The organism is Serratia sp. H1w (assembly GCF_000633355.1).
Classification (GTDB): Bacteria; Pseudomonadota; Gammaproteobacteria; order Enterobacterales; family Enterobacteriaceae; genus Chania.
Window position 1 is genome coordinate 57,672 of record NZ_AYMQ01000005.1, and the last position, 115,343, is coordinate 173,014.

At 55.1% G+C, this 115,343-nt stretch carries 104 protein-coding genes and 1 pseudogene (2 of these 105 cut by a window edge); 42 read left to right on the forward strand and 63 right to left on the reverse strand.

Going from position 1 to position 115,343, the window contains the following annotated elements; all coding sequences use genetic code 11:
* Nucleotides 1-966, forward strand: partial view of a lipopolysaccharide assembly protein LapB gene (lapB, locus tag U869_RS0100725; protein WP_025119198.1) — the 3' portion only. It extends 207 nt beyond the left edge of the window; only the last 966 of its 1,173 coding nucleotides appear in the window; the start codon falls outside the window, past its left edge; the stop codon is at nt 964-966.
* 141 nt (nt 967-1,107) lie between these two features.
* Here lapB and U869_RS0100730 read toward each other — a convergent pair whose 3' ends face one another.
* Nucleotides 1,108-1,395 (reverse strand): Arc family DNA-binding protein, encoded by a 288-nt coding sequence (locus U869_RS0100730; protein WP_025119197.1) that lies wholly within the window; start codon nt 1,393-1,395, stop codon nt 1,108-1,110.
* Between the two features lie 164 nt (nt 1,396-1,559).
* Between U869_RS0100730 and U869_RS0100735 the strand changes: the two genes are divergently transcribed.
* Nucleotides 1,560-2,510 carry a LysR family transcriptional regulator gene (locus U869_RS0100735; protein ID WP_025119196.1) on the forward strand — a complete coding sequence of 317 codons (951 nt, stop codon included), beginning with the start codon at nt 1,560-1,562 and terminating at the stop codon, nt 2,508-2,510.
* A 36-nt stretch (nt 2,511-2,546) separates the two neighbouring features.
* Here U869_RS0100735 and U869_RS0100740 read toward each other — a convergent pair whose 3' ends face one another.
* The gene (locus U869_RS0100740) at nt 2,547-2,807 is read right to left on the reverse strand and encodes a YdgH/BhsA/McbA-like domain containing protein (RefSeq protein WP_025119195.1); all 261 of its coding nucleotides are present in this window, start codon (nt 2,805-2,807) and stop codon (nt 2,547-2,549) included.
* Between the two features lie 328 nt (nt 2,808-3,135).
* Here U869_RS0100740 and pyrF point away from each other — a divergent pair, with 328 nt between their 5' ends.
* Nucleotides 3,136-3,864: an orotidine-5'-phosphate decarboxylase gene (pyrF, locus tag U869_RS0100745; RefSeq protein WP_025119194.1), complete on the forward strand. Its 729-nt coding sequence runs from the start codon at nt 3,136-3,138 to the stop codon at nt 3,862-3,864.
* A gap of 10 nt (nt 3,865-3,874) precedes the next feature.
* Nucleotides 3,875-4,201, forward strand: a complete 327-nt coding sequence (yciH, locus tag U869_RS0100750; RefSeq protein ID WP_025119193.1) for a stress response translation initiation inhibitor YciH — start codon at nt 3,875-3,877, stop codon at nt 4,199-4,201.
* A 152-nt stretch (nt 4,202-4,353) separates the two neighbouring features.
* Here yciH and osmB read toward each other — a convergent pair whose 3' ends face one another.
* Nucleotides 4,354-4,572: an osmotically-inducible lipoprotein OsmB gene (gene osmB / locus U869_RS0100755; protein WP_025119192.1), complete on the reverse strand. Its 219-nt coding sequence runs from the start codon at nt 4,570-4,572 to the stop codon at nt 4,354-4,356.
* A 376-nt stretch (nt 4,573-4,948) separates the two neighbouring features.
* Here osmB and araD (U869_RS0100760) point away from each other — a divergent pair, with 376 nt between their 5' ends.
* Nucleotides 4,949-5,644: an L-ribulose-5-phosphate 4-epimerase gene (araD, locus tag U869_RS0100760; protein ID WP_025119191.1), complete on the forward strand. Its 696-nt coding sequence runs from the start codon at nt 4,949-4,951 to the stop codon at nt 5,642-5,644.
* 32 nt (nt 5,645-5,676) lie between these two features.
* Here araD (U869_RS0100760) and U869_RS0100765 read toward each other — a convergent pair whose 3' ends face one another.
* Genes U869_RS0100765 through U869_RS0100775 form a run of 3 tightly spaced genes read right to left on the reverse strand, consistent with a single transcriptional unit; the run spans nt 5,677 to nt 9,811 of the window.
* Nucleotides 5,677-6,423, reverse strand: coding sequence for a DNA-binding transcriptional regulator YciT (locus U869_RS0100765; RefSeq protein ID WP_025119190.1), 747 nt, complete (start codon nt 6,421-6,423; stop codon nt 5,677-5,679).
* Between the two features lie 48 nt (nt 6,424-6,471).
* Nucleotides 6,472-8,904: a formate C-acetyltransferase/glycerol dehydratase family glycyl radical enzyme gene (locus U869_RS0100770; protein ID WP_025119189.1), complete on the reverse strand. Its 2,433-nt coding sequence runs from the start codon at nt 8,902-8,904 to the stop codon at nt 6,472-6,474.
* Nucleotides 8,905-8,908: 4 nt separating this feature from the next.
* On the reverse strand, nt 8,909-9,811 hold the full coding sequence (locus tag U869_RS0100775) for a glycyl-radical enzyme activating protein (protein ID WP_025119188.1): 903 nt from the start codon (nt 9,809-9,811) through the stop codon (nt 8,909-8,911).
* Between the two features lie 147 nt (nt 9,812-9,958).
* On the opposite strand from U869_RS0100775, the gene fsa reads away from it, so the two are divergent.
* Nucleotides 9,959-10,624, forward strand: coding sequence for a fructose-6-phosphate aldolase (gene fsa, locus U869_RS0100780; RefSeq protein WP_025119187.1), 666 nt, complete (start codon nt 9,959-9,961; stop codon nt 10,622-10,624).
* A 121-nt stretch (nt 10,625-10,745) separates the two neighbouring features.
* Here the strand turns inward: fsa and U869_RS0100785 are convergent, their stop codons facing one another.
* The 3 genes from U869_RS0100785 to U869_RS0100795 all read right to left on the reverse strand — a co-directional run bounded on the left by U869_RS0100785 (nt 10,746) and on the right by U869_RS0100795 (nt 17,477).
* On the reverse strand, nt 10,746-12,812 hold the full coding sequence (locus tag U869_RS0100785; RefSeq protein WP_025119186.1) for a carbon starvation CstA family protein: 2,067 nt from the start codon (nt 12,810-12,812) through the stop codon (nt 10,746-10,748).
* Nucleotides 12,813-13,053: 241 nt separating this feature from the next.
* Nucleotides 13,054-14,988 (reverse strand): exoribonuclease II, encoded by a 1,935-nt coding sequence (locus U869_RS0100790; RefSeq protein ID WP_025119185.1) that lies wholly within the window; start codon nt 14,986-14,988, stop codon nt 13,054-13,056.
* Between the two features lie 182 nt (nt 14,989-15,170).
* Entirely contained in the window at nt 15,171-17,477 is a 2,307-nt protein-coding gene (locus U869_RS0100795) for an FdhF/YdeP family oxidoreductase (protein WP_025119184.1), read from the reverse strand.
* A 201-nt stretch (nt 17,478-17,678) separates the two neighbouring features.
* Between U869_RS0100795 and U869_RS0100800 the strand changes: the two genes are divergently transcribed.
* Nucleotides 17,679-18,596, forward strand: coding sequence for a LysR family transcriptional regulator (locus U869_RS0100800; protein WP_025119183.1), 918 nt, complete (start codon nt 17,679-17,681; stop codon nt 18,594-18,596).
* Here the strand turns inward: U869_RS0100800 and U869_RS0100805 are convergent.
* Nucleotides 18,554-19,732 (reverse strand): peroxidase, encoded by a 1,179-nt coding sequence (locus U869_RS0100805; protein ID WP_025119182.1) that lies wholly within the window; start codon nt 19,730-19,732, stop codon nt 18,554-18,556. The two genes, U869_RS0100800 and U869_RS0100805, sit on opposite strands and share 43 nt — an antisense overlap.
* A gap of 100 nt (nt 19,733-19,832) precedes the next feature.
* Between U869_RS0100805 and U869_RS32090 the strand changes: the two genes are divergently transcribed.
* Complete coding sequence (locus U869_RS32090) at nt 19,833-19,982, forward strand: hypothetical protein (RefSeq protein WP_157834706.1); 150 nt, start codon at nt 19,833-19,835, stop codon at nt 19,980-19,982.
* Nucleotides 19,983-20,211: 229 nt separating this feature from the next.
* Here the strand turns inward: U869_RS32090 and sapF are convergent, their stop codons facing one another.
* The 6 genes from sapF to U869_RS0100845 all read right to left on the reverse strand — a co-directional run bounded on the left by sapF (nt 20,212) and on the right by U869_RS0100845 (nt 26,639).
* The gene (gene sapF / locus U869_RS0100815; protein WP_025119181.1) at nt 20,212-21,024 is read right to left on the reverse strand and encodes a putrescine export ABC transporter ATP-binding protein SapF; all 813 of its coding nucleotides are present in this window, start codon (nt 21,022-21,024) and stop codon (nt 20,212-20,214) included.
* Nucleotide 21,025: 1 nt separating this feature from the next.
* Nucleotides 21,026-22,018 (reverse strand): putrescine export ABC transporter ATP-binding protein SapD, encoded by a 993-nt coding sequence (gene sapD / locus U869_RS0100820; protein WP_025119180.1) that lies wholly within the window; start codon nt 22,016-22,018, stop codon nt 21,026-21,028.
* Nucleotides 22,018-22,908: a putrescine export ABC transporter permease SapC gene (sapC, locus tag U869_RS0100825; protein WP_025119179.1), complete on the reverse strand. Its 891-nt coding sequence runs from the start codon at nt 22,906-22,908 to the stop codon at nt 22,018-22,020. The genes sapD and sapC overlap by 1 nt, the downstream gene beginning before the upstream one ends.
* Nucleotides 22,895-23,860 (reverse strand): putrescine export ABC transporter permease SapB, encoded by a 966-nt coding sequence (gene sapB, locus U869_RS0100830; RefSeq protein WP_025119178.1) that lies wholly within the window; start codon nt 23,858-23,860, stop codon nt 22,895-22,897. Before sapB ends, sapC begins: the two co-directional genes overlap by 14 nt.
* Nucleotides 23,857-25,512: an ABC transporter substrate-binding protein SapA gene (sapA, locus tag U869_RS0100835; RefSeq protein ID WP_025119177.1), complete on the reverse strand. Its 1,656-nt coding sequence runs from the start codon at nt 25,510-25,512 to the stop codon at nt 23,857-23,859. The genes sapB and sapA overlap by 4 nt, the downstream gene beginning before the upstream one ends.
* Before the next feature lie 350 nt (nt 25,513-25,862).
* Nucleotides 25,863-26,639, reverse strand: coding sequence for an NAD(P)H-dependent oxidoreductase (locus tag U869_RS0100845; RefSeq protein ID WP_025119176.1), 777 nt, complete (start codon nt 26,637-26,639; stop codon nt 25,863-25,865).
* A gap of 87 nt (nt 26,640-26,726) precedes the next feature.
* Between U869_RS0100845 and U869_RS0100850 the strand changes: the two genes are divergently transcribed.
* On the forward strand, nt 26,727-27,620 hold the full coding sequence (locus tag U869_RS0100850; RefSeq protein ID WP_025119175.1) for a LysR family transcriptional regulator: 894 nt from the start codon (nt 26,727-26,729) through the stop codon (nt 27,618-27,620).
* On the opposite strand, the gene pspF is transcribed toward U869_RS0100850, so the two are convergent.
* Nucleotides 27,617-28,621: a phage shock protein operon transcriptional activator gene (gene pspF / locus U869_RS0100855; RefSeq protein WP_025119174.1), complete on the reverse strand. Its 1,005-nt coding sequence runs from the start codon at nt 28,619-28,621 to the stop codon at nt 27,617-27,619. The genes U869_RS0100850 and pspF overlap by 4 nt on opposite strands.
* Before the next feature lie 184 nt (nt 28,622-28,805).
* Between pspF and pspA the strand changes: the two genes are divergently transcribed.
* From pspA to U869_RS0100895, 8 genes are all read left to right on the forward strand, one after another.
* Nucleotides 28,806-29,471, forward strand: a complete 666-nt coding sequence (gene pspA, locus U869_RS0100860) for a phage shock protein PspA (RefSeq protein ID WP_025119173.1) — start codon at nt 28,806-28,808, stop codon at nt 29,469-29,471.
* Nucleotides 29,472-29,529: 58 nt separating this feature from the next.
* Entirely contained in the window at nt 29,530-29,757 is a 228-nt protein-coding gene (gene pspB / locus U869_RS0100865) for an envelope stress response membrane protein PspB (RefSeq protein WP_021182064.1), read from the forward strand.
* Nucleotides 29,757-30,194 (forward strand): envelope stress response membrane protein PspC, encoded by a 438-nt coding sequence (pspC, locus tag U869_RS0100870; RefSeq protein ID WP_025119172.1) that lies wholly within the window; start codon nt 29,757-29,759, stop codon nt 30,192-30,194. Before pspB ends, pspC begins: the two co-directional genes overlap by 1 nt.
* An 89-nt stretch (nt 30,195-30,283) precedes the next feature.
* A complete protein-coding gene (pspD, locus tag U869_RS29120) occupies nt 30,284-30,550 on the forward strand; it encodes a phage shock protein PspD (RefSeq protein ID WP_025119171.1) in 267 nt (88 codons plus the stop codon).
* Nucleotides 30,531-31,928: a YcjX family protein gene (locus U869_RS0100880; RefSeq protein WP_025119170.1), complete on the forward strand. Its 1,398-nt coding sequence runs from the start codon at nt 30,531-30,533 to the stop codon at nt 31,926-31,928. Before pspD ends, U869_RS0100880 begins: the two co-directional genes overlap by 20 nt.
* The gene (locus U869_RS0100885; RefSeq protein ID WP_025119169.1) at nt 31,925-32,983 is read left to right on the forward strand and encodes a YcjF family protein; all 1,059 of its coding nucleotides are present in this window, start codon (nt 31,925-31,927) and stop codon (nt 32,981-32,983) included. The genes U869_RS0100880 and U869_RS0100885 overlap by 4 nt, the downstream gene beginning before the upstream one ends.
* 337 nt (nt 32,984-33,320) lie before the next feature.
* Nucleotides 33,321-34,508, forward strand: coding sequence for a M20 aminoacylase family protein (locus U869_RS0100890; RefSeq protein ID WP_025119168.1), 1,188 nt, complete (start codon nt 33,321-33,323; stop codon nt 34,506-34,508).
* 124 nt (nt 34,509-34,632) lie between these two features.
* Complete coding sequence (locus tag U869_RS0100895; RefSeq protein ID WP_025119167.1) at nt 34,633-35,916, forward strand: MFS transporter; 1,284 nt, start codon at nt 34,633-34,635, stop codon at nt 35,914-35,916.
* Between the two features lie 46 nt (nt 35,917-35,962).
* Here U869_RS0100895 and U869_RS0100900 read toward each other — a convergent pair whose 3' ends face one another.
* Nucleotides 35,963-36,328, reverse strand: coding sequence for a hypothetical protein (locus U869_RS0100900; protein WP_025119166.1), 366 nt, complete (start codon nt 36,326-36,328; stop codon nt 35,963-35,965).
* A 354-nt stretch (nt 36,329-36,682) separates the two neighbouring features.
* On the opposite strand from U869_RS0100900, the gene tyrR reads away from it, so the two are divergent.
* Complete coding sequence (tyrR, locus tag U869_RS0100905) at nt 36,683-38,254, forward strand: transcriptional regulator TyrR (protein ID WP_025119165.1); 1,572 nt, start codon at nt 36,683-36,685, stop codon at nt 38,252-38,254.
* Nucleotides 38,255-38,317: 63 nt separating this feature from the next.
* On the opposite strand, the gene tpx is transcribed toward tyrR, so the two are convergent.
* Nucleotides 38,318-38,821, reverse strand: coding sequence for a thiol peroxidase (tpx, locus tag U869_RS0100910; RefSeq protein WP_025119164.1), 504 nt, complete (start codon nt 38,819-38,821; stop codon nt 38,318-38,320).
* A 167-nt stretch (nt 38,822-38,988) separates the two neighbouring features.
* Between tpx and ycjG the strand changes: the two genes are divergently transcribed.
* Complete coding sequence (gene ycjG / locus U869_RS0100915) at nt 38,989-39,960, forward strand: L-Ala-D/L-Glu epimerase (protein WP_025119163.1); 972 nt, start codon at nt 38,989-38,991, stop codon at nt 39,958-39,960.
* Here ycjG and mpaA read toward each other — a convergent pair.
* Nucleotides 39,957-40,664, reverse strand: coding sequence for a murein tripeptide amidase MpaA (mpaA, locus tag U869_RS0100920; protein WP_025119162.1), 708 nt, complete (start codon nt 40,662-40,664; stop codon nt 39,957-39,959). The two genes, ycjG and mpaA, sit on opposite strands and share 4 nt — an antisense overlap.
* Before the next feature lie 148 nt (nt 40,665-40,812).
* On the opposite strand from mpaA, the gene U869_RS0100925 reads away from it, so the two are divergent.
* The 3 genes and pseudogenes from U869_RS0100925 to zntB all read left to right on the forward strand — a co-directional run bounded on the left by U869_RS0100925 (nt 40,813) and on the right by zntB (nt 44,084).
* Nucleotides 40,813-41,163, forward strand: a complete 351-nt coding sequence (locus tag U869_RS0100925; RefSeq protein WP_025119161.1) for a hypothetical protein — start codon at nt 40,813-40,815, stop codon at nt 41,161-41,163.
* Between the two features lie 163 nt (nt 41,164-41,326).
* Nucleotides 41,327-42,961 carry an ABC transporter substrate-binding protein gene (locus U869_RS0100930; RefSeq protein ID WP_029987219.1) on the forward strand — a complete coding sequence of 545 codons (1,635 nt, stop codon included), beginning with the start codon at nt 41,327-41,329 and terminating at the stop codon, nt 42,959-42,961.
* Between the two features lie 140 nt (nt 42,962-43,101).
* A pseudogene (gene zntB / locus U869_RS29125) lies at nt 43,102-44,084 on the forward strand (zinc transporter ZntB).
* 324 nt (nt 44,085-44,408) lie between these two features.
* Here the strand turns inward: zntB and U869_RS0100940 are convergent.
* Both U869_RS0100940 and ttcA read right to left on the reverse strand, forming a co-directional pair.
* A complete protein-coding gene (locus U869_RS0100940; RefSeq protein ID WP_025119159.1) occupies nt 44,409-44,807 on the reverse strand; it encodes a VOC family protein in 399 nt (132 codons plus the stop codon).
* 140 nt (nt 44,808-44,947) lie between these two features.
* Nucleotides 44,948-45,889 carry a tRNA 2-thiocytidine(32) synthetase TtcA gene (gene ttcA, locus U869_RS0100945; protein ID WP_025119158.1) on the reverse strand — a complete coding sequence of 314 codons (942 nt, stop codon included), beginning with the start codon at nt 45,887-45,889 and terminating at the stop codon, nt 44,948-44,950.
* Between the two features lie 329 nt (nt 45,890-46,218).
* Between ttcA and U869_RS0100950 the strand changes: the two genes are divergently transcribed.
* On the forward strand, nt 46,219-46,902 hold the full coding sequence (locus U869_RS0100950) for a hypothetical protein (protein WP_025119157.1): 684 nt from the start codon (nt 46,219-46,221) through the stop codon (nt 46,900-46,902).
* A 31-nt stretch (nt 46,903-46,933) separates the two neighbouring features.
* Here the strand turns inward: U869_RS0100950 and nifJ are convergent, their stop codons facing one another.
* The gene (gene nifJ / locus U869_RS0100955; RefSeq protein WP_025119156.1) at nt 46,934-50,467 is read right to left on the reverse strand and encodes a pyruvate:ferredoxin (flavodoxin) oxidoreductase; all 3,534 of its coding nucleotides are present in this window, start codon (nt 50,465-50,467) and stop codon (nt 46,934-46,936) included.
* Nucleotides 50,468-50,717: 250 nt separating this feature from the next.
* On the opposite strand from nifJ, the gene U869_RS0100960 reads away from it, so the two are divergent.
* Both U869_RS0100960 and U869_RS0100965 read left to right on the forward strand, forming a co-directional pair.
* Nucleotides 50,718-51,050 (forward strand): SMR family transporter, encoded by a 333-nt coding sequence (locus tag U869_RS0100960; RefSeq protein ID WP_025119155.1) that lies wholly within the window; start codon nt 50,718-50,720, stop codon nt 51,048-51,050.
* A 253-nt stretch (nt 51,051-51,303) separates the two neighbouring features.
* Nucleotides 51,304-51,558, forward strand: coding sequence for a DUF333 domain-containing protein (locus U869_RS0100965; protein ID WP_025119154.1), 255 nt, complete (start codon nt 51,304-51,306; stop codon nt 51,556-51,558).
* 116 nt (nt 51,559-51,674) lie between these two features.
* On the opposite strand, the gene hslJ is transcribed toward U869_RS0100965, so the two are convergent.
* Both hslJ and U869_RS0100975 read right to left on the reverse strand, forming a co-directional pair.
* Nucleotides 51,675-52,106, reverse strand: a complete 432-nt coding sequence (hslJ, locus tag U869_RS0100970) for a heat shock protein HslJ (RefSeq protein WP_025119153.1) — start codon at nt 52,104-52,106, stop codon at nt 51,675-51,677.
* 55 nt (nt 52,107-52,161) lie between these two features.
* Nucleotides 52,162-53,154: a 2-hydroxyacid dehydrogenase gene (locus tag U869_RS0100975; RefSeq protein WP_025119152.1), complete on the reverse strand. Its 993-nt coding sequence runs from the start codon at nt 53,152-53,154 to the stop codon at nt 52,162-52,164.
* Between the two features lie 267 nt (nt 53,155-53,421).
* Between U869_RS0100975 and U869_RS0100980 the strand changes: the two genes are divergently transcribed.
* From U869_RS0100980 to U869_RS0100990, 3 genes are read left to right on the forward strand one after another with little or no spacing between them, the layout of a single operon-like run.
* Nucleotides 53,422-56,034: a YdbH family protein gene (locus U869_RS0100980; protein WP_025119151.1), complete on the forward strand. Its 2,613-nt coding sequence runs from the start codon at nt 53,422-53,424 to the stop codon at nt 56,032-56,034.
* Nucleotides 56,031-56,228, forward strand: coding sequence for a YnbE family lipoprotein (locus U869_RS0100985; protein ID WP_025119150.1), 198 nt, complete (start codon nt 56,031-56,033; stop codon nt 56,226-56,228). Before U869_RS0100980 ends, U869_RS0100985 begins: the two co-directional genes overlap by 4 nt.
* A gap of 8 nt (nt 56,229-56,236) precedes the next feature.
* Complete coding sequence (locus tag U869_RS0100990) at nt 56,237-56,560, forward strand: YdbL family protein (protein ID WP_025119149.1); 324 nt, start codon at nt 56,237-56,239, stop codon at nt 56,558-56,560.
* 116 nt (nt 56,561-56,676) lie between these two features.
* Here the strand turns inward: U869_RS0100990 and azoR are convergent, their stop codons facing one another.
* Nucleotides 56,677-57,282: an FMN-dependent NADH-azoreductase gene (gene azoR, locus U869_RS0100995; protein ID WP_025119148.1), complete on the reverse strand. Its 606-nt coding sequence runs from the start codon at nt 57,280-57,282 to the stop codon at nt 56,677-56,679.
* Nucleotides 57,283-57,627: 345 nt separating this feature from the next.
* On the opposite strand from azoR, the gene hrpA reads away from it, so the two are divergent.
* Nucleotides 57,628-61,515, forward strand: a complete 3,888-nt coding sequence (gene hrpA, locus U869_RS0101000; protein WP_025119147.1) for an ATP-dependent RNA helicase HrpA — start codon at nt 57,628-57,630, stop codon at nt 61,513-61,515.
* Here hrpA and U869_RS0101005 read toward each other — a convergent pair.
* Nucleotides 61,500-62,636 (reverse strand): MFS transporter, encoded by a 1,137-nt coding sequence (locus U869_RS0101005; protein WP_025119146.1) that lies wholly within the window; start codon nt 62,634-62,636, stop codon nt 61,500-61,502. The two genes, hrpA and U869_RS0101005, sit on opposite strands and share 16 nt — an antisense overlap.
* Nucleotides 62,637-62,730: 94 nt before the next feature.
* Here U869_RS0101005 and U869_RS0101010 point away from each other — a divergent pair, with 94 nt between their 5' ends.
* From U869_RS0101010 to U869_RS0101045, 7 genes are all read left to right on the forward strand, one after another.
* On the forward strand, nt 62,731-63,528 hold the full coding sequence (locus U869_RS0101010; protein ID WP_025119145.1) for a helix-turn-helix transcriptional regulator: 798 nt from the start codon (nt 62,731-62,733) through the stop codon (nt 63,526-63,528).
* Nucleotides 63,529-63,816: 288 nt separating this feature from the next.
* Entirely contained in the window at nt 63,817-64,263 is a 447-nt protein-coding gene (locus U869_RS0101020) for a PTS sugar transporter subunit IIA (RefSeq protein WP_025119144.1), read from the forward strand.
* A 26-nt stretch (nt 64,264-64,289) separates the two neighbouring features.
* Nucleotides 64,290-65,684: a PTS mannitol transporter subunit IICB gene (locus U869_RS0101025; protein WP_025119143.1), complete on the forward strand. Its 1,395-nt coding sequence runs from the start codon at nt 64,290-64,292 to the stop codon at nt 65,682-65,684.
* Complete coding sequence (locus U869_RS0101030; RefSeq protein ID WP_025119142.1) at nt 65,681-66,949, forward strand: zinc-binding dehydrogenase; 1,269 nt, start codon at nt 65,681-65,683, stop codon at nt 66,947-66,949. Before U869_RS0101025 ends, U869_RS0101030 begins: the two co-directional genes overlap by 4 nt.
* Nucleotides 66,950-66,953: 4 nt before the next feature.
* Nucleotides 66,954-67,925 carry a class II fructose-bisphosphatase gene (glpX, locus tag U869_RS0101035; RefSeq protein ID WP_025119141.1) on the forward strand — a complete coding sequence of 324 codons (972 nt, stop codon included), beginning with the start codon at nt 66,954-66,956 and terminating at the stop codon, nt 67,923-67,925.
* A 16-nt stretch (nt 67,926-67,941) separates the two neighbouring features.
* On the forward strand, nt 67,942-68,469 hold the full coding sequence (locus U869_RS0101040; protein WP_025119140.1) for an MltR family transcriptional regulator: 528 nt from the start codon (nt 67,942-67,944) through the stop codon (nt 68,467-68,469).
* Complete coding sequence (locus U869_RS0101045) at nt 68,447-69,172, forward strand: nucleoside/nucleotide kinase family protein (RefSeq protein WP_025119139.1); 726 nt, start codon at nt 68,447-68,449, stop codon at nt 69,170-69,172. Before U869_RS0101040 ends, U869_RS0101045 begins: the two co-directional genes overlap by 23 nt.
* On the opposite strand, the gene U869_RS0101050 is transcribed toward U869_RS0101045, so the two are convergent.
* The 7 genes from U869_RS0101050 to folM all read right to left on the reverse strand — a co-directional run bounded on the left by U869_RS0101050 (nt 69,155) and on the right by folM (nt 76,292).
* Nucleotides 69,155-69,976 (reverse strand): serine protease, encoded by an 822-nt coding sequence (locus tag U869_RS0101050; RefSeq protein ID WP_025119138.1) that lies wholly within the window; start codon nt 69,974-69,976, stop codon nt 69,155-69,157. The two genes, U869_RS0101045 and U869_RS0101050, sit on opposite strands and share 18 nt — an antisense overlap.
* 299 nt (nt 69,977-70,275) lie before the next feature.
* Nucleotides 70,276-70,566 (reverse strand): acid resistance repetitive basic protein Asr, encoded by a 291-nt coding sequence (gene asr, locus U869_RS0101060; protein WP_025119137.1) that lies wholly within the window; start codon nt 70,564-70,566, stop codon nt 70,276-70,278.
* Nucleotides 70,567-70,936: 370 nt separating this feature from the next.
* The gene (locus U869_RS0101065) at nt 70,937-71,737 is read right to left on the reverse strand and encodes an MBL fold metallo-hydrolase (RefSeq protein WP_025119136.1); all 801 of its coding nucleotides are present in this window, start codon (nt 71,735-71,737) and stop codon (nt 70,937-70,939) included.
* Nucleotides 71,738-71,916: 179 nt separating this feature from the next.
* Nucleotides 71,917-73,413, reverse strand: coding sequence for a carboxypeptidase M32 (locus U869_RS0101070; RefSeq protein WP_025119135.1), 1,497 nt, complete (start codon nt 73,411-73,413; stop codon nt 71,917-71,919).
* A gap of 55 nt (nt 73,414-73,468) precedes the next feature.
* Entirely contained in the window at nt 73,469-74,773 is a 1,305-nt protein-coding gene (rstB, locus tag U869_RS0101075) for a two-component system sensor histidine kinase RstB (protein ID WP_025119134.1), read from the reverse strand.
* Entirely contained in the window at nt 74,770-75,498 is a 729-nt protein-coding gene (gene rstA / locus U869_RS0101080; protein ID WP_025119133.1) for a two-component system response regulator RstA, read from the reverse strand. Before rstA ends, rstB begins: the two co-directional genes overlap by 4 nt.
* 71 nt (nt 75,499-75,569) lie before the next feature.
* The gene (gene folM, locus U869_RS0101085; RefSeq protein WP_025119132.1) at nt 75,570-76,292 is read right to left on the reverse strand and encodes a dihydromonapterin reductase; all 723 of its coding nucleotides are present in this window, start codon (nt 76,290-76,292) and stop codon (nt 75,570-75,572) included.
* 120 nt (nt 76,293-76,412) lie between these two features.
* Between folM and U869_RS0101090 the strand changes: the two genes are divergently transcribed.
* Nucleotides 76,413-76,829 carry a hypothetical protein gene (locus tag U869_RS0101090; RefSeq protein ID WP_025119131.1) on the forward strand — a complete coding sequence of 139 codons (417 nt, stop codon included), beginning with the start codon at nt 76,413-76,415 and terminating at the stop codon, nt 76,827-76,829.
* Nucleotides 76,830-76,859: 30 nt separating this feature from the next.
* Here the strand turns inward: U869_RS0101090 and U869_RS0101095 are convergent, their stop codons facing one another.
* Nucleotides 76,860-78,251 (reverse strand): amino acid permease, encoded by a 1,392-nt coding sequence (locus tag U869_RS0101095; RefSeq protein ID WP_025119130.1) that lies wholly within the window; start codon nt 78,249-78,251, stop codon nt 76,860-76,862.
* A 229-nt stretch (nt 78,252-78,480) separates the two neighbouring features.
* On the reverse strand, nt 78,481-79,431 hold the full coding sequence (ydgH, locus tag U869_RS0101100) for a DUF1471 family protein YdgH (RefSeq protein WP_025119129.1): 951 nt from the start codon (nt 79,429-79,431) through the stop codon (nt 78,481-78,483).
* A 529-nt stretch (nt 79,432-79,960) separates the two neighbouring features.
* Here ydgH and pntA point away from each other — a divergent pair.
* Both pntA and pntB read left to right on the forward strand, forming a co-directional pair.
* On the forward strand, nt 79,961-81,487 hold the full coding sequence (gene pntA, locus U869_RS0101105; RefSeq protein WP_025119128.1) for a Re/Si-specific NAD(P)(+) transhydrogenase subunit alpha: 1,527 nt from the start codon (nt 79,961-79,963) through the stop codon (nt 81,485-81,487).
* A 12-nt stretch (nt 81,488-81,499) separates the two neighbouring features.
* The gene (gene pntB / locus U869_RS0101110; protein WP_025119127.1) at nt 81,500-82,891 is read left to right on the forward strand and encodes a Re/Si-specific NAD(P)(+) transhydrogenase subunit beta; all 1,392 of its coding nucleotides are present in this window, start codon (nt 81,500-81,502) and stop codon (nt 82,889-82,891) included.
* A gap of 226 nt (nt 82,892-83,117) precedes the next feature.
* Here the strand turns inward: pntB and araD (U869_RS0101115) are convergent, their stop codons facing one another.
* The 12 genes from araD (U869_RS0101115) to U869_RS0101170 form a co-directional block, all read right to left on the reverse strand.
* The gene (gene araD, locus U869_RS0101115; protein WP_025119126.1) at nt 83,118-83,819 is read right to left on the reverse strand and encodes an L-ribulose-5-phosphate 4-epimerase; all 702 of its coding nucleotides are present in this window, start codon (nt 83,817-83,819) and stop codon (nt 83,118-83,120) included.
* Nucleotides 83,813-84,673 carry an L-ribulose-5-phosphate 3-epimerase gene (locus tag U869_RS0101120; RefSeq protein WP_025119125.1) on the reverse strand — a complete coding sequence of 287 codons (861 nt, stop codon included), beginning with the start codon at nt 84,671-84,673 and terminating at the stop codon, nt 83,813-83,815. Before U869_RS0101120 ends, araD (U869_RS0101115) begins: the two co-directional genes overlap by 7 nt.
* 1 nt (nt 84,674) lies before the next feature.
* On the reverse strand, nt 84,675-85,331 hold the full coding sequence (gene ulaD / locus U869_RS0101125; RefSeq protein WP_025119124.1) for a 3-keto-L-gulonate-6-phosphate decarboxylase UlaD: 657 nt from the start codon (nt 85,329-85,331) through the stop codon (nt 84,675-84,677).
* On the reverse strand, nt 85,328-86,821 hold the full coding sequence (locus U869_RS0101130; RefSeq protein WP_025119123.1) for an FGGY-family carbohydrate kinase: 1,494 nt from the start codon (nt 86,819-86,821) through the stop codon (nt 85,328-85,330). The genes ulaD and U869_RS0101130 overlap by 4 nt, the downstream gene beginning before the upstream one ends.
* Nucleotides 86,818-88,116 (reverse strand): MFS transporter, encoded by a 1,299-nt coding sequence (locus tag U869_RS0101135; protein ID WP_025119122.1) that lies wholly within the window; start codon nt 88,114-88,116, stop codon nt 86,818-86,820. The genes U869_RS0101130 and U869_RS0101135 overlap by 4 nt, the downstream gene beginning before the upstream one ends.
* 119 nt (nt 88,117-88,235) lie before the next feature.
* Nucleotides 88,236-89,228, reverse strand: coding sequence for a DUF4862 family protein (locus U869_RS0101140; RefSeq protein WP_025119121.1), 993 nt, complete (start codon nt 89,226-89,228; stop codon nt 88,236-88,238).
* Between the two features lie 61 nt (nt 89,229-89,289).
* Entirely contained in the window at nt 89,290-89,769 is a 480-nt protein-coding gene (locus U869_RS0101145) for a YhcH/YjgK/YiaL family protein (protein ID WP_025119120.1), read from the reverse strand.
* A gap of 10 nt (nt 89,770-89,779) precedes the next feature.
* Nucleotides 89,780-90,778 (reverse strand): 3-dehydro-L-gulonate 2-dehydrogenase, encoded by a 999-nt coding sequence (gene yiaK, locus U869_RS0101150; protein WP_025119119.1) that lies wholly within the window; start codon nt 90,776-90,778, stop codon nt 89,780-89,782.
* Nucleotides 90,779-91,172: 394 nt separating this feature from the next.
* Nucleotides 91,173-92,021 (reverse strand): SMP-30/gluconolactonase/LRE family protein, encoded by an 849-nt coding sequence (locus U869_RS0101155; protein WP_029987218.1) that lies wholly within the window; start codon nt 92,019-92,021, stop codon nt 91,173-91,175.
* 12 nt (nt 92,022-92,033) lie between these two features.
* On the reverse strand, nt 92,034-93,134 hold the full coding sequence (locus U869_RS0101160) for a substrate-binding domain-containing protein (protein ID WP_025119117.1): 1,101 nt from the start codon (nt 93,132-93,134) through the stop codon (nt 92,034-92,036).
* Nucleotides 93,131-94,234, reverse strand: a complete 1,104-nt coding sequence (locus U869_RS0101165; RefSeq protein WP_025119116.1) for an ABC transporter permease — start codon at nt 94,232-94,234, stop codon at nt 93,131-93,133. The genes U869_RS0101160 and U869_RS0101165 overlap by 4 nt, the downstream gene beginning before the upstream one ends.
* The gene (locus U869_RS0101170) at nt 94,224-95,765 is read right to left on the reverse strand and encodes a sugar ABC transporter ATP-binding protein (protein WP_025119115.1); all 1,542 of its coding nucleotides are present in this window, start codon (nt 95,763-95,765) and stop codon (nt 94,224-94,226) included. The genes U869_RS0101165 and U869_RS0101170 overlap by 11 nt, the downstream gene beginning before the upstream one ends.
* A 374-nt stretch (nt 95,766-96,139) precedes the next feature.
* Between U869_RS0101170 and U869_RS0101180 the strand changes: the two genes are divergently transcribed.
* Together U869_RS0101180 and fabV are read left to right on the forward strand one after the other, a co-directional pair.
* Nucleotides 96,140-96,958 carry an IclR family transcriptional regulator gene (locus tag U869_RS0101180; protein ID WP_025119114.1) on the forward strand — a complete coding sequence of 273 codons (819 nt, stop codon included), beginning with the start codon at nt 96,140-96,142 and terminating at the stop codon, nt 96,956-96,958.
* Nucleotides 96,959-97,344: 386 nt separating this feature from the next.
* Nucleotides 97,345-98,538, forward strand: a complete 1,194-nt coding sequence (gene fabV / locus U869_RS0101185; protein WP_025119113.1) for an enoyl-ACP reductase FabV — start codon at nt 97,345-97,347, stop codon at nt 98,536-98,538.
* A gap of 77 nt (nt 98,539-98,615) precedes the next feature.
* Here the strand turns inward: fabV and uspE are convergent, their stop codons facing one another.
* From uspE to dalD, 5 genes are all read right to left on the reverse strand, one after another.
* Entirely contained in the window at nt 98,616-99,578 is a 963-nt protein-coding gene (gene uspE / locus U869_RS0101190) for a universal stress protein UspE (protein ID WP_025119112.1), read from the reverse strand.
* A gap of 129 nt (nt 99,579-99,707) precedes the next feature.
* On the reverse strand, nt 99,708-100,472 hold the full coding sequence (locus tag U869_RS0101195) for an FNR family transcription factor (protein ID WP_025119111.1): 765 nt from the start codon (nt 100,470-100,472) through the stop codon (nt 99,708-99,710).
* Between the two features lie 434 nt (nt 100,473-100,906).
* Nucleotides 100,907-102,196: an MFS transporter gene (locus U869_RS0101200; RefSeq protein ID WP_025119110.1), complete on the reverse strand. Its 1,290-nt coding sequence runs from the start codon at nt 102,194-102,196 to the stop codon at nt 100,907-100,909.
* Between the two features lie 57 nt (nt 102,197-102,253).
* Nucleotides 102,254-103,717, reverse strand: a complete 1,464-nt coding sequence (xylB, locus tag U869_RS0101205; RefSeq protein WP_025119109.1) for a xylulokinase — start codon at nt 103,715-103,717, stop codon at nt 102,254-102,256.
* Nucleotides 103,718-103,729: 12 nt separating this feature from the next.
* Complete coding sequence (gene dalD / locus U869_RS0101210) at nt 103,730-105,115, reverse strand: D-arabinitol 4-dehydrogenase (protein ID WP_025119108.1); 1,386 nt, start codon at nt 105,113-105,115, stop codon at nt 103,730-103,732.
* A gap of 186 nt (nt 105,116-105,301) precedes the next feature.
* Between dalD and U869_RS0101215 the strand changes: the two genes are divergently transcribed.
* Nucleotides 105,302-106,249, forward strand: coding sequence for a sugar-binding transcriptional regulator (locus U869_RS0101215; protein WP_025119107.1), 948 nt, complete (start codon nt 105,302-105,304; stop codon nt 106,247-106,249).
* On the opposite strand, the gene ogt is transcribed toward U869_RS0101215, so the two are convergent.
* From ogt to U869_RS0101265, 10 genes are all read right to left on the reverse strand, one after another.
* Entirely contained in the window at nt 106,246-106,770 is a 525-nt protein-coding gene (gene ogt, locus U869_RS0101220; RefSeq protein ID WP_025119106.1) for a methylated-DNA--[protein]-cysteine S-methyltransferase, read from the reverse strand. The genes U869_RS0101215 and ogt overlap by 4 nt on opposite strands.
* Nucleotides 106,771-106,985: 215 nt before the next feature.
* Nucleotides 106,986-107,297 carry a hypothetical protein gene (locus U869_RS0101225; protein WP_025119105.1) on the reverse strand — a complete coding sequence of 104 codons (312 nt, stop codon included), beginning with the start codon at nt 107,295-107,297 and terminating at the stop codon, nt 106,986-106,988.
* Nucleotides 107,298-107,660: 363 nt separating this feature from the next.
* Nucleotides 107,661-108,515 (reverse strand): tagatose bisphosphate family class II aldolase, encoded by an 855-nt coding sequence (locus U869_RS0101230; protein ID WP_025119104.1) that lies wholly within the window; start codon nt 108,513-108,515, stop codon nt 107,661-107,663.
* 9 nt (nt 108,516-108,524) lie between these two features.
* The gene (locus U869_RS0101235) at nt 108,525-109,670 is read right to left on the reverse strand and encodes an SIS domain-containing protein (protein WP_025119103.1); all 1,146 of its coding nucleotides are present in this window, start codon (nt 109,668-109,670) and stop codon (nt 108,525-108,527) included.
* 214 nt (nt 109,671-109,884) lie between these two features.
* Entirely contained in the window at nt 109,885-110,655 is a 771-nt protein-coding gene (agaR, locus tag U869_RS0101240) for a transcriptional repressor AgaR (RefSeq protein ID WP_025119102.1), read from the reverse strand.
* A 333-nt stretch (nt 110,656-110,988) separates the two neighbouring features.
* Entirely contained in the window at nt 110,989-111,897 is a 909-nt protein-coding gene (locus tag U869_RS0101245) for an ROK family protein (protein WP_025119101.1), read from the reverse strand.
* A 19-nt stretch (nt 111,898-111,916) separates the two neighbouring features.
* The gene (locus U869_RS0101250; protein ID WP_025119100.1) at nt 111,917-113,188 is read right to left on the reverse strand and encodes a Gfo/Idh/MocA family protein; all 1,272 of its coding nucleotides are present in this window, start codon (nt 113,186-113,188) and stop codon (nt 111,917-111,919) included.
* A 16-nt stretch (nt 113,189-113,204) separates the two neighbouring features.
* Nucleotides 113,205-114,341, reverse strand: coding sequence for an ABC transporter ATP-binding protein (locus U869_RS0101255; protein WP_025119099.1), 1,137 nt, complete (start codon nt 114,339-114,341; stop codon nt 113,205-113,207).
* A gap of 24 nt (nt 114,342-114,365) precedes the next feature.
* Nucleotides 114,366-115,184 (reverse strand): carbohydrate ABC transporter permease, encoded by an 819-nt coding sequence (locus tag U869_RS0101260; RefSeq protein ID WP_025119098.1) that lies wholly within the window; start codon nt 115,182-115,184, stop codon nt 114,366-114,368.
* Between the two features lie 10 nt (nt 115,185-115,194).
* On the reverse strand, nt 115,195-115,343 hold the end of the coding sequence (locus U869_RS0101265; protein ID WP_025119097.1) for a carbohydrate ABC transporter permease. It continues 793 nt past the right edge of the window; 149 of the gene's 942 nt are visible here — the last part of the coding sequence; its start codon lies beyond the right edge, outside the window — the gene reads right to left on this strand; the stop codon is at nt 115,195-115,197.

Sequence of the window (115,343 nt, forward strand, 5' to 3'; positions counted from 1 at the left end):
GAAGCTCACCTCACGTTAGGCAATCTGTTCCGCTCGCGTGGTGAGGTCGATCGTGCCATCCGCATTCACCAGGCCCTGATGGAAAGCGCCTCTCTCACCTTCGAACAGCGTCTGCTGGCGATACAGCAACTGGGGCGTGACTACATGGCCGCCGGGTTGTACGACCGCGCCGAAGACATGTTCAGCCAGTTGATCAACGAAGAAGACTTCCGTGTTTCCGCGCTGCAACAGTTACTGGTGATCCACCAGGCAACCAGCGATTGGCAGAAAGCCATCGAGGTGGCAGAAAAGCTGGTCAAGCTGGGCAAGGACAAGCAACGTATCGAGATCGCGCATTTTTATTGTGAACTGGCTCTACAGGCGATGGGCAGCGACGATCTGGACAAGGCGATGAGCCTGCTTAAGCGTGCCGCATCGGCGGATAAACAGTGTGCCCGGGTGTCGATCATGGTTGGGCGCATCTTTATGGCGCAACAGGAATATGCCAAAGCGGTAGAAACCTTGACGCGCGTGCTCGATCAGGACAAAGAACTGGTCAGCGAAGCGCTGCCGATGCTGCAAGAATGCTATCAACAGCTGCCGCAACAGCAGGAAGAGTGGGCTGAGTTCCTCAAACGCTGCGTGGCGGAGAATACCGGCGCTACGGCAGAACTAATGCTGGCAGAAGTTATCGAACAGCGGGAAGGGAGCGATGTGGTGCAGGTGTATATCAATCGCCAGTTGCAACGTCATCCGACCATGCGCGTGTTTTATCGCCTGATGGATTACCATCTGGCAGATGCTGAAGACGGGCGCGCCAAGGAAAGCCTGCTGTTGTTACGGGACATGGTAGGCGAGCAAATCCGCACCAAACCGCGCTACCGCTGCCACAAATGCGGCTTTACCGCTCATTCACTTTATTGGCATTGTCCTTCATGTCGGGCTTGGTCGTCGGTAAAACCGATCCGTGGCTTGGACGGGCAATAACAATTTCCCCCTTCTACAAGGCGAGGGCGTTGGCATAGGTCGCAGGTGCCAATTTGTAGCACATACAATCCCCTCTCCTTGGGGGAGAGGGCTAGGGTGAGGGGAGTTGCACTGAGTTAACGTCTGCTGATTTGCTCGGGGTTATTTCTTCTTGCTGCTTTTCACGCCGCCTTTCAACAATTGACGTAGCTTCTTCAGCTCTTTCTGGCTAAGTGGCTGTTCAATCTCTTCTTCGGTGCCCTGATTATCGATATCGTCATGATGCAGCGGAGCCGCTTTCTTGTTGGCTTTGGCTGGCACCGCGAAGCTGTCTTCCAGCCGTTGGCAAACCTCTGCGCTTAATGAAAGCTGGTTCTCCAAGGCAATCGCCTTGATTTGCTCTTTCAGTGCCACAGGGATTTTGATGGTCAGTGTCGATATCTCGCTCATTTTGCTGCCTTTTACGCTGGAGGTTTACATCAAGCTAGGTCAAGCGTGCGGGTCTGTCTAGGGTGTAATGAAAATTTAATAATTCCGTAACAAAACGAATGGGCAACGAGTCATTCTTTCATCGGCAGCCTTTCCTCATTTTTCTGGCCGAGATACTATGAGCCATGACTGAACCCGATCTCAATTTACTCATCGCCCTTGATGCGCTACTTGCCGAAGCCAGCGTGGCAGGGGCTGCGCGTCGTCTTGGCCTGAGTGCGTCGGCCATGAGCCGTACGCTCACCCGGCTACGTACCGCTACCGAAGATCCCTTGCTGGTGCGAGCCGGACGGCACATGGTGTTGACGCCTTATGCAGAACAGTTGCGGGAACGTACACAGAATGCGGTCTTTGCGGCGCGCGCGGTGCTGCGGCCTTCGGCTACAGAATTGAACCTTGCCACGTTGGAACGCACCTTTATCATTCGTGCCAACGAGGGATTCGTTGAGGCGTTTGGCGCGTCGCTGATAGCGGCGGCGGCGAAGGCTGCGCCGTTGGTGCGCCTGCGTTTTTCACCCAAGCCAGAGAAAACCTCAAGGCACTTACGTGAAGGATTGGTTGATCTGGAGATTGGCGTGTTGGGGACCATGGGGCCGGAAATACGCCTACAGGCGTTGTTCAGGGATCACTTTGTTGGCGTGGTAAGAGCGGGGCATCCGCTGAGGCTGGAGCCAGAGATAACGGCCAGCCACTATGCGGCTCTGGGCAATGTTGTCGCCTCGCGGCGGGAACGTACCAGCGGGCCGGTAGACGACGCACTGGCTGAACTGGGTTTGCAGCGCAACATTGCTGCCGTAGTGCCGAGTTTCCCGGCCGCCTTGGCCGTGGCTCAGGCGTCCGATCTAGTGGCGCTGGTGCCTGCCACATTCCTTATCAACCAACCGGTGACCGATAAAGCAGGGGCTGTGGCTACGCTCTGGGCTTTTGAACTGCCAGTAACCACCAAAGCTATTACGATATCCCAGCTGTGGCACCCACGATCCGAGGCAGATCCAGCACATCGTTGGCTACGGCAATTGGTGCTGAGCGTCTGCCGCCAGAGGGTGCCTGACAACCCCCCCGGCCTCAAAGCGTAGGGGCGCTGCATGCTGCGCCCACTCAGAAATCGATGCTTATTTATAGATAACCGCGTCGCCATGCAGCATGTTGTTGCCACCGGCGGCGACGATGCGGTAGCCGCTAGCGCCTTGGGCTGCGGCCTTGGCCGCCAGTTTGGCTTCCAGGCTGCTCAGCGTGGTGACACCACCGGCAGAAACGACACCCACTTCAGTCAGGCTTTGTGCCTGCTGCTGGCTGACCGGCTCAGCGGCCAGGCTGGCAAATGAGGTCAGGGTCAGAACGGTAGCTGCTGCAAAATATTTGATGCCTTTCATAATTTTCTCCAATTTAGTTTTAAACATGAAAGTGTTTCCGCTTTCTATGGGTTGAATAATAAAGCATTTTTAATCAGATGAAATTAGATAGGCTTGAGCATGTTAATCAAATTATTTGATTAACAATTTACGCTTCTTTACCGCGCTTTACTTACCCTTGGTTAAGGGCGCGGGGCGTTATTGACAGTCAATGACGAACACTGCATTAACATTACGTAACGCTAACGGATTGCGTGACTGGGATTTCCGCTGCTCGGCATGTAGAATGCGGCGGTCAGTTTTGCTGGCGGCTCACAAATGTCTGTCCATTTCACACAAGGTAGAAGCAATGACGTCTGAAAATAATTCAAATAACAATGACTTGAAATCATCGCCCATCATCGTGGCATTGGATTACGCCGACCGTTCTGCCGCATTGGCTTTTGCCGATCGTATCGATCCACAAGATTGCCGGCTCAAAGTGGGCAAAGAGATGTTTACCCTGTTCGGGCCTGAGATAGTACGCGACCTGCATCAGCGCGGATTTGACGTTTTCCTCGATTTGAAATTCCATGATATCCCGAACACCACGGCACACGCCGTCGCCGCTGCGGCGGATTTGGGAGTATGGATGGTCAACGTTCATGCCAGCGGTGGTGCTCGTATGATGACCGCTGCCAAAGAGGCGTTACTGCCCTATGGTGCGGATGCGCCGTTATTGATTGCGGTAACCGTGCTTACCAGCATGGAAGCGGAAGACCTGCACGCTATCGGTATCGATCTCAGCCCGGCGGAGCAGGCGGAAAGATTGGCTCGCCTGACGCGCGACTGTGGCCTGGATGGTGTGGTCTGTTCTGCGCAGGAAGCTTCGCGCCTGAAAGCCGCCTGTGGTAGCCAGTTCCAGTTGGTTACTCCGGGTATTCGCCCGGAAGGCAGCGCCGCAGGCGATCAGCGCCGTGTGATGACGCCAGTGCAGGCTCTGGCCGCTGGTGTGGATTATATGGTGATTGGCCGCCCGATCACCCAATCTGCCGATCCCGCGGCAGCGCTCAGCGCTATCCGAGCCTCACTGGTTTAAGGAGTCCAGTATGAATGACGATAATAGCCGCCTGGTGTATTCCACCGACAGTGGGCGTATCAAGCAGGAAGAAGCCAAGCCAGAACGTGCCAAAGGCGATGGCATCGTGCGTATTCAACGCCAGACCAGCGGGAGAAAAGGCAAGGGCGTTTGTCTGATCACCGGCGTCGATCTGGATGATGTGGCATTGGACAAGCTGGCTGCTGAACTGAAAAAGAAGTGTGGCTGTGGCGGCTCGGTAAAGGACGGTGTGATCGAAATTCAGGGCGATAAACGTGACCTGCTAAAGCAACTGTTGGAAGCCAAGGGCATGAAGGTCAAGCTGGCAGGCGGTTGAGCCGCTGAATGAAATATGCCGCAGTGTGTCACTGCGGCTGCATTCATCAAAATGATAAACGGTTAAATAGACCTGAAAGATTTTTTTCAATTAGACGTCAAAGCGCGAGCGCTTTTGTCAGCCTATCGGCAGAGGTATCCGCAAGCCGTGGCTTATTTGCCCACCTGGTGGCCAATGATGCCCCCAACAGCGGCCCCACCCAAGGTTCCCAGTGCACTACCGTCGGTCAGCACTGCACCGCCTACCGCACCTGCACCCGCGCCAATCGCCGTGTTACGATCGCGTTTAGACATATTCGAGCAGGCACTCAGCGACAGAGCCAGAGTGATCACCACTGCGGCGGTGGCAAAACGTTTGTTAATGATCATAATCAATTCTCCTCAGCATCGGCTGTATGGAACTACTTTGCTGGCATGGCACAGCGTAAGTATAGGCAGTAATCGCCAATCCGGCTTATGACTACCCACCCAACGGCCTTGAAATAAAAAATGGCATTTATTGCACCAAACGGGGCAATCAAAAAAGATAGGGCGGTTTTAGCGCCTTAATTCAGTATAAATCTCTGGTGGTGAATAAATAGGGAAATAGTCTTAATTACTGGCGGGCAGGCAGGCGATTATTCCGAATCTGCCGCCGCACATCTTTTGGCATCCAGCAGAAATCTACGTGGTCTTTAGCGATCTATCCCATACCGGCATGTTGCCCCACTGCTGACAATAGTCACAGGATCAGCCAAAGGACAAGACCATGCTAAACGAACTCAAACAACAGGTGCTGGAAGCCAACCTGGCGCTTCCGCGCCATCATCTGGTCACTTTTACCTGGGGCAACGTCAGTGCCGTAGATCGCCAACAAGGGCTGATGGTAATCAAACCCTCCGGCGTTGAGTACGACGGTATGACCCGTGACGACATGGTGGTGGTCGAACTGGAAAGTGGCAAAGTGGTTGAGGGGAATAAAAAACCTTCTTCCGATACGGATACCCACCGGGTGCTGTACCTGAACTTTGCTGCCGCGGGCGGGATTGTTCACACCCACTCGCGCCACGCTACCATTTGGGCCCAGGCCGGATTGGCTATTCCAGCGTGGGGAACGACACATGCCGACTATTTCTATGGCGATATTCCCTGCACGCGGCTAATGCGTGACGAAGAGATCAACGGGCGTTATGAGTGGGAAACCGGGCAGGTGATCGTTGAAACCTTCAAACAGCTTGGCTTGGATGCCGCTCAGATACCGGCGGTGTTGGTAAACTCTCACGGCCCGTTTGCCTGGGGCAAAGACGCTGATAGCGCAGTGCATAACGCCGTGGTGTTGGAAGAGTTGGCCTATATGGGGATTTTCTCGCGGCAGTTGGCGCCAGGGCTGGCCAATATGCAGCAGACCTTGCTGGACAAGCACTATCTGCGCAAGCATGGCGCACACGCTTATTACGGGCAGTAATCTCACCACGGGACCGCATGGCCCCGTAGTCATTATTCGTTAACCAAATCCAATTTGATGCCTTGGCGTTTGATCAACTGCTGGTAGTCGTTGGCGATGCGTGAATCGGTGATCACGCGCCCGATCTGATTCATTGGCTCCAGCGGGTTAGGTTGGATTTGGCCGAATTTTGACGAATCGGTCAGCACAATGTTCTCCACGCCCTTGGCTAAAACCGCATTGACCACGTCGGCACGCATCATGTCACGGCCGGTGAAGCCGGTTTCCGCGTGATAACCATCCACGCCGATAAAGGCCTTGCTGAAGTGCACCTGCTGGATACACAAGCGGGTTAACGGGCCGACCACGGTTTCACTTTTTTTCTGGTACATGCCACCGAGCACGATCACATCGCACGGGGTTTCTTTCAGCAGGTGAGCGATGTAATGGCTGACGGTGATGATGGTGATCTGCTTGCGCTCGGCCAGATAGCGGGCCAGCAGGGCGTTGGCACTGCCGCTTTCGATAAAGATGGTTTCGCCATCGTTGACCAGTGACGCAGCATATTGTGCCAGCTTCTGCTTGAGCGTGAAGTTGGACATCATGCGGGCATCGACGTCGTCACTTTCCAGCGCCACGGCCGAGCCGTGTACGCGCTTGAGATAGCTGCGTTTTTCTAACAGATTGAGATCCTGGCGGATCGTCACCTCGGAAACGCCAGAGGCGCGCGCCAGCTCGCCGACGCTGATGCGCCGACGGTCATTCACCAACTGCAAAATGGTTTGTTGTCTTGAATTCATAGCGGCCTGATAGGCGGCCACCAGAGGGTGACCGCAACTATTCACTGTTTAAAGAGTATGTTCGGTTCGCGCGATAATATCGTCCTGCGCATCTGGGGATAATGCGGTAAAGAAGGCAGAATATCCAGCTACGCGTACCACTAAATCGCGATATTGGTCAGGATGTTGCTTGGCAGCCAACAGCGTTTCCCGCGACACGATATTATATTGCACGTGCCAACCGTGATAGGTTTCGAAGAACGTACGCAGCATCAGCATCAGTTTTTCGCGGTCACGTGGGTTCTCCAACGTGGCGGGATTCAGCTTCTGGTTCAGCAACACGCCACCCAGAATCGACCCGGTGGGCAGTTTGCTCAGCGAGTTGAAGACCGCCGTTGGGCCAAGGTGATCGGTGCCTGAAGCCGGGCTGGCGCCTTCAGCCAAAGGCGTATGCGCTTTACGGCCGTCTGGCGTGGCCATAGTGGCGGCCCCAAACGGCACGTTGGCCGAAATGGAGGAGGTCCCCGCATAGTAGGTGCCGCCGATCGGGCCACGGCCAAAGCGGGTGTTGTGATACTGTTTCAGCTCGTCAATATAGGTCTGGTAGGCGCGTACCAGCAGTTGATCGACATCATCCACATCGTTGCCGTATTTTGGCGCGGCGTTAATCAGGCGCTGGCGCAGCTGTTCGCCGTCCAGGCCAGCAAAGTCGTTGGCCAGGGCTTGTGCCAACTGTTGCTGACCAATGATCCCCTGATCGAACACCAGTTTGCGCACCGCTTCCAGGCTGTTACCCAGGTTGGCGATCCCGACCTGGAGGCCAGATACCCAGTCATACTTCGCGCCGCCTTGCTTGACACTCTTACCGCGCTCAATGCAGTCATCCACCAGGGCAGAGCAGACAATATCGTGGGCATTCTCTTCCAGCACGGTATCGACTACGCACTCAATCTCAATCGATTTACGGGTGTAGTAGCGGATTTGCGTATCCCAGGCATCCAGCACCTGATCGAACTGGCTAAAGTTGCCTTGAGACAGCGCCAGTTCCTGCGGCAGGAAGACCTTGCCGGAGGTGGCATCGCGCCCTTGCTCCAGTGCGGCCAACATCACGCGGGCGAAGTTGATAAAGCTCATGCCGGTACAGCGGTAGCCCCATTTGCCACCAACGGCGGTTTCGATACAACCGATCGCGGCGTAATCATAGGCGTCCTGCGGTTCAACACCCAGTTTGATAAATTCGGGAATAACGATTTCATCGTTGTTAAACGCCGGCATACCGAAGCCGCAGCGGATCACCTGTACGCAGGCGTCGAGGAAATCATTACTGATCCCGGCGTGATAGCGCACGCTGAGGTTGGGCTGCGTTGAACGCAAACGGCCACAGGATTCCAGAATGGTGTAAGAGAGCGGGTTGACCGCATCACAAGGCTTGCCATTGACCAGCTTCTGGCCGCCGATGGTCACGTTCTGATACAGCGGGCTACCGGCCGAGGCTTTGGAGTGCGAGCCGGAGCGGATCTTGTTCACTTCCAGCAGTTTCAGCCAGCAGCTGTGCAGCATTTCGATGGCTTTTTCACGCGACAGACTCTGTTCCAGCTCGACGTCACGGCGATACCACGGATACAAATATTGGTCGAGGCGGCCAAAGGAGACCGAGTGACCGTTGGATTCGATCTGCAGGAACAATTGGATGAAGTAACACAGTTGCAGTGCCTGCCAGAAGGTCTGTGGGGGTTGATGCGCGATCAGTTCGCAGTTGGCCGCCATCGTCAACAGCTCTTCACGCCGCCAGATGCGTTGTTCGTTCTGAGCCATTTCACGGGCCAACTGGGCGAAGCGCAGGATATGCAGGCTCAGGGCGTCCAGCGAGATGTCGACCGCCTTCAGGAACTGTTCCTTATGCAGGTCGTCCCAGTCGGTCAAGTGCAGGCGCTCACGGCGTTCGGACACTTTCTCGCGCAGGCCATCCAGACCTTTTTCCAGCAACAGCGGGAAGTTGACCGCCAGGTGCGCATCACCAGAGGTCATATTGCCTTCGGCTTTGATGATACCGGTAGCCAGCAGGGCTTTCTGCTCATCGGTGAACATGCCGTAGCAGCGATCCTGCACGGTTTGGCCACGCCACCATGGGCACAGGGTGTGCAACACCGCTTTATCCTGCTCGCTGACAGAGAAACCGGCACCGGGGCGATCGGCCAACTCGTCAATTTCACTTTCGATCCAGCTGACGGTGTATTCCGGGAAGATCGGTGCGGCGCGCAACTGACTGGCCTGGTTACCGATAATCAACTCATCATTGTTGATCCAGATGGTCCGTTTGGCCAGATGATTGGCCAACGCCATGGCACGCCTTACCGGCAGCGGTTTATCCTGATGCTGCTGATAAGTTTCGGTATAGTGCTGTGCGCGTTCGGTACAAACCGGTGGCTTGACGATATGGATCAGCGCGTTCTTGTGTGCCAGCGTACGTTCGGTCAGGGTTGTCAGATCCAGCGTTGTCATGGTGTTATCCTCGCAAAATGGCGGTCAGACCTTTGGCGCTGGCGTAATCTTCGGCATAGGCCAGCAGTTCGGGGTCATCCAGGGGAGTACGGGAAGCGTAATAAGGCGCGCCGAGCAGATGGTATTTATTCATCCCCAGCGTGTGATACGGCAAAAAATGGATCTCTTTGACGCCGATCTCATCGGCAGCAAAGTCGGTAATGGCGCGGATCGACTCGCGATCGGCGTTGAATTCGGGGATCAGCGGCACTCGCACGGTGATCTGGGTACCCGCAGCAGCCAAACGCCGGAAGTTATCCATCACCCGTTTGGCGGAGCCTTCGGTCCATTGCTTGAAGCGGACTTCGTCGACGTGTTTCAGATCGGCCAGCATCAGGTCGAGCCAGGGCAGAGAAGGCTCAATATAGGACCAGGGCGTGTGCAGGCAAGACTCCACTGCGGTATGGATACCGGCTTCGCGCCCGCGTTTGAGCAACTCTGTGGCGGCCTCCGGCTGCATAAATGGCTCACCGCCGGACAGTGTCAGGCCACCGCCGGTACGCAGGTAGAAAGGCTTGTCGCGCATCACCTCGGCCATCACTGCATCAATGTCGAGTGCTTTGCCACAGACGCTCAGTGCGCCAGTTGGGCAGCAGCCGTTTAATGCGTCATAATCGGCGGCAGTCAGTAACGCGCGTTGCAGGCTCAGGGTGTTATCATCGATGCGGGTAATGGCGTGCGGGCAACTCTCGCTGCACAGGGTGCAGGCCGCCAGACACAGACGCTCATCAAACAGCAACTCCTGCTGGCGCGAACGGCTTTCCGGGTTCTGGCACCAGCGGCAGCCAAGTGAGCAGCCCTTAAGGAACACCACGCTGCGGATGCCCGGGCCGTCATGCGTTGAGTAGCGCTGTAGATTGAAAAGCATTCGTCACCTGTGAAGTCTGAAATCTTCTTACGTAAATTAAATAGGTTTCGAATGAAAGTTGATTTGATTTTAGTCAAATGATGAGGGCTTTATTCGCTTATTATGTGCAGAGTTTGAATCTGCCCACAAAAGAATCAGGAGAAGGTTATGGAACTGTATCTCGATACTGCCGACGTCAGCGCAGTGAAACGTCTGGCGCGCGTCTTGCCGCTGCACGGTGTGACCACCAACCCAAGCATTGTCGCCAAGGAAGGCAAACCGATCTGGGAAGTGCTGCCGGCCTTGCGTGATGCACTGGGCGGAACCGGCAAGCTATTCGCTCAGGTGATGGCTAACGACGCAGAACGTATGGTTGCCGAAGCCGTCCTGCTGAGCCAACGCGTGCCTGGCCTGGTGGTGAAAATCCCTACGACTGCGGAAGGGCTGGCGGCGATCAAGAAACTGAAATCCATGTCGATCCCGACCTTGGGTACCGCCGTTTATGGCGCAGGTCAGGGGCTGTTGGCGGCGTTGGCCGGGGCAGAGTATGTGGCACCTTATGTGAATCGTCTGGACGCGCAGGGTGGCGACGGGGTTGAAATGGTGCACGAGTTGCAACAGTTGTTGTCGCTGCATGCTCCTAACGCCAAGGTGCTGGCGGCCAGCTTCAAAACGCCACGTCAGGCGCTGGAGTGTCTGTTGGCAGGCTGTCAGTCGATCACTTTACCGGTCGATGTGGCGGAGCAGTTCATTACCACCCCGGCGGTACAGGCAGCGGTAGAGAAATTTGAACAGGATTGGCAAGGGGCCTTCGGCACCACGCTGATGAGCTGAATGGTATTGAAAAGGGCGGCTCCAGGCCGCCCTTGTAGGCTTTCACATATTGCGCCATTATCTGCCAACGACGCTGAACTAGCTCCCTCTCCCTGTGGGAGAGGGTTGGGGTGAGGGAGTATCAGGCGCGCCCGGTTTCTTCACGTAGCACGATCGTGCTTTCACGTACCGTTGGCGTTTTGGAGCTTAACGCACGGCGTATCACCAGGAAGGCTGAAACCAGCATCGTCACCGCCACCAGCATAAAGAAGGCACACAACGCGGCGTTAATCTGATTGGCGAACACGATGGTTTGCATATCCGCAATGGATTTAGCCGGGGCGATAACCGTGCCTGACTCAATCCCGGCAGAGAATTTCTTCGCCTGCGCCAGGAAGCCGATGCTCGGTTTCTCATGGAAAATCTTCTGCCAGCCCGCTGTCATCGAGGTGATAAACAGCCAGATGGTCGGCAGAATGGTCACCCAGGCGTAACGCTGTTTCTTCATCTTGAACAGCACCACGGTGCCCAGGATCAGCGCCATTGAGGCCAGCATCTGGTTACCGATACCGAACAGCGGCCACAGCGTATTAATCCCGCCTAACGGATCCACGACGCCCTGATAGACGAAGAAACCCCAACCGGCCACGGCCACGGTGGTGCCTGCCAGGTTGCCGAACCAGGAACGGTTGTTCGCCAGCCGTGGAATGGCTACGCCAACCAGATCCTGCACCATAAAACGACAGGCGCGGGTACCCGCATCTACTGCGGTGAGGATGAACAGGGCCTCAAACAGGATGGCAAAGTGATACCAGAAAGCCATCATCGCCCGGCTGTTAAACACCTCGCTGATAATATGGGCCATGCCAACGGCAAAGGTCGGCGCACCACCGGCTCTGGACAGCACCGACTTTTCACCCACATCATGGGCAATCTGCGTCAGCATTTCTGGGGTGACCATAAAGCCCCAGCTGTTGATCGCCTGTGAAGCACTCTCCACCGTGGTGCCGATCAGCGCCGCCGGTGAGTTCATGGCAAAGTAGACGCCTGGATCGATCACCGAAGCGCAAATCAGCGCCATGATGGCCACGAAGGACTCCATCAACATGCCGCCGTAGCCAATAAAGCGAATATGACTCTCACGCTCAACCAGCTTCGGCGTAGTGCCGCTGGAAACCAGGGCGTGGAAACCGGAGATCGCGCCGCAGGCGATGGTGATAAACAGGAACGGGAACAGTGAGCCGGCAAACACCGGGCCGCTGCCATCGATAAAGCGAGAGACCGCCGGCATTTTCATTTCCGGCATGGCGAACACAATGCCCACCGCCAGCCCAACGATCACGCCGATTTTCAAGAAAGTGGAGAGATAGTCACGTGGGGCCAGTAACAGCCACACTGGCAGCACCGAGGCGACAAAACCATAAATCACCAGCACCCAGGTCAGCGTGGTGCCGTGCAGGGTAAAGAACGGCCCCCAGTAAGGATGCAGAGCGATATTCCCACCATAGATAATCGCCATCATCATCAGCACAAAGCCGATCAGCGAAACCTCGGCAATCTTGCCTGGGCGGATAAAGCGCATGTAAACGCCCATAAACAGCGCAATCGGAATGGTGGCGGCGATGGTGAACAGACCCCAAGGGCTGTCGGCCAGGGCTTTAACGACGACCAGGGCCAGCGCAGAAAGGATAATGATCATTACCCCTAGCGCACCCAGCATGGTCACGACGCCAGCAAAGGCACCAAGCTCCTGTTTGGCCATTTCCCCTAAAGAGCGTCCGTCGCGACGGGTGGAGATAAACAGGATCAGGAAATCCTGCACCGCACCGGCCAACATGACCCCGACCAGGATCCAGATAGTGCCAGGCAGGAAGCCCATCTGTGCCGCCAGGATAGGCCCCACTAGCGGGCCAGCGCCGGCAATCGCGGCGAAGTGGTGGCCAAACAGCACCCATTTATTGGTTGGCACATAGTCCAGACCGTCGTTATGACGCTCCGCAGGCGTTAACCGGCGGTCATCGAGTTCAAACACGTTCTTGGCTATAAACCGGCTATAGAAGCGGTAGGCAATGCTATAGCAGGCGACGGAGGCCACCACCAGCCAGACAGCGTTGACGTGCTCCCCGCGGCTCAAAGCCAACATGCCGAAAGCGAAGGCACCAACCAGCGCCACCGCGAGCCAGATTATGGCGGACTTGACGTTTTTCATGTTCCGCAACTCCTTGTTGTGCAGAGGTAGAAAGGTGATTTTTTTAGTTTGTGAGTACGTCAAAAAGTTAACGACCCATTAAACGTAGGAGGTTTAACCGCGGACGGCGGCTGGTCGGATCAGAAATGTGAACTCAGTTGGAGTTTGCTGAAAGAAGCCTGTGATGCGGGGGCGAAATAGGTTGTTGCGGACATAAAAAAAGGCGATACCGAAGTATCGCCCTGATAATCAACCGGAGGCGTCAGGCAACCGGTCTGGCGATCACGCTGCGGGTTTCCATACGCACTTCGGCAATGTTCACCTGGATGGTATCGCTTTGGCGATAAACCACTTCGCCCTTCACCTGTACGGTGCCGGTCTCCTGGCTGCACACCATCTCGTCGCGAACTGCGTGGATGAATGGGGCAGGGATAAAGGCTACCGCGCCGTTGTCCAGCAGGCGTACACGCAGGCCACCGCGGGTCACGTCGATGATCTCGGCGTTGAAGCGTTCATCGGTACCGGCCTTGTCCTTCAGGAAACGGGCATACAGCCAGTCACCGACGTCACGTTCTGCCATACGGTTCAGGCGACGACGTTCCGCCAGTTGCACGGTAACGTCGTCCTGCGGTTTTTCCGCCGCCTGCTCGCTGATAATGGCTTTCAGCAAACGATGGTTGACCATATCGCCATACTTACGGATCGGTGAGGTCCAGGTGGCGTAAGCCTCCAGCCCCAGACCGAAGTGTGGGCCTGGCGTGGTGCTGATCTCGGCAAAGGTCTGGAAGCGGCGGATGCGGCTGTCCAGGAACTGGGTTGGCTGCGAGTCGAGGTGACGGCGCAGTTCACAGAATCCTTCCAGGGTCAGCAGCTTCTCGGCATCGGCTTCAACGCCATTGGCCTGCAACACGGTGACGGCCTGTTCAACCAGCGCCGGATCGAAGCCGTTATGCACGTTATAGATGCCAAAGCCCAGACGATCGCGCAGCACCAGGGCGGCACAGACGTTGGCGGCGATCATGCACTCTTCCACAATACGGTTGGCGGTGCGGCGCTGTTCGGTAATGATGTCCAGCACGTCGCCTTTCTCGCCAAGCACAAAGCGATAGTCTGGACGATCCTTGAACACCAGTGCGTGCTGATGCCGCCAGGCGCTGCGTACATCGCAAACCTGCTTGAGCAAGGTAACCTGCTGCGCGATGTTTTCACTTGGCGGTTGCCAGCCAGCGATACCGTCCAGCCAGTCAGAAACCTCGTCATAAACCAGCTTGGCTTTGGACTGGATTTCGGCGGCGAAGAAACGGATATCATTCCCCAGCGCACCGTCCGCGGCGATGGTCACACGGCAAGCCAGTACCGAGCGGCGCTCATTCGGGCGCAGCGAGCACAGGTTGTCGGACAAATCGCGCGGCAACATCGGAATATTGAAGCCCGGTAGGTAATTGGTGAACGCGCGCTTGCGGGCGATATCATCCAGACTGCTGCCTTGCTCGACATAGGCGGTCGGATCGGCAATGGCGATGGTCAACAGCAGCGAGCCGTCGCCGTTGTCTTGCACATGCAGCGCATCATCCATATCTTCGGTGCTGGCGCTGTCGATGGTCACGAAGTCCAGCGCGGTCAAATCTTCACGCACCAGGCCCGTGTCCAGATCGGAGATAGCGACCATGTCTGGCGCTTCTTTTTCAAGATTGTGGCGAGCGAGCGTGACCCACCATGGCGCGAAGTGATCTTCACCGTCGGTGATGAACTGCGTCAGATCGGCTTGGAAAGCACGGTCGCCTTTCAGCGGGTGACGGCGCATTTCTGCGACAGCCCAGTCACCGGCGGCGAAATTATGGGTCACGTCACGCGCAGGACGGCATTGGATGGCGTCTTTCAGCAACGGATGATCGGGGATGATCGACAGGCGATCGTCTTTTTTCAGCACCCGGCCGACAAAGCGTGAGAGGAACGGCTCAACCAGGGTTTCCGGCTCAGCGATCTCGCGATCTTTTTCGGTGTGCAGGGTGGCGACGATACGATCCCCATGCATGACTTTCTTCATGTACGGCGGCGGAATAAAGTAACTTTTCTGACCGTCGACTTCCAGAAAGCCAAAACCTTTCTCAGTCCCTTTTACTACGCCTTCAACACGCGGGGTTTGAGAGTGAAGTTGCTGTTTAAGCTGCGCCAGCAGCGGGTTATCTTGAAACATATCGTCCAGTGAATGGGTTGTGAGTGGCAAGATTTGCGGCTGACAGTTTTACGCGAATCACCCCTTGCGGGCAAGCCAAACGTCATGGTTTTCCGACGTTGGCTTGCGATAATTAATGCATTGCGCATTAAAAAACCATGCTGATATTGCTGCAGGGGCGCCGCATGCTGCGCCCGTTGAAATTAAACAATCCGCAGCGTGGATGGTTGAGCACAGCGGCGAATAGCGACTGGAACAGATTTGGACGTTGGGGTGCCGGTACCGTCACCAAAGCTGGCTAGCGGCACCAGCGGGTTGGTCTCAGGATAATAGGCCGCCAGATTCCCGCGTGGGATATCGTAGCTGACCAGCTTGAAGCCGCTGACCTTTCTGGTTACGCCATCGTTCCACAGGGTTTCGATCTCTACCAACTCGCCATCTTGCAACCCAAGATCGGCCAAATCTTCCGGATGAATAAACAGCACCTCGCGCTGGCCATAAACGCCACGATAGCGATCGTCCAGGCCATAAATGGTGGTGTTGTACTGATCGTGTGAACGTAGGGTTTGCAGTACAAACGGCGCTTTTTCGGCTCCGATTTGCGGGAACAAGGTCTCGGGTAGCGGGGCGGCGCTGAACTGGGCCTTACCACTCTGGGTGGCAAAGCGTAATTCGGCAGCGGCGTTACCCAGATAGAATCCCCCAGGCTGTTCGCAGCGCAGGTTGAAGTCGTCAAAGCCGGGAATGGTGGCCTGGATATGCTGACGGATCAGCGAGTAATCATCGGCCAGCTCCAGCCAATCCAGCGGTTGGTTGCCTAACACCGCGTCGGCAATGCCGCAGACAATCGCGGTTTCCGAGCGTTGGGTGTCTGCCAACGGTTTGCCGATGCCTTCGGAGGCATGCACCATGCTGAAGGAGTCTTCTACCGTGATGTATTGCGGGCCGCTGGCCTGCATATCCAACTCGGTACGTCCCAGCGTTGGCAGGATCAGCGCATCTTTGCCGGTGATCAGATGGCTGCGGTTCAGCTTGGTACTGATATGCACGGTCAAATCGCACCGGCGCAAAGCCTGGGCGGTACGTTCGGTATCTGGGGCTGCCGCTGCCAGATTGCCACCCAGTGCAATCAACACCTTGACCTCACCGCGCAGCATCGCCTCAATGGCTTCGACGGTATTGTGGCCGATCTCACGGCGCGGGCTAAAGCCAAAATGCTGTTCCAGGCTATCGAGCAGCGCCTTGGGGGCTTTCTCGTCAATGCCCATGGTGCGGTTGCCTTGCACGTTGCTGTGGCCGCGTACCGGGCATAAGCCTGCGCCTGGTTTGCCTAACTGACCGAACAACAGTTGCAGGTTGGTGATTTCGCGCACCGTCGGCACGGAGTGTTTATGCTGGGTGACGCCCATTGCCCAGGTACAGATAACACGCTCTGCGCCTTGGTAAATCGCCGCCGCATGGCGCAGTTGGCTCTCGCTCAACCCAGATTGCGTGGTGATCTGCTGCCACGTAGTAGCATCCACCTGCGCCAGATAATCCTCAATGCCAACGCAATGCCGATCGATAAACGGTTGGTCGAACAACCCAGGCTGGTTGGCGGCTAACCTTTGGCGATGAGTTTCCAGCAATGCTTTCACCATGCCGCGCACCGCTGCCATATCACCGCCCAGGTTGGGCTGGAAATAGGCGGAACTGATCGGCGAGGACTTGGGGGTCAACATCTGGATGGGGTTTTGCGGGTCGGCAAACCTTTCCAAACCGCGCTCACGCAAAGTGTTGAAACTAACGATGCGTGCACCACGACTGGCCGCGTGTTTCAGGCTGTGCAGCATACGTGGATGGTTGGTGCCGGGGTTTTGGCCAAAGACGAAGATCGCATCGGCCTTTTCGAAGTCATCCATACGGATGGTGCCCTTGCCGACGCCGATGCTCTGCTTAAGGCCAACGCCGCTCGCCTCGTGGCACATATTGGAACAGTCCGGGAAGTTGCTGGTGCCCAGCATGCGGCCAAACAGTTGATAAAGATAAGAGGCTTCATTGCTGGCACGGCCGGAGGTGTATAGCTCGATCTGGTTGGGATTATCCATCGCCTGGATATGGCTGGCGATAAGCCTCAGAGCATCCGGCCAGGTGATGGGCTGATAGCGATCGGTTTTGGCATCGTAGCGCATCGGGTGCGTTAACCGGCCTTGATACTCCAGGAAGTAGTCGCTTTGCTCACGCAGAGTGCTGACGGTGTGCGCCGCAAAGAAGGCGGGTTCGACCGCATTGCGCGTGGCCTCCCAACTGACGGCCTTGGCGCCGTTCTCGCAGAAGCTGAAGGTGCTGTGATTATCATCGCCCCAGGCACAGCCGGGGCAATCGAAGCCACGCGCCTTGTTAACGCGCATCAGGTTGCGCAGATTCTTCAGCGCCTGTTTACTGTCGAACACATAGCGGGTGGTGGCTTCCAATGAGCCCCAGCCGCCCGCCGCGCCGCGATATGGCTTGATTGACGGTTTAAATTTCATGATTTTCTTCGCAGGTGATTGTAGCTAAATGGTAAATGCTTTTTTAAGCATTTTGAGTATTTATGTGGCAAGTCTAGGGGCGTAAGGGCTGGGCGTCTAATCGAATAGAGCAATGATGGGATAGACAACGCTTATCGCCGCTGCCAGCAAGGCGGCTGCAAATGATATACTTGACGTAGCAATCATTTTCCGAGCCAATACATGGATATTAAGCAACTGATCTACCTGTGTAATCTTGAACGGGAGCGCCACTTCGGCCGTGCCGCAGAGGCCAGCTTTGTCAGCCAGCCAACTTTATCCATGCGGCTGAAAAACCTGGAAAAAGAGCTGGGTGTTTCGTTGATCAATCGCGGCAACAACTTTGAGGGTTTTACCGCTGAAGGTGAGCGGGTGTTGGCCTGGGCACGGGAAATCGTCTCCGTTTATCAGGGGCTGAAGCTGGAAGTGGAATCGCTGAAGCACGGCCTGAACGGGACATTGCGCATCGGCACTGTCCCGCAGTGCAGCATTTCGTTAGCGCAGATGTTGAAGGCGGTCAGCGACCGTTACCCACAGTTGGACTATCGCGTCGCGGTATTGAGTGCCGACCAGTTGCTGGACGCGCTAACCGCGCACACGGTGGATATCGGCATCGGTTTCTTTGAACTACCGACGCTCAAAGAGCTGCATTTCCAATCGCAGTCTTTGGCCGACAGCGGCATCGATCTGGTGTTTCATCCTCAGCATTTCCCCGAGCTGGTGGGCGAAACGCCGCTAACGCTGGCAACCGTGGCAGAACTGCCATTATGCCTGGCAGAGCCAACGCGTTACTTCCGTCGCTATCTGGATCAGCATTTCCGGGAGGCGAACTTAACGCTGCATACCCGGATGGAAACCACCTCGATCTTCCAACTGTTGCAGGGGATCTTTGTCGGCTTGGGGTGCGGCCTGTTCCCCAGCGGCAATCTACAGATGGAAATGATGCCGCAGCTGCAACGACGTAAAGTGGCCATTGCGCCGATGTCACGTCATGCCGCTTTGGTGATTGCCGAGCTGGGCAGAGCCACGCCCTTGGCGCAAAACTTCTTTGATGCGGCTCAGATCTGGTTATTACAGTCCAGCGTATTGCCAAGGCTGTAACGCAACCGGTTTTCCCAGGCATGCAGCGCGCCAGTCAAAATCACGTCCAATGCCTGTGAGCGATCCAGCCCACTGTCGAACAGCGGCTGCACGCTTTGCGCCGTAAATTTCTCAGGTGTGCGTGTCAGTTCGGCCGTTACACCAATCACGGCAGCGGTCTGCGGATCGCCGGCTATCTCCCGTGCTCTGTCGACCCCAGCCACTAATGCCTGCGCCAACTGTTGCTCGGCAAGGTGATTGGCTGCTACGGCGAAACAGTAATGGATGCCATTAATACGTGATGCTACCAAGGTAACCAAAGTCTTCAGACGGGGGGAAAGACCGTCGGCGTGGCGTTCAATGCTGTTAAATACCGCGTTGCGTTCATGCAAGGCGGGGGCGTCATGGGCCAGCAGCAGGTAATAAGGTTCATTGCGTGCATCTGGGTGGCTTTGGTCCAGAATATCGAGCTGCCGGGCCTGAGCCTGTTCGGCTACGATCTCCGGCAGTCGAGCTTGCCATAACCGCGCCGCAGAGGAAAAGCCTGCTGGTCCGGCATCTTCAACGGTAGGGAAACCTGGTAGCACCACTGCGGGCCTGCCTGCCAGTGCGGCAATACCGGCGACCACTCGCGCCTGATAACTCACGAAGCCGATGATTTGCGAGAAGGTCACAATATCCTGCGTGCTCAGGCCAACCTCACTGAGCTGTTGTAACGCTTTAGAGCAAATCAGAGTCGGTTGGCTGGCGAGTTGGCGGGCATATTGGGTGATCTGAGCCAGGCGGACATTACTCTCCCGCGTGGCTTCAGGGCTGTCCAAAGGGGCGAGACGGGCGGCGTAGTGGCTACAGAGCGATTGCACGCCGGTGACCTGAGCCACCGTCAGGGCGGTAGACAAACGATCGTAAGGTGACAATGTCACCTCTCGTGAAAGCGTGACGCGGTCTGGAAACAGCACCGGATAACTCGCCGATGACGCAGTAAAAACATCGATGCGATCGCTGAGGGCGGCATTCAAAGTTGGGTCGGAAAAGGTCCCCAGGCCCAGCAAGAAGCGATCCCGAAGGTTCGCGGCACCAGGCTCGAGTGGTGAACTGTGACCAGAGCTGCGCTGGGTTTCGTGGTACCACTGGAAAGGGTGTAGGCGATGTTCCATCGGATAAAATCCTTAATCAATACGGCTAGCCGCCGTGGCAATCGGCAACGGCGGCAGGGTAAAGGGACATGGGCAGGCATCAGTCATGGCTGCATAGACCATGACCATAGATAGCGAAGCCGGCGGCAAGGATCAGCATCAGTTGCGAGAAGCGTTGGTGGTGGGAATGGTTCATCAGCGCGATATCCTGTTGTTTGCATGGCGCAACGTAGGGGATATCCTCACCGATTCGATTGGCGAGATAAAATAATGTTACGTGCTAATTAATAACTGGATGGAATACCGGTGGTTGCTCTCTTCCCCTCACCCCAGCCCTCTCCCAAAGGGCAAGGGAGCTAGTTCAGCGTCGTGGGTAGGTAAGGTGGCACTGCGTAGGGGCGCTGCATGCTGCGCCCGTGTTAAGGTCAGATTCAGGCGTTAAATGGGTGGCACGTTAGGTCCCCTCTCCCCGTGGGAGAGGGTTAGGGTGTGGGGGAAACCTAGAACCTGCCGCCGTCACGCCGCCAGGCATCCGCCGTCAGCGCTTCACCAAAATGACTGGCGATCAGGCGCTTGGTCAGGTCATGCAGCGGCGCAGCCAGCACTTCGGAGGTGCTGCCGCGCTCCACAATTTCCCCTTCATGCATCACCATCACCTGGTCGCTGATATGCTTCATCATGCCCAGATGCTGCGTGACATAAATATAGGCAATTCCGTGTTTTTCCTGCAGTTCCAGCATCAGGTTGATGATTTGCGAACGCATCGACATATCCAGCGAAGCCAACGCCTCATCGGCAACAATCACCTTGGGTTGCAGGATCAGCGCACGCGCCAGCGCGACACGCTGTTTCTGCCCGGAGGCAAGCATATGCGGATAATAGTACGCATGATCTGGCAGCATCCCCACCTGGCGCAGGGTCTGGTTGATCCGCACCTCGCGCTCGGCGGCTTCCAGATCGGTATTCAGCCGTAACGGCGCATCAAGCAACTGACCGATACGCTGACGTGGGTTAAGTGAGGTACTTGGATCCTGGAAAATCATGCGGATCCGTTGGCTACGATAGCGATAGTCGCCATAGGCCAGCGGGTGATCGTCGATCAGCACCTCACCGGATGAGGGTTCTACCATGCCGGAAAGCATTTTCGCCAGCGTCGATTTGCCCGAGCCGTTCTCACCGATGATCGCCAGCGTCTGACCCTCACGCAGGGTAAAACTGACCGACTTGACCGCTTCCACATGCTGGCGGCGGAACAGCCCGGTGCGATAGCGATAGGTCTTGGTCAGGTTGCGCACTTCTAACAGCGTTTCCATGTTATTGCTCCTCCATGTTTAACGGGAAGTGGCAGGCAAACAGGTGATTTTTCACCGGGCGCAGGCGTGGGGCTTCAATACATTGCTTTTGTGCATAGGGGCAGCGTGGCCCCAGGCGGCAGCCGATCGGCAGATGCTCCAGGGAGGGGATCGCTCCCGGCAGCGTATTGAGGCGGCTTTTATGCGGCAGTGAACGGCCAAAATCAGGCATGGCACGGATCAGCGCCTGGGTATAAGGATGATGAGGGGCGGCAAGCAGATCTTCGCATTGCGCGCTCTCTACGGTCTGGCCGCAGTACAGCACGTTAACCCGGTCGGCCCATTTGCTCATCATCTGCAAATCGTGGCTGATCAGCAGGATAGTGGTGTTGTTGTTCTGGTTCAGGCGCGCCAGCAGGCGGAAGATTTGTGCCTGCGTGGTGGGCTCCATGGCGTTGGTAGGCTCATCGGCGATCAGCAATCTTGGCTGATTGGCCAACGCAATGGCGATCATCACTTTCTGGCATTCCCCTTCGGTCAGTTCATAGGGGAAGCTGCCCATGATATCGAGGTGGTCCTTGATACCCACGCGGTGCAACAGCTCAATCGCCCGCCGTTTGCGCCAGTTAAAACGTTGCCACCAACGGCCTTTGTAGGTCCAGCCGGGAATGGCTTGCGCCAATTGGCGGCCTATGCTTTCGGAAGGATCCAGACAGGATTGTGGCTCCTGGAAGATCATCGACACGTTGTGGCCCACCAGTTTGCGCCGTTCACGCGGGCTGAGCTGCAACAGGTCGATGTCGTCAAAGCGAAAGCGGTCAGCGGTGACGCGCCAGTTATCTTTGGTCACGCCGCAGATGGCTTTGGCGATCAGGCTTTTCCCCGAGCCGGATTCGCCCACCAGGCCGCGGACTTCACCTTCGGTCAGCGTCATGCTGACGCGATCGACGGCCTTCACCGGCCCTTCGGCGGTCATAAATTCAATCGTCAGATTGCGGATATCGAGTAACGGCATTATTCCACTCCCGCATTGATCGCGCGGCGTATTCCGTCGCCCAACAGGTTAACCAGCAATACGCTGATCAGGATGGCGGCACCCGGCAACATGACGGTCCAGGGTGCGACGTACACCAACTCCAGCGAGTCACCCAACATGGCTCCCCATTCCGGGGAAGGCAGTTGCGCCCCTAAATCGAGGAAGCCCAACGCCGCAATATCGAGAATGGCCATCGACAGTGCGCGGGTAAACTCGGTGATCAGTACGGCGGCGATGTTCGGCATCACGGCGAACCACAAAATCTGCATGGTTGAGGCACCGTCCAGGCGAGCGGCGACCACGTACTCTTTTTCCAGCTCATCGTGCACCGCGCTGTAGATGGTACGCACCATTCGTGGCAACAGCGCCAGCCAGACGGCCAGCATGGCGTGTTCCAGCTTCGGCCCCAGGAAAGCCACGACGATAATCGCCAGCAGCAACGAAGGGATGGAGAGCAGGGTATCGAGAATATGGTTGAGCATCGCAGACAGCAGGCCGCGCGTCACCCCGGCAAACACGCCCAGGATCACGCCACAGAGCGCGGCGGCGATAGTAACAATCAGCGCTGAACCATAGGTAGAGGCGGCACCACTCAGCAAACGGCTGAGGATATCGCGGCCCAGATCGTCGGTGCCCAGGAAGAATGACACGTTGCCGTAGCGCGACCAGGAAGGCGGCAGCAACTGATAGCCGAGGAACTGCTGATCGAGAGCGTAAGGCGCCAGCAGGCTGCCGAACAGAGAGAGCAGCAGCAGGCCGACCACCCCATAAAATCCCACCATTGCCAGCGTGTCGCCGTAGAAAATCCGCCAGGTATAGAGCAGCGGGCTAGGCATTTTCTTTTCGCGGTAGACGTTATCGAAGGGCATACCATTCCTTATGTTTCAGCGGGTTGGTAGCCGCACCCAGAATGTCGGCCAGCACGTTTATGCTGATCACCAGCGTGCCGATCACCATCACGCCTGCGGAGATGGCGGCGTAGTCCTGCTGACGGATGGCATTAATCAGCCAACGCCCCAACCCAGGCCAACTGAACACCACCTCGGTGATCATGGCCAGCGTGAGCATGGTAGAAAATTGCAGCCCAAGCTTCGGGATGATCGGGGGTAACGCGTTGTGCAGCACATGACGGCGAATAATGGTAAAGCGCGAAAGGCCACGAGTTGCGGCGGCCTTGATGTAGTTCTGGCTGAGAACATCGTCGGTGCTGATGCGCATCAAACGGATCACCTCGGTGATCGGGGCTACCGCCAGCGCGGTGATTGGCAGCACCATATGGCGCAGCGCACTGGCAATCATCTCATTACGATACGGTGAATCAGACAGCCAGGCATCAACCAACGCTAAACCGGTAACCTGCTTGACCTGATACAGCAGATCGAAACGGCCCGACACCGGCAGCCAGCCCAGATGCAGCGAAAAATAGAGCATCAACAGCAGTGCCAGCCAGAAAACCGGGATGGAAAAGCCCAACAGGGCAAAGGTGCTGATGGCGGTATCCTGCCACTTGCCGCGCATCACGCCGGCAATAATGCCCAATGGGATACCGATAAACAGTGCCATCGTGAAGGCTAAAACACACAGTTCCATAGTAGCCGGGAACACTTCGCGCAACTGCTCGCTGATCGCCTGGCCATTGATGCTGGAGACGCCAAAGTCCCAGTGCAGCAGGCTGACAAAGTAGAACTGGTAGGCATCCAGCAAGGCGGCACCGTTTAGCGGCGCGCGTGGGGTAAAGTAGCTCAGGCTGAAGCTGACCAGCGTCAGGAAGAACAGCGTGATCAGCAGCAGCAGGATGCGGCGTAAGGTAAAGATAATCACTTTTTCGCGGCCTCCGCCGGTTCACGGTATACCCCGGCAAATGATGAGTTGCCGAACGGGCTCAACACCAGTCCTTTAATATCATAACGGTATGCCTGCAAACGCAATGAGGACGCTAGTGGCAACACGGGTAGTTGCTGTTCTAGGATCTTCTGCGCCTGCTGATAATGCTCGATACGCTGTGATAACTGCTGCGACAACAGGGCGTCCTGCAACTGTTCATCGAACGCGGGATCGCACCAGTGAGCATAGTTGGTTTGCGAACGGATTGCCGCACAGCTCAGCAGCGGGCGGAAGAAGCTGTCCGGGTCGTTACTGTCGGTTGACCAACCGGTAAGCGTCAGATCGTGGTTCATCTCCATCAACCGGGCTTCCTGGAAGCGGCCCTCAACCGGCACGATGGTAAGATTAATGCCGACCTGAGCCAAATCTGCCTGTAGCAGCTCCGCCGTTTTCAACGGGCTTGGGTTATAGGATTGCGATGCGGTCGGGACCCACAGCTTCAGATTCAGCGGCCCAACACCGGCCTCACGCAGCATTTCCCGCGCCTTGGCCGGATCGTATTCGGTGACGTGGGCATCGTTATCATAGGCCCAAGAGGCGCGCGGCAGGATCGAGGCGGCGGTTTCTGCGGTACCGTAATAGATCGATTGCATCAGGCGCTGGTTGTTGATGGCTAACGCAATGGCCTGGCGCACCTTCAGGTTATCCAGCGGTGGCTTGCGGGTATTGAAGGCCAGATAGGCAATATTCATCCCTGGGCGCAGCGTCAGGCGCAAACGCGGATCGTCGCGCAGGATCGAAAGTTGGCTGGCGGCGGGATAGGCGAGCACATCACACTCGCCGGTCAGCAATTTGGACAAGCGGCCAGTTCCTCCGGCCCCCATGTCTATCACCACCTGCGGCATGCGCGGTTTTCCTTTCCAGTAAACATCATTCCGTGCCAGACGAATGTATTGCCCGGAACGGTATTCGTTTAACAAGAACGGGCCAGTGCCAACCGGTTCACGGTCGATCAGTTCCTGCGTGCCGTCCAGCGTCAGATTATCGGCATATTCTGCCGATAACACCGGCGCATAATGGGTTGCCAGATGCCACAGGAAGGAGGCATCCGGTGCCTGCAAACGGAACTCGACGGTGTATTGATCGAGCTTTTTCACGCTTTGCACCGAATCCGCGAACTGCAAACTGTCGAAATAGGGGTATTCACCGCCGTTCACATTATGGAACGGATGCTTCTGGTCAAACACCCGCTGAAAACTGAATACCACATCGTCGGCATTCATTTTGCGGGAGGGTTGGAACCAGGCGGTAGTCTGGAAGGGCACATCCCGGCGCAAATGAAAGCGGTAGGTGGCGCCGTTGTCCAGCACTTCCCAGCTTTCCGCCAGTTCCGGGATCAGGCGGTAAGTGTAAGGGTCGACATCCAGCAGCCGATCGTAAAGCTGGGCGGCGAGGGTATCGATCGTCAGACCGCTGCTGGCCATCTGCGGATTGAAGGTATTGAGAATGCCGCTGACGCAATAGACAAAGCCGCTCTGGCGAATATCTGCTGGCGGTGGGGCTGTTGCGCTGGGCACAGCCGGTGTCGCGGCCAGGGCGGAGGTTGCCAGGCAGCCGAGCGACATGATCCAAAGAGGTAAACCACGCATAGACGCTTCATGGGTTATTAAGCAATAACGTTAGTGTATCGCACTCTGACCAACAGCCCAATTCCTTGCGTGAAATGGCTGAAGTTTCGGCTGTTTGCTCAAACTTGCCGCTATTTTCTGGCGATCAAGGCTGCGGTAGAAATCCGTGCTGGTGGATAATCACCCAAACTTAGTACGGTAATGAGAAAAATTCTCAACAAAGTGCTTTACAGATGATACTGATAACTATTATCATCATTTGGCAGTTCACGGAAGGCCACACCTTGTGGCCCTTTGTGGAAGGCACGACATTGCTCACATTGCTTCCAGTGTTTATTTAGCCAGCTCGGGTGCTGGCTTTTTTTTTGCCTTTATTTTAGGTGAGCGGCAAAGCCGGCACGCCCTGGGGCAATCTCCTCCCGTAGTGTCAACTGTGGAATATCATAATCCCCCATGTTTTGCTTACGGAAGGGCAACGGTTCGGTAGTGGCCAGCGTGTCCAACCGCTCCCCCAGAGCTGCACACAGTTCGGGGAATTTCGCTTCATCAAAGCGATCGGTACGGTACGCCACAAACGGTGGCAACACGTCAAAGCCGGGGTAAAACAGGATGCCATGATGGATAGGGAACAGAATATCCGCTATCGGGCCGTTGATCCCACGCGGGCTGTAATGAGGTTCCCAGCCACCGGTCGTCACTATCAACATTGCCCGTTTTCCTGCCAGCGTTCCTTCGCCGTAACGATCTCCCCAATGCTTATCCGAGTGCTCGCCCACGCCATACGCGAAACCATAGGCATAGACGCGCTCTACCCAACCCTTGAGAATGGCGGGCATCGAAAACCACCACAGTGGGAACTGAAGGATCACGGTATCGGCCCAGAGTAATTTCTCCTGTTCCCGTGCAATATCGGCGCTTTGCGTTCCTTGCTCCAGCGCGATCCTGGAATCCTTCGCCGGATTAAAGCGCGCAGCGCTGTCCCGATCGGTGCGGTCATTGCCATCCAGGGCGGCTTTCCACTTCATGGCGTACAGATCGGAAACCTGTACCTGATGCCCGGCATCCTCCAGATGTTTAACCGCAAAAGTTTTCAATGAGCCATTGAGCGACAGAGCTTCCGGGTGAGCGTAAACGAGCAGAATATTCATGATTGAGTCCATTGCTGAAAAGAGAGGAACAGAGTAGTTTTCTGCCAGGTATAGTTAAAATTGATTTAAATAATGGCAGGTATTGGCATGAGTAATTTCGGAAGGTTGGATCTCAATCTGCTGGTGACGCTGGATGTGTTACTGATGGAGCATAACGTCACGCGTGCTGCGGAGCGCCTGTCGCTATCACAACCTTCGGTAAGTGCGCATTTGGCCAAGCTGAGGGAGTTTTTTGACGATCCGCTGCTGCTGCCGGGGCCAAGAGGAATGCGGCCAACAGCCAGAGCGGAGGAACTGCGCGAACCTCTGCGGCTGGCGCTGGAAGTGCTCGAACAAACCGTTGCACCGGCCAGCACTTTTGAGGCGGCTACCACGAATATCACCTGGCGTATTGCCGCGACTGACTATGGGGAATCCACGGCGCTGTTACCTGCGATGGCGAAACTTCGTCAAGCAGTTCCAAACAGCCGGTTGGCCGTGTTGGAGATGGTTCCGGCCAGGATTGCCCGGCAAGCGGAGATGGGGGAGATCGATCTGGCCTTTCATACGCAGGACTGTGCGCCGCCGGCGATGCGTCAACGTGTGCTGTTCAATGAGAAATATGTGTTGGTGGGCCGCCTCGGTCATCCCACATTGCAAACGCCTGTCACGCTGGCGCAATTTAGCCAATTGGAGCATGTGGTGGTGTCGCCAAACGGCGGGGGATTTAGCGGCATCACCGATCAAACGCTGGAGGAAGTCGGGCTGGCGCGCCGGGTGGTACTTTCTGTCCCGCATTTCTTATTTGTGAAATCGGTGATTGGCAAGACGGATCTGGTGGCGATGCTGCCGGAACGACTGGTGCGCGACAGCCCTGAAATACAGATTGCACAACCACCGGTGGAGATCCCTGGTTATGAGTTGGCTATGCTGTGGGATGAGCGTTCGCATCGCGATCCCGCTCACCAGTGGTTACGCGAGCTAATTGCTCAGTCGGTTTAACTGCTCTCACCATCGCTGCCTTGCAACAGTGCATGCTTTTTCAACATGCCACGCAGTTGGTGATAGGTTAACCCCAGCAGTTCGGCGGCTTTACGCTGATTAAAGCGGCCCTGCTTCAGCGCCATTTCCAGCAAAGTTCTCTCTTGCTGATGCTGCCAGCTTTTGAAATCCAGCGGTAAAGTGGGTAAATCACTGGCTTGCACAGCTGCCTCTGCAAGCGGTTCTGGGCGCTTGGCAAAGGGGTTGATGATGATCTCATCCAGCTCATCCTCGCTTGAACCATGACGGTAAACCGAACGCTCCACCACGTTTTTCAGCTCACGCACGTTACCCGGCCAGGAATAATCAAGCAGGGTCGCCCGCGCATGTTCACTGAACCCGGGGAACAGCGCCAGCGACAGCTCGCGGCACATCTGAATGGCGAAATGCTCGGCCAGTAACATGATGTCCTGCTGGCGTTGGCGCAGCGGAGGTAACTGCACAACATCGAATGCCAGGCGATCCAGCAGGTCGGCACGGAATTTACCGGCAGCAGCCAGCGCAGGCAGATCGTCGTTGGTGGCGCAGACCAACCGGACATCCACCCGCAGCGGTTGGCTACCGCCCACGCGTTCCAGATGGCCGTATTCAATCACCCGCAACAGCTTTTCCTGCACCAACATCGGCGCGGTCGCCAATTCATCCAGGAACAGCGTACCGCCATCGGCACGTTCAAAGCGGCCAAGGTGGCGTTTTTGTGCGCCGGTAAACGCACCAGCCTCGTGGCCGAACAGCTCCGAGTCCAACAGGTTTTCATTCAGCGCCGCACAGTTGAGGGAAATAAACGGCCCTTGCCAGCGGTTGGAAAGGTAGTGCAAACGGTGGGCGATCAGCTCCTTACCGGTGCCACGCTCGCCGATCACCAACACCGGCTTGTTGAGTTTGGCCAGCTGTGAAACTTGCTCCAGCACCTCAACAAAGGCGTTGGCCTCGCCCAGCAGATTCTCTAACGGTTCGCTCATGATGAAATTCGCCAATGTTTGGTGAAAACACTCACTCTACAGCAAGCGCGGCGAGAGTCAAAAATAAATAATCGTTGTTTTTCAATTAAATAAAAGTTGGCACGCTTCTTGATTAACTATTTGGGCAAGTTGTATAACTTAACTCGGCGCTTCAGACGCCTTCAGAACCAAGAGGAAGTAAATTATGGGTATCTTTTCTCGTTTTGCCGACATCGTGAACGCCAACATCAATACTCTGCTTGATAAAGCAGAAGATCCGCAAAAGCTGGTGCGGTTGATGATCCAGGAAATGGAAGACACGCTGGTTGAAGTGCGCTCTACCTCAGCGCGTGCCCTGGCGGAGAAAAAGCAGTTGCTGCGTCGCATTGAGCAGGGTGAAAACCAGATCAGCGACTGGCAGGAAAAAGCCGAGCTGGCGCTGCGTAAAGATAAAGAAGATCTGGCCCGTGCGGCGTTGATCGAAAAACAGAAAGTGGCCGATCTGATCGCCACCCTGAGCCAGGAAGTGGCTACCGTTGAAGAAACACTGGCTCGCATGAAGAGTGAAATTGGCGAGCTGGAAAACAAACTGACCGAAACTCGTGCACGCCAGCAGGCATTAACGCTGCGTCATCAGGCGGCTTCTTCTTCACGGGATGTGCGCCGCCAGCTGGACAGCGGTAAACTGGATGAAGCGATGGCGCGGTTTGAACAGTTTGAGCGCCGTATCGACCATATGGAAGCCGAAGCGGAAAGCGTCAGCATTGGTAAAAAGAAAAGCCTGCATCAGGAGTTTGCCGAGTTGCAGGCCGACGACGCCATCAGTGAGCAACTGGCGGCAATGAAAGCCAAGATGAACCGCCCGGAATAATGCTCAAGCGGCCACCCAGCGTGGCCGCCACACTACGGCCAAAAAAGAAGGAATTGAAATGAGTGCTCTATTACTTGCCATCCCGTTGACAATCTTCGTGTTGTTTGTCGCACCGATTTGGCTTTGGTTGCATTACAGCAACCGGCAACAGAGCGGCGTTCAACTGAGTCATCAGGAGATGCAACGTTTGACGCAACTGGCGGAACAGGCCTCGCGGATGCGCGATCGTATTCAGGCGTTGGAGGATATTCTTGATGCGGAACACCCGAATTGGAGGCAGTCGTAATGCGTAGAGACCAGGACAGAGGCAAGCATGGCGATCGTCACGATCGTGCTTACTACAACGACGACAGCGGTGCATTCAAGGGCAACACGTTAGGCAGTAAAAAACTGTACCGTGTGCCTGAAGAAGGCATGGTGAAGGGCGTTTGCGCTGGCCTTGCCCACTATTTTGACGTACCCGTGCGTTTGATCCGGGTGATTGCCGTGCTGTCACTGTTCTTCGGGTTGTTTTTCATCACGGTGATCGCCTATATCGCTCTGGTCTTCGTGCTTGATGAGGCTCCTGCCAGCCGTTATCAGGACGAACATCAAACCACACCTCGCCAGTTGCTGGACAGACTGGAATATGAACTGAGTAGCGGGGAGCAGCAGTTGCGCAAGGTCGAGCGCTACGTCACGTCCGACACCTTCGGCGTACAGAGCCGCTTTCGCCAGCTGTAACCTCACTTGACGATGCATGGGCCTGCGCGAGCCGCAGGTCAGGCATTGCACCGACTTTATCCCCCACTATTTGCCAGAGGGCATCAGCCATGAGTAAATCCTTTGCGATCAATGCGCCAAAAAGCGCTTCACCAAAGTGGGGAGTAGGTGCATTGTTGAAGACCTTGTCTAAAGTCATCATCATAGCGCTAATGAGTTATGGCCCGGCGGGTGCAACCGCCTGGCTGCTGAAAGCCGTCAGCCGCAAACCGCTGCGTTATGTGCTGGCCCTATTGCTGGAACCGCTGTTTCGCAAAGGGTTGAACAAGGTTTTCGGGCGTTATGCGAAGGAGAAAAATGAAACGACTGCAAAATGAGTTAACGTCGCTGGTCAATCGTGGGATGGATCGCCATCTGCGTCTGGCCGTGACCGGTTTGAGCCGTAGCGGTAAGACGGCGTTTATCACCGGGTTGGTCAACCAATTGCTCCATGTGCACAGCGGGGCGCGTATGCCGCTGTTTTCCCCGGTACGGGAAGAACGCCTGCTAGGCGTGAAGCGCATTCCTCAACGCGATCTCGGTATTCAGCGTTTCACCTACGACGAGGGTCTGGCACAGCTGTATGGCGAACCGCCAAGCTGGCCAACGCCAACCCGGGGCGTCAGCGAAATCCGTCTGGCGCTGCGCTACCGTTCCAACGATTCACTGCTGCGCCATTTTAAAGAAACTTCCACGCTGTATCTGGAGATTGTCGATTATCCCGGCGAATGGCTGCTGGATTTGCCGATGCTGGAACAGGATTATCTGGCCTGGTCACGGCAGATGGCCGGGCTGTTGCAGGGCGACCGCGCACGCTGGGCCGAGCCATGGCTGGCATTATGCAAGGATCTCGATCCGCTGGCCCCGGCGGATGAAAACAAGCTGGCGGCGATCGCCCAGGCTTATACCGACTATCTGCTGCGTTGCAAGGCCGAGGGGCTGCACTTTATCCAACCTGGGCGCTTTGTGTTGCCGGGGGATATGGCCGGTGCGCCCGCGTTGCAGTTCTTCCCTTGGCCAAACGTCGATGCGGTAGGGGAATCTCGCCTGGCACAGGCGGACAAACAGACCAATGCTGGCATGCTGCGCGCCCGCTTTAACTATTATTGCCAGTCGATCGTTAAGGCGTTTTATAAAGAGCACTTTGTGCGCTTCGATCGCCAGATCGTGCTGGTGGACTGCCTGCAACCGCTCAACAGCGGGCCGCAGGCGTTTAACGACATGCGTTTGGCGCTGACACAGTTGATGCAGAGCTTCCACTACGGTAAGCGCACGCTGTTTCGCCGCCTGTTCTCGCCGACCATCGACAAACTGATGTTTGCGGCGACCAAGGCGGATCACATTACCGCCGATCAGCACGCCAATCTGGTTTCACTGTTACAACAACTGGTGCAGGAAGCCTGGCAGAACGCCGCGTTTGAAGGCATCAGCATGGACTGCGTCGGCCTGGCCTCGGTGCAGGCGACCGAAAGCGGTATTGTCGATCATCATGGGCAGCCGATCCCGGCCCTGAAAGGTCATCGTCTGGATGATGGTGCGCCGTTGACGGTGTTCCCTGGCGAAGTGCCTGCACGGTTGCCTGGGCCGGCATTCTGGCAGCAACAAGGATTCCACTTTGACCAGTTCCGCCCACGCCAGATGAGCGTTGACAGCCCGTTGCCGCATATTCGTCTGGATGCGGTGATGGAGTTTTTATTGGGAGATAAATTACGATGAGCGAGCCGTTAAAACCGCGTATCGATTTTGCTGAGCCGTTGCTGCCGCCGGAAGAACCGGTACTGCGCGCTGGCTTGGAGTTTGACGAATTGCAGGCCGAAAAATTCTACCCGGCAGCGCCGGAGCTGGAACAGGAAGAAGAGGAAGGGCGCGCGGAAGGGATCGTTAACGCCGCGTTGAAGCCTAAGCGCAGCCTGTGGCGCAAAATGGTCAACGCCGGGTTGATGCTGTTTGGCGTCAGCGTGGTGGCACAAGGCGTCCAGTGGGTGCATACCTCCTGGGTGCAGCAGGATTGGATCGCGTTGGGTGGTGGGATTGCCGGTGGGCTGATCGTCTTCGCTGGCATCGGTTCGGTGGTGGGAGAATGGCGCAGGCTGTATCGCTTACGCCAACGAGCGGAAGAACGCGATGAAGCCCGTGAACTCCTGCACAGCCATGGCCTGGGGAGAGGGCGCGAATTTTGTGAAAAGCTGGCACGTCAAGCCGGATTGGATCAAGGGCACCCGGCATTGCAACGCTGGCAGGCGTCATTGCATGAAACCCAGAACGACCGTGAAGTGGTCGCGCTGTATGCCAAACTGGTGCAGCCGGTGCTGGATAATCAGGCGCGGCGCGAAATCAGCCGTTCGGCCGCAGAGTCGACGTTGATGATCGCCGTCAGCCCGTTGGCCCTGGTAGATATGGCCTTTATCGCCTGGCGCAATATCCGCCTGATTAACCGCATTGCGGCCCTGTATGGCATCGAACTGGGCTATTTCAGCCGTCTGCGCCTGTTCCGGCTGGTATTGTTGAATATCGCCTTTGCCGGTGCTTCTGAACTGGTGCGGGAAGTGGGCATGGACTGGATGTCACAGGATATCGCGGCGCGGTTGTCTGCACGAGCCGCGCAAGGCATCGGGGCTGGTCTGTTGACGGCGCGCCTGGGCATTAAAGCGATGGAATTGTGTCGCCCATTACCCTGGTTAGAAGGTGACAAGCCAAAACTGGGTGATTTCCGTGGCCAATTAGTGAACCAACTGAAAGACACCATGAAAAAAGGCCAAAGCAAAGCCTGACGCCTCTTGGCTGCGCCAGCACGGCGCAGCCACCTCACGGCAGCCTCTCGGATTGCCGGCAAAAACTTCCCCGCTCAGATATCAATGGATTACAACTTGTTAATCAAAGGTTGCTTGAATGTTTGATTTGAGCGACGGGTCACGAAAAATGCCGCAGTTAGCCTGAGATAACGCGGTATATTCAATCCAAGTGTTTATTTGAGAACGCTGACAAAGTTTCACCAGGCTTCCAACGAGGGGCGCTGCATACTGCGCCCACTATCATTCAGTGATGTTGCCGCTTGGTAATCAGTGTCAATCCGCGTAGTTATTTTTCCCAAGGACAGGAGGCAGCGAAATGTCGCACCGTGAGCCAAATCTAGAGACCTTCCAACCCTATGTCGCCGAAAGCCAAACCCTCCGCCAGCATATTCATCAATACCCGGAACTCGGGTTCCAGGAGCGGCAAACCGCCGATCTGGTGGCGAGAAAGCTGGAGGAGTGGGGCTACAAGGTAACGCGTGGGCTGGGCATCACCGGCCTGGTTGGCACGTTAAAAAGAGGTAATAGCCCCCGCACGCTCGGTATCCGGGCTGATATGGATGCTCTGCCGATCCTGGAAAATACTCAATTGCCTTACAGCAGCCAGCACGATGGCGTTATGCACGCCTGTGGGCACGACGGACACACCGCCATGTTGCTCGGCGCGGCACATTATCTGGCCGACCACCCAGATTTCGATGGCACTCTGCACGTTATTTTCCAACCCGCAGAAGAGGGACTGGCCGGTGCCCAGAAGATGATCGACGATGGGCTATTTGAACAGTTCCCCTGTGACGCCGTTTTCGCCATGCACAACATGCCGGGATTCCCGCAAGGGCAGTTTGTGTTTGGCGAGGGAGCGTTTATGGCTTCCAGCGATACGGTCACCATCACCATTCATGGCAAAGGGGGACATGGCGCGATGCCTAAAGGCACCGTTGATGCCGTGGTCGTCGGTGCCAGCATCGTGATGGCGTTGCAGACGATTATCGCACGTAATCTGGGGGCGCAAGAATCAGGCGTGATCACGGTCGGTTCATTCCAGTCCGGCATCGCCAGCAACGTTATCGCCGATGATGCGGTATTAAAACTAAGCGTACGCGCGTTAGATCCGCAAGTTCGTGAACGGTTGGAAGAACGTATCAAGGCGTTGGTGGCGGCCCAGGCGGCTTCATTTGGTGCCAGCATCGATATTGATTACGATCATACCTATCCGGTGTTGGTCAACCAACCGGAGATGACCCGGTTTGCCAAGCAGGTGGCGCAAAACTTGATGGGCGAAAGCCATCAGCAGCAGGTTATCGATATTCCCGAGCCTTTGATGGGCAGCGAGGATTTTGCCTTTATGCTCAAGCAGTGCCCGGGCAGCTATTTATTATTAGGTAACGGGCAGGGGGAACATAGCTGCATGGTACATAATCCTGGCTACGATTTTAATGATGCGATCATTATCCGAGGGATCGCCTATTGGAGTGCGCTGGCGCAGGAGTTCTTAAAAGAATAAATATCTAAATGCAGGGGCACATACCGCGCCCCTGCGAAACATTATTGCTATTTTCCAACTACCTAAACAACGGAATAGATCATCTCTACGCCGTCGCCAACGCTTTTTGTCAAAAGGATCGGTTATGGATAGCGTCAAGGAAAGAAAGTCCCCGGCAAGAGCCATTGTGGCGACTACGTTGGGGAATGGATTAGAGTTTTTTGATTTGGTGCTCTACGCATTTTTTGCTACCTATATAGCAAAGGCTTACTTTCCTGCCGACGATCCGTTAGTCAGCATGGCGACAACTTTCCTGATCTTTGGTATGGGCTACCTTGCCAGACCGCTGGGGGCATTGGTCATTGGGCATTATGCCGATAAAAAAGGGCGTAAGCCTGCAATGACGCTGACGTTCCTGTTGATGGGGCTTAGCACCCTGACCATTGGTATCACCCCGTCCTATGACAGTATCGGGATTGCAGCCCCGATCATCATTAGCCTTGCCAGGCTGATACAGGGCTTCTCCGCTGGCGGTGAGTTAGGCGCATCAACTACCCTGTTAGTAGAGTATGCCAAACCCCATAACCGCGGGTTTTACGGCGGATGGCAGGTGGCGAGCCAGGGGGCCGGTAACGTCTTTGCCGCGATGACCTTGGTGATCCTGGTCAACTGCATGCCAGAGGCGAGTGTGCACGCCTGGGGCTGGCGCATCCCGTTCCTGTTTGGCATCGTGATTGTCCCGGTGGGGCTGTATATCCGCTTTAAACTGGAAGAAACTGCCACTCATACCTTACCCACGGCCAGCAAAAGCGTCAGTAAAATCCCCCTGTTGGAAGTTATCACTACTTATTATAAAGAAACTTTGGCGGGGATATTGCTGACGATGGGGGGAACCATCCCGCATATGATCATCATGTTTTACATTCCCAACTATGCCATCAGCATATTAAAGCTGGATACCAGCTATAGTATGTTAATTGGTGCCATCGCCGGTTTGATTACATTGATAGGTGGGCCGCTGGCGGGTATGTGGTCAGATAAAGTCGGCAGGCTCCGCCTGATTGGCGGGGCAAGAATAGCGATCATTGTGCTGATTTACCCGGCCTTCTATTTACTCAGTAGCCATCCCAGCGTCGAAATGTTGTTAGTGATTATGATTGTACTGAGCATCGTCAATATTATTGGTGCCTCGCCTTCCATCACTATTCTGCCGGAAATATTCCCACGACGGGTAAGGACGACCGGGTTATCTCTGGTGTACAGCGTTGCCGTGGGGATCTTTGGCGGTTTCTCATTATCGGCTTCCTCTTACCTGATCAAATTAACCGGTAATGTCACAGCCCCCGCGTTCTATGTGATCGCCGGCTGTGTTTTATCATTGTTTGCCTTCCTGTACATCAAGGAAACCAGCCAGCAACCGCTCAATTAATTACCGCTACCCTCTCCGTATTAAGTGAGAGGGTACTAAAGTGCGATTACCAGTGATAACCCATGTGCACGCTGTAGTCAGGATCCTGATTGGTGGAGTAGGGATCGGACTGGCGACGGCGATCGGTTTTTTTCACCGGGCCATTAAGCGCCGAATACGATTTGTCGCGTGGGCGGCTACAACCGGGGCGGTCGCATTCAAGATCAACCTGGAAGCCGGTTTTATCTTCTGATTCTGACCAGACCACGGGTGGCTTAGTCGCTTTTTCTGCGGGGCCCAGTGCGACTTTGGGGGCAGTTGCAGGTTTAATGCTGGGCTCCGGTGTCTGGTAGGAGAGATCCAGCGCCAGGGTTGGGGCACTCAACAACAGCGTGGTGCAGCAGAATGCTGCCAGTGTATGCTTGCTACGCATGGTCAATTTTCCGTTATAGTTACGCCGCGCAACTATAAAATAGTCAGACGAGAATTACTATCATTTGTAACCGATGAATGGCCCTTTTGCGGTTTGTAACTACAGATTGACGAAAGAATATCCCCCTGTGGCCACATTATAATCCGCTGCCAAAATAATCCTGCATGTGATAACTCTCTGGAAATGGACTAAAATTACGCCGATGGTGTTATGGGGTGGCGTTTAAAACCGCCAAAAGCAGTGATAAACTGGAGCTCTGTCAACTTTTGCTGACAGATCGCTTCTTCCGTTCGGGGGGAGAGCGTATCATCATCACCAGACCTCCCCGCACTTGCAGAGATAAGGCCAATACTGATGCGTTTGGAAGTATTTTGCGAAGACCGTCTCGGTCTCACTCGAGAATTACTCGATCTTTTGGTATCGCGCGGTATCGATCTGCGCGGCATCGAAATTGATCCTATCGGCCGTATTTACCTGAATTTTTCCCAGCTGGATTTTGATACTTTCCGCGCGTTGATGGCGGAAATCCGGCGGATCAGCGGTGTGACCGATGTGCGCACCGTGAATTTTATGCCTTCCGAACGTGAGCACCGCGCGCTGCGTGCGTTGCTGGAATCGATGCCGGAACCGGTATTTTCCATCGATATGAAAGGCAAGGTGGAGCTGGCCAACCCGGCGGCACAAACGCTGTTCGGCTGTAGCGAGGACAAGATCCGCAATCAGACGGCAACCCAGCTGATTGGCGGTTATAACTTCAGCCGCTGGCTGGAGAGCGAAGACACGTCGCCGCACTCCGAGCGGGTGGTGATCCGCAGCCAGGATTTCCTGATGGATATCACCCCGATCTATCTGGAAGACGAACAGCAACAGAAAGCCACCGTGGGGGCCGTGGTGATGCTTAAATCCACCGCCCGCATGGGCCGTCAGTTGCAGAACCTGTCGGTGAATGACGATACCGAGTTTGACCATATTGTTGCCGTCAGCCCGAAAATGCGCCACGTGCTGGAGCAGGCGCGCAAACTGGCCATGCTGGATGCCCCGCTGCTGATTGTTGGTGATACCGGCACGGGGAAAGATATTCTGGCGCGAGCGTGTCACCTGCGTAGCCCTCGCGGCAAACAACCGTTCCTGGCGCTGAACTGTGCCGCATTGCCGGACGAGGTGATGGAGAGTGAACTGTTCGGCCATGCGCCGGGGGCTTACCCGAATGCGTTGGAAGGCAAGAAGGGCTTCTTTGAGCAGGCTAACGGCGGCTCGGTGCTGCTGGATGAGATTGGCGAGATGTCGCCGCGTATGCAAACCAAGCTGCTGCGGTTCCTCAACGACGGTACTTTCCGCCGGGTAGGGGAAGAGCATGAGGTGCATGTGGATGTGCGGGTGATTTGTGCCACACAGAAAAACCTGACCGAACTGGTGCAGCGCGGTGAATTCCGTGAAGATCTCTATTACCGCTTGAACGTGCTGACCATCACCATCCCGCCGCTGCGTGAACGCCCGCAGGATATCATGCCGCTCACCGAGCTGTTTGTGGCGCGCTTTGCCGATGAGCAAGGGGTCGCCAGGCCGAAACTGGCCAGCGATCTCAACAACTTCCTGTGTAAATACGGTTGGCCGGGTAACGTGCGGCAATTGAAGAATGCCATCTATCGCGCGTTGACCCAAACGGATGGCTACGAACTGCGCCCGCAAGATATCATTCTGCCGGATTTTGAGGTGGAGATAGCGCTGGGGGATGAAGTGATGGAGGGTTCGCTGGATGATATCAGCAAGCGTTTTGAACGCTCGGTGCTGACTCGTCTTTATCGCACTTATCCCAGCACCCGCAAACTGGCTAAACGCCTCGGTGTCTCGCATACGGCAATTGCCAACAAACTGCGTGAATACGGGCTGAGCAACCGCAAGCTCACCGACGAGAGTGAAGAGTAAACCTACCGTTTTTTAAACATAAAAAAGCCCGGCTTTAAAGCCGGGCTTTTTACATCTAGGGACTTATTTCAACGCTGCCAGGGCGGCATCGTAGTCTGGCTCGGTGGTGATTTCATTCACCAGCTCGCTATACAGCACGTTGTCCTGACCATCCAGCACCACAACGGCGCGCGCAGTCAGACCGGCCAATGGACCTTCGGCGATTTCTACGCCGTAAGCCTGCTTGAATTCACCGCCGCGCAGGGTAGACAGAGTCACGACGTTGTTCAGGCCTTCGGCACCACAGAAACGGGACTGGGCAAACGGCAGGTCGGCAGAGATACACAGCACCATGGTGTTATCCAGGCCGCTTGCCAACTGGTTGAATTTACGCACCGATGCGGCACAAACGCCGGTATCAATGCTTGGGAAAATGTTCAGGACTTTGCGTTTACCCACGAAGCTGCTCAGTGCAACGTCTGACAGGTCTTTGGCAACCAGGGTAAAGCTTTTTGCCTGCTCGCCCTGCTGTGGCAGTTTGCCTGCTACAGTGACAGGGTTGCCTTGAAAATGTACGGTCTGAGTCATTGCTCGGTTCCTTTCTACGATGTTTATACAAAGATGCAAACCCGATTAACACCGGGTTCACAATCTCGAAGCAGTTTATGTCAACAATCGCACCTTGGATAGATAAAGTTTGTAAACTGTAGGTATAGTGGACTGACTTTATGTGCTTTTTTCGCTCGGGAGCCGTTATGAGAAGCATGCGTTTTTACCCTGAAGCCTGGCCGTTACATACCGCCTTTGTCATCGCACGCGGCAGCCGGACTGAAGCCAAAGTGGTGGTGGTAGAGATTGAACAGCAGGGGATGCGCGGTGTGGGTGAGTGCACCCCTTATCCGCGTTATGGTGAGAGCGAAGCCTCGGTGATGGAGCAGTTGGCCGAGGTGTCAACAGCCATCGCGCAAGGGATAACACGACAAGAGCTGCAACGCCTGATGCCTGCCGGTGCGGCTCGTAACGCGGTCGACTCGGCATTGTGGGATTTGGAATGTCGCTTGGCTGGCAACGCTCTGTGGCAATTGAGCGGGGTGAGTGCACTTGAGCGCGTCGTGATGGCGCAAACGCTCAGTATCGGCTCGCCGGAAGCGATGGCCTTTGCCGCCAAAGAGCTGGAACAACAGGGCGCGACGCTGCTGAAAATCAAGCTCGACGATCACCTGATCAGCGAAAGGCTGGTCGCGATCCGCACTGCGGTACCACAGATGACGCTGATCGTCGATGCCAATGAGTCCTGGCAACCGGAAGGGCTGGCATCGCGTTGCCAACTACTGGCAGATTTAGGCGTGGCAATGCTGGAGCAACCTTTACCCGCCAGCGACGACAGCGCGCTGGAAAACTTCATCCACCCACTGCCGATTTGTGCCGACGAAAGCTGCCACACCAGCGGCGACCTGCCTCGATTAGCGGGGCGCTATCAGATGGTCAATATCAAACTGGATAAGACCGGCGGGCTGACCGAAGGGCTAAAGCTTGCCGCACAGGCGCGGGTACAGGGCTTCGAGATCATGCTTGGCTGCATGCTGTGCACTTCCAGAGCCATTACTGCGGCGCTACCGTTGGTGCCTGGCGCCCGCTTTGTCGATCTCGATGGCCCAACCTGGCTGGCAAAGGATGTGCAACCAGGTTTGGCCTTCGAATGCGGCGTGATCGAGCTTTCACGCTAGTCTGAGTAGGTCAGTAACTCCACCATGGCGGCAAGGTAGCTTTCACTGGCGGCGTCGGCGGAAATCGGTGGGAATTCGGCGGTAATGCAGGGCAATGACAGGTCTGCACACCAGCTACCGAATGATCCCGGCGTTTCATAGCCGACGCTGGTCACCAGCGGCAGGGTAAACTTGTGGGCCAGCCAGACGCCCAGCGCGGAACTATCCGGATCTTCTATGCAGGCCAACGGCTCATGGAAGGACACCACCCAGCGTGGTTTCAGGCGATGGATCAGATGGCACAACCCCTGAGTTTCCGGTTCTGAACCGGGCCTACCACCGGTGGACAGTCGCACGTCGCGAGCCTCTGCTGCACTGTTCCAACGGTAGACCGTATCGCCAGAGCGCCAGTTGGCCGACGGGAAGTTGCGGTTCAGATCGACGCCGTTGGCATTGGCGCGCAACCCCAGTTGGCAACCATCTGGATTGACCGCCAGGATCACATGATGGCGCAGCTGGGTGGGGGAAATACTGCGCAATGCGCAAGATAGCGTCACCACGGCGGCCGTTTCGTCCCCGTGGGTGCCTGCAATCACCAACCCGGTATCCGGGCCACTTTTGGCCGCCGGGAAATACAGCAGCGGGGCACCTAACATCGATTTACCGTAAGTTTCACCTGCAACTGCCAGCTGGCCACGCTCACTGCGCGGTCTGTGTTGGATCATGGGATTTCCCTGTATGCCAAAGTCAGAAATGATTGCGATGTGATTCAGTCTATTACGCTTTGGGCGATCTTTCCCAGTGGGTTAAGCGAATAAAGTGACGCCGATTGTTATACTATCGGCAGATAGCTAACAATAAAGAGGATTTAACATGCCAGTAGCCAGAGTAGTTGCGCATTACAGCGAAAACGAAAAAGACACCATCACCCTACTGTGCGGCGTGGATGAAGAAAACCAGATCCGCCAGGGAGAGTGGTTTGGTGTGGTGAAAAACGACGATGGGCGCGGTGACGAGTCTAATTATCCGTTCACCCTGCACGTGGATCATCAGAAAGGGGAATTTTACCTCGACTATGGTTTTGACGACGCCGATTCCCGCCAGCTACAAAAGACCGATATCCAGCTTAACCCGCTGGTAGAGAAAGGCTATTTCACCATCTTCGATGAAGAAGAAGGCGAAGAGTTCAGCTACAAGATCGCCAGTATTCATCTTTACGACTGATCCTGACTGACCCCATCAGCCCACAGTGCCGATAACGCCTGTGGGCTTTTTTTTTTGGATCAAACATCCACTTTTTACATTCTTGTTACGCCGGACTATAGGTGGCGAGCATTCTTGTGCTATATGATAAAAAATTCATAGGGTTAACTGGGGCATATCAATAATGACGAGAAAAACAATTGTGGCGAGTTTTCGTTTAACGCTTTGCGCGCTCACCATCAGCGCAAGTATCGGCGGCGCAGTGGCTGCCCAGGTTCCCCCAGGTACCGTGCTGGCGGATAAACAGGAGATCGTGCGGCATATCAAAGATGAGCCGGCTTCGCTCGATCCGATCAAGGCCGTAGGCCTGCCAGAAGCACAGGTTGCCCGTGATTTATTCGAAGGGCTGGTCAATCAGGATGCGCATGGCAAAGTGATCCCCGGCGTTGCCACACGCTGGCAGACCTCGGATAACCAAACCTATATTTTCACCCTGCGCAAAGATGCCCGCTGGTCAAACGGTGACCCTGTCACGGCGAAAGACTTTGTTTACAGCTGGCAGCGGTTGGTTGATCCGAAAAGCCTGTCGCCATTTGCCTGGTTTGCTCAGCTAGCCGGCATCCAAAATGCTGAAGAGATCATCGCAGGTAAGCTGCCTATAGATAAGCTTGGCGTGGTGGCGGTGGACGACCATACGTTAAAAGTCCAACTGAACAAGCCGGTGCCTTACTTTGTCAGCCTGACGGCGAATTTCAGCCTGTTCCCCGTGCCTAAATCCGTGGTTGAGCAATATGGCAACGATTGGACCAAGGTGGGCAATCTGGTTGGTAACGGCGCGTTCAAACTGCAAGAACGCGTGGTTAACGAGAAGCTGGTCCTGGTGCCGAACGACCATTATTGGGACCATAAGCACACCGTGTTGACCAAGGTGACCTTTGTGCCCATCAACCAGGAGTCCAACGCGACCAAGCGCTATCAGGCTGGCGACATCGATATTACCGAATCCTTCCCGAAAAACATGTACCAGAAACTGTTGAAGGATATTCCAGACCAGGTTTACACGCCGGATCAGCTCGGCACCTATTATTACGCCTTTAACACCCAGCGCGCGCCAACCAATGACGTACGGGTGCGCAAAGCGTTGTCTTACGCAATCGATCGCAAAATCATCGCCGAAAAAGTGCTGGGCACCGGCGAGAAACCGGCCTACCACTTCACCCCTGATGTCACTGCTGGCTTCAAGCCGGAAATCAGCCTGTTGCAACAACAGACACAGGAAGAACTGAATGAACAAGCCAAGGCGCTGATGCAGGCGGCGGGCTATGGCCCAAATCATCCCCTGAAACTGACCCTGCTGTACAACACCTCAGAGAGTCACCAAAAGATCGCCATCGCCGTAGCCTCAATGTGGAAGAAAACCCTGGGCGTGGACGTTAATCTGCAAAACCAGGAGTGGAAAACCTATATCGACAGCCGTAATACCGGCAACTTCGACGTAGTGCGCGCCTCTTGGGTGGGGGATTACAACGAGGCCTCGACCTTCTTGTCGCTGCTGACCTCTTCACACAGTGGGAATATCGCCAAGTTCAACAACTCGCAATACGATAAACTGTTGGCCGACGCCAGCCGTGAGACCAAGCCTGCGGCGTTAACTGCCGACTATAACAAGGCCGAGCAGATGATTGCGGCCGAGGCCCCGATCGCCCCAATCTATCAATACACCAACGGTCGTCTGATCAAGCCTTGGGTGAAGGGCTATCCGATCACTAACCCCGAAGATGTCGCCTACAGCCAGGAAATGTACATCCTGAAACACTAATATTCAGCGCAATATTGCTTGCCAAGCCCTCGCCAACGCGGGGGCTTTTTACTTTACGAACCCGTTATGGCGTTGCCTCTTTGATCCCTAAGGCAATAACGCTAGACTCTGTATTAACGGCAAAATAGAGAGGGTTTTGAATGGATGTCATAGAGGGGCGTGAGCTACAGGTGCCCGACGCGGTCTATGCCTATCAACTCGACGGCAAGGGTGGCACCACGCCCATTGAGGCTGACGATAAGATCACCTGCGAGGAGCCTTGCTGGCTGCATCTGGACTACGCGCATCCTGCCAGCGCCGAATGGTTGGCCAACACACCGCTGCTGCCAGACCTGGTCAGAGAAGCACTTTCCGGCGAAAGTACCCGCCCGCGCGTCAGTCGGTTAGGCGAAGGGACGTTGATCACGCTGCGTGGTATCAACTTCAATACGGATTCACGGCCCGATCAGTTGGTGACGTTCCGCGTATATATCACCGATAAAATGATTATCTCCACCCGCCATCGTAAGGTCTACTCCATCGATGAGGTCGTCAATGAATTGCAAAACGGACGGGGCCAACCAACAGCGGCAGTTGGCTGGTAGAGGTTGCTGATGAACTCACCGACCACACCAGCGAATTCATCGAAGATCTGCACGATAAGATTATCGATCTAGAAGATGCGCTGCTGGAGCAACAGACTCCTGAACGTGGGCAGTTGGCGCTGATCCGCAAACAGCTGATTGTGTTACGACGCTACATGGCACCGCAGCGTGATGTCTTCTCACGCTTGGCGAGTGACCGTTTGCCTTGGATGAATGACGATGAACGCCGCCGCATGCAGGACATTGCCGATCGTTTGGGGCGCGGATTAGATGACCTGGATGGCAGCATTGCCCGCACGGCGATCCTGTCCGATGAAATCACTACCGTGATGGCTGATGCCATGAACCGCCGTACCTACACCATGTCGCTGATGGCGATGGTCTTTCTACCTACCACCTTCTTGACCGGGCTGTTTGGCGTCAACCTGGGGGGGATCCCGGGCAGTGGTAGCCCACTGGCGTTTGCCTCGTTCTGCTTTATGCTGGTGGCATTGGTGGGAGGCGTTGCCTGGTGGTTGAGACGTAGCCGCTGGCTATAACAACAAATAGTGGCGATAACGCGAGTAAAGTTGAGCAGTATCAACATTTGCTAACGCGAACTGCGGCATCCTTACTCTCGCAGGTGAATGCAACGTCAAGCGATGGGCGTTGCGCTCCATAATTGTTTTACTTTCTTATTTTTAGAATTATTGCATAGCACATTTAATTCAATACGATGCCGGTCTAACCACCGGCATTTTTTTATGCTTTTTTCTTCGCTCAATCTTCTCCGCGTATGAAATCCATCATCCCAACCAACCGGATTACTCCGTAGGGGCGCCGCATGCTACGCCCGATTATTTGCACACCGCGCCCCGATTGGCTTAAGCCGCGCTTTCATCCCAGAAGCTGGCTTCTATCTTGTGCCCATCCAGATCGCGCACAAAACAGCCGTAATAGGCGGCACCGTAATGGGGGCGTGAACCCGGCGCACCGTCGCCCTGTGCCCCAGCGGCTACCGCCTGCTGATAAAACTCATCAACCTGCTGCTTGCTGGTGGCGAAGAAGCCAATATGCACGCCGTTGGCAGTGCCTGCGGGCTTACCGTCTATCGGCACTTGCAGCCAAAACTCGGGATAGTCACGGCCATAACCGATGGCACCAGGATGCTCCATGACGCGTCGACAACCCAACGCACCGAGAACCTGGTCGTAAAATTTTGCAGCGGCATCAAAATTATTGGTTCCCAGCGATACGTGGGAAAGGCAAGGGGTGATATTCATCGTCGGTCTCCTTATGACTGTATAAAAACACAGTATAAGGCAAAAACCGCACTGTCAGATATTTTTTGTGTGAATTGTGAACAGGATCTAAAATTGCGTGGGGAAAAACATCCGCCTGCGCATGGCAGGCGGAGAAGGGACTATTTGATTTCCAGCACGTTCAGGCGTTCAAACGCAGGTGAACCGTTGTCATCCGCGTCTTCCGGTTGCCAACCCACGGGGTGCAGCGGAATGTCTTCCCGGTCAAAGGCTAAATCGCCGCCATCGACCACTTCGCTACCGTGATGAATACCTTTGAATTCAAACAGCTCGGTATCGCACAGGTGCGAAGGCACCACGTTCTGCATGGCGCTGAACATGGTTTCAATACGGCCTGGGTAGCGTTTGTCCCAGTCGCGCAGCATATCGCCGATCACCTGACGTTGCAGATTAGGCTGAGAACCACACAGATTGCACGGGATAATCGGGAATTCTTTAGCAACCGAGAAACGCTCGATGTCTTTCTCGCGGCAGTAGGCCAGCGGACGGATCACCACGTGTTTGCCATCGTCGCTCATCAACTTGGGTGGCATACCTTTCAGCTTGCCGCCGTAGAACATGTTAAGGAACAGCGTTTGCAGAATGTCGTCGCGGTGATGACCAAGGGCAATCTTGGTAGCACCCAGTTCGGTAGCGGTACGGTAAAGGATACCGCGGCGCAGACGCGAGCACAGGGAGCAGGTGGTTTTACCCTCTGGAATTTTATCCTTCACGATGCCGTAGGTGTTCTCTTCGACGATCTTGTATTCCACCCCCAGACTTTCCAGATAGGCGGGCAGGATATGCTCAGGGAAGCCGGGCTGCTTCTGGTCGAGATTCACCGCGATCAGTGAGAAGTTCACCGGAGCGCTTTTTTGCAGACTGCGCAGGATCTCCAGCATGGTGTAGCTGTCTTTACCGCCAGACAGGCAAACCATGATGCGGTCGCCTTCCTCAATCATGCTGTAGGCCGCGATCGCTTCACCCACGTTGCGGCGCAGGCGTTTTTGCAATTTGTTGAGGTTGTACTGCTCTTTTTGGCTAATTGTTTGATTTTCTGACATTTAAATCGTGCTCGTTCTCAAATTGGGTGCGCATTGGCGGTATGACACTTTTAGCGGGCAAGTTTAGCATTCTCTGGGGGGATTTGATCAGTATTCGTTTGAACTCTTCAAATCGTCTTTTCTCACTCCTATCTACATTTTGCCGTGATCATTTGGCTCGAGGGAAACAAGTCGTGGAAAATGTGTAGTGTATAGTGATGACGACGATGCTAGGCGTGTAAAATTGCTCTACTTGCTCGTGAGCGCGACTACTGTAATTCGATTGCATTTATAATGTATCCTGAACAATTTGGTTATGAAGATTGGTATCAAAAACTCGAAGGGTAAATATGACTCCTGAAGATGTTCGAATGGTAATTTCTGAAATCTTACCCCAGTTAAAAACTATGCAAGTGACTACGTATCTTATTGCGGGAGGGATCGGCTTGTTAGGTGCAACCATTGGTGCATTTGGTGGTGCATATCTCAAAAAACGTGGTGAAAATAGAGCTAATGATGCGCATTTTTCAGCACTGAGTCAGCAATTAAGAGAAACTACGAAAGATACGGAGTGGATAAAAACTTCCTTATCTGGCAGTCATTGGGTAAGCCAACAGAACTGGGTCAGTAAAGAAAAGTATTATACAACTTTGGTGACTCACCTAGCCAACTGGTCCACAGCCATAGTAACTCAAATGAACTATTTCGAAGGCACTAATCCACATGATGCATTTGAAATGCAGAATGATGATTACGTGACAGTTCAAAGAGATAAAGCTAAAGCTGCAAGTGAAGCTATAAGTGAGCTGAAAGGGCCGATTCTAGTTTTTCTTACCGAAGAAACAAACACCTCATTGGATAGGCTTTCTAAAAGTCTATCTGAAGCCGGGGAAGGCTACATTGCGAATGATGATCTGTTGGAAATGATCAATACCGCCTTAACAACTACGCTAAAGAGCATTCTTAATGAGGCAAAAGTTGATCTGAACAAACCGCTGCTTACCATTGATTCGACAACGATTATAGTCAGATAAAAAAGGGCGCGAAATCGCGCCCTCAACATACCTACTCCGAATCAACCTTCTCAGACTTCCCAGCCAGCAGGCTGAGGAAATCATATTTCTGCTTAAGCTCTTTTTCTGCGGCCTGATACAACGCGGCGGCAACTTCAGGCTGCTGCGTGTTGAGGCGACGGAAGCGTTGCTCCTTGTTCAAAGTCGCGGTCAGTTCGCTGTTTGGCGGACGGGAGTCCAGCGCCAATGCGGCTTTACCTTCCTCGGCCCGGCGTGGGTCGAAGCGGTACAGCGGCCAGAAGCCGGTCGCGGTGAGCTGTCGCATTTGGTCGTGGCTCAGTGCCAGATCGTAACCATGCTCCTCACAAGGGCTGTAGGCGATGATCAGTGAAGGGCCAGGGTAGGCTTCCGCCTCCTGAATCGCTTTCACCGTCTGGTTAAGCTGTGCACCCAACGAGATTTGCGCGACATACACATGGCCGTACATCATCATGCTGACGCCGAGATCTTTACGGGCCTTGCGCTTGCCGTTCTCACCAAACTTGGTCACGGCCCCTAGCGGAGTGGCCTTGGATTGCTGCCCGCCGGTATTGGAGTAGCACTGCGTATCCAGCACCAGCACGTTGACGTTTTCGGTCAGGCTCAGCACATGATCCAGGCCGCCGAAGCCGATATCGTAAGCCCAGCCGTCACCACCAATCAGCCAGATGGATTTATCCACCAGGTAATCGGCATCGGTTGCCAACTGGCGGGCATCGTTACCTGGCACGTTGGCCAACAGGCTGCGCAATTCGGCGATCTGCTGGCGGCGTGGGCCGGTGGCGATCTCGTCTGCCTGCAACGAGGCGACCAGTTGGGCAGGTAACTGCGGTGCCAACGTGTCGAGCAGGCGCAATACGCGGCGGCGATGCTGGTCTACCGTCAGGCGGAAGCCCAGGCCAAATTCGGCATTATCCTCAAACAGTGAGTTTGCCCAGGCTGGCCCACGGCCATCGGCGTTGGTGGTGTAAGGCGTCGTTGGCAGGTTACCACCATAGATCGAAGAACAGCCGGTGGCGTTGGCAATCAGCAACCGGTCACCATACAGCTGGGTCAGCAGTTTGATATACGGTGTTTCACCACAGCCGGAACAGGCACCAGAATACTCAAACAGCGGGGAGATCAACTGTGAGGTACGGATATCGATACGTTCCAACTGCGAGGCGTCGATTTCCGGCAGTTGCAGGAAGAAGTCGTAATGCGCTTTTTCCTCTGCCAGATGATCTAGGCGGGAAGCCATATTGATCGCCTTGATTTCCGGATTCTGGCGATCTTTTGCCGGGCAAACCTCAACGCACAGGTTACAGCCGGTACAGTCTTCAGGGGCGACCTGCAATACGTATTTCTGGCCGCGCATATCACGGGATTTTACATCCAGCGATTGCAGCGTAGCAGGGGCGAACTCCATGGCCTCTGGCTGGACGACCTTGGCACGAATAGCCGAATGTGGACACGCGGCGACGCAGTGGTTGCACTGGGTACACAGGTCGGGCTGCCAGATCGGCACTTCTTCGGCAATATTACGTTTTTCCCACTGCGTGGTGCCTACCGGCCAGGTGCCATCCGGTGGGAAGGCAGAAACCGGCAGGGTATCGCCCAGCCCGGCCAGCATCACGGCGGTAACGGTTTTAACAAAGTAAGGAGCGGCGTCGGAAACCACCGGCGGACGTATTGGGCTGTTGCTGTCGAGTGGGCGAAGCGGGATGGCTGTCAGCTCACTCAGCGTGGCCCCCAAGGCCTGCCAGTTACGTTCAACAATTTCCTGGCCCTTGTTGCTATAGCTGCGGGCAATCGCTCCCTGCAACTCCTGCAACGCCACATCACCAGGCAGGATCTGTGACAGATGGAAGAAGGCCATCTGCATGACGGTATTGATACGAGCGCCCAGATGGCATTCGCGCGCCAGCTTGGCGGCGTTGATGATGTACAACTTAGCCTGGCGCTGATGCAGGATCGCCTGAACTTCCTGCGGCAAGCGTGACCAGACTTCATCGGCGCTATAAGGGGTATTGAGCAGGAAAATACCGCCGGGTTTGAGCCGCTCGACCATTTGATATTTGTCGATAAACTGCCACTGGTGGCAAGCGACAAAATCGGCGCGGTCGATCAGATAGGCCGAATTGATCGGTTTGTCGCTAACTCTCAGGTGTGACACCGTCAGGCCACCGGCCTTTTTCGAGTCATAGACAAAATAGCCTTGGGCAAACATCGGCGTGCTGTTGCCGATGATTTTGATGTTGTTCTTGGTCGCAGACACCGAACCATCGCTGCCCAAACCATAGAACAGCGCTTCCAGCGAGGTTCGTTGTGGCAAGGTTTCTTCGCGCAGCGGTAGCGAAAGGCCGGTAATATCGTCGAAAATGCCCACGGTAAAGCGCGGACGGGGTTTATCCAGCATCAGCTCACGGAAGATGGCCAGCGCGCAGTCTGGGCCAAACTCTTTGGAAGACAGCCCATAGCGCCCGCCAATCACCATCGGCATGCGCTCACGCTCACCACGGCTAAAGGCTTCCGCCAGCGCGGTCATCACATCCAGGTATAGAGGTTCGGCCAGAGCGCCAGGTTCTTTGGTGCGATCGAGCACCGCAATTTTTTGCACGCTGTCCGGCAGTACGGCGAGCAGGTGTTTGGCGGAGAAAGGACGATAAAGCCGAACTTTCAGCACGCCCACTTTTTCGCCGTGCGTCAGCAGGTGGTCGATTGCTTCTTCACAGGTGCCGATGGCGGATCCCATCAGGATCACCACGCGCTCGGCCTGCGGATGGCCGTAATACTCAAACGGCTGATAGCTACGGCCGGTGAGTTGGGCAAACTTGTCCATCGCCTGCTGCACGTGCTGGTAAGTATTGTCGTACCACGGATTGGTCGCTTCACGCGATTGGAAATAAGTATCCGGGTTGGCCGAGGTGCCGCGTATTACCGGATGATCTGGCGTCAGGGCCCGGCTGCGATGGGCGTCGATGGCGTCCTGCGGCATCATCTGATGCAGCGTCTCGTCGCTCAGCGGGGCGATCTTGTTGATTTCGTGCGAGGTGCGGAAACCATCAAAGAAGTGGATGAACGGCAGGCGGCTGTTCAACGTGGCCGTCTGAGCGATCAGCGCAAAGTCCTGCGCCTCTTGCACGTTACTGGCGCACAGCATGGCGCAACCGGTCTGGCGTACGGCCATTACATCGGAGTGATCGCCAAAGATGGACAGCGCATGGGTCGCGACGGTACGAGCGGCAACGTGGAGTACAAACGGCGTCAACTCCCCGGCCAGCTTATACAGCGAAGGGATCATCAACAGCAATCCCTGGGAGGAGGTGAAGGAGGTGGAAAGCGCGCCGGTTTGCAACGCGCCGTGCACGGTAGCAATGGCACCGCCTTCGGATTGCATCTCCACAACGTTGGGTACGTCGCCCCAAATGTTCTTCCTGCCGTCACCGGACCAGGCAGCGGTTTGTTCTGCCATGGTCGAACTTGGGGTGATCGGGTAAATGGCTATCACTTCACTGGTGCGGTAAGCCACGGAAGCGACGGCGTTATTACCATCTGTAGTAATCATCTGCAGTACCTTTCTTTGCTCACAAAGCTGCATAAGTCAGCCTTTTATAATCATCGGTAAAGTCTAACAGAGGGGTTTATTGACGCTTTATCGCGTTTGTGTGGCGCACAAAATCGGGATGTAAGGTGATATTTCGTTAAAAAATATTTATCATTCGCCGCACAACGTTAAAACGTCGTCGCGGTTTCACCGTAATTTAATCCCCGCGCCTTATATTTATTCAACACGACACAGAAAGAAGAACCGAGAAATGACTGCATTTATCTATCTAACCATGGCGATAGTCGCCGAAGTGATCGCGACAACCTTGTTAAAAGCCTCGGAAGGGTTTACCCGTTTGTGGCCCTCAGTGTTTGTGGTCTTGGGCTACGTGGTAGCATTTTGGGGGCTGTCGATGGTGGTAAAAACCATGCCGTTGGGGATTGTGTATGCTATCTGGTCGGGTATGGGGATCGTACTGGTGTCTATTGCTGCGGTATTCTTTTACCAGCAGAAGCTGGATTTGCCGGCCGTGATTGGCATGGGGTTGATTATCGCCGGGGTATTGGTGATTAATTTGCTGTCAAAATCGGCAGGGCACTGAATGGCGGTGTGCACTAAAATGTGCCCAGGTTAAAAAAACGACAATTTTATCGCTAATCATATTTCTATTATTAAGCTAACAAGCTAGATTACTTAGGTTGCGTTTCCGGTTGCCGCTTGCTGATTATCAGGCGGCAACTTGAAGCTCAACGGGTGGACATCAAAGATAACCAAACGAGCCCATCGTTCAAGTGGCTCGGGTTATCAGCAATGGCAAAATTACACAGCATCGTTTCGGTTCAGAGGTACGAATAATGATCACAGCAAAATGGCTGCTTGCCGGCGCCATACTCACTTTGGCTGCCTGTAGCAGCAACAATCAAGAACCACAGCAGATCGCGACCAGTGCCAATATTGGTACCATTCCTACCAGCGAAGGTTGTGCCAGCGTGGGTGGGGTCACCACCATTGCCCATTCGCTCAACGGCGATACGCTCAGAATGTGTCAGATGCCGAATGGCAAGCAGTGCGAAGAGTCGGCGCTGGGCCGGGGTGCCTGTTCCCGGTAATTCATAAAATGGGTTCCTGAGCGGGCGCAGCATGCGGCGCCCCTACGCAGTACCACATTACCTGTCAACGACGCTGAACTCGCTCCCTCTCACTAAAGAGAGGGATGGGTGAGGGGCTAGTTAACCCAGTCTTTCAGGGTATAGATCAGTTGATGATCGCTGCCGCTCAGGGTCAGTTGTTGGCCATTGAGCGAGACTTTTGCGCCATTTGCCAGCAGCGTGCCGATGGTGTGATCCCATTGATTACGCTGCGGATCCGTACACATCATGCGGGTAGTGGCGAGGTTTTTCACCGTCAGCACGCCATTTTCTAACTGGCCCTGGCCGAAGAAACGGTTACACATCGATCCGGAAATATTCATTTTCTCACCGAACTCAATGCTCGGGCCGCTGCCTTGTTTCGCCTCAACCGCTACACCATCCACGCTCTGCAACACAAAGTTATGATGCAGCAGGTCGCTGGCTATCACGGTTGGTTGCTCGGTTTTTGCTGTATTACAGCCAGCCAGCAGTGCGCTAGCCATGACTAGAGGGATCAGTTTTTTCATTGTTGTTTCCAGAAGCTAAAACGGGAACAGGGGCGCCAAGCGCGCCCCCAAAATATCAGGCATTAAGCTGATTAGGACAGGCTTCACCCCGCAACAGCTGTTCAATATTTTTCAAGGTAGTTTGCGAAATACTGGTCAGCGCCTCTTCCGTCAGGAACGCCTGGTGGCCGGTAAACAGCACGTTATGACAGGCGGACAGGCGGCGGAAAACGTCATCCTGGATCACGTCGTTGGATTTGTCTTCAAAGAACAGGTCGCGTTCGTTTTCATACACATCCATCCCCAGCGCACCAATCTTCTGCTGTTTGAGGGCATCGATGGCGGCAGAGGAGTCGACCAAGGCTCCGCGGCTGGTGTTAATTACCATCACGCCGTCTTTCATCATCGAGAATGCGTCCGCATTCAGCAGATGGTGGTTTTCCGGTGTTAACGGACAGTGCAGGGTGATCACATCTGACTGGGCATACAATGTCTTAAGATCGACATATTCCGCGCCCAGTTCTAATGCCTGCGCGCTTGGATAGGGATCATAGGCCAATAGCTTCATGCCAAAGCCTTTCAGGATACGCATGGTGGCGACGCCGATCTTGCCGGTACCGATCACCCCGGCGGTGCGGTTATGCATATTGAAACCGATCAACCCTTCCAGCGAGAAGTTGGCATCACGGGTGCGTTGATAGGCACGATGAATGCGGCGGTTAAGGCACATCATCATGCCCACGGCGTGTTCGGCCACGGCCTCAGGTGAATAGGCCGGAACGCGCACCACTTTGATACCCAGCTCTTTCGCCGCATCCAGATCGACGTTATTGAACCCGGCACAACGCAGGGCGAGGATCTCCACCCCGAGCGCGGCCAGCTCTTCCAGCACTTCCCGGCTGCCGTCGTCATTGACGAAGATGCACACGGCCTTGCAGCCGATGGCGGTTTTGGCGGTTTTCTTGCTTAGCAGAAAATCGAAAAACTCCAGCTCATAACCAAACTGCTGATTTACCAATTCAAGATACTTACGGTCGTACTGTTTGGTGCTGTAAATCGCCATTTTCATCGTGGTTTCTCCCGCGTGATTATGTGATCAAATTAACATATTTTGCCAAATACGACAATGGTTTAGCGCGTTATCTCGCCGCGCCGCGTTCAGTGTTTTGTGCTGATAATCAGTGTATTAGCTATTTTCTGTATTCACCGGATAAATATCAAGATTGAGAAACCTATTATATTAATGATGAGAAGGGTTCACCTTCACCTGTCAGGGGATCCGTGTCATCATTACACCGAGCTAATCGATGTTTATCAGGAACTAAACCTGCGCGTAATGACAAAGAAATTAAAAGTATGGCTAGCGCTCGTGGCGAGCATCATTCTGCTGATCATCGCGCTGTGGCAGACTCTGCCTCGCTGGTTACCGCGGGCGATCGCGCCTTGGTTGCCGCAGGGGAGCCAGTTGGTTTTACAAGGGCCCTTGCGCTGGCAGCAAGGGGCTTTGCATCTAGATGGGCTGAAGTTCAGCGCCCAAGGCTGTGCCATAGCCAACGTCAGCGACCTGAAGCTGTCCTACCAAAAGGGGACTTGGCGGCTGAATAGCGAACGGGCCGATGTGGATACGGCTTGCCTGTCAAAACTACCTGCCGCCGAAGGGGACAGCGCACCGCTAACGTTAGACCAACTGCAAGCGATGCTGCCGCCCATTGACCTTAATATCACTCTTCTCACGCTCACCCCTTGGCAAGCCTATGCGGGCAGATTGCAGCTGTCGTCTGCGGCCAATGGCCAACGGCTGCACTATCAAGGGAAGAACATTACCGCCGAAGCGGTGCTGGATGAACATCAACAGCTAACGCTTAACCAGCTCAGTATTACTCCGCCGAACAGCACGACGCCAGTGCAACTGACGGGCAAAATCACCGTGCCGTTGGACATGGACAGTATGCCGAGCCAGGGGGAACTGCAAGGCGAGCTGCAAACTGCCTATCTGGAAAAACCTTTGCTGTTGAATTTGCACTGGCAGGAGCAGCAGGGCGTATTGACACTCACGGAAAAGGGCAGTGAACAACCGCTGGCCACGCTCCCTTGGGCGTTGACGCCGAAGCAGATCAGCATCGAGAAAGGGGAATGGCGCTGGCCGTACCTGGATCAACCGCTCAGCGGTGGGTTGAATCTGGCGTTGCATGATTGGAGCCAGGGGTTTGATGAAACTCAAATTACCGCACGTTTGAACGTGATCACCGCAGGGCACAACGGTAAAGGCAATGCGGTGCTGACGTTGGGGCCAGGCAGCCTGAGCCTGACCAACAGCGATCTGGCATTCCAGCTTACCGGGCAGGCCAACCTGGCTAATCTTTCGCTCACCGCATCAATCCCCGGCATTATCAGCGGCTCGGTCCTTAACCCAACGCTGGTGCTACAGCCGGGTTCTTTACTACGCGCGTGGGGCAACCCGGCACCGGACGTGAAGTTGGAGGAGGCGCGTTTGCCTCTGGCCGGGGTAAAAGTTACCGTTGACGGGATCACCGGCCGTCTGCAAGCGATTATTAGCGCCAGCGAAAACTACTGGGGCCATTTCAAACTGCATCTGGATGGCCAGGCACAAAGTTTCTGGCCAGATCACGGTCAGTGGCAGTGGCGTTCTTGGGGTAACGGCAAATTACCTCCGCTACAGGCCGCTTGGGATGTGGCAGGCAGCGGCCGCTGGCAGGACACCATCATCACCCTCGATCGCCTTTCCACCGGTTTTGATCGAATGAAATACGGACTAGTCACGGTGGCGACGCCGCGTCTGACGCTCAGCCAGGCAATTCAGTGGCAGCGGGATGTCAAAGCACCAAGCCTTACCGGCGGTGTGCAACTGAAGGCGGATAAAACCAGCTTTGGCGAAGGCAGCTATTTGCCCGCTTCGGTGCTGGACTTGCAATTGCAGGGTGCCGGGCCAGACAGTTTCCAATGGCAAGGTGCATTGCAGGCCGAGCAGATTGGGCCAATCACCCTACGTGGCCGCTGGGATGGCGAACGCCTGCGTGGTGAAGGCTGGTGGCCGAAACAGTCGTTAACGGTGTTCCAGCCGTTGATTTCACCCGATCTGAATATCAAACTGCGCGATGGTGAGTTCTATGCCCAGTCGGCATTTTCGGCTGCGCGGGTGCAGGGGTTTGAAGCGGGTGGCCACTGGGTAGTGCGCAACGGCGGTATGTGGCTACCAGATGGAGAAATGAGTGGACTGGACTTTGTGTTGCCCTATCGCTTGAAGAACCATCTGTGGCAGCTTGGAGCCAAGCGCCCAATCATGCTGCGCATCAAATCTATCAAGACGCTGTTCGAGATGCAGAATATTACCGCTGACCTGCAAGGCACCTATCCCTACAGCGAGGCGTATCCACTCACCTTGAGCAACATCGGGGTGGATATGCTCAACGGTCATATCAGCCTCTCGGCATTACGTATGCCGCAGCATGATGCGGCGGTACTCAAACTGGATCAAATCGACCTCAGTGCGCTGTTCACCGCACTCAAACCGAAGCAGTTCGCCATGTCTGGCCGCATCAACGGCGAGTTACTGCTCTACCTGAACCACCCAAAATGGCTGGTGCAAAACGGCTGGATCGCCAATGCAGGTACAATGACGCTGCGGCTGGATAAAGATATGGCCGATGCCATTGGCAGCAATAACCTGGCTACCGGTGCCGCTATCGACTGGTTACGCTATATGGAAATCAACCGCTCCAAGGCGCGGGTCGATCTCGATAATCTGGGTGAACTGACGTTAAAGGTGCATATCGATGGCGTAAATCCGCAGAAAAATGCCAAACGTGAGGTTATCCTTAACTATAGCCATCAGGAAAACGTGTTTCAGCTGTGGCGCAGCCTGCGTTTCGGCGACAATTTACAAGAGTGGCTGGAGCAGGCGCTCTCAAAACCCGAGGAACAACAATGAAGAACGCGACCAGGCCATTGCTGGCAGCCGTGTTGGGCGCATCCTTGCTGAGCGGTTGCGTACCGCGCATTGAGGTGGCGACGCCAAAGGATCCCATCACCATCAATATGAACGTCAAAATTGAGCATGAGATCCACATCAAGGTGGATAAGGACGTCGAGAACCTGCTGAAAGACCAGAGCGGTCTATTCTAGGAGCCAGCATGAAAAAACATTATCTGTGGTTGATCGCCGCCGGTTGGTTATTCAGCGGACTGGCTCAGGCGTTGACGCTGGATGAAGCCAAACAGCAGGGCCGGGTGGGTGAAACGCTCAGTGGCTATATTGCACCGGTGAAGCAGGATGCGGAGACTCAGGCGTTGGTGAAAAAAATCAATGCCGGGCGTGCCGAGAAATACCAGCAGGTGGCAACCAGCAATCATATCGCGATCGATGAAGTCGCGCGCATGGCCGGGCAGAAGTTGGTTACCCGAGCGCCTGCGGGTGAATATGTCCGGGGAATTAACGGCCAGTGGTTGCAGAAATAAAAAAAGCGCGCCCTTGGGCGCGCAACGGAATTTAAACGACTTATTGTTATGAGGGTAAAACGGATTTTGCAGGTGAATCTGTTTTTCAGGGGCGCCGCATGCAGCGCCCACCGTGGTTAAGCGGCAATCACTTCGCTCAGTAACGCTTTGGCATCCGCTTGAGCTTTGGTCGCGACGTCTGGGCCATAAGCAATCCCTTCGGCAAACACAAACTCAACTTCGGTGATACCGATAAAGCCCAGGAACAGACGCAGGTAAGGCTCGATCAGATCGGTCGGGGTGCCTTTATGAATGCCGCCGCGGCTGGTCAGAATGATGGCGCGTTTGCCTTTTACCAAGCCTTCCGGGCCGTTTTCGGTGTAACGGAAGGTGACGCCGGCACGGGCAATCAGGTCAAAATAATTCTTCAACTGGGTTGGGATGTTGAAGTTGTACATCGGTGCTGCGATAACGATAGTGTCGTTGGCTTGCAGCTCGGCAATCAGTTCGTCTGACAGAGCCAGTGCTTCTTGCTGGCGTGGGGTCAGCGGAGCATCGGAAGGACGCAGCGCACCAACCAGTTCACCATCCAGTACCGGGATCGGCTGTGCAGCCAGGTCACGCACGGTGATGGTATCGTTGCTGTGAGCATTGGCCCACTGTTCAACGAAGAAATCGGCCAATTGATTAGACTGAGAATACGTTGCCAGGATGCTGGATTTAAGAACCAATACGTTGCTCATCGATACTTCCTTTCGTTATGACAGTGAGATCGGGGCAGGTTGCCCGTTGCATGAGGTACACTTTATGCAGAATGTACCAACAGTGATAGCGGAATATTTCGAGATCTTCGTTCGATTTTATTGAACAAGCAAACCCGGGCTAAGCGGATGGATTATGGAGAGAAAACCCATTGTGGTATCCTGTATTGCTAAGTCAAAAAATGATAAACCTATTTTAAAACCGCAGCTATTGGTCAACGCCCGTCAGTAGTCCCCTCTCTTTGGGGAGAGGATTAGGGGCAATAACATCAAACCATAACCTCGTGACGTGAACCCATTGCTGTGAAGAAACAAGGAACACCGAAAGTGAAATCTACGCTCGCGGCATTGTCATCCCAACTGGGTGACTTGATGCTCCGTGATCAGCAGCGTCTGCAACGCCGGTTGCAAGGTGCCCGCAAAGTCAAAAGCCCCGAGGCTCAACAGGCCGTTGCCGCAGAAATAGCGGGTGATATCGAGCAAGCCATGCAGAAGGTGCGCTCCCGTGCGGCCTCGTGCCCGAAAATCACCTATCCGGAAAGCCTGCCGGTCAGCCAAAAGAAACAGGATATTCTCGCCGCCATCCGCGATCACCAGGTCGTGATCGTGGCGGGGGAAACCGGTTCTGGGAAGACCACCCAGCTACCGAAAATCTGCCTGGAATTAGGGCGCGGCGTCAAAGGCCTGATTGGCCACACGCAACCGCGTCGCCTGGCTGCACGCACCGTTGCCAACCGCATCGCCGATGAGCTGGAAAGCCCACTGGGTGGCAGCGTTGGCTATAAGGTACGCTTCAACGATCAGGTGGGTGAAAATACCCTGGTCAAACTGATGACAGACGGGATCTTGCTGGCCGAAATCCAGCAGGACCGTAACCTGATGCAGTACGACACCCTGATCATCGATGAAGCGCATGAGCGCAGCCTGAACATCGATTTTATCCTGGGTTACTTGCGCGAACTGTTGCCAAAACGCCCGGATCTCAAGGTGATCATCACCTCGGCCACCATCGATCCGCAGCGCTTTTCCCGCCACTTCAATAATGCGCCGATCATTGAGGTATCAGGTCGTACCTATCCGGTTGAGGTTCGCTATCGGCCGGTAGTCGATGACGCTGACGATACTGAACGCGATCAGCTACAGGCGATTTTCGATGCGGTGGACGAGTTGGGGCGAGAGGGGCCAGGGGATATCCTGATCTTTATGAGCGGCGAGCGAGAAATCCGCGATACCGCCGATGCGCTGACCAAGCTCAACCTGCCGCATACCGAGGTGCTGCCGCTCTATGCCCGCCTGTCCAACAGCGAACAGAATCGGGTATTCCAGTCGCACCATGGCCGCCGCATCGTGTTGGCGACCAACGTGGCCGAAACCTCGCTGACCGTGCCGGGCATCAAGTACGTCATCGACCCGGGTACGGCACGTATCAGCCGCTACAGCTTCCGCACCAAAGTGCAGCGTTTGCCGATCGAGCCGGTGTCGCAGGCTTCGGCCAACCAGCGTAAGGGCCGCTGTGGGCGCGTCTCGGACGGTATCTGTATCCGTTTATTCTCAGAGCAGGATTTCCTGTCGCGCCCGGAGTTTACCGACCCGGAAATTCTGCGTACCAACCTGGCCTCGGTCATTTTGCAGATGACGTCGCTTGGGCTGGGCGATATTGCCGCCTTCCCGTTTGTTGAAGCGCCGGATAACCGTAATATTCAGGACGGCGTGCGTCTGCTGGAAGAGTTGGGGGCGATCAAAACCGCTGACAACGGCCACTATCAGTTGACACCACAAGGCCGTCAGTTGGCACAGTTGCCGATCGATCCGCGTTTGGCCCGGATGGTGTTGGAAGCCCAGAAGAGTGGCAGCGTGCGCGAGATGATGATCATCACCTCGGCATTGTCGATTCAGGATCCGCGTGAGCGGCCGATGGATAAGCAGCAGGCCTCCGATGAGAAACACCGCCGTTTCGCCGACAAAGACTCCGATTTTATGGCGTTCGTCAACCTGTGGGATTACCTGAAAGAACAGCAGAAGGAAAACTCCTCCGGGCAGTTCCGCCGCCTGTGCCGCAACGATTTCCTCAACTATCTGCGGGTGCGTGAATGGCAGGATATCTACACCCAACTGCGTCAGGTGGTGAAAGAACTGGGCTTGCCGGTTAACAGCGTACCTTCGGATTATCGCAGCGTGCATACCGCGTTGCTGAGTGGTCTGCTGTCACACATTGGCCAGAAGGATGCGGATAAGCAAGAGTATACCGGGGCGCGCAACGCCCGTTTCTCCATCTTCCCAGGCTCCGGGCTGTTTAAAAAGCCGCCGAAATGGACGATGGTGGCCGAACTGGTAGAAACCAGCCGTCTGTGGGGTCGCATCGCTGCGCGTATCGAACCCGAATGGATCGAGCCGATGGCGCAGCACCTGGTCAAGCATCATTACAGCGAACCACACTGGTCAAAATCGCAGGGTGCGGTGATGGCCAGCGAAAAGGTCACGCTGTTTGGCTTGCCAATAGTTGCGGCTCGTCCGGTGAATTACAGCACTATCGATCCGCTGCTGTGCCGTGAGCTGTTTATCCGCCATGCGCTGGTGGAAGGTGACTGGCAGACGCGGCACCCGTTCTTTGCCGCCAACCTGAAGCTGCGTGCCGAAGTGGAGGAGCTGGAACACAAGTCGCGCCGTCGCGACATTCTGGTGGATGACGAAACGCTGTTCAGTTTCTACGATCAACGCATCCCGAGCGATGTGGTGTCCGGGCGTCACTTTGACCACTGGTGGAAAACCGCCGGTAAGCAAAATCCTGAGCTGCTCAACTTCGAAAAAGAGATGTTGATCAAGGACGGCGCCAACAAGGTCAATGCGCTGGATTACCCGAACTATTGGTATCAGGGCAACCTCAAACTGCGTCTGACTTACCAGTTTGAGCCGGGTACCGATGCCGATGGTGTGACCGTGCACATCCCGTTGCCGATCCTCAATCAGGTGGAAGAGGCCGGTTTTGAGTGGCAAATTCCTGGTATCCGTCGTGAGTTGGTGATCGCGCTGATTAAATCGTTGCCTAAGCCGATGCGGCGTAATTTTGTGCCAGCACCCAACTACGCCGAGGCTTTCCTGGCTCGCGCAACGCCATTGGAGATGCCGCTGCTGGATTCGCTGGAGCGCGAGTTACGCCGCATGACCGGCGTGACGGTGTCACGTGAGGATTGGCAGTGGGATCAGGTACCCGATCATCTTAAAATGACCTTCCGCGTGGTGGGTGAGAAACACAAAACCCTGCGTGAAGGTAAAGATCTGGCGGCGTTGAGGCTCCAGCTTAAAGACAAGGTGCAGGAGACGCTGTCTGCCGTGGCGGATGACGGGCTGGAACAGAGCAATCTGCATATCTGGAGCTTTGGCAAACTGCCTGAGTTCTATGAGCAGAAGCGTGGCGGCTATTCGGTCAAGGCTTACCCGGCGCTGGTGGATGAAAAAGACAGCGTGGCCATCCGCCTGTTTGACAGCGAACAGGAACAGCAGCAGGCCATGTGGCAAGGTACGCGCCGCTTACTGTTGCTGAATATTCCATCGCCTATCAAATACCTGCATGAGAAATTGCCGAACAAGGCCAAGCTTGGGCTGTATTTCAACCCGTATGGCAAGGTGCTGGATCTGATCGACGACTGTATCTCTTGCGGTATCGACAAGCTGATTGCCGAACACGGTGGACCGGTGTGGCAGGAAGAGAACTTTGCCCGCCTGCAAGAGCTGGTGCGTGCCGAGCTGAACGAAACCGTGGTGGGCGTGGCCAAACAGGTGGAACAGATCCTGACCACGGTGTTCAACATCAACAAACGTCTGAAGGGGCGCGTTGATATCTCGTTGGCGCTGGCGCTTTCTGACATCAAGGCCCAGCTTAACGGCCTGGTGTACCGTGGTTTTGTCACCAATAACGGTTGGAGCCGCTTGCCGGACACCTTGCGTTATCTGCAAGCGATTGAGCGCCGTCTGGAGAAGTTGGCGATCGATCCGCACCGCGATCGCGCTCAGATGATCCGGGTGGAGCAGGTTCAGCAGGCGTGGCAGCAGTGGCTGAACAAACTGCCACCGAAGCGCCAGCAGGATGAAGAGGTGAAGGCGGTACGTTGGATGATCGAGGAGCTGCGCGTCAGCCTGTTCGCACAGCAGTTGGGCACGCCTTACCCGATCTCTGAGAAGCGTATCTTGCAGACCATGGATCAGCTTTCGGCATAATGCCTAAGCCTTGCTGAGCAGGTAAGGCTTAAGCAGCTGCAAGCAAACAGCGTTAACGGCAGATGCTGGCCCATCGCGGCCAGTGCCAGACCGCCAGCGATCAGCAGATAATAAACTAATCCCAATACCGCACCGGCAGCACCCAGCCGGTTGCGGTAATGTTTCAGCGCCTGGCTGAGAATATTGGGGATCGCCAAACCAAATGCCACGGTTATCGCCATGCAGGGCAGCAGGATCATCAGGCTGGTTTGCCAATACCACGCACTCACAGCGGCCAAGAGGGTTAACAGGCTGGCCAGTTGGATCTGCCGGTAAGCGCATAATCCCTGTTGCAACAAGTAGCGGTTGGCAGCCGCGCCGCACAGGCTGCCAAAAGCCAATACTATCCCCGAATAGCCAAACTGTTCGCTGCTCAACCCTAAGCTCTGAAAAATAAATGGAGCCAGACTGAAGTAGCTGAAAGCCATGACATTAAAACTGGCAATCAGTAGTGCCGAGCACCAGATCTGCTTATCACGCAGCATCTCCATCAGACAGGGGATTAAAGCCATGCCGGTAGTTTGCTGGCGGGTTTCCGGTAGCGCTCGCCAGCACCAGACAAGCAGTAGCAGTGCGAAGCCGCCTTGAGCAATGAAAATGGCCATGTGCCCACCCCAGAACACCAGCATGCCGCCGCTCAACATGCCCACTATCGGGCTTATCGACAATGCCATGCCAATCATCGCAAACATCTTTCCCAACGTGGGTCCCTGATAGACATCACGCAGCATGGTCTGTGTCACTACTGAGCCGACGGCGGCACCGAAGGCGATCACGGCACGCGAGACGAGCAGCAATGCGAAAGAGCTGCTAACTATTGCCAGTAAGGCACCGGCCGTATACATCATCAAACCGGCGAGCATAGCCATTCTACGGCCATATTGATCACTGACGGTACCCCAAAAGGCCACGCCGAAGGCAAAAGCAAAAAAGTAGATCGACAGGGTGTGGCTGGCCTGAGTGGCGTCGATCTGGTAATCGGTACGGATCGCTGTCAGTGCCGGACTGTAGAGCGTTTCGAGGATTTGCGGTGCCATGATCATCACAACGATCAGGGGCAGAGGCAGTTTTTTGACGGACATAGCATTCTCCCAAATAAGTGCCGGCAGTATAAGGAGATTGGCGTTGTTCGATTACAATGATAAAGACAAAAAACAACAAGTATAGGACTTGGCGATGGCGCTGATATCTCAACATCAGGTTTTTGATCCGGATAGTTACTCCGCTCCGGTGGTGGGGATCAGTGCCGAACTGGCGGAGCATGATTCAGGCGAACATCAGCATCAACGAGCCCAGATCCTCTATGCCCCACGTGGTTGTATGACGGTGACGTTAGCCGAGCAGTGGCTGATCTTGCCGCCTACGCGTATTATCTGGATCCCCAGAGGCGTGCGTCACCGTGTGCAACTGCGCGGGCAGGTGGCTTACCGTTCGCTCTATTTTGCGGATAGTACGATGCTGGCAATGCCGCACAGTGCAGTGTTGGCCGCCAATCCTTTATTGGCCGCGGTGATTGAGCGCATCGCGCATTGGCCGTTCGACTATGCTCAGCAGCATCCCCAGGCGGAAGATCTGTTGCGAGTCTTGCGCAATGAACTGAGCGTGGCGGAGCAGGAAAATACCCACCTGACGTTGCCAGGCGATCCACGGATTGCGGCGTGGATTGGCAGGTTAAACGACGTAGATCAACTCCCCGGTTTGGCGCAATTGGCCAAGGAGATCGGCCTGCATCCTAAAACGTTAACGCGGATATTTCTGCGGGAAACAGGGCTCAGCTATCAACAGTGGTGCCAGCAATGGCGGTTGATGCACGCTATCGAACTATTAGCTCAGTTACCTTCCGTAAGCGCGGTTGCCCAACGGTTGGCCTTCTCAAGCGACAGTGCCTTTATCGCCTTTTTCCGCCAGTATACGGGTACTACGCCGAAGCGCTTTATGGCTGACGAGGAACGCGTTTTGACGTCATTTTCGTAGCGATTTCGCCATTAACCCTGGTTGGCAATATATTAAGTGTGATAGTAATCACGGAATTTGCATTTTTATAAAATTATTTATATGCGGTTCCGATCACAATTCATCTATTGACAATTTTTTATTTAAAAATTAAATTCCGCTTTTTTGTGAAGTAGATCTTCAATTGCAAGATGTTTCATATAAAGAGTGATTTCATTCACAAAATCCCCCCTGATTGCGTTTCCCATCACTAGTCCATAAGCTGATTAACAATTCCCAATCCTCTTGGAATAACCATAGGAACAGCTCATGAATGGATTGATAGATTACTTCCCGGAAAATGCGTTTATCGTTCACCAGCAAGATTGCGACTGGCAACAGGCTATTGATTTATCGATGATCTGCCTGCTGGAAAATAATATCGTTGAGCCGCGTTATGTGGCGGCAATAAAAAACAGCACTCAACAAAATGGCGCTTATTATATTTTAACGCCGGAAGTGGCAATGCCACATGCCCGCCCGGAAGAGGGCGCTTTGGGCACGGCATTAACCTTGACCGTATTGCCGAATGGCGTTTATTTTAATGACGACAATCCGCAAGTAAAAGTATTAATTGGTTTGGCGGCTCAAGATGCCGACAGCCATATCAACGCCATCCAACTGTTGAGTGAAATGTTCTGCGATGACGAAGCTATAGAACAGCTTACTCAGGCAAAAGATGTCTCCACCATCAAGGAAATTGTTCTGCGCTTCTAATTTTTATCCACTCAAGGATCAATATAATGGCCAATAAAACAATACGAGCCAGAGTGCAAGCTTTTGGCGGGTTCCTGACGGCTATGGTAATCCCTAATATCGGCGCATTTATTGCATGGGGATTTATTACGGCACTATTTATTCCCACCGGTTGGATGCCTAATGCCCACTTCGGGCAACTGGTCGGGCCGATGATCACCTATTTGCTGCCGCTGATGATCGGTTCTACCGGTGGCTACCTGATAGCAGAGAAACGCGGTGCGGTCATGGGCGGCATTGGCACCATCGGTGTGATTGTTGGTGCCGATATTCCGATGTTCATCGGCGCGATGGTGATGGGGCCGCTGGGTGGGGTGATCATCAAGTATATCGACACCAAACTGGACAAGCGCATCCCGGCGGGGTTTGAGATGGTGATCAACAACTTCTCGCTGGGGATCGTGGGCATGTTTCTGTGCCTGTTTGCCTACGAGGTGATTGGCCCTGCGGTGCAGCAAGCCAACCATTTGGTGCGTGCCGGCATTGAGTCGCTGGTCGCTACCGGATATCTGCCGCTGCTGTCGATCATCAACGAACCGGCGAAGGTGCTTTTCCTGAATAACGCCATCGACCAGGGAGTGTATTACCCGCTGGGCATGCAGGATACGGCGGTGAATGGCCGCTCAGTGTTCTTCATGGTGGCTTCTAACCCAGGCCCTGGGCTTGGCATCCTGCTGGCGTTTTCGCTGTTTGGTCAGGGTATGAGCAAAAAGTCGGCACCGGGCGCGATGATCATCCACTTCCTTGGCGGTATCCACGAGCTCTACTTCCCGTATGTGCTGATGAAGCCACTGATGATCATTGCCATGATTGGCGGTGGTATGACGGGGATCTACGTGTTTGACCTGATGGGGGCTGGCCTGGTTGCCGGGCCAAGTCCGGGTTCCATCTTCGCTTATCTTGCCCTGACGCCGCGTGGTGGTTTTGCAGGAACTTTGGCAGGCGTAGCGGCGGGTACGTTGGTTTCGTTCCTGATTGCCACATTGATCCTGAAGATGGAGAAACAACAGGTTACCGAAGACAGTTTTGATGACTCGCAGCGGCAGGTCAAAGCCTTGAAAGCCGCCGGCAAAGGGCAAGCTCAACCGATCCGCCATATCGCCTTTGTCTGTGATGCCGGTATGGGTTCCAGCGCGATGGGGGCAACCACCTTCCGTAAACGTCTGGAGAAAGCCGGGGTGCCGATCAGCGTTAAGCACTACGCCATTGAAAACATTCCGCCGGAAGCCGACCTGATCGTCACGCACTCCAGCCTGGAAGGACGAGCCGATCGGGTGAGCGATAAACCCAAGGTATTAATCAGTAATTATCTCGGTGACAGCAATCTCGACCATCTGTTGGAACAATTGGTTGCTACACAGTCAGAAAAGGAAACCGCATGAAAACCCAAGCCGCCGCTATTTATGGCCAAAACGACGTTCGCCTGCGTGAGTTTGAATTACCGCCGCTAGGTGATGATGAACTGTTGGTGAAAGTGATTTCCGACAGCGTGTGTCTATCTACCTGGAAGGCCGCCAAATTGGGGGCTAGCCACAAGCGAGTGCCTGATAACGTTGCCGATCATCCGGCAATCACTGGCCATGAATGCGCCGGTATCATTGAGCAGGTAGGTAAAAACCTGAGCTCACGTTACCAGCCAGGCCAACGCTTTGTGCTGCAACCGGCGATGGGATTGCCGAGCGGCTACTCGGCGGGTTACAGCTACGAATTTTTTGGCGGCAACGCCACCTACATGATCATCCCACAGCAGGCGGTGGAGCTCGGTTGCGTCTTACCGTATGAAGGCAGCTATTATGCGGCAGCCTCGTTGGCAGAGCCGATGTGCTGCATCATTGGTGCTTACCACGCCAACTACCACACGACACAGTACGTCTATGAACATCGCATGGGGATCAAGCCCGGCGGCAACGTAGCGTTATTGGCCAGTGCCGGGCCGATGGGGATTGGAGCGATCGACTATGCCATCAACGGCAACATCCGTCCTGCACGGGTAGTCGTGGTAGATATCGATGAAGCGCGTTTGGCACGGGCCAGATTGCTGCTGCCGGAAAGCGTTGCGCGTGACAAGGGAGTGGAGCTGGTTTATTTCAACAGTAGCAACGTTGCCGATCCGGTGACGGCGCTGCGTGATCTCACCCAGGGGCACGGTTTTGATGATGTCTTCGTTTATGCCGCCGTGGCCGATGTGTTGGTGATGGGCGATGAACTGTTGGCGGAAGACGGTTGCCTGAATTTCTTTGCCGGCCCGACCGACAGTGAATTCAAGGTGCCGTTTAACTTTTACAACGTGCATTACGCCTCCACCCATGTGGTAGGGACATCGGGTGGTTCAACGGGCGACATGCTGGAGGCGTTGCAACTGACCGCCGAAGGTCGCATCAATCCTTCGGTCATGATCACCCACATTGGCGGATTGGATTCCGTGCCGGATACCATCATCAATCTGCCTACAATCCCCGGGGGTAAAAAGTTGATTTATAACTTTGCTACCATGCCGTTAACCGCGATTGCCGACTTCCCGCAACTGGGCAAAACCGATCCATTCTATGCCCGCCTGGCTGAGCTGGTTGCAGAGAGCCACGGTGTGTGGAATGAGCAGGCCGAACGCTTCCTGCTGCAACATTTTGGTGTGGAAACAGGGGTATAAGCCGATGAAATCGCTGGCTTACGACATAGTACGCACCACTCAACAGGCTGCCCTGGCAGCCTGGCCATTGCTGGGCTGTGGTGATAAAAGTCAGATTGATGGGGTTGCCGTCGCCGCCATGCGTGAGCAACTGAGCGGCATGGCGATGCAGGGGCAGATTGTGATCGGTGAAGGCGAAATCGATCAGGCCCCGATGCTGTATATCGGTGAACGGTTGGGGAGTGGCAAGGGGCCAGCGGTAGATATTGCGGTTGACCCTATCGAAGGCACACGGATGGTGGCTATGGGGCAATATAATGCGCTGGCGGTGATCGCTTTCGCCCCTCATAACGCCTTGCTGCACGCCCCTGATATGTATATGCGCAAGATGGTAGTGGGGCCAGGGGCCAAAGGAGCTATCGACTTGCGACTGCCTCTTGAGCAAAACCTGCGGCAAGTCGCGCAGGCTCTAGGCAAACCACTGCACCAACTTCGGATGATCACGCTGGATAAACCGCGCCATGAGCAAATACGCCAACAGGCGCAGGCGCTCGGGGTGAAGATTTTTGCCATTCCAGACGGTGACGTCGCCGCCAGCCTGATGACCTGCCTGCCTGGTGGTGAAGCCGACATCATGTATACCCTCGGGGGCGCACCGGAAGGGGTTATTTCTGCCTGTGCGGTGCGCCCGCTGGGCGGGGATATGCAGGCCGAACTGATCGACTTCTGCCAGGCGAAAGGAGATACGCCCCAGAACAGGATACTGGCACAGGAAGAACGACGGCGTTGCAGCAGCATGGGGATTGAGATTAACGCCATCTTGCCGCTCAATGCCCTGATCGCCAGCGATGAGGTGATTTTTTCGGCAACCGGGATCACCAAAGGTGACATTATCGGCGGTATAAAACAAAAAGAGGGGTACTTGAGCACAGAAACCCTTATGATCAATGGTACCGACGGATCGTGTAATAGAATTCATACATTACACTTGCATTGATGGTATCGCAGGACGAATGAAAACGCTGACAGAAGATGAAATAATTGAACAACTGGACGAGCAGCAACAATTGCTCACTTGGTTACTGAAGGCCAATGAGATTTTATTTTCTGCTGTCAAAACCTATTTGCCGCAGGTATTCGTCAATAACGATCCCGATATACAAGAATATGCGGTGAAGCCATTGTTAGCAAAATCCGGCCCCTTGGACAATATGGAGGTTGCCCTGCGTTTGCTGTATGCGCTGGGTAAAATCAAGAAAACCGTTTATGCCGATATCATCTGTCTTTCACAATTCAGCCAGCATGTGCAGGCTGAAAATGGCTCACTGAGCTTTCATGATGAAATGACCTTTGATTTTATTGCCAACCTGAACGCCATTACGGAAAACGAGCAGCTTTTCAGTGCGATAAGAAAGATGAAGTTTTCCAGTTTTGAGGTATTTAATACCGAGCGTTACGGCAATATGGTGAAAACCGGATTAACGCTGGCAGTGACTTCGCTGTTAAAGGAACTGACCAATGAAAATAGCGCTAACGGTTAATGGGCTGACGATCGATGCCTTGTTTGCCGATGAAGAGATCGAGCAGGTGCATTTACCTTTGTTGCGTCTGCTGGCTCACAAACAACGGAGTAAGAGGGGGCGCCTGGTGGTATTTCTGGCGGCACCGCCTGGCAGTGGTAAATCGACGCTGACTGCCTTTTGGCAGTATTTATCCGCGCAGCATGATGAATTGCCAGAATTGCAAACCCTGCCGATGGATGGTTTTCATCGCCCTAACGCCTGGCTTGATGCTCAAGGGTTACGCAGCAAAAAGGGGATGCCGGAAACGTTTGATCGTGAACAACTCGAGTTGGCGTTAGCCGCACTCGAAAAAACACGGCCGTTGTGGCCAACCTACGATCGGATATTGCACGATCCGGTGCCTGACGCTATCGAGGTGACCGCTCCGGTGGTGATTGTAGAGGGCAATTGGTTGCTGCTTGATGAGCCAGGCTGGCGCGATCTGGCAAGGTTCAGCGACTTGACGCTATTTATTCAGGCACCGGCAGAGCAACTGCGGTCACGCCTGGTTGAACGCAAAATGCGTGGTGGTTCGTCGTTGGAGCAGGCCAGTACGTTTTATCAGCAAACCGATGGGCCAAACGTGGATAAGGTATTACAGCACAGTTTGCCTGCCACCATCACCCTGCGGTGGGATAATGGTGGCCTGCATGCTACGGAAAGACTATTTACCAGCGGCTAATCTATCCAGCGCATCGCGAATGCCGGTAACTGACAGAGCGCGGTTATCGGCACGGTAGCGGTCAAGGGCTGCGGGTGCAGAACTCTGGATAGCGATAAGTCGCCAGCCTTCGGCGGTTTTCAATATCAATGGAGAACCGCTGTCCCCCGGCAAGGTATCGCACTGGTGAGATAACACGCCCTGTTGTGCCCAGCCGGTGATTTTACAATTCTGGTGGCTGTACAGATCATCCAAATGATCTTCCGGATAACCGGCCTGGGTAATCAGGCGCTTTGCCTGTTTTAAGGTTTGCGTTAACGCTTTGCTGTCACCCTGCCATAACGGCAGCGGCTTGATAGCCAGCGCCTTTTTGTCCTTTAACCTGATCAACGCAAAATCATAGGCCGCCGCCGCCGGTGGCACGATCCAGCCATCGCCGTCAGCCTTCAGTTTCTTGCCTAGTGATTTGTCGACCAGCGTTTCGATATTTGCCGTCTGGTATTGCCAACCTTTGCTGCCGGAGATAAAGCGTAGCGCAACGGCCTTATCAAGGTTGCCGGGAGGGGCCAATACACAATGGCCAGCGGTGAGTGCCAGATGCGGCGAGATCAATGTAGCAGTACATAGGTTGCCACTGGCGGTTTCGACCTGGCCAATGGCTTGCCATGGCCAACCGCTGGTTTCGCTGACTTTAATACGGTCGTCTTTGCCAAAAAACAGACGGGTTTGATCGGCCGCAGATGCCTCGGAAGGGCTATCAGCATGCGCAGAATGGGATACAGCCAAAGGAAATGAGCACAACAACAGTAAAACAGAGATGCGCATAGGTTTCTTGCCTGACAAATTTGGTTCATCCATAGACACACTGAATGCTAACTATAGACTGATTTAGCCTCTGTGTAGATGGCCGGTGATTGATTTTCCGATAATTTCCTGAAAAAAGACCGGAGATCACAGATAAAAAAAGCTGGCGATCAGCCCGCAAAGGATCAGGGTGCCAAGGATGATTTCGAATCGATAGCGACGCAGCATAGACAACCCCCGATGAAAAAACACCCGGCGCGAACCGGGTGTTGGACAAAGCTAATCTGAACAGGTGAGGGGAGCCTCACGCCGGTTGGCTATCAGGCAGCCGGAGTTGCTGCTTTCTTGCTGGATTTTTTGTGATGCTTTTTAGCTGACTGAGCTTTCTGGGCCGGGGCTTTTTTGCCACTGGCTTTATGGTGTTTCTTGGCTGCCTGAGCTTTTTGCTCGGTCGTTTTCTTGGCGTGATGTTTTTTCACGTGGGTGGTTTTCACTGGTGCGGCTTGGGTCGTGGCGGCTGGTGCAGCAGCAGGAGCGGCGGCCTCAGCGGCGAAAGCGATAGATGACAAGCCCATTGCAGCGGCAACAACCAGAGCTAATACTTTTTTCATGGGTAAATCCTCAGATTTCTGTTGGTGGTTAACCCCACTGCGGGGCCTTTGAAATAATCTTATGCAAACCGAGGATGACTTTCCGTGAGTGATTGGTTTCGGCGTGTAACCTAATGTACGAGTGGCTTGGGCGGGAATTGCTGTCGTCATACGAAAACCGGGTACAGCATAAATTAGTTACAACATACATGGAAAGGAGAGCAGACCAGCAGTCTGCAACAGCAGCGCTCTGGGGAGGGACGTGCTACATGAAACATCGCAGGCTTTTAAGGGGAAAAATGGGATGCAAACAGCCAGGCTTAACCTGTTGGGACGCTGCATGCTGCGCCCAATAAGATATCGATGGCGGCAATCGTGCTTCAGCCAACTGTTACGCTAAAGTAATCTGATCCCCCGTCGCCGGACTAATGGTATTCGGCAACCACAACTGCCCCCAAGGACCGGTGCAATGGCAGCCCATGACTTTTTCGGGTTTGATGTGCTTGAGAAAACGCTGCACTTGCCATAATCGCAGCGGTGAGGCCGTTCTTAGGTGAAAACCGCCAATCAGCGCGTAGATTTTATCGATACCGGTAATTTTCTGGCAGTGTCGCACAATATTGATTATGCCCCGATGTCCGCAGCCGGTGATGATAATCAGGCCACGATCGGATTTATAAATCAGCACACCCTCATCGGTGACGTAATCAGGCGATGAGTTGGCATCTTCAATAATGCCGTAGGCTTTGGGGGTAGGAGCTTCGATTTCACCAGACCAGATGAAACGCTCACTAATATGCACGGGGGAACGGGTCAGCTCCATAGCGTGGCGCGAGTAATCCACTTGCGGTGATAACCGTTTGATTTTCTTTACCCGACCCAGAAGATTAACGGCGGCATAGCGCACGTCTTGCACGCCAGGGTGGCAAATTATCCGGCTGTTCTCAGGTAGCCACGGGACGCCACCGCTGTGATCGTAATGGCCATGGGAGAGCACGGTGGCGGTCAAGTTATCGAGGATAATCCCCATTCGAGCGGCATTGTGCAAAAAACTGCCGTCCGGGCCGGTATCAAACAGCACGCTGTCCGAACCATCCTGAACCAGTAGGCTCAGTCCGGGCTTAATGGTTAACGCTTTATCCGCACCGGCAGCCCGGCGATTTTCAACTAGCACATTGATGGTTAAGGTCATGATGACTCTTTAATAGTAAAGCTACCATTGGCTCCCGCACCTAATCTTGACACGGGCGCAGCATGCAGCGCCCCCTACGTAGTGCCACATTAGCTGCCAACGACGCTGGACTGGTTCCCTCTCCTGGGGGAGAGGGTTAGGGTGAGGGGCGTCACTGAACGTAGTGTTAGGCATCTCTTTTAAAGGTAACGGCTTTCCAGATGCTGGCGGAAATAGCTTGGATCCAGCGTTTTGCCGGTAGCGTTGGCGATCAACGTATCGGTTGGATAGCGGCTGGCGTGACGCCAGATATTCTGCTGTAGCCAATGGAATAGCTCGGTCAAATTACCGGCAGCAATATCTTCGCTCAGTTTCGGCATTGCGCTGCGTGCGCTATCGAACAGTTGAGCGGCATACATGGCACCCAGCGTATACGTTGGGAAGTAACCAAAGGCACCGTCCGTCCAGTGAATGTCCTGCATACAGCCGTTGCGATAATCGCCCACAGTATCCAGGCCAAGGTAGCTGTGCATTTTCTCATTCCACAGTGCCGGAATATCTTCCACTTCGATCTCGCCCTCGATTAACGCACGCTCGATCTCATAGCGTAAAATCACATGAGCAGGGTAGCTGACCTCATCGGCGTCGACGCGGATCAGGCCAGGTTTCACCCGCTGATTCAGGCGGATAAAGTTACTTTCTTCCAATGCCGGTTGTTCGCCAAACTGAGTGACGATCAAAGGCCGCAGGACCTTCAGGAAGTCGCTACCGCGGGCCAACTGCATTTCAAAGAACAGGCTCTGTGATTCGTGGATCGCCGTTGAGCGGGCTTGCGCAATGGGTTGGCCCAACCACTCACGCGGCAGATTCTGCTCGTAGCGCGCGTGACCGGTTTCATGCACGATGCCGAGCAGTGCGGTAAGAAATTCTTTCTCGTTGTAGCGGGTGGTGATTCGCACGTCTTCTGGTACGCCACCGCAGAACGGATGAGCGCTGACGTCAACCCGGCCACCGTCAAAGTCAAAGCCGAGCAGTTTCATCACGCTCAGGCTCAGCTTACGCTGGGTGTCGACATCGAACGGGCCTTGCGGGAGTAGGCACGGCTCTTGCTGCTGTTTAGCGACCACTTTTTGCAACAGGTCGGGCAGCCAGGTTTTCAGATCGCCAAAGATACGGTCCAGATCGCTGCTGCGCATACCCGGTTCATACAGGTTCAGTAACGCATCGTAGCGGCTGACTCCCGCTGCCTGGGCGCGGATCTGGGCTTCTTCGCGGCTCAGTTTGACCACATGACGCAGGTTCTCGCTAAAGCCTTGCCAGTCGTTGGCTGGGCGCTGGGTGCGCCAGGCATGTTCACAGCGGGCTCCAGCCAGGGATTTGGCTTCGACCAGCGCTTCTGGCACCAGCACTGCATTGTCATACTGACGGCGCATTTCGAGTAGGTTGGCACGGTCAAATTCGTCGAGTGACTCTTGTTGCGCGTGGTTGAGCAATTCGCCCGTTTTCTGCGCCGTCAGGATCTGATGCTTCAACACGCTCAATTCCGCCAACGCTTCTGAGCGCGCCTTATTGCCACCCGGCGGCATCATGGTTTGCATATCCCAGCCGCTAATGGCCGAGAGGTGATCAAAGCGTGCCAGGCGGGTGAACAGAGCGCGTAGCTGGCTGTAAGCAGTAGGGGATGATTTAGACGTCATTTGGGACTCCATAGTGAACCCGTTGAAATAGTTGCAGGCCAACGGGGCCGGATCGTTATGCCGGCTCTGTTTTATTATCTAACAGGGGTTTAATCGGCCAGCAGAAGCGGAAACTGGCGCCGCCCAATGAGCTGGCTTCCACAAAGACCTGGCCTTGGTAGGCTACGGCGATAGAATGCACGATCGCCAATCCCAGCCCGCAACCGCCGGTAGCGCGGTCGCGGCTTGGGTCGAGGCGGACAAATGGTTCGAACACCCGTTCGCGCTCTTCCGGCGGAATGCCTGGGCCATCGTCTTCCACCTGCAAGCATGCTGCATCACCGTCAAACCACAGGCCGACGCGCAAACGCCGTTCGCAATAGCGCAGGCCATTATTGACCAGATTGTCCAACACGCGTTCCATCAGCCGCAGATCGACACCGCCAAAATCACCGACATGCGGGATATTCAGTTCGATGTCGTGCTCTGGGTGGATGAGTTGGATATCGGCCACCTTATCCTGTAGCCAGCCGGGCAGATCGATAGGCTCAATATTCAGTGCTACCTGCGGCCGGTCCAGGCGCGCATAGGTCAATAGCTCATCGATCAACGATTCCAACTGGCCGATATCGCGGTTCAACGCTTGCTGCTCGCCGTCGGTCAGGTTGTCGCTCATGGCTAACCGGTAGCGCAGGCGGACCAGCGGAGTACGCAGCTCATGGGCAATACCGTCGATCAGCTGTTTTTTGCTGACGATCAGCGTGTTGACGTTATCGGCCATCTGATTAAAGGCGACGCCCAGCCGGTAAAGGCTGGAAGTGGGGACAAAATGTGTGCGTTCATCGAGATGACCGGCGCCCAGACGCTGAGCGGCATTTTCCAGTTTCAGCAAGTCTTGCCAGTGCGGGCGCATCCACAGGAACACCGGCAGGGCCAGCGACATACCGATAAAAATCAGCAGCACTAAATCCAGGATGCGCATCTGGTGCAGATAGAACAGGTACGGAATAGGGCCGACAACCAGCACGTAGTGACTGCGTGGAATGCGTTGCATAAAGGTGTAGCGGTCGTCCAACGCGATAATCTCGCCCAGCCGCAAGCGCTTGGTGAGGTCTTCACTCAGGTTCTGTTTACCGAGCGGTTCGATATGCAGCTTGAACGACAGGTTTAAATCCAGGGTGGCGATGGTTTTGTTCCAGTCCTTCAGCGGGATCTCCCGCAGCTCGCTGCGCATCAGGTACAGTGAGCTTTTCATCAGGTCGTCCATCGATTGGCGTCCGGCGCGTTCGGCAGTGACCTTGTAAACCAGGCCGACCAGCATTGCCATCACCAGAAAGCAGACGAACAGCAGCAAAAAGAACTGGACGAACAGTTTTCTCATTGTTGCACCGATGCCCAGGCGTTAGGGGCGAACAGATAGCCTTTGTTGCGCACGGTCTTGATGCGAAACGGCTCCAGGGCATTGTCATAGAGTTTGCGACGCAGGCGCGAGATGGCCACATCGATGCTGCGATCCATGCCATCGTAGCTGACGCCGCGCAGATTTTGCAGCAACGCTTCGCGGGCCATGATTTGCCCGGCATGGGTCGCCAGTTCCCACAACAAATCGAAATCCGAAGTGGAAAGAGTGACGATCTCTTCCCCTAGCGTGACCTGGCGGTTGACCGGATCGATGCACAGCAAGCCAAAATTCAGGGCATTATGTTGGGTGATGGTCTGCGACTGTTCTTCTTTTGGCTGGCTGCCGCCGTGTTGGCGCAGATGTAAACGCAGGCGAGCCAGCAAGACTGCGGGCGGCGTGGTTTTCAGGATGTAGTCATGCGCACCCATTTCCAGTGACAAGATGTGATTCATATCGCTGTCCAGCGAGGTAAGCAACACGATCGGGCCGGGATAAACCGGACGTAAATCGCGGCACAACGTCATGCCGTCCTTGCCGGGCAGCATGATATCCAGCAGCACCAAATCGGGTTGTTCCCGCTCAATGCAGGCCTGTGCCGTGTCGCCACGCGGTTCGATAATGACGTCGATATCATGTTTGCCCAGATAGGCAGCAATCAGTTTGCCCACTTCCGGATCGTCTTCTACAAAAACAATTTTAGTCATAATAGGGTGGTTTTATAGGAAAAACGGCATCCAGCATAGCGCGCCGCTCGGTGTTGCGCCATGCACATTATTTAACGCAGCGGTCGTCCGCCGTCCACGCCGTGAGTGCGCCCAGTGACGTAGCGGCTGCTCATCAGATAATCCACCAGATTGACCACCTCGCTTTCCCCTGGGGCGATTTGCATCAAGGATTTGGTCAACGCCTGCTGGCGATAAGCCTCATCGTCACCGATGTTGAACATGATCAGCGCCGGGGCGATGGCATTCACTTTGACTTCGGGGGCTAATTTGCGGGCAAAGGAACGGGTCATGTTGTCCAGTGCGGCCTTGCTGGCGGCATAGGCAATGTGTTTATCGCTGCCTTTTTCCACCACATAATCCGTCAGGTGGATGATATCGGCGCCTGCTTGCCCTTGGCCAATCAGGCAGGTTTCCAGCAGTTGATTGAGCAGGTAAGGGGTGTACACGTGGATCTGTAGCATCGAGGCCATCACCTGTTCCGGTGGCGTATCGTCAGATTCCGCCAACCAGGCGCTGGCGTTATGGATCACGGCACGCAGCTTGGGGGCAACCTGTTTCACCCGGTCGGCAAATTGGTAGATGCCATCATGAGCAGAGAAATCGCCTGGCAGGCAAATAGCTCCTAACTGTTTGAGTTCGGCTAAGGCCGGATACTCACTGCGATAGGCAATGATCACTGGAACGCCACGTTGTAAGAACGACTTGGCCAGAGCCAACCCGATTCTGCGCGCACCGCCGGTGATCAGCACAGGGGCCGAATTGTGAGAGACCATCGAGTAAAGCTCCTGAGCAAACTGGCAAACATTAAGGTAATTATGCCATTATACGTCAGAAAGCGGATAACGTTTGCCATCGATGATATTTCAGCACTGGCCACCAGAAGGGTAACGGGGATGCATAACGATCATCTTACATTCGTCGCGCGCAGTGAGAGGGTCTGTTTCGACTATACGGATTTTTTATCCGCCTCCTGTAAAAAGCAGTGGCGCTTTATCGATGCAATCTATGGCGTGATGCCGATCTTTGGCATGGTATTAAAATCGCGCGTCGCAGACTCTCGTTCGCGTCAGGATCAGTTGAAGGAATTGGCGCTACAGGTGGTTTCTACCCAGGTTAGCGATGAGGTCAATATTGTTCGCCTGATCGATCTGGCCCGGCAGCAGCAGTTGGTGGTGTTTGATATCAAGCTACCGTATCCGTTGGCGGCGGAGCAACTGGCGGCCATCGAGAAAGAGTGCGGTACATCGGTGATGGTAACGCAGGTTGGCGAGCGGATCACCATTAACGCCCAACCGATCGGGGGTAATTAACCGGGTGTCGCCACCCGGTATCTTGCGGTATTACTGCAACATAAACCATCCGGCCGGGATCGTGGCGGCCAACAGCAACAGAACGCTACCTTTTTCCAGTCGGTTGAGCAATTTCACCTCCTGATGTCCACTGCGGGCATACATAAACACCAGCAAGCCTGGTGCATACAGCAGCACCGACATCAACAGGTGCATCAGCCCCGAAGCATAGAGCAGCCATAGCCCATACAGGCAGGCACCGGTAGCGGCGAAGATCAGACGCTTGTCCTGCCGCTGGCGGGCGACCTTGAACAGGAAGGCTCCGACCAGGAAATACGGCACCAGGATCATCTCGGAAGCGATGGTCAGCAGTGAATTGTAGTTACTGCCGGTCAGCCAGATAATCACCAACGCGACCTGCACGGCACAATTGGTCAGCCACAAAGAGGCGGACGGCGCGTGGTTCTGATTTTGCTTACGGAAAATTTTGGGGAATGCACCGTGTTGAGCGGCCAGTAGAGGCACTTCTGCCGCCATGATGGTCCAGCTCAGGTAAGCTCCGCAAACTGATACAATCAGGCCAGTGGCGATGATCACATCACCCCATGGGCCGATCAGATCCACCATCAGCACCGCCATTGACGGGTTACGCATTTCGGCCAGTTCACTGCGTGGCACCACGCCCAGCGATAGCAAGGTGATCACCAGATACACCGCCAAAGCGGACACCACGGCCAGCATGGTAGCGCGGCCAACGTCCTTTTTCTGTCGGGCGCGGGCTGAAACCACTACTGCACCTTCAACCCCGATAAACACCCACAGAGTGATCAGCATGGTGTCTTTAACCTGCTGCCAGACTGGCGTACCAAGGGCAACACCGTGGAAATCCAGGGTGAAGGTATCCATACGGAACGCAATCGCCGCCAGCACGGCAAACAGGCCCAGCGGCAATAACTTGGCGAGGGTGGCTACCAGATTGATGCTGGCCGCCGTCTGCACGCCGCGCAATACCAGGGCATGGACGATCCACAGCAGCAAGGACTCGGCGATCAGCGCCTGCCAGGTATTGCCGTCGCCCAGGATCACCGTACCGCTGCGGTCAGTAAACAGACTCAGTGCGGCAAACACGATCACCAGATAAGAAACGTTGGCGATCACCGCACACAACCAGTATCCCCAAGCGGAACAGAAACCCACCAGTTCACCAAAGCCTTCTTTGGCGTAGGTGAAGATCCCACCGTCCAGATCAGGGCGCAGGCGGGTCAGCAGCAGCATGGCAAACGCCAGGAACAGAATACCCACGCCGGTGATGGCCCAACCGATCAGCAGGGCCGCCGGGCTGGCAACCTCGGCCATGTTCTGTGGCAGGCTAAAGACACCTGCGCCCAGCATCGAGCTGAGTACCAAGGCGGTTAACGCGGTAAGACCAAGTTTTCTTTCCAATGAAGGATCCCGAGACAGAATAAACGACTATGTGTTCCGTGCAGGCCAGCCATAACGTTATGGCAAATGTCGCAAGGGTAGGCAAAGGAGCTAAAAATTGGCGCAAATTCTAAGGGGAGATGCTTGCGGATGCAATGATTGGTTATGCGAGTTTGCTAAAAACTTATTCAGCGGCGGCATAAAAAAAGGCTGCACGGTGGCAGCCCTTCGTTTAACCAGACAGCAGGGGTTATTTGAACAGATCGGCGCTGACGGTCAGGTTGCCGCCGCTCTTGTTCTGCCACTGGCGCGTAACGTGGTAATACTTGGCGCCTTTGGCTGCGGCACGTTTTGCCACTTCGGTGGAAACATCGGTCATGCTGTTAAAGTGGCCAGTGAAGGTCACGGAATCAAACGGCACCATCTGTGCGGCGGTGATGTTATTCACTTCCTGGATCTTGGTACCGTCCGGTAGTGTTACGGTGTAACGCTGGCCGGTAGAAGTCTGGGTTTCGAAGAAACGACCCACGTCACGGGCTGGTGAGCCTGATGAGGCGACGCCAGGGATCTCGACCTTGGCGGCTTCTGCACCACCAGCAGCCAACATGGCTTTACCGGCTTCAGAATCGGCAGGAACGGCATCCGGGCTCTGCACCACACGTTTAGGGGCATCGGCCTTGTAGATATAAGCGGTAATGAACTGGTTGCCGCCCTGGTTGGCATCAACCTGACGCACGATAAAGAAGGAGGCTGCGCCTTTCTTCTGTGCGGCTTTGGTGATGGCGTCATTGATGTCTGGCTGGCTGCGGTAGAAGCCGCTGACGGTAACGGTATCGTATGGCTCAAGCAGGAAGGCTTCGTCTTTTGGCAGTTCTTTCACGCCGTTGATAACGCGGTACTTGGTCTCTTTGCTGACTTCTGGAGCATCTTTATGATAGACGTCTGCGGTGACGCGCCAGTTGCCGCCGTTATTCCCGTTGTTGATATCCTGAATATAGAAGGCGTCGGCCCCCATTTTATCTGCACGGCGGGATACGGCATCGGCGGCTTCGTTGATAGCATTGAAACGGCCGGTAATGGTGATGCGATCAAACGGCTTGATGGCCGCTGCTTTCTCAGGAGTTAACTCTTGCGCGGCATGCACAGACAGCGCGGTGAGTGATAACAAGGCTGATGCGATGATCGTGGTCTTCAGCTTCATAAAAAATCCTTTCGCCAAGCGCAGTAACGTTTATAACGTGCTGAACAGTTTAGGTGTAATTCAGCCGCAGATTATGCCATGTAACCTTGGCAGGTGTCTCAGCATTTTATGTTATGTGATGCAACAGCATTGAGTCGCTATGTAGAGAGCCAATCGCTATAAGTTTCGATAATAAAGCGTTAGATATCATTAATGTTAATTACTCACAATTTTATAACTTTTATGCTGACTGGCCGCGGCTGGTAGGAAAGGGCCTGGAGCCCGCTCTGCACAATAGTGCGTTGAAAAGGGCCTTTCCAGTCGTTTTTCCATCCAGATTTGAGATTTGTCATAGCCTTAGCTGCATTTTTATGTAAAAACTGACGGGTAGACGTAAGCAAATATGGATCATCGATCACATTTTCAGTAGGTTATAGGTGGCACCTTAATTTGCTGACAGGCAAGGCCGATAAAAAAGCCTGTCAGCCGGTGCTATCACTATGGGTAAGGCGATAATAAACATCATCAGAACAGGTGAGAAGGAAACATTATGCGTATTGGTGTACCAAGAGAACGGTTGGCCAATGAAGCCCGAGTTGCAGCAACGCCGAAAACGGTAGAACAACTGCTGAAACTGGGCTTTACCGTCGCGATCGAAAGCGCGGCGGGAAAACTGGCAAGCTTTGAAGATGCAGCTTATCAAGCCGCAGGGGCAACAATTACCGATACTGCCGATGTGTGGCAATCGGATCTGATCCTGAAGGTTAACGCGCCGTTAGAGGAAGAAATTGCGTTAATGCGTGAAGGCAGTACGTTAGTCAGCTTTATCTGGCCTGCGCAAAATCCAGAATTGATGGCGAAGCTGGCGGCCCGCAACGTGACCGCTATGGCCATGGATTCCGTGCCACGTATTTCACGTGCGCAGTCTCTGGATGCACTGAGTTCGATGGCCAATATTGCAGGCTATCGCGCTATTGTTGAGGCGGCGCACGAGTTCGGGCGTTTCTTCACCGGTCAGATCACCGCGGCGGGTAAAATTCCCCCGGCAAAAGTGATGATTATCGGCGCTGGCGTTGCTGGCTTGGCCGCTATCGGTGCAGCAGGTAGCCTGGGGGCGATCGTTCGCGCCTTCGACACCCGCCCGGAAGTGAAAGAGCAAGTACAGAGTATGGGCGCAGAATTCCTCGAGCTGGACTTTGAGGAAGAAGCCGGCAGTGGCGATGGCTATGCCAAAGTGATGTCGGAAGCCTTTATCAAAGCGGAGATGGCGTTGTTTGCCGCTCAGGCAGAGGAAGTGGACATCATCGTCACTACGGCGCTGATCCCAGGCCGTCCGGCACCGAAACTGATCACCAAAGAGATGGTGGCTTCCATGAAGCCGGGCAGCGTGATTGTCGATCTGGCCGCGCAAACCGGTGGTAACTGTGAGCTGACCGTGGCCGACCAGGTGACCATCACCGAAAACGGCGTGAAGGTCATCGGTTATACCGACTTGCCAAGCCGCTTGCCTACGCAATCTTCACAGCTTTACGGCACCAACCTGGTGAACCTGCTGAAGCTGCTGTCGAAAGAGAAAAACGGTGAAATCGATATCGACTTCGAAGACACCGTGATCCGCGGTGTGACCGTGGTGCGCGATGGTGAAGTTACCTGGCCAGCACCGCCGATCCAGGTCTCCGCCCAGCCGAAGCAGGCTGCCGCTGCGCCAATCGAGAAGATTGAAAAGAAACCAACCTCACCTGTGGTGAAATACGGCCTGATCGCACTGGCGATCATCCTGTTCGGCTGGTTTGCCAATTCGGCACCGAAAGAGTTCCTGTCTCACTTTACCGTGTTTGCGCTGGCCTGCGTGGTGGGTTACTACGTGGTCTGGAACGTCAGCCATGCATTGCATACCCCGTTGATGTCGGTCACTAACGCGATCTCAGGGATTATCGTGGTCGGTGCGTTGTTGCAGATTGGTAGTGGCGGCTGGGTGAGTTTCCTCTCCTTTGTCGCGGTACTGATCGCCAGCATCAACATTTTTGGTGGATTTACCGTCACTCAGCGCATGCTGAAGATGTTCCGCAAAAACTAAGGGGTAGCAAAAATGTCTGGTGGATTAGTTACAGCTGCATACATTGTTGCCGCTATTCTGTTTATTTTCAGCCTGGCCGGTCTTTCGCGCCATGAAACGTCCAAGCAGGGCAACCTGTTCGGCGTGGCTGGGATGGCGATTGCCTTGATCGCTACCATCCTCGGGCCGGATTCCGGCAACGTGGGCTGGATCATTATCGCAATGATCATCGGTGGTTCCATTGGCGTCTATCTGGCGAAGAAGGTCGAAATGACCGAAATGCCAGAGCTGGTGGCAGTACTGCACAGCTTCGTGGGTCTGGCTGCGGTGCTGGTAGGCTTCAACAGCTACCTGGATCACGGTGCGGTTGCCATGGAGCCGGTGATGGAAAATATCCATCTTACCGAAGTGTTCCTCGGCATCTTTATCGGTGCGGTGACCTTTACCGGTTCTATCGTGGCCTTCGGCAAACTGCGCGGTATTATCTCTTCCAAGCCGCTGATGTTGCCTAACCGTCACAAGCTGAACCTGGCTGCGCTGGTGGTTTCTTTCCTGCTGATGGTGCTGTTTGTACGTACCAACAGCGTCGGTTGGGAAGTGTTCGCACTGCTGATCATGACCGTGATTGCCCTGGGCTTCGGCTGGCATCTGGTGGCGTCAATCGGTGGGGCAGACATGCCGGTAGTGGTGTCGATGCTGAACTCCTACTCGGGTTGGGCAGCGGCGGCGGCAGGCTTTATGCTGAGCAACGACCTGCTGATCGTGACCGGTGCGCTGGTCGGTTCTTCCGGTGCGATCCTGTCGTACATCATGTGTAAGGCGATGAACCGCTCCTTTATCAGCGTGATTGCCGGTGGTTTTGGTACCGATGGTTCCTCAACCGGCGATGCCGAAGAAATGGGCGAATACCGCGAAACCACGGCGGAAGAAGTGGCCGAACAGCTGCGTAACTCCACGTCAGTGATCATCACCCCAGGCTACGGCATGGCGGTGGCACAGGCGCAGTATCCGGTAGCGGAAATCACCGAGAAGCTGCGCGCGCGCGGCATCAAGGTGCGCTTTGGTATTCACCCGGTAGCGGGTCGTTTGCCGGGCCACATGAACGTGCTGCTGGCGGAAGCCCGCGTGCCATACGATGTGGTGCTGGAAATGGATGAGATAAACGATGACTTCCCGGACACCGATACCGTCCTGGTCATTGGTGCCAACGACACGGTGAACCCGGCGGCGTTGGAAGATCCGCGTAGCCCAATCGCCGGTATGCCGGTGCTGGAAGTGTGGAAAGCGCAAAACGTTATCGCGTTCAAACGCTCGATGAATACCGGTTATGCCGGGGTGCAGAATCCGTTGTTCTTTAAAGAGAATACCCAGATGCTGTTTGGCGATGCCAAAGCCAGCGTGGAAGCGATCCTGCGCGCGCTGTAATTTAACGGTATAAAACACAATGCCAGCCACCTTACGGTGACTGGCATTTTTTTTATCTAACGGCCCCTCACCCTAACCCTCTCCCACAGGGCGAGGGGACCGTACGTGCCATACTTTGGTTATTGCGTTGGACCTCAATATTACCGTATTACAGATTAACACCCACACCTGAATACGACACCGCGCTGGCTCCCTCTCCCTATGGGAGAGGGTTGGGGTGAGGGGGCTATTGCCCGTAATAGGCGTTTTTACCGTGTTTGCGCAGATAATGCTTGTCCAACAATACCTGCTGCATGCTGCCGATCCCCGGCGTTAACTGCCGTGAAAAAATCCCCATATAGGCAATCTCTTCCAACACCACCGCGTTGTGAACCGCGTCAGCCGCATCTTTGCCCCAGGCAAACGGCCCATGAGCGTTGACCAGCACCGCCGGGATGGCGCTCGGGCTGATACCGCGCTGGCGGAAGGTTTCAATAATCACCTTACCGGTATCCAGTTCGTAATCATGCTCGATTTCATCTGCGGTCATTAAGCGGGTGCACGGGATGGCGCCGTAGAAGTAGTCGGCATGGGTGGTGCCCCAGGCTGGAATGTCCAGCCCGGCCTGTGCCCAGATGGTGGCATGGCGTGAATGGGTATGTACGATGCCGCCAATATCGGCAAACTCGCGGTACAGTGCCAGGTGAGTCGCGGTATCCGAAGAGGGTTTCTTGTTGCCTTCGATCCGCTGGCCGTCGGCCAGATTGACCACCACCATATCCTCCACCTGCATATGCGCATATTCCACGCCGGAAGGTTTGATCACCACCAACCCGCGTTCACGGTCAACGGCACTGACGTTGCCCCAGGTAAAGGTCACCAGCCTGTGGCGTGGGAGATCGAGGTTGGCCTCCAGTACCTGTTGTTTAAGCTGTGCTAACGTTAGCATGTCATGCCTCCTTGCTGCATTTGCTGTTCAATCCAACGGCGGGCTTGCACGATCTCGGCAACCGGTTCGTCGGCTTTTTCGGTCCACATTTCAATCAAAAATGCGCCGCGATAATTGAGCTGTTTCAACGTGCGGAATAGGGCGATAAAGTCCACACAGCCTTCGCCAAAAGGCACATCGCGGAACTGGCCAGGGGAAGTGGCGGTGACCGGGAAAGTATCTTTGAGGTGAATGGCCGCGATGCGGTCGATGCCAAGCTGCAATTCTTGCGTTACGTCGTTGCCCCAGGCACTGAGGTTGCCAACGTCCGGATACACGGTGAACCAAGGGGAGGCCAACAGGGTATCCCAGCTTTTCCATTTGCTGATGGAGTTCATAAAGGCGGTGTCCATAATCTCTACCGCCAGCATCACCTGCGCGGCAGCGGCACGTTCTACCGCCCATTGCAGACCCTCGGTAAAACGGGCAAGAGTCCCTTCGTCTTGCTGTTCGTAATACACGTCATAACCCGCCAACTGAATGGTGCGGATACCGACGTCTTTGGCCAGTTGGATGGCCTGCTCCATGATCAGATAAGCCTGTTGCCGCGTGGCCTCATCGTGGCTGCCAAACGGGAAACGGCGGTGGCCGGAAAGGCACATGGAAGGGATGTTGATGCCGGTTTCCAGCATGGCGCTGACCAGCGAAAGACGCTGCTCTTTGCTCCAGTTCAGCCTTGCCAGCCGCTCATCGCTCTCATCAACCGACATCTCGACAAAATCAAAACCACAGGCTTTCGCCAACGCCAAACGCTCCGGCCAGCTCAGGTGCTTCGGCAGCGCTTTTTCATAAATTCCCAACGGATGCTGGCGCATATCAAGATCTCCAAATGTCATCAATGGCGGTATGGAACTGGCGGGCGGCCAGCACCGGATCGGCGGCCTCGGCCAGCGCGCGCCCGGCGATAAACGCCGTAACGGCAATGTCTTTAAACAAAGGCAAATCGCCAGGCGTGATCCCGCCGGTCACCGAAAGCTCAATCCCCAGATCTGACAGTGCCTTCATGGTGTCCAGATCCTGTTGGCCCCAGGTTTGCCCGCTGGCCTGAGCATCGCGGCCTCGGTGGTAAATCGCCTGCTTGATGCCCAACTCGCGCCAGGTTTTGGCATCCTCCAATGTCCAGCGGCCAAACAGCTCAATCTGGATCTCGCCCTGGTGGCGTTCGGCCACCTCTAACGCGCTGGCCATGGTGGCCAGAGGGGCTGCGCATATCACGGTCATCCAGTTGGCCCCTTGTGCAAAAGCCTGTTCGGCCAAGGTGCCTCCTGCATCGGCCACCTTCAGATCGGCGACCAACGTATGTTGCGGGCAACGATCGCGCAGGACGCTCACCGCCTGGATCCCGGCGCTGATGCATAAAATGGTACCTGCTTCGATGATGTCGACATGCGGATGCAGCAGTTCGACCGTTTGTAGAGCGGCATCCAGCCGGGTGTGGTCGAGCGCCAGCTGCAGGCGCGGTTTGATGGTCATAAAGCCTCCTGAAGATCGCTGTGTTGCAGCGTTTGTAGCGTGGCAATCAGCGCCTGATAACGTTGATATTTGCTTTGATAAGCATCCTGAGCGGCGGTATCCGGCAGCACGGTTTCAATGCGCGGAGCCAATGCCCGCTGCGCGGCGGCAAAGTCGCTGAAAACGCCGGTGCCCACCATGGCGGCCATCGCCGCGCCCAAACAGCCCGTTTCCTCCACCTGCGGTAACTCCACCGGCAGCCCGCTGATATCGGCAAACATCTGCATCCAGGGGGCTGATTTGGCAGGACCTCCGGTGACGCGCAGTGCGGTGGTCAGAGGGAAACGTCGGCGCATGCGGTTTAGATGAGTCATATGGCAGAACACCACGCCTTCGAAAATCGCCTGCACCAGATGCTCGCGCTGATGAAAGGCCTGGATGCCGTAGAAGCTGGCGCTCAAGCCCAACCCAGCGTTGGAACCGTAGAGGAAGGGGGCAAACAGCAGTTGGCTACCAGCCTTGGGCAAGGCGGCAACCCAATGATTAAGCTGGGCATAGTCTTGCAGGCCCCATTGTTGACAGAACCATTCGAGGTTAGCGGCGGAGGTTGGGCTGGCTTCGTGGACGATGTACTTGCCTTGCTCGGCGTGGCGGCCATAAACGAAGAGATAATCGGCGTCATCGGCAAGGGTATCGGTGATCCCACTGGTGACTGACCAGGTGCCCATCACAGCGTTCAGCCGGGTTTCGTCTTGCAACCCGGCACAGAGAGCGGTGGACACCACGTCAAACAAACCTCCTACCACCGGGGTACCGACCAGCAACCCGGTCACTGCTGCGGCATCGGCACTGATGCGCCCGGCGATCTCGGCAGAGCCGACAATTGGCGGCAGAGCGGGCATGACCTCAGCGATGCCAAGCAGCTGCGCCAACGCTGGGTCATAATCACCACGCTCCATCTGATACAGGTTGGATTCAGAGATATTGGTTTCTTCGCAGGCCAGTTCGCCCGTCAGGCAGTAGCGAAGGTAGTCATGCGCCATCAGCACGCTGCCGATCCGGGCATAGCGTTCGGGCTGATGCTGCTTGATCCAGCGCAGCAGCGAAACCGGGTGGCCGGTCCATAGCGTCTGACGAGTTTGTTCATACAGCTTTTGTGGCATGCCCGCTTGTTGCCAGGCCATCACCTGCGCCAATGCCCGTTGGTCGGAAGACAGAATGGCGTTTCCCAGCGGTTGACCCTGTTTATCCAGCAGGAACACGCCTTTGCCCTGGGCCGAAATCCCCAGTCCCTGCACGGCGGCTGCTGTAACACCATTTTGATCCAGCACCTCGCGGATCACGCTGGCGGCGGTTTGCCATAGCGAAGGCATATCCCGCTCGGCCCAGCCGGGTTGTGGGGCGATGATGGCCAGATTACGGCGGGCGATCCCCAGTTCTTTACCCTCGGCGTTATACAAACCTGCCTTGATAAAGGTGCCGCCGCAGTCCAGCCCTAACCAATATTTCATTGTTCGCTCCCGGCGACCTGATCGCATTTGTTGGGCAACATCAGGGCCAGCACCGCCGCGATCGCCAGAGAGGCTGCCAGGCTATAAACGCCGACATCTTTGTTGAACAGAGTGATCAGCACGCCGACCATATAGGGGCCGCAGAAACCGCCGAGGTTACCCAAGGCGTTGATCACCCCACGTGCGCCACCGGCCACTTCGGCGTTGAATAATTTGGGAGGAATTGTCCAGAACACGCCCGCAGCGGCCTGGATAAACACGCCGCAGCCGACCAACGCGGCATATGACCACCAGATGTGATCTTTGAGCAGGACGGAAAGCGCCATGCAAATCGCGAAGCAGGCCAGCGGTAGGGCAACGAAGACTTTACGTTTACCGGTGCGGTCGGAGAGCGTGGAAACGATCAGCATGCCGAAAATGGCACCGATGTAGGGCAGCACGGCCAGCCAACCCACTTGCTCCATATTGCCGTTGGTCAAGCTTTTCAGAATGGTGGGCAGCCACAGGGTGTAGCCGTAGATGCCGGTCTGGTAGAAGAAGTTGACCAGGATCAGTTGCCACATGATCCGATCGCCCAATACGCGCCGCAGCGAAGCATTGCGCACCGTTTTGCCTTTGATCAGCAGTTGTTCGTCATGCAGGGTTTTAATCAGGTAATCTTTTTCTGCCTGTGAGATCCATTTGGCTTCCTGCGGGCGGTTGCTGATGGTGAAGCACCACAACGCCATCACTACCAGCGACAGGCCGCCTTCCACCAGGAACAGCATGCGCCAGTCCCAGGCGGTGATGATCCAGCCGGAGAGCGGGGCGGTGAGGATACCGGCGATCGGCACAAACATGATCACGATGGCGTTGGCGCGGCCACGTTCCTTGTCCGGGAACCAGTTGCTGATCATGGTCAGCACCACCGGCAGCATGCCGCCTTCGGAAACGCCAAGGGCAAAGCGCAGGAACAGCAGTTGATATTGGTTGGTGACCATGCCGGTCAGCACCGAGATCACCGCCCAGGCCAGCAGCGACCAGCCGATAAACTTCTTGCCGTTACCGTTAACCGCCAGCTTGCCGCCTGGCACTTGTAGGAACAGATAACCGATAAAGAAGATGCCGCCCGCCAATCCGGCCATTGAGGCGGTGATCCCCAATTCGTCGTCCATGCCGCCTGGCATGGCAAAGGCGATGTTGACGCGATCCATATAGGAAATAATGCAGGTAATCAGAATAGGCGGCACGATGCGCAGCCAACGTAATTTGGGTATGGGCTGGTTTTGGCTAACGGCAATAGAAGCAGTATTCATGTTATCGATCCCTTCACATAAATAGGGTTGGCTCGGAATGGTTCCGTATTATTGTTTAGCGTTTAATTGACGGTATAACAGTCCGCCAATCAAACGTAATCAGATCTGCTGCTGATGTTCTATTTTATCGGTTGTGAAATAACACCGCTGCTTAATGCCAGCGCATTGATACCATCGTTGATAATCTCAATCCGTTGCTCCACACTATCTGCCGGGGAGGTGGAAAGTAATTTGATACCGGCATAATTTAATTCTGCCAGCGGGGCCTGATTAAATAATTCCCGGGCGCAGTCCAGCGTCATTAATGACTCATGGCAAACGTATTGGCTGCCAATGAATGGGGCAAAGGGCGCATGGGTATCTTCCCATTCGCCATAGGGGCCATGGCTGGCCGTGCCAGAGAACATCAGGGCGCTTAATAATCCTGCTTGTTGGCACTGTTTCACCTGCTGTAAGGGCAGCCGGTTATTATGCCCCTCAATGGCGGAACGGCCCCAGTTGATAGCCAAGGTCAGCGAAGTGCCAAAATGGCGATTAATTGCCTGTGTGGCGATGATCTCATCTTCTAACGTCAGAAAGCCCTTGCGTGGCATGGGCCCGGTCAGAGCATCGCAGTGCTCAATCACCAAATCGCATTCCCAATGCCAACCAGCAATCTGTTCTAACGAGGTCATAAAGGCCTGACGCGCCGCTGCACTATCTTTTTCCTGCCGGTTGGGGGCGGATTGCAGCTCCAGCGCCACCACCTGCTGGCGACCGGCACGATCGTTGGTACGCTTTATTTTGTCATGTATCGCACGGATATAATCCACCGCCGCCTGACGCTCTTCCTCATTACGGGCGGCAAGACCAAAATCCCGCCCGCTGCCGCGGCGTTGCATGGTTCCCATGACCGCGGTCAGCACCAACTGCCAGTGATTGGGGATCTGTTTAAGCAGAAAATCATCACCATAGGGATGCAGATCGTCCAGGCAGGGTTGTTCCAGCCCACGGATCAAGGGCAGCTCAGCTAACCGATCCCAAAACTGCACTTCCTTTTCACGTTCGAGCTGGTGAAATGAAGGTGCGCAGGGATAAGCACCAATAATAAAGCCCGGTGTGGTATTTTTCATATTGTTCACCTGATGATGCCGCAATCAATCAAGCGGCAAGGTTCATATTATGAGGCGTGGTTTATTTCATTTCACTGGTAAGTAATGTCAGCGGTATTTTTACCACCACCTTTCTGATGTCGCAGGGGCTGTGATTAATACATGCCGGGCGATGCACGTCCTGCGGATAAAATACCGCAAAATTACCGGAGTGCATGGTTAACCAGGATTCATCCTCCACATCCTGATAAAATATAATGTCGCGCTGCGCTAATAATTCCTGATGGATGACGTTATTTCCCTTATCCGCGGCAACGCCAATTAACTCGGTGCCGCTCACCAAAAATTGCACGTCGATATTTTTCTGGTGCACTTCCGGGCGTAGTTCATCTTTGGGTTGCGTGTGTAAATCCAGCACCTGCACTACATAGCCGGTTGCCGGATCTGCATAACGCCCGACAGGCATATCCGTGAAGTCGGTGCGTTGCAAATAGGCCACGGCTTTGGCAATCGCCGGGGGATAGTGCTCAGCTGTCGTATGGTCAATATGGCCGAAGATCATCTGTTACTCCTTAAAGTGCCTGTATACGTACCCAGACGCGGTCGTCGACCGGGATCCCATCGCGCTGATTTTCGGCGCGGACGTGCGGGAAGCGGTGACCCGGCAAGCGAATGGCGACCTCTGGGTTATCACGCTCGGCGCTGGTTACGTAATCCATAATGCGCTGTAGTTTTTCATCACGGGTTTTACCCTCGATCAGGCGATCGATTTCAATGGCGATAAACACCTGTGAAATACCGTATTCATCGCGGTTATCTTCGGTAACCTCGGCAACGGAGGAACCGCCGGAGAGCAGGGTGGCGATCATGTCCAGCACCACCGACAGTGCGGAGCCTTTCCAATAACCCATCGGCAGAATACGCCGATTCTCTTCGATGATGGCCGGATCGCGGGTCAGGTTGCCGTCGTTATCGAATCCGCCGTCTACCGCCAGTCGTTTGCCCGCCAGGCGATTCATTTCCAGCGCGCCGTAGGAGAACATCGACATCGACATATCGACCATGGTGATCGGATTACTCGGCACGGCGACGATCAGCGGGTTAGTCCCAATGCGGCACTCTTTGGCTCCCCACGGCGGCATGACGGCGATCGAGTTGGTCCAGCAAATGCCGATGTAGCCTTTTTCGGCCGCTTGCCAGCCGTAACCGCCGCCGCGCATCCAGTGGTTGGCATTACGCAGCGCCACCAGGCCAATACCGTGCTGATCTGCCAACTGCATGGCGCGATCCATCATTTTGCGGGCGGTCAGGTTGCCAATCCCCTGGTGAGCATCCCATTGTTCGATCGCGCCTAAAGACAGCAGCTTGCTCGGTTCGGCATCGGGAACGATATCGCCTGCATCCAACTGTTGGATAAAGCGCGGGAAGCGGTTGACCCCGTGGGAATAGACACCGGTTTCTGTGGTATCGGCAAACAGGGTGGCACACTCATCCGCCGTGGATTCGGCCACGCCCCGTGCCAGCAACACGCGTTTGAACTGCTGTTTTAACTCGGTATAGCTCACTCTCATGCTGCTTCTCCATTGTGACCCACTGAGTGATTTATGCTCTTTGCATTTCAATATACGAAATCACATTTCAAATTAATGCTATACCCACGCAGTGGTGAAGTCAAAGCCGCTAAGGCTGAAATTATTAAGTAAAAACAGGTGGTTAAATTAATCTGATGATTATGTGATCGACAACACACTTTCGGGGGTTCGGCGTGCTACAGACGTGACAAAGCAGAGGAAATTTCCCCCTAACCCTAACCCTCTCCCATAGGGAGAGGGGACTTTTTGTGCTACAAATTGGCTCCTGCATCTGACAGCGGCTCAGGACTCGCTCCCTCTCCCTAAACCGTTTTGATAGAACTCCCAGTTGTTACACTGGGAGAGGGGTGGGGTGAGGGGCGAATTGCCGCATTTACCCGTGGGTATTCAGGACAATGCGGTACAGCGAGGTGGTAGCGGTAATGTAGAGCTCATTGCCTGCCGGCCCACCGAAGGTGCAGTTGGAAACGCACTCCGGCAGCGGGATTTTGCCAATTCGTTCTCCATACGGATCAAAGATAATTACGCCGTCGGCACAACTGCAAAACAGATTGCCGGCGCTATCGACACAAAAACCATCCGGGATCCCCGGCATCACCTGGGCAAAACGCCTGCCAGCCTGCAACTCTCGTCCTGCCACCTGATACACTCGCAGTTCGCGGCGTCCAAGGGTAGGGAAGTCAATGATCGACATATCTGCCACATATAACAGACTTTCATCCGGCGAGAAGGCCAGGCCGTTGGGCCGTTGCAGATCGCTGGCGGCAATGTTCAACGAACCATCACGGGGATCGAAGCAATACAGATAGCAGCCGATCACCTGACTTTCCGACTTGTAGCCCTCTTCATCGCCGATGATGCCGTAGGGCGGATCGGTAAACCATATTGTGCCGTCGGAACGGACCACGACATCGTTCGGTGAGTTGAAGCGCTTGCCGTCCACCCGATCGACCAACAGTTGAATGCTGCCGTCGTGTTCGGTGCGGCTGATACCACGCCGTCCATGTTCACAGCTGACGACGCGCCCCTCGGCATCGCGGGCATTGCCGTTGGCATAGTTTGACGCGGCGCGCCATACGCTGAGCTCACCGTTGCGTGCCCAACGGAACATGCGGTTGCCTTTCACATCGCTGAACACCACCGCATCCTGTTGCGGCAACCATACCGGGCCTTCGGCCCAGATGGCGGGGGAGCACAAACGTTCCAGTTGTTGTTTGATCATCTCAGCCTCCCGTTACTTCACGCCCCAAATGGTTTTGTAATGGCCCTGGTAGTCATTTTGCGGGTCGTACAGGTTGTTCGGGCCACCGTCATTGGCGATGTTCTCGCGGGTGACCAGATGGGCCGGGGTAACGTAACCGGAAGGTGGCTGCTTGGCGAAGGCGCGGTTGAATTCATCCAGCAACTGCCAGCCGTGCAGCTTCAGCGGCTCGGGCACGGTGGCAGACTGGCTGTCACCGGAGCGGATACGTTGATAGGCGGAAATGGAACCGTCGCCTGCCGAGATGTTAAATGGTGCATTGCTGCCGCCTTTACCGGCAGTTTTCAGCGCCGGGGCCATAAAGTCGAAATACAGGTCGTTGATCGCCAGTGCGTATTGGAACTTGTCGCCGTATTTCTGCAACAGGCTGAAGGTCATGGCAGGCATCCGGCTGGCGGTATCGGCGAGCGGAGTATCGATAAATTCCACCACCTTGCAGCCGCTACATTTGGCCATTTCCTCTTTCATCACGTTCGCCTTGTCCAAGGCGATCTGGTACAGCGAATCGGTAAAGATCAGCACGTTGGCCTGTCCACCAGACTTCACCACCGCGTATTGTGCGGCGATACGCGCTACTTCGTTGGAATCGGAAGTGACGTTATAGAACACATCGTATTTGGCGATCGGACCAGGTTCCGGCACCGCGTGCCAGGCTGTTAACACGATCCCTTGAGCCACCGCCTTTTTCAGCGGGATTTTGGCCACGTTAGGGTTCCAGCCGCCGATCACGATCCCGTCCGGTTTTTGGGCAATAGCCTGATTCAGCGACGACAACTGGTCTTTCACCGAGCCACCACCGTCCAGCGTTTCCAAACGCCAGCCCGCGACCTTGGCTGCTTCACTCAGCCCTTGTTGCACGCCTTGCACTCCGCCGTTCTTCATATCGGAGGCAATAAAGATGATCTTTTTGTTGGCCTGTAACTGCGGGCCGCTGGTGGGGCCATCCCATTGGCTGCTGCTGGCCGTGGCTTTGGCAACCGCCGCCGTGGCCTGATCGAGATAGGCATCTGCCCAGGCTGGTGAGGTGGCCAACAGCAGGGTGGTGATCCCGGGCAAAATCCAAAAGTGTTTCATGGCTGTGCTCCTGATGAAGGATTGATCGCTTTTTGGTTGTTGTTTTCGGCAGAGGTTGCCTGACTGCGTTGTACTGCTTTTTGATTGAGTAACCGGCGGCGTTGGGCATAGCCCGCCAGCGTGATGGACAGTAACAGCGTCGCGCCGTTAAATAACGGTTCGACCCAGAACTCCCCGCCAAACTGCTGAATGCCCGCAATGCCGATCGCCAGAATGGCGATGCCGACCACGGTGCCCCAGACGTTCACCCGTCCAGGGCGAATGGTGGTGCTGCCAACAAATGCGCCGACTAGTGCAGGTAACAGATAGTCCATCCCGACGCTGGCCTGGCCCACGCCCTGTTCGGCGGCGATCAGCACGCCACTGAATCCGGTGAGCACGCTCGAAGCGATAAATGCGCCGATGGTGAAGCGATTGACCGAAATTCCGTTGAGCCGCGCCGCCGCCGGGTTACCGCCCACCGCATACATGCAGCGGCCTAGCGGGGTATGTTCGGTGATCAGCCACAGGATGATGGCGACGATCAGCACGTAGAAGGCCACGATCGGGATCCCGTAAACTTCGGTGTGATGCAGGGCGATAAAGGCGTCTGGCAAGTCGCCGACAATCTGCCGCCCGCCGGAGTGCCACAGCGCCACCGCATAGAGCACGGTGCCTGAACCCAGAGTGGCCACAAAACTGTCGATATCCGCCAGTGCCACCAGGATGCCATTAAGCAGTCCGTACAGCGCGGAAATGACCAGCACGGTAAGCACCGCCATCTGCCAGGAGAAGCCGTATTGCACCTGCAAGGTGATCGCCAGAATGTGCCATAGCACGATACCGAAACCGACGTTCAGGTCGATCTTGCCGACGATCATTGGAATGGTGGCCGCCAATGCCAACAAGGCAATTTTGGACTTACTGGAGAGGATCGCCTGCACCGTCAGCATCGAGGCGAACGACGTCGTGGTCAGTGAGAACAGGATCACCAGTGCGATGCACAGCAACAGCAGGCCGTAGCGGGTGATGATTTGCATCAGCCATGGACCAACGCCGTCCTGTCCAAGGCTGATACGTTGCTCCAGCGCCGTTGATTTGACGGACGTTTTATTCGACATGGTATTCCTCCACAACGGCTTCCCCGGTGCTGGCCGAGGCCAACTCCAATAAATTGGCGAACGAGACCTGCTGGTTCTTTAGCTCACCCACCACTTTTCCCCGGTTAAACACCAGGGCGCGGTTACAGATATGGGCGATCTCTTCAAAATCGTTGGAGATCACCAATACCGCCACGCCGGCTGCCAGGGATTGATTTAACAGATGATAGATTTCGGCCCTGGCGCCCACGTCGACCCCGGCAGTAGGGTCTTCCAGGATCAGCAACGGTGCCGCCAGGTGCATCCAGCGGGCCATGACCACTTTTTGTTGATTACCGCCGGACAGGGCGCTGATATCGATGTTGACGTCCTTGGGCCGCACGTCGAACAGTTGCACCTTCCACCAACTGGCGCCGATTTCGGCACGGCGGCTATAGCGTGAGAACAGCTTATGGCCGCTGGCGCAGGGGTTGAGAAACAGGTTTTCCCGTACGCTCATCGACATCACCAGGCTTTCTCCGGTGCGATCGCCCGCAACCAGTGATACGCCGCGAGCCATTGCCTGTTGTGGTGTGCTGGCAGCGTAAGGTTCTGCGCGGAACTGGATGTCGCCGCTGTCCCGTTGGCGCAGGCCGAACAACAGGCGGCCAATTTCTTCCTGCCCAGCACCACGCAGGCCAGCCAGCGCGAGCATTTCCCCCGGCTGCAACGCGAAGCTGACTGGGCCAATATCCCCGACGGTGACGTTTTGCAGCTGTAGCACCGGCGGTTGATGTTGCGGCAGCGGCTCACGCTGATCTTCAGCCATTGCTTCACCGACGATCATCTGCACCAGATCGCGCAGCGAATAATCGGCAGTATTGCCACCAGCGACGTAGCGCCCGTCACGCATCACGCAAACCCGGTCGGCGATTTCCATCACCTCATCCAGGCGATGGGTGACGTAAATCATGCCGACCTTTTTGGCGCGCAGGCGGTTGATCACCGCAAACAGGTGACGCACGTCGTTGGCGGGTAGGGAAGCGGTCGGTTCATCCAGCACCAGCAGTTCGGCATTGACGGCCACCGCTCTGGCAATGGCCAGCAAAGACTTCTCCGTCCGGGAAAGCTCGAACACGCGCGCATCGGGATCCAAAGCAATACCGACGTCCTGCAAGGCTTGCAGCGCCCGGCGGCGGATGGCACGCCAGTCGATCAGCCCGAAACGGCGGGGAAACCCCATCACCAGCGCCATGTTTTCTGCCACCGTCATCCATTCAATCAGGCCAAGATCCTGATGGATAAAGGCAATCGGCTGGCGGCTGTCACTTTTAATCGCCGCCGCCGAGGCAATGCTGGTACCTTGAAAGTGGATGTCGCCGCTATCGCGTGGATATACCCCGGCCAGCACTTTGATCAGCGTGGATTTACCCGCGCCGTTTTCTCCTAGCAGCGCCAGCACTTCGCCTGGCATCACCTGCAAACTGACGTCGTTGACCGCGACGTTGCCGCCGAATCGTTTGACGATATGGCTGAGCGTGAGAATGGGTTGATCCGCATTGCCTTGAGTCATGTGATGCGCCCCTGTGTCCGGCTCGCGCAACCAGCGCGTAGCCAATAAGTAAACCTTTGCTGTTTAAATCAACCTTAAATTTCAATATACGAAATTCAATTTCAAAAATGATATGCCGAACCTCGTGCTAAAGCAAAGCCGAGTCGATTTTAATTTTATTTAATAAACAATGGGTTATTTTTAATTTGGCGAATTTGTGACGGACAACTCACTTATAAGGTTGCCGAAATGTTGCGGGTTTTAACGCTGTTACTGAAAATGATACGGCGTTCCAACTTCACCTGATGCGGCCCTTGGAGTAACATTCTCCGTTAGTAGGCCCGCTTCTTACGCCGTGGCAACGGCTGGCGGCTCAACTTTGGAGAGACTTTGCTATGAGCCTGAAAGCTGTTGACGAAAAAGATGAAAAAAAAGACAAACCCCTGGGCAGCCAGAGCCTGTTCCGTGGTTTGCAGCTGATTGAGATATTGAGCAATTTCCCGAATGGTTGCCCGCTGGCGCACCTGTCAGAACTGGCAAAGATGAACAAAAGTACCGTGCACCGCCTGTTACAGGGGCTACATACCAGTGGCTACGTCACTCAGGCGCCTTCTCCAGGCAGCTATCGCCTGACCACTAAATTTATTTCCATTGGGCAAAAGGCGCTTTCCTCACTCAATATCATCCATGTGGCCGCTCCGCATTTGGAACAGTTGAACCTGGAAGTGGGGGAAACGGTCAATTTCTCCAGCCGGGAAGACGATCACGTGATCCTGATCTACAAGCTGGAGCCGACCACCGGCATGATGCGCACCCGCGCCTATATCGGCCAGCACATGCCGTTGTACTGTTCGGCGATGGGCAAAATCTTCATGGCCTATGGCAAGAGCGATTATCCGGATCACTATTGGCAGACCCATCAGCAACAGATCCAGGTGCTGACGCGTAACACCATTACCGAATTACCCAAGATGTATGAAGAGTTGGCGGATATTCGTCAGCAGGGTGTGGCGATGGATCGTGAAGAGAACGAACTGGGCGTGTCTTGTATCGCCGCTCCGGTGTTCGACATTCAGCAACGGGTGCCTTATGCCGTCTCGGTTTCGCTTCCTACGGCTAAACTGCAACAGGTTGGCGTACAGTCGTTGATGAAACCACTGCTGGACACCACGCGGCGCATCTCCCAGGAATTGGGGTTTGTCACGCAGGATTGATGTAAAGCATGCCCCTCACCCCAACCCTCTCCCGTTTTACAGACCGAGGATGTCAGAGGACACTTGTGCGGGGAGAGGGAGCTAGTTCAGCGTCGTTGGCAGCTGATGTGGTACTGCGTAGGGGCGCTGCATGCTGCGCCCGTGTTAAGCCCAGATGCGGGAGTCAAATTGTGGCACGTTCGATCCCCTCTCCTTGGGGGAGAGGGTTAGGGTGAGGGGCACTCGGGATTGGTGGCGGTTTTTTGGCTAATCCCGACGAAATTTGTGCTTAATTTAACAAAATTAGCGCAATATTTGTGCAATCCAACACATCAGATCACAATAAAGGGGCACAATGAGTTATCTTATGTCCCGATTTCATCCCTTTAACGGATCCTAGACCCATTATGATTATCAAACCTAAGGTTCGCGGCTTTATCTGCACCACCACTCATCCGGTCGGTTGTGAAGCCAATGTTCGTCGTCAGATTGCCTACACCAAAGCGCAGGGCAAAATTGCCAATGGCCCTAAACGTGTGCTGGTGATCGGTGCATCTACCGGTTATGGTCTGGCTTCCCGTATTGCCACCGCGTTTGGTAGCGATGCTGCCACCATCGGTGTCTTCTTCGAGAAAGCGGGCAGCGAAGGTAAAACCGCTACCGCAGGCTGGTACAACTCTGCCGCTTTTGACAAAGCCGCTAAAGAAGCTGGCCTGTACGCCAAAAGCGTTAATGGCGATGCCTTCTCCAACGAGTGCCGTGCCAAGGTCATCGAGCTGATCAAAGCCGACCTGGGCCAGATCGACCTGGTGGTGTACTCGCTGGCTTCGCCAGTGCGTAAGATGCCAGATACCGGCGAAGTCGTGCGTTCCGCACTGAAGCCGATCGGTGAGGTTTACACCACCACCGCGATCGACACCAATAAAGATCAAATCATCACTGCCACGGTTGAACCGGCAACGGAAGAAGAGATCCAGAACACCATCACCGTGATGGGCGGCCAGGATTGGGAACTGTGGATGTCAGCGCTGGAAGATGCCGGCGTGCTGGCCGAAGGTGCCAAGTCTGTTGCTTACTCCTATATCGGTACCGATCTGACCTGGCCAATTTACTGGCATGGTACGCTGGGCCGCGCCAAAGAAGATTTGGATCGTGCTGCTACCGCCATCCGTGGCGATCTGTCAGTAAAAGGCGGCACTGCACACGTTGCCGTGCTGAAGTCCGTAGTTACCCAGGCCTCTTCAGCCATCCCGGTAATGCCGCTGTATATCTCCATGGCCTTCAAGATCATGAAAGAGAAGGGCATTCACGAAGGCTGCATGGAACAGGTTTCCCGTTTGATGCACACCCGTCTGTATGGCGAAGAAATGCCGCTGGACGATCATGCCCGTATCCGTATGGATGACTGGGAACTGCGTGATGATGTGCAGCAAGCGTGCCGCGATCTGTGGCCGTCAATCACCTCAGAGAACCTGAGTGAACTGACCGACTATACCGGCTACAAGCAGGAGTTCCTGCGCCTGTTCGGTTTCGGCCTGGAAGAAGTGGACTACGAAGCGGACGTTAACCCAGACGTGCGTTTCGACGTGGTAGAGCTGTAATTTCAGCCACCTAAACGTGAAGCAGGGCCCAATTGGGCCCTGTTGAGTATCGTAGGGGCAGCTGCATGCTGCGCCCCTCAATCTTCGTCGTCGTGCTCGTCGTCCTCATCCATCACGATCGGGCAGTCAAAATCATCCGGTTTAAGCACCAGCAGGTCACACTTCAGATGATCGATCACCTGTTCCGCCGTATTGCCGATAAACGCGGCAGAAATACCTGTGCGGCCCAGAGTACCTAACACCACCACGCCAGCCTGCAAATGTTCGGCTAAATCCGGGATCACTTCTTCCGGCAAGCCTTTCTCCACGTGGGTGAACTCTTCGTTGATATGGAATTTTTGCCTTAGCGCCTTCATGGCGATCAGGTGCTGCCCGCGTATCGCATCGTTATAGATGCTAGGGTCAAAATCAGGCAGTTCGATGGCGATATTGATCGGGGTGACCGGGTAGGCGCCCACCAGGTGTACTTCGGTTTGATTGACGTTCTGTGCCAGTTCGAGGGTTTCTTTTACCAGCCGGATATTGAGGGGATCGTGGTAAGGTTCTTCGCTGGACAGATTGACTGCCACCAACGCTTTACCGCCTTCAGGCCAAGGCTGGTCTTTTACCATCCATACCGGGCAAGGACACTTGCGTAGCAGATGCCAGTCGGTCGGGGTAAAGATCACGGATTCCAGCCTGTCGTGCTGATGGGCCATTTTCAACAGCAAATCGTGGTTGCCGCTCAGCACTTCCTGAATAATCGCCTCATAAGGGCGATTGTGCCACACCACTTTGATTTCAATGGGGACGCCGTCTTGTAGATAGAAACGGCATTGCTCATTAATCCACGCCGCCCGTTGGCTGATCACCCCTTGCCGCATCGCCGTTCTTTCGTCAGGGGAAAGCAGGGTGGTCATTTCGTAAGAGAAATCATAGATAGGCAGGAAGGCTTTAATCCGCCCGCCGTTGCGCTTGATCAGGTAAACCGCCCGGCGCAGCGCCGGCTGATCGTCCTGATTGGGGTCAATAGCCACCAGAAGATTCTGATACTTCGCCATAGGGCCTCCTTACAGCTGTAGATCAACAGTCTGTTGTTCTCTTACAGAGTAACCCAACATTGAAAAACAGAACAGCGGCAGAGGGAGGCTGGGCCAACAATTTCAGTGAATTATTGGCCCAGTGGCAGATTAGGCGTTAACGGAGATGTTGATGCGTGAGGTGCCAGCCAGTTGTGACAGGGCGTCGACATTTTCGATGGTGATGTATTTGCCTTTCACGCTGAGGATTTCGCTCTTTTGGAAGCGCCCCAACAGGCGGCTGATGGTTTCTACCGTCAGGCCCAGATAGTTGCCGATATCGCCACGGGTCATGGTCAGACGGAACTCACGTGGTGAGAAACCCCGTTCGGCAAAGCGGTGCGACAGGTTATAGACGAAAGCGGCCAGGCGCTCTTCGGCATTCTTCTTCGACAACAGCAGGATCATATCTTGGTCGCCTTTGATCTCGCCGCTCATCAAACGCATGATTTGCTGACGCAGATTAGGCATTTTGCCAGAGAGGTCGTCCAGCGTTTCAAACGGGATCTCACAGACCATGGAGGTTTCCAGCGCCTGCGCGAAGCTTGGGTGTTTCAGACCGCCGATGGCGTCAAAACCCACCAGATCGCCCGCCAGATGGAAGCCGGTGATTTGTTCGTCGCCCTGTTCGGTAATGGTGTAGCTTTTGATGGTCCCGGAGCGGATGGCGTACAGCGATTTCAGCTCGTCACCGGCTTTAAACAGCGTTTGACCCTTCTGGATCGGCTTTTTCCTCTCGATGATATTGTCGAGTTGGTCCAGCTCGTGCGTATTCAGCGTAAAAGGAATACACAGTTGGCTGATGCTGCAGTCTTGGCAATGGATCGCACAACCACCAGACTGGATACGACGAATCACGCGTTTTTCCGGGATCATAGATTAAGCTCACGCAATAATTGATATGAGTCAATTTTAACATCTTTTCTGGCAGGTGATAAGTACAGCAAGAACAAGATAAGGCGCATTTTGTGTGCATTTTAAACAGCAGGCTGGCTCATCATTCCGTAGCATACTGATGTTTAGTGATTTATCGACCTCGGAAAAGCCAAGCCGATATTGACCAAAACCATATAAAAGCCGAATAAATTCCACAGTATCATCGGATTTTTGCGATTAGTCTTAGTTAATGTAGGGATATTGATGGGCTAATGGCCAGCATCCGTGATGATCACGTAGGTTAACGAGTAAATATTTCAACACAAATTTGTGCGGTGAATAAACCAGGCGGTCATGAGGGTAAAGTGCAGGATTATGTGTAGGGGCGCTGCATGCTGCGCCCGCTTAGCGGTATGCAGCGCCCTACATTCAGGTTATGCGGTGTGTTTTGCCAAGGCATCGTTGGCCGGTGCGTAACGAGGAACGTTGTTGTGTCCTGGCTGATCGACTTTGACGATCAGCGTCAATACCGCCGCCACCAGGTATAAACCGGTATACACCCATACCACGCCGACGATATCAAAGAATGGCAGCACTATCGAGGCGATGGCCGGGGCGGCAAAGTTGCTCAGGCCAGCGGAAAGGTTATAGATCGAGATGGCGGCGCCCTTATGGTTAGGCTCCAGCACCGGGAATACCGCGGTCATAGGCACAAAGGCGGCCACGGTGATGCCAAGCATGACCGCTGGCACCAGCGCGATCCAGAAGTTATGGCCAAAATGCACTGGCAGGTAGTAAAACGCCAGGCTGGAGATGGCACATCCGACGCAACCAAACCAGCGCACCTGCCGCAGCCAGCCGATTTTCTCCCCCAGAATCCCCCACATGATGTTGGTGAAGATGGTGACAAAGAAGAACACCGCCCAAATCTGCAACCATTCGGACATGCTAAAGCCCAACCGGCCGACGTACAGCATCGGCATGATCACCGCAAAGCCAAACAGCGACAGCGTGTTGATGATACGGATCAGGCATGAGAGGAAGATATTGCGGTTGGTGAACAGGATCGTCACCGCGCGGGAAAGCTCCTTGAGTTTCTCCTGTGGCGTCAGATCGGCTTTTGGGCTGGCCTGACCCACGTTGCGCAGCAGGAACATCGCCATCAAACCACCGGCCGCCACCCAGGCAATGGCAAACCACAAGGTACCGGTTTCGCCCATCAACGGAATGGTAAAGCTGGGCAGGTAGCTGCCAACGCAGCCGATGCCAATCGAGTACATCGCCCAAAACCAGCCCATTGCTGAAGAAAGCTGCTGTTTCGGCACGTTCTGCACCACCAACATCACAAACGAATAGATAAACAGCGGATAGGCTAGGCCACGGATGCCATAGAACAGCAACATCAGCGGGTAGTTACGCATCCCCAGGCCAAACAGCATAAACAGCACGTGCATGACCAACCACAGGATAAAGCCGATGCGCATCGCTTTTTGTGGCGTGATGATTTCAGCCACCACGCCGGAACTCCAGGCCGCGAGCGCCGCAGCCAGTCCGTATACGGTAAACACCAGCGCCGACTGTGCCGGCGTGAAGCCCATATCGGTGATGTGTTTAGACAGAAAAGCCATCTCAAAGCCGTCGCCGCTCATGAAGATGGCAATAGCGATGTAGCCCCAGAACAGGTTCATCGGCAGGCCGAACCAGTGTTTATGTGTTTGTGGCATAGCAAACTCCAGGATAGGTGTAAGGGTACAGTCTTATTATTTTTTACTGCGCCGGGATCAAGCCCGACGCAGGGCCAATTGTTGTTGATAGAGCTGACGATAGGTGGCCAGGCGCTGTGCAAGCTGAGGCAGGCGTTCGCCGTCCGGCAGGTAACGCCGATCGATGGCGGGTTTGTGGCAAACCTGTTCCACCGTTCCGCCCGCCGCCAGCCATCCCAAACGTGCTGCGCCCAAAGCTCCGCCAGCCTCACCGCCCAGATGGGTGACCACCGGCAGGTCAAGTACGTCGGCCATCAGTTGTGCCCAATGTTCGCTGCGAGCACCGCCGCCGATCAGCGAGCATTGCGCCAGACGGGTTCCCGCTTGTGATAGCACGTCCAGACCATCTGCCATACCGAATGCCACACCTTCCAGCACCGCATAGCCCATTGCTGCACGCTGATGGCTGTGAGTCAGGCCGTGGAACGCACCGGTAGCCAGCGGATCGTTGTGCGGCGTCCGCTCACCGGACAGGTAAGGGAGAAAGATCGGAGCCAGCCGCTGTTCCGCCAGGTTCATCTGAGCGATTTCGGCCAACAGCGTCGGCTCATTGCTGCCCACCAACTGGCAGAACCAACGTAGGGCACTAGCGGCGGTAAGCATGACGCTCATCTGATGCCAGCGCTCGGGCAAGGCATGGCAAAAAGCATGGACGGCAGATTGCGGATTGGGGCGGAAACGATCGTTGACCGCGAACAGTACGCCGGATGTCCCCAGCGAGATAAACGCATCGCCTGGATTAACCGCACCAATGCCGACCGCACTGGCCGCGTTATCACCGCCGCCTCCGGCGATAATGATGTTGTCATTCAGGCCCCAGGAACGGGCGAGATCGCCTTTCAGTTGCCCGGAGATTTCGCTGCCTTCAACCAGACGCGGCATCTGATCGCGGGTGAGGCCACAGGCCGCGAGCAGGGAATCTGACCAGTCCCGCTTGCCCACGTCGAGCCACAGCGTGCCCGCCGCATCAGACATATCAGACACCTTGTCGCCACTCATCATCCAGCGCAGGAAGTCCTTGGGCAGTAACACGGTGGCGATGTTGGCGAAAATCTCCGGTTCATGTTTAGCCACCCACAGCAGTTTGGGGGCAGTGAAGCCCGGCATCGCCAGATTACCGGCAATATCATGCAGTTCTGGCGCGTTCTGCGTCAGCTGTTTGCACTGCTCGGCGCTGCGGGTGTCGTTCCACAAAATAGCCGGGCGCAACACCTGATTATCACGGTTGAGCAGCACCGCGCCGTGCATCTGGCCGGAAAGCCCCAGCGAACGAATATGCGACCACTGTTGCGGGATTTTGGCGCGCAAGCGGCTCACCACTGCCTGCGTTGCCCGCCACCAATCGGCTGGATCCTGCTCTGCCCAGTGTGGATGCGGGCGTTGTACTTCCAGCGGTTCACCGGCGCTGGCGATCAGCGTGCCGTTATCATCAATCACCACGGCTTTGATTTCTGAGGTGCCTAAATCGAGTCCTAGATACATGGTCCGCTCCCGTTACTGCGCCAGCCAGTGGTTAACACGCTCGATGGATTGGCGCAGCAGTTGGCTAAAGGCACTGCTGTGGGCCAAGGTGCTGAACAATTTTTCATCTGAGGCAAACACCGCCACCGGATCGGCCGCTGTGAACATCTGGTGAACGGCCGCAGCGTCCAGAATGCCGTCTTGGTATTCGTAAGGCAGTTGGCCTTGGTGCCAGCGCTGCATAAAGACGAAGAACAGAGCGGGCAACATGGCCGTGGCTTGCGGTACTTCACCGCGCTGATAGCACTCTTGCAGCGTTGGCGTGATGAAGCCCGGGATTTTGGAAAAACCATCTGCGGCGACACGCTGGTTGGTATCGCGGATATAAGGATTGCTGAACCGCTCCAGAACCACGTCGCGGTAAGCGGCCAAGTCGAGTGGGCTAGGCGTCAGGGAAGGGATTACGTCCTGGGTGACATAGTCGTAGGCTAATTGGTGGATAGCCGGGGTGCCGGTGCTTTCATGAATATAGCTTTGGCCAATCAGCGTACCGGCCCAGGCAATGCAGCTATGGCTGGCGTTGAGGATGCGGATTTTGGCTTCTTCATAGGGCAGCACCGAATCGACCATCTCGACGCCGACGTTCTCCAGAGCTGGACGCCCATTGATAAAGTCATCCTCGATCACCCATTGGATAAACGCTTCCCCCATCACGGGCGCACGATCCTGGAACCCGGTGGCTTCGGCGACCCGCTCGGCCACTTCTGGCGCTGGCCGTGGCGTGATGCGGTCAACCATGGTGTTAGGGCAGCGGGTGTGGCTATCGATCCAGGCGATCAGCTCCTGTTCTTTACGCAGTTGCAGGAACTGCATCAGACCGTGGCGGAAGCGTTCCCCGTTATGGCGCAGGTTGTCGCAGTTCAATAACGTGACAGTGTCACCATTAAGCTGTTTTCTGCGTGCCAGCAATTGCGCCATGGTGCCGTAAATGGTGCGGCAGGCGCCCAGCAGATCGGCCTGAATATCGGCGTTAGTACGATCCAGATTGAACTGGTTATCCAGATAATAACCGCCCTCGGTCACGGTGAAGGAAATGACACGGGTCTCTGGTTTGGCGCCCTGCGCAGTCAATGCCGCCAGTTCGTTATCCCAAGGTATGACCTTGCTAATGGAGGTAATGTTTTCGTACTTACGCACGCCTTGTGGGGTAACGGTCTCCAGCACGTATTGGCCGTTCTGTTCGGCCAGCGTATTCAGCAACGGCGTAGCGTCATCACGGATATTGGCGAGGGCAATTGACCAGCGGCTATCGCCAGCAGCAATCAGCCGGTGGAGATACCAGGCCTGATGAGCACGATGGAAAGATCCGGCACCGATATGCAGCCAAATGGCCTGGGAAGAGTTCACTGGTTTGCTCATAACGTTCTCCGCTAAGGTTAATTTAGGGCATCGGCCCATTAATGGGGCATTTGCTCTTTGCTGGCGCTAGGTTAATTAAACTTTTGCCCTTTAAATGGGCTTTAGCTCACAAAAGCGTAAACTGACCTCACTGAGCTGGGTGAATGCCAGTAAAATGGCGCTATCACGGGGAACGGATGAAACGACATGGTCAAACACGACAAGAAGCTGGATCAGGCGGCGCGCGCGGCCTGGATGTATTACGTGGCCGGGCAGACCCAGAACGAGATTGCCGAAGCGTTGGGCGTATCGCGCCAGGTCGCACAGCGGCTGGTCGCATTGGCGATCGACAGCGGTCTGATCAGCGTCAATATTTCCCACCCGGTAGGGCGTTGCATGGAATTATCGGCCCGTCTGTGCGAACGCTACGGCTTGACGTTGTGCCAGGTCGTACCTAGCCAGGGAATGGACATTGCCGGGATCAACCGTGCAGTAGCGGTGGCCGGTGCTGAAGTCATGGCGCAGTTTATACGTAGCGAGCAGCCGTTGAACATTGGGGTTGGCTCAGGCCGCAGTCTGAAGGCGGCAATCGATGAGCTGCCGGAATTGGAGCGGCCACAACATAGCTGCGTTTCGCTGATCGGCGCGATCGCGGCCGACGGTTCTTGTACCCGCTATGATGTACCGTTGTGGATGGCGGAAAAGACCCAAGGCCGCTACTTCATCCTGCCTGCACCGCTGTTTGCCGATAGCGAACAGGATCGCGCCCTGTGGTGCAACCACCGCATTTACCGTACGGTGAACGAGAAGGCCAGCCAGGCCGATGTGACGTTTATCGGCATAGGCACTATCGAATATCACTGCCCACTGCATAAGGACGGATTTATCACCGCAGAAGATGTCGACCGCCTGGTAGCGGCTAATGCGGTGGCTGAAATGCTGGGGCATTTTATCAATCCGCAGGGCCAGCGGGTGGGCAGCGAGCTCGATCGGCGGCTGACCAGCGTCAATCTGCACCCACAGCCGGAAAAGCCGGTGATTGCCTTGGCCGGTAGCGCGGACAAACATCAGGCCATTCGCGCTGCGTTGCTAGGCCGCTGGATCAACGGCCTGGTGACGGACGAGGAAAGCGCATTGGCGCTGCTGGCCGATTAAATCAGCTCCTTGGGCAGGAAACCTTCGTGTTTCAGTAACCACTGCTTGCGCTGCACCCCTCCGGCATAGCCCGTCAAGGCGCCTTGTGCGCCAATCACCCGATGGCAGGGCACCACGATACTGATCGGGTTGGTGCCGTTTGCCATACCAACGGCACGCGAAGCGGAAGGCCGGCCGATACGCTTAGCCAATTCTCCGTAGGTGATGATTTCCCCACAGGGGATTTGCCGTAGCTGCTGCCAGACGGTGCGCTGGAAATCTGTTCCCGCAGTCATCACCTGCACGCTGTCAATGGCTGCCAATTCCCCGGCAAAATAGCGCTGCATCACTTCCGTCAGGCCGCCTGGGTTGGCTTGCTCCTGTATGACGAAAGGGGATGCCCGATAATGGCTGTTGAGCAGCTTCATCAGGCGAGCCTCATGGTCGGTCCAATCCAGCGCGCGCATCCGTCCTTGCTCATCCCCGATCAACACCAGCTCACCGACCGGCGTCGGCATACGATCAATAAAAAATGTCTGCATGTTGTTCACTCCTTGCGTTTGATGCTGCGATTATTACATGAAAAAGCCGGATGTGATGGCGGATTTCGGACATGTTGATGGGACGGGTTAATAGCAAAAAAGAGGGTTACCCATTATAGGTAACCCCCGAGAGGCATATCTCTAAAAATGTTTTTAAAATAACAAAAAATATTTTAATGGAATAATTGTATGATAATACCTTTTGGTACTTAAGATTAGTTGTAAGATAGCGTAATTCGTTGCAGTGAAGGTTGATTCGCGACCATTTCACTCACGGGTGGCGACATTAATTCCGAGCCCATATTATCCAAGGGCATTTGGATGAACTCATTAGTTTTAGCGGCAGTTTCCCGATAGCAACTGGATATATATTGACCACCACTGCGTGCAATCACACATGTTGGAGCACTGATTTTGCCAGAAAACTGGATGCTTCCTGTCATTGAGTTATTAATAACGTCATGTTTTGCATGGAGTAAAAAAGGTGCGACGGTTAACATGGCCAAAGCGGCAATAATATATTTCATAAGCTATTCCTATTAGCATAAAGTAAAACCACCCATTAACAAAAAGTTGCTATTTACCGATCAAATGAACGGGTATTACTGGGCGGTTTAATTTCCAACGTTACTATAATAAGTTGAATAAACAATATTAACGGCAACCATTCGTTAATTGAATTTAATAGTAGAGATGGCTCGCCGGTAAAACTATGATTTAGATCATGGTGCAGGGGATTTACGGGGTAAACGAGGAATAAAAGTGATTAATGTGATAATTATAACATTTTTTATGCTACTTATAATAACGTTGGTTACTTTAAATATCGCAAATAATGTAAAGGCCGCATTTTAATCTTGGCTCTGCGGCCGTCACCTTACTCTTCAGAGTTACAGCATGCCGGCGCTGCCACAGATACGGATTTTCTCTGCCACCACCTCTTTCATCGCCAACTTGCCAGGGACGATGTACTTACGCGGATCGTTGGCCTCTGGATGCTGGGAGAAGTAGCTCTTGACCGCATCGGCAAACGCGATTTTGAGTTCGGTTGCCACGTTCACCTTACATACCCCGAGCGAGATGGCCCGCTTGACCATCGCTTCCGGAATACCGGAGGCACCATGCAGTACCAGCGGGATCTCCAACTGTTCACGGATCAGCGCCAGACGGTCAAAATCCAGCTTGGGTTCCCCGTGGTATAGCCCATGTGCTGAACCGATGGCGACGGCCAGGGAGTCGATCCCTGTGGCCGCAACAAACTCACGGGCGGCGTTGGGGTCGGTATAAAAGCCGTCTGCGGCATCGACAATCAGATCGTCTTCCTGACCGCCCAGGCGGCCAAGTTCCGCTTCTACGCTGGCACCATAGCGATGGCACAGTGCGACAGCCTGCGCAACCAGCGCGATATTCTGCTCAAAAGGCAGGTGTGAGCCATCGATCATCACCGAACGGATCCCGGCTCTGACCTTGGTGGCGATGTCCTCGAGTTCTTCGTGATGATCCAGATGCAACGCCAGCGGCAGGTCATGGCGTTTGGCCGCCGAGCGGCAGATCCCCACCAGATAATCGGTTCCTGCATAGCTGAAGGTACCCGGCGTTCCGGCCATAATCACCGGAGATTGCAGCTCGGCGGCGGTTTCCGCTATTACCTGCACCGTTTCAAGATTGTGTACGTTGAACGCGGGCACGGCATAGCCCTGTTTTTGCGCTTTCAGCAGCATTTCGCGGTTGGATATCAGGTACATGGCGCCTCCTTACAGCTCGGCAGAAGAGTATGGGTAAATGGTTACGCCTTTCACCACGCGGTTGACTTCACCGGTCGGGCAAGGGTTATCCGGTGTCAGGCCGCGCGCCAGCGAAGTCTCAAACGCCAGCATCTGTGCAAACAGCAAATAGGGGAACAACAGCCAGATATCATCGGTGGGTTCTGGCCGATCGGTTGCCGAGTTGCCAGGCGCGACGATCTGTCTGGCTAATCCGTCACGCTGCAATTCATCCCACAAATCCTGCTCATAACGGTGGGTGTAGCGGTTACTCGATGGCATTAACAGCACCAACGTCTGCGGATCGACCATGAATTTAGGACCGTGGCGCAGGCCCAGTGGCGAATCGTAGCGGGTGACGATCTGCCCGGCGGTCAGCTCCAGCATTTTCAGCGAAGCTTCCTCTGCCAGGCCGGTGAAGCAACTGCTGCCGAGCACGATGTAACGGTTAAAGCCGCTGTTGGCCAGGGTTTTCACCTGAGATTGCTGTGTTTCACGCAGTGCTTTACAGCATTCGATCATTTGCGCCAGCGGTTGGCGGGCATCGTCTAGCGAATAGGGGCCCAATAGCAACGCGGTGCTCAGCATCATGCAGCTGAAGCTGGAGGTCATGGCAAAGCTCTGGTCGTTTGAACCTTGTGGCATCACCAGGGCAAAGACGTTTTCACGGCCATGTGCATAGTTGGCCAACTGGCTATCCGGGTTACACACCAGCATCAGGTGATAACAGTGGGGCAGCAACTGATCGGCCAGCGCCACCGAAGCGACGCTTTCCGGGCTGTTGCCGGAACGGGCGAAAGATACCATCAACGTTGGGCGCGATGGGTCGAGAAACTGCAGCGGGTTGGCGACGATATCCGTCGTGCCATAGGCCGCAACGTCACGGCCGGTTTTTTCCCGCAGCCAAGGGGCCAAGGCCCGGCCGGCAAAGGCTGAACTGCCAGCACCGCATAACACGATCTGTAAGCGCGGGTTTTGCAGCAGGGGCGTCAGGAAAGCGGAGCATTGCTCCTGCTGGGCGACCAACTGCTTATGCAGTGCAGCCCAAAGGTCCGGCTGCTGCCAAATCTCACGGGCGGTATGCAGCGCATGATGTTGCTCCAGCCAGTCCGCATCGTAAGAAAAATAACCTGTCATGATGGTAACTCCTTAAAAAATAGAACGATGAATACGGTTGCCCCTCACCCTAACCCTCTCCCACAGGGGACAGCATTTGGTACCCTTTCACTCCTGAATCTGACCTTGGCACGGGCGCAGCATGCAGCGCCCCTACGTAGCGCCACATTAGCTGCCAACGACGCTGAACTGGCTCCCTCTCCCTGTGGGAGAGGGATGGGGTGAGGGGGGGATCTCACTGGTCGGCAATAATCACCTCGACCCCCAGATTTTGCAGCGCATGCAGGTAATTGGTCGGTATGCGGCTGTCAGTAACCAGCCGCTGGATCTGGCCTATCTCGCGGATCATGCAGAAACTGCTGCGGCCAAACTTGCTGGCGTCAACCACCGCAATCACTTCGCGAGCCACTTCGCACATGGCGCGGTTGAGCTGTGCCTCACCGGGGTCTGGCGTCGTGATCCCTCCCACCAAATCAAAACCGTCAACGCCGAGGAAAAATTTATCAAAGCGATATTGGCGAATATGCTGCTCGGCAGCGGGGCCATACAGCGACCAGGATTTGCGGCGTACGCTACCGCCGACCACCATCAGATCCACCTGCTCGTTGCTGGCCAATTCGAAGGCAATATTCAAGGCGTTGGTCATCACCACCAGGTCTTTCTTGCCTGCCAACTGCGTGGCCATCTGGCTAGTGGTGGAACCGGAATCGAGAATGATCGCATCACCGTCGTTCACTAACTCGGCGGCGGCACAGGCGATGGCGAATTTCACATCGCGGTTGATGCGCCCCTTGTCTTGTAGCGGGCGATCGAAGGCGAACTGCTTGTTGAGCATCGCACCGCCGTAGGCACGCACCGCACAGCCACTTTTCTCCAGGTGGCGCAGATCGCTGCGAATGGTGACGGTAGAGACGGCAAACTGGCTGCTCAACTGTTCCACGCGCACCGTGCCTTCGCGACATAGCTGGTCGATAATTAATTCCCGCCGTTTTACGGTATTGATCATTAATAGGTGACTCCTGATTTACCCGTAGCAAACCCCGGCCGGGGCCTGGTGGCCTCAGCAAGTCTTACTGGTGTATTTTCAGTCTTTCGTTGCAAATTACAGCAAACGAAACCGCGCAACGCAATCGAAAAATTTAAATATAGTCTTATATTTCAGTTGTTTATTTAACTTACATCTTTCAGTTGGTCATCAACTGAAAGCCGCATGGAAATAAACCGAAAACCGGTAATGCCTTATTTAACCGGCGAAATTCCCGTTTGGCGTACCGGTTAATTCCGCCGTGGATGAAAGCCACCCACGATCATTAATGCAGGTGAGCTTTCCTTAATTATTTTATTGCCAGCTTTGGCGCAGCAGTGCCGCACCGCGTACTCCGCTGCTGTCGCCATACACCGGGGGATAAACCATCGCCGGTTCAGTCCCCGGCAATAACCAGCGGCTCATGGCGCTGGGCAGTTGTGCATAGAGTTCGCTCACGTTGGAAAGACCGCCGCCCAGCACGAAGGCATCCACATCCAGCAGGAGTTGCAGGCTGGCCAACGCGCTGGACAGGATATCGAGGTAGATCAGCATCAGGTGTTGCGCTAACGGATCGCCTTGGCGGTAACTGGCGATCAGTGCCGGGACGTTGGCCGCGCCATGGCCAAAGTGTTGGCTAAGAGCTAACAGACCGCTGCCGGACACGTAACGCTCAAAGCAGCCAGTCAAACCACAGTTGCAGACAAACAGCGGCAGATCGTAACGCTGTGCCAACTGGGCGGAGATAGGCGTATGACCCCATTCGCCAGCCAGCCCATTGCGGCCCTTGTGTAGCCGTTTGTTCATCACCAGCCCACCACCAGCTCCGGTGCCGATAATGGCACCGAACACCACTTCCAGTTGCTCGGTCTGAGGCGTGCTGGCCTCCGAAAGGGCAAAGCAGCGGCAATCGTTTTCAATCTCCACCGGCCGTGACAGTTCCTGGGTCAGGTCGTCCGCCAGGCAGTGGCCGGTCAGGCAGGGGACGTTTACCGCCAACTGTCTGCGGCTGCGTGGATCGGTGATCCCAGGCAAACCAATGCCGATACTGCCTTGGGTGTGCAGGTTGCGATCGGCCTGATTGACCAGTTGTGCAATGCAGGAGAGAAACTCGCGGTAGTCGCCGGTAGGCGTACTGATGCGCTGACAAAACACCTGATTCAACTGGGCATCGTAGGCGGCCATTTCAATTTTGGTGCCGCCAATGTCGAAACCGTAACGCATAGCTTGTGTCGCCACGGCTTTACTCCTTACCCAAAGTGATGATCGCGTTTTCCCGCCGGGCGCGTTCGGCGGCAAATACCATCAGGTGGCTTTGCAGGGTCTCCTGCGGGCCAGACAGCACCTGCGCCGGATCGTTGGCGCGCACGGCGGCGATAAAGTGCTGCATCAGATAATAGTCGCCACCGCCGTGGCCGGACATGGTGTGCAAATCCTCGGCCTCATCCACGTCATACTGCGTTTCCCGGTCGTCGAGGAAGGAGGTAATGCGGATATAGCGGCCATCGCCTTCCAGGCACCCCTGGCTGCCAAAAATGCGCGTCTTGCGATCTTCCATCTTCGTGAAGGCGGTCATGGTAAAGGCGGCGGTGCGGCCACCGCTGAACTGCATATTCACTACCTGATGGTCCACCACGTTGTTATCACAGCGGTAGACACAGCGGCCATAAGGGCCATTACGCAGTGCGGCGACCAGATGTTCCTGATCGACTTCTGGCGTCAGTACACGCAGGAAGCCCGGTGTTGCCTTGTGATTGTCGCCAAGGTAAATGCGTTTGGCGGAATAGGGACATTCGGCCTCCACGCCGCAATCCAGGCAGTTATCCGCTGCGCCCTGAGGCTGGTTTTCCTGGCGGAAGTGGCGTAAGCCACCAAATGAGCTGACCTGTTCGCAAGGGGTATCCATCACGTAGCGGATCCAGTCGATATCGTGACAGGATTTCTGTAACAGCATAAAGGCTGCCTGTTGGTCGTTGCGCCAGTTGCCGCGCACGAAGGAGTGGGCCTGATGCCAATAGCCCACCGGCTCCAGATGTTGCAGGCTGACGATGTCGCCGATCACCTTATCGCGCAGCAACTGCTTGAGTTTCTGGGTATAGCGGGTATAGCGCAGCACGTGGCCCACGGAGAAGATGATCCCCTGACGCTCGACTTCTTCCACGATGGCGCGGCACTCACTCTCATCCGGTGACAGCGGTTTCTCCAACAGCATGTGGTAACCCTGTTTGGCGAAGGCCAGGGCCGGTGCCAGATGCAAGGTATCCTGGGTACAGATCATGACTGCATCGGCCAATTTGCCCGCTGCTACGGCCTGCTGCCAGTCGGTAAAGACGTTTTCGGGGGTTATGTTGTGCTGATCCACAAACTGCTGGCGATAGGTAGCGCGCGGTTCAGCCACCGCCACCACCTGCATCAGATCCGGGTGAGCCAGCGCGTAGCGTGAATAAATCTCCCCGCGCGCACCGGCGCCAATCACCAAGACGCGTACCGGACGATCGTTATAGTCATTAGACATTGCAAATTGCTCCGTATTATCCCAATGAATGGGTAGCGTTATTATTCAGGTTGTCGCCGCTGGCCTGATCGAACAGGTGGGCGCGGGTCAAATCAAACGTCAGGTGGATCTGCTCGCCGAGGCTTGGTTCCCAGTCGGGTTGGGAAACTATGCGCAGGACGAAGCGCAATCCGGCCAGTTCGCAATGCAGTAACTCTTCGTTCCCCATGCGCTCAATGGTGACAATCCGTGCTGGGAAGCAGTTACTTGTGCCGGCAGCACACAGGCGTAGGGCTTCGGGGCGGATCCCCAGGCAAACGCGTTGATGCGGATAGTCTTCCAACTGCTTTTCCAGCGCAGGCGGCAGGGTTAGCCGATAATCATCGTCAATACGCAGTTGCGTACCCTGAGCGCTGCGCAACAGATCCAGATCGTGCAGATTCATCGACGGGCTGCCGATAAACTCGGCGACAAAGCGGTTGGCAGGGTGGTGATACAGGTTGATTGGCTTATCCACCTGCATGATGGTGCCCCGATTCATTACGCAGATACGGTCACCCATAGTCATCGCTTCGACCTGATCGTGCGTCACATACACCATGGTGGCGGCAGCGCCTTCCTGTTTCAGCCGGTTGTGCAGTTCGATGAGCTGCACACGCATGGAAACACGCAGCTTGGCGTCCAGGTTGGAGAGCGGTTCGTCGAACAGAAACACCTTGGGTTTACGCACGATGGCACGTCCAACCGCCACGCGCTGGCACTGGCCACCGGAGAGTTGGCCGGGCTTGCGGTGCAACAGGTTGGTGATTTCCAGCTTCTCGGCCGCATCCTGCACCCGCCGGTCAATCTCTGCCTTGCTCTCTTTGCCAATCAGCCCAAAGGCCATGTTCTTGTAGACGGTCATATGCGGATAGAGCGCATAGTTCTGAAACACCATCGCGATACCACGATCTTTGGGCATGGTGTCGTTAACGCAGCGATCGTGGATCATGATCTGTCCTTCGCTGACGCTTTCCAGCCCGGCGATCATGCGCAACAGCGTGGATTTGGCGCAGCCGGAAGGGCCGACAAACACCATGAACTCACCGTCTTTGATATCCAGATCCACGCCATGTAACGCCCGGAAACCGTTGGGATAGACCTTTTTCACACTGTTTAATTGAATACCGGCCATGTCTGTTTACCTTATTGTTCTCGGTTAGCCTTTAACGCCAGCACTGGCGATACCCTGGATGAAATAACGTTGGAAAAGAATGAACAGCATCAGCATCGGGATCACCGCCATCAGGGCACCAGCCATCAGCAGCGGGTATTCCACCCCGGCACGGCTGGACAGCGATGCCAGCCCCACCGGCAGCGTCAATTTCTCGGTGGTGGTATTGACGATCAACGGCCACATCAGGTTATTCCAACTCCATAAGCCGTTGATGATGATGCAGGCGATGATGCCGGGGCGGATCAGTGGCAGCATGATGCGCCAGAAGATGGCGAAGTAGCTGTAACCGTCGATCAGCGCCGCCTCTTCCATCTCTTTCGGTACCGCCAGAAAGAACTGCCGCAGCAGGAAGGTGGCGTAAATACTGAAGATCCCCGGCAACACCAGACCGGTAATGCTGTTGACCAGCCCCATTTTCTGAATCACCAGGAACTGCGGGATCAAAAACGCCTGGCCGGGCACCATCAGGATCGAGATACACACCAGGAACACCGCGTCACGGCCCCGAAAGTGCAGGCGCGAGAAGCCGTAGGCGGCCATGGTGGCGATCACCATCTGCAACGTCACGGTGGAAAAGGTCGCCAGCAGCGAGTTGATGTAGAAATCGGCAAAAGGGATTTCACGCATGATCTTGCCGTAGGCCTGCAAGCTGGGGTTTTCCGGTAGCAGGGTCAGCGGGATCTGGATGCTTTCGGCCTGGGTTTTCAGCGAGGTCACCAGCATCCAGATAAAGGGCACCACCGAGGCCAGCGCCGCCAGTGTCATAAACAGATAGACCAGGGCTCGTTTGCTTATTGTCATCAGCGGCTCCTCAGCTCACTCTCAGGCGTTTGCCGATCGCCATCTGTACCAGCGTGATCAACAGGGTTACGGCGAATAACACCACCGTGATGGCAGAGGCGTAGCCTTTCTCTTGCAGATAGAAGGCGTATTTGTAGAACAGGTTGGTGATGGTCATGA

Bases quoted from the DNA above. Each gene is read 5' to 3' on its own strand.
- U869_RS0100730 (WP_025119197.1), bottom strand. From the start codon at position 1,395: ATGAGCGAGATATCGACACTGACCATCAAAATCCCTGTGGCACTGAAA.
- U869_RS0100735 (WP_025119196.1), top strand. From the start codon at position 1,560: ATGACTGAACCCGATCTCAATTTACTCATCGCCCTTGATGCGCTACTT.
- U869_RS0100740 (WP_025119195.1), bottom strand. From the start codon at position 2,807: ATGAAAGGCATCAAATATTTTGCAGCAGCTACCGTTCTGACCCTGACC.
- pyrF (WP_025119194.1), top strand. From the start codon at position 3,136: ATGACGTCTGAAAATAATTCAAATAACAATGACTTGAAATCATCGCCC.
- yciH (WP_025119193.1), top strand. From the start codon at position 3,875: ATGAATGACGATAATAGCCGCCTGGTGTATTCCACCGACAGTGGGCGT.
- araD (WP_025119191.1), top strand. From the start codon at position 4,949: ATGCTAAACGAACTCAAACAACAGGTGCTGGAAGCCAACCTGGCGCTT.
- U869_RS0100765 (WP_025119190.1), bottom strand. From the start codon at position 6,423: ATGAATTCAAGACAACAAACCATTTTGCAGTTGGTGAATGACCGTCGG.
- U869_RS0100770 (WP_025119189.1), bottom strand. From the start codon at position 8,904: ATGACAACGCTGGATCTGACAACCCTGACCGAACGTACGCTGGCACAC.
- U869_RS0100775 (WP_025119188.1), bottom strand. From the start codon at position 9,811: ATGCTTTTCAATCTACAGCGCTACTCAACGCATGACGGCCCGGGCATC.
- fsa (WP_025119187.1), top strand. From the start codon at position 9,959: ATGGAACTGTATCTCGATACTGCCGACGTCAGCGCAGTGAAACGTCTG.
- U869_RS0100785 (WP_025119186.1), bottom strand. From the start codon at position 12,812: ATGAAAAACGTCAAGTCCGCCATAATCTGGCTCGCGGTGGCGCTGGTT.
- U869_RS0100790 (WP_025119185.1), bottom strand. From the start codon at position 14,988: ATGTTTCAAGATAACCCGCTGCTGGCGCAGCTTAAACAGCAACTTCAC.
- U869_RS0100795 (WP_025119184.1), bottom strand. From the start codon at position 17,477: ATGAAATTTAAACCGTCAATCAAGCCATATCGCGGCGCGGCGGGCGGC.
- U869_RS0100800 (WP_025119183.1), top strand. From the start codon at position 17,679: ATGGATATTAAGCAACTGATCTACCTGTGTAATCTTGAACGGGAGCGC.
- U869_RS0100805 (WP_025119182.1), bottom strand. From the start codon at position 19,732: ATGGAACATCGCCTACACCCTTTCCAGTGGTACCACGAAACCCAGCGC.
- U869_RS32090 (WP_157834706.1), top strand. From the start codon at position 19,833: ATGACCATAGATAGCGAAGCCGGCGGCAAGGATCAGCATCAGTTGCGA.
- sapF (WP_025119181.1), bottom strand. From the start codon at position 21,024: ATGGAAACGCTGTTAGAAGTGCGCAACCTGACCAAGACCTATCGCTAT.
- sapD (WP_025119180.1), bottom strand. From the start codon at position 22,018: ATGCCGTTACTCGATATCCGCAATCTGACGATTGAATTTATGACCGCC.
- sapC (WP_025119179.1), bottom strand. From the start codon at position 22,908: ATGCCCTTCGATAACGTCTACCGCGAAAAGAAAATGCCTAGCCCGCTG.
- sapA (WP_025119177.1), bottom strand. From the start codon at position 25,512: ATGCGTGGTTTACCTCTTTGGATCATGTCGCTCGGCTGCCTGGCAACC.
- U869_RS0100845 (WP_025119176.1), bottom strand. From the start codon at position 26,639: ATGAATATTCTGCTCGTTTACGCTCACCCGGAAGCTCTGTCGCTCAAT.
- U869_RS0100850 (WP_025119175.1), top strand. From the start codon at position 26,727: ATGAGTAATTTCGGAAGGTTGGATCTCAATCTGCTGGTGACGCTGGAT.
- pspF (WP_025119174.1), bottom strand. From the start codon at position 28,621: ATGAGCGAACCGTTAGAGAATCTGCTGGGCGAGGCCAACGCCTTTGTT.
- pspA (WP_025119173.1), top strand. From the start codon at position 28,806: ATGGGTATCTTTTCTCGTTTTGCCGACATCGTGAACGCCAACATCAAT.
- pspB (WP_021182064.1), top strand. From the start codon at position 29,530: ATGAGTGCTCTATTACTTGCCATCCCGTTGACAATCTTCGTGTTGTTT.
- pspC (WP_025119172.1), top strand. From the start codon at position 29,757: ATGCGTAGAGACCAGGACAGAGGCAAGCATGGCGATCGTCACGATCGT.
- pspD (WP_025119171.1), top strand. From the start codon at position 30,284: ATGAGTAAATCCTTTGCGATCAATGCGCCAAAAAGCGCTTCACCAAAG.
- U869_RS0100880 (WP_025119170.1), top strand. From the start codon at position 30,531: ATGAAACGACTGCAAAATGAGTTAACGTCGCTGGTCAATCGTGGGATG.
- U869_RS0100885 (WP_025119169.1), top strand. From the start codon at position 31,925: ATGAGCGAGCCGTTAAAACCGCGTATCGATTTTGCTGAGCCGTTGCTG.
- U869_RS0100890 (WP_025119168.1), top strand. From the start codon at position 33,321: ATGTCGCACCGTGAGCCAAATCTAGAGACCTTCCAACCCTATGTCGCC.
- U869_RS0100895 (WP_025119167.1), top strand. From the start codon at position 34,633: ATGGATAGCGTCAAGGAAAGAAAGTCCCCGGCAAGAGCCATTGTGGCG.
- U869_RS0100900 (WP_025119166.1), bottom strand. From the start codon at position 36,328: ATGCGTAGCAAGCATACACTGGCAGCATTCTGCTGCACCACGCTGTTG.
- tyrR (WP_025119165.1), top strand. From the start codon at position 36,683: ATGCGTTTGGAAGTATTTTGCGAAGACCGTCTCGGTCTCACTCGAGAA.
- tpx (WP_025119164.1), bottom strand. From the start codon at position 38,821: ATGACTCAGACCGTACATTTTCAAGGCAACCCTGTCACTGTAGCAGGC.
- ycjG (WP_025119163.1), top strand. From the start codon at position 38,989: ATGAGAAGCATGCGTTTTTACCCTGAAGCCTGGCCGTTACATACCGCC.
- mpaA (WP_025119162.1), bottom strand. From the start codon at position 40,664: ATGATCCAACACAGACCGCGCAGTGAGCGTGGCCAGCTGGCAGTTGCA.
- U869_RS0100925 (WP_025119161.1), top strand. From the start codon at position 40,813: ATGCCAGTAGCCAGAGTAGTTGCGCATTACAGCGAAAACGAAAAAGAC.
- U869_RS0100930 (WP_029987219.1), top strand. From the start codon at position 41,327: ATGACGAGAAAAACAATTGTGGCGAGTTTTCGTTTAACGCTTTGCGCG.
- U869_RS0100940 (WP_025119159.1), bottom strand. From the start codon at position 44,807: ATGAATATCACCCCTTGCCTTTCCCACGTATCGCTGGGAACCAATAAT.
- ttcA (WP_025119158.1), bottom strand. From the start codon at position 45,889: ATGTCAGAAAATCAAACAATTAGCCAAAAAGAGCAGTACAACCTCAAC.
- U869_RS0100950 (WP_025119157.1), top strand. From the start codon at position 46,219: ATGACTCCTGAAGATGTTCGAATGGTAATTTCTGAAATCTTACCCCAG.
- nifJ (WP_025119156.1), bottom strand. From the start codon at position 50,467: ATGATTACTACAGATGGTAATAACGCCGTCGCTTCCGTGGCTTACCGC.
- U869_RS0100960 (WP_025119155.1), top strand. From the start codon at position 50,718: ATGACTGCATTTATCTATCTAACCATGGCGATAGTCGCCGAAGTGATC.
- U869_RS0100965 (WP_025119154.1), top strand. From the start codon at position 51,304: ATGATCACAGCAAAATGGCTGCTTGCCGGCGCCATACTCACTTTGGCT.
- hslJ (WP_025119153.1), bottom strand. From the start codon at position 52,106: ATGAAAAAACTGATCCCTCTAGTCATGGCTAGCGCACTGCTGGCTGGC.
- U869_RS0100975 (WP_025119152.1), bottom strand. From the start codon at position 53,154: ATGAAAATGGCGATTTACAGCACCAAACAGTACGACCGTAAGTATCTT.
- U869_RS0100980 (WP_025119151.1), top strand. From the start codon at position 53,422: ATGACAAAGAAATTAAAAGTATGGCTAGCGCTCGTGGCGAGCATCATT.
- U869_RS0100985 (WP_025119150.1), top strand. From the start codon at position 56,031: ATGAAGAACGCGACCAGGCCATTGCTGGCAGCCGTGTTGGGCGCATCC.
- U869_RS0100990 (WP_025119149.1), top strand. From the start codon at position 56,237: ATGAAAAAACATTATCTGTGGTTGATCGCCGCCGGTTGGTTATTCAGC.
- azoR (WP_025119148.1), bottom strand. From the start codon at position 57,282: ATGAGCAACGTATTGGTTCTTAAATCCAGCATCCTGGCAACGTATTCT.
- U869_RS0101005 (WP_025119146.1), bottom strand. From the start codon at position 62,636: ATGTCCGTCAAAAAACTGCCTCTGCCCCTGATCGTTGTGATGATCATG.
- U869_RS0101010 (WP_025119145.1), top strand. From the start codon at position 62,731: ATGGCGCTGATATCTCAACATCAGGTTTTTGATCCGGATAGTTACTCC.
- U869_RS0101020 (WP_025119144.1), top strand. From the start codon at position 63,817: ATGAATGGATTGATAGATTACTTCCCGGAAAATGCGTTTATCGTTCAC.
- U869_RS0101025 (WP_025119143.1), top strand. From the start codon at position 64,290: ATGGCCAATAAAACAATACGAGCCAGAGTGCAAGCTTTTGGCGGGTTC.
- U869_RS0101030 (WP_025119142.1), top strand. From the start codon at position 65,681: ATGAAAACCCAAGCCGCCGCTATTTATGGCCAAAACGACGTTCGCCTG.
- glpX (WP_025119141.1), top strand. From the start codon at position 66,954: ATGAAATCGCTGGCTTACGACATAGTACGCACCACTCAACAGGCTGCC.
- U869_RS0101040 (WP_025119140.1), top strand. From the start codon at position 67,942: ATGAAAACGCTGACAGAAGATGAAATAATTGAACAACTGGACGAGCAG.
- U869_RS0101045 (WP_025119139.1), top strand. From the start codon at position 68,447: ATGAAAATAGCGCTAACGGTTAATGGGCTGACGATCGATGCCTTGTTT.
- U869_RS0101050 (WP_025119138.1), bottom strand. From the start codon at position 69,976: ATGCGCATCTCTGTTTTACTGTTGTTGTGCTCATTTCCTTTGGCTGTA.
- asr (WP_025119137.1), bottom strand. From the start codon at position 70,566: ATGAAAAAAGTATTAGCTCTGGTTGTTGCCGCTGCAATGGGCTTGTCA.
- U869_RS0101065 (WP_025119136.1), bottom strand. From the start codon at position 71,737: ATGACCTTAACCATCAATGTGCTAGTTGAAAATCGCCGGGCTGCCGGT.
- U869_RS0101070 (WP_025119135.1), bottom strand. From the start codon at position 73,413: ATGACGTCTAAATCATCCCCTACTGCTTACAGCCAGCTACGCGCTCTG.
- rstB (WP_025119134.1), bottom strand. From the start codon at position 74,773: ATGAGAAAACTGTTCGTCCAGTTCTTTTTGCTGCTGTTCGTCTGCTTT.
- rstA (WP_025119133.1), bottom strand. From the start codon at position 75,498: ATGACTAAAATTGTTTTTGTAGAAGACGATCCGGAAGTGGGCAAACTG.
- folM (WP_025119132.1), bottom strand. From the start codon at position 76,292: ATGGTCTCTCACAATTCGGCCCCTGTGCTGATCACCGGCGGTGCGCGC.
- U869_RS0101090 (WP_025119131.1), top strand. From the start codon at position 76,413: ATGCATAACGATCATCTTACATTCGTCGCGCGCAGTGAGAGGGTCTGT.
- ydgH (WP_025119129.1), bottom strand. From the start codon at position 79,431: ATGAAGCTGAAGACCACGATCATCGCATCAGCCTTGTTATCACTCACC.
- pntA (WP_025119128.1), top strand. From the start codon at position 79,961: ATGCGTATTGGTGTACCAAGAGAACGGTTGGCCAATGAAGCCCGAGTT.
- pntB (WP_025119127.1), top strand. From the start codon at position 81,500: ATGTCTGGTGGATTAGTTACAGCTGCATACATTGTTGCCGCTATTCTG.
- araD (WP_025119126.1), bottom strand. From the start codon at position 83,819: ATGCTAACGTTAGCACAGCTTAAACAACAGGTACTGGAGGCCAACCTC.
- U869_RS0101120 (WP_025119125.1), bottom strand. From the start codon at position 84,673: ATGCGCCAGCATCCGTTGGGAATTTATGAAAAAGCGCTGCCGAAGCAC.
- ulaD (WP_025119124.1), bottom strand. From the start codon at position 85,331: ATGACCATCAAACCGCGCCTGCAGCTGGCGCTCGACCACACCCGGCTG.
- U869_RS0101130 (WP_025119123.1), bottom strand. From the start codon at position 86,821: ATGAAATATTGGTTAGGGCTGGACTGCGGCGGCACCTTTATCAAGGCA.
- U869_RS0101135 (WP_025119122.1), bottom strand. From the start codon at position 88,116: ATGAATACTGCTTCTATTGCCGTTAGCCAAAACCAGCCCATACCCAAA.
- U869_RS0101140 (WP_025119121.1), bottom strand. From the start codon at position 89,228: ATGAAAAATACCACACCGGGCTTTATTATTGGTGCTTATCCCTGCGCA.
- U869_RS0101145 (WP_025119120.1), bottom strand. From the start codon at position 89,769: ATGATCTTCGGCCATATTGACCATACGACAGCTGAGCACTATCCCCCG.
- yiaK (WP_025119119.1), bottom strand. From the start codon at position 90,778: ATGAGAGTGAGCTATACCGAGTTAAAACAGCAGTTCAAACGCGTGTTG.
- U869_RS0101155 (WP_029987218.1), bottom strand. From the start codon at position 92,021: ATGATCAAACAACAACTGGAACGTTTGTGCTCCCCCGCCATCTGGGCC.
- U869_RS0101160 (WP_025119117.1), bottom strand. From the start codon at position 93,134: ATGAAACACTTTTGGATTTTGCCCGGGATCACCACCCTGCTGTTGGCC.
- U869_RS0101165 (WP_025119116.1), bottom strand. From the start codon at position 94,234: ATGTCGAATAAAACGTCCGTCAAATCAACGGCGCTGGAGCAACGTATC.
- U869_RS0101170 (WP_025119115.1), bottom strand. From the start codon at position 95,765: ATGACTCAAGGCAATGCGGATCAACCCATTCTCACGCTCAGCCATATC.
- U869_RS0101180 (WP_025119114.1), top strand. From the start codon at position 96,140: ATGAGCCTGAAAGCTGTTGACGAAAAAGATGAAAAAAAAGACAAACCC.
- fabV (WP_025119113.1), top strand. From the start codon at position 97,345: ATGATTATCAAACCTAAGGTTCGCGGCTTTATCTGCACCACCACTCAT.
- uspE (WP_025119112.1), bottom strand. From the start codon at position 99,578: ATGGCGAAGTATCAGAATCTTCTGGTGGCTATTGACCCCAATCAGGAC.
- U869_RS0101195 (WP_025119111.1), bottom strand. From the start codon at position 100,472: ATGATCCCGGAAAAACGCGTGATTCGTCGTATCCAGTCTGGTGGTTGT.
- U869_RS0101200 (WP_025119110.1), bottom strand. From the start codon at position 102,196: ATGCCACAAACACATAAACACTGGTTCGGCCTGCCGATGAACCTGTTC.
- xylB (WP_025119109.1), bottom strand. From the start codon at position 103,717: ATGTATCTAGGACTCGATTTAGGCACCTCAGAAATCAAAGCCGTGGTG.
- dalD (WP_025119108.1), bottom strand. From the start codon at position 105,115: ATGAGCAAACCAGTGAACTCTTCCCAGGCCATTTGGCTGCATATCGGT.
- U869_RS0101215 (WP_025119107.1), top strand. From the start codon at position 105,302: ATGGTCAAACACGACAAGAAGCTGGATCAGGCGGCGCGCGCGGCCTGG.
- ogt (WP_025119106.1), bottom strand. From the start codon at position 106,770: ATGCAGACATTTTTTATTGATCGTATGCCGACGCCGGTCGGTGAGCTG.
- U869_RS0101225 (WP_025119105.1), bottom strand. From the start codon at position 107,297: ATGAAATATATTATTGCCGCTTTGGCCATGTTAACCGTCGCACCTTTT.
- U869_RS0101230 (WP_025119104.1), bottom strand. From the start codon at position 108,515: ATGTACCTGATATCCAACCGCGAAATGCTGCTGAAAGCGCAAAAACAG.
- U869_RS0101235 (WP_025119103.1), bottom strand. From the start codon at position 109,670: ATGACAGGTTATTTTTCTTACGATGCGGACTGGCTGGAGCAACATCAT.
- agaR (WP_025119102.1), bottom strand. From the start codon at position 110,655: ATGATCAATACCGTAAAACGGCGGGAATTAATTATCGACCAGCTATGT.
- U869_RS0101245 (WP_025119101.1), bottom strand. From the start codon at position 111,897: ATGCGTTACGGTTTCGACATTGGCGGCACCAAAATTGAAATGGCCGCC.
- U869_RS0101250 (WP_025119100.1), bottom strand. From the start codon at position 113,188: ATGTCTAATGACTATAACGATCGTCCGGTACGCGTCTTGGTGATTGGC.
- U869_RS0101255 (WP_025119099.1), bottom strand. From the start codon at position 114,341: ATGGCCGGTATTCAATTAAACAGTGTGAAAAAGGTCTATCCCAACGGT.
- U869_RS0101260 (WP_025119098.1), bottom strand. From the start codon at position 115,184: ATGACAATAAGCAAACGAGCCCTGGTCTATCTGTTTATGACACTGGCG.